At 52.2% G+C, this 113,762-nt stretch carries 111 protein-coding genes and 15 pseudogenes (2 of these 126 cut by a window edge); 71 read left to right on the top strand and 55 right to left on the bottom strand.

From position 1 onward, the window contains the following. Window positions 1-1,063: the 5' portion of an AraC family transcriptional regulator gene (locus tag PXT33_RS13025; RefSeq protein ID WP_332376747.1), read on the bottom strand. The gene continues 26 nt to the left of window position 1, outside the view; 1,063 of the gene's 1,089 nt are visible here — the first part of the coding sequence; it begins with the start codon at window positions 1,061-1,063; its stop codon lies off the left edge, out of view. A 234-nt stretch (window positions 1,064-1,297) separates the two neighbouring features. On the opposite strand from PXT33_RS13025, the gene PXT33_RS13030 reads away from it, so the two are divergent. Together PXT33_RS13030 and PXT33_RS13035 are read left to right on the top strand one after the other, a co-directional pair. Next, a complete protein-coding gene (locus PXT33_RS13030) occupies window positions 1,298-2,689 on the top strand; it encodes a PTS transporter subunit EIIC (RefSeq protein ID WP_274235687.1) in 1,392 nt (463 codons plus the stop codon). An 88-nt stretch (window positions 2,690-2,777) separates the two neighbouring features. Then, the gene (locus PXT33_RS13035) at window positions 2,778-5,465 is read left to right on the top strand and encodes a glycosyl hydrolase (RefSeq protein ID WP_249259769.1); all 2,688 of its coding nucleotides are present in this window, start codon (window positions 2,778-2,780) and stop codon (window positions 5,463-5,465) included. Window positions 5,466-6,118: 653 nt separating this feature from the next. Here PXT33_RS13035 and PXT33_RS13040 read toward each other — a convergent pair. The 4 genes from PXT33_RS13040 to PXT33_RS13055 form a co-directional block, all read right to left on the bottom strand. Then, window positions 6,119-7,558, bottom strand: a complete 1,440-nt coding sequence (locus PXT33_RS13040) for a glycoside hydrolase family 1 protein (protein WP_274235684.1) — start codon at window positions 7,556-7,558, stop codon at window positions 6,119-6,121. Between the two features lie 72 nt (window positions 7,559-7,630). After that, window positions 7,631-8,458 carry a rhamnulose-1-phosphate aldolase gene (rhaD, locus tag PXT33_RS13045; RefSeq protein ID WP_249259771.1) on the bottom strand — a complete coding sequence of 276 codons (828 nt, stop codon included), beginning with the start codon at window positions 8,456-8,458 and terminating at the stop codon, window positions 7,631-7,633. A gap of 27 nt (window positions 8,459-8,485) precedes the next feature. After that, on the bottom strand, window positions 8,486-9,904 hold the full coding sequence (locus PXT33_RS13050) for an arabinose isomerase (protein WP_274235683.1): 1,419 nt from the start codon (window positions 9,902-9,904) through the stop codon (window positions 8,486-8,488). Window positions 9,905-9,916: 12 nt separating this feature from the next. Beyond that, on the bottom strand, window positions 9,917-11,224 hold the full coding sequence (locus tag PXT33_RS13055) for a rhamnulokinase family protein (RefSeq protein ID WP_154256237.1): 1,308 nt from the start codon (window positions 11,222-11,224) through the stop codon (window positions 9,917-9,919). A 150-nt stretch (window positions 11,225-11,374) separates the two neighbouring features. On the opposite strand from PXT33_RS13055, the gene PXT33_RS13060 reads away from it, so the two are divergent. The 4 genes from PXT33_RS13060 (at window position 11,375) to PXT33_RS13075 (ending at window position 16,092) form a co-directional block, all read left to right on the top strand. After that, the gene (locus PXT33_RS13060) at window positions 11,375-12,247 is read left to right on the top strand and encodes an AraC family transcriptional regulator (RefSeq protein ID WP_347070369.1); all 873 of its coding nucleotides are present in this window, start codon (window positions 11,375-11,377) and stop codon (window positions 12,245-12,247) included. A gap of 107 nt (window positions 12,248-12,354) precedes the next feature. Further along, window positions 12,355-13,851, top strand: coding sequence for a recombinase family protein (locus PXT33_RS13065; RefSeq protein WP_298638688.1), 1,497 nt, complete (start codon window positions 12,355-12,357; stop codon window positions 13,849-13,851). Between the two features lie 420 nt (window positions 13,852-14,271). Beyond that, window positions 14,272-15,630, top strand: a complete 1,359-nt coding sequence (locus tag PXT33_RS13070) for a citrate/2-methylcitrate synthase (RefSeq protein WP_082210853.1) — start codon at window positions 14,272-14,274, stop codon at window positions 15,628-15,630. 12 nt (window positions 15,631-15,642) lie between these two features. Beyond that, window positions 15,643-16,092, top strand: coding sequence for a winged helix DNA-binding protein (locus PXT33_RS13075; protein ID WP_298638689.1), 450 nt, complete (start codon window positions 15,643-15,645; stop codon window positions 16,090-16,092). A gap of 133 nt (window positions 16,093-16,225) precedes the next feature. Here PXT33_RS13075 and PXT33_RS13080 read toward each other — a convergent pair whose 3' ends face one another. The 3 genes from PXT33_RS13080 to PXT33_RS13090 all read right to left on the bottom strand — a co-directional run bounded on the left by PXT33_RS13080 (window position 16,226) and on the right by PXT33_RS13090 (window position 17,907). Further along, window positions 16,226-16,933 (bottom strand): LrgB family protein, encoded by a 708-nt coding sequence (locus PXT33_RS13080; RefSeq protein ID WP_298638691.1) that lies wholly within the window; start codon window positions 16,931-16,933, stop codon window positions 16,226-16,228. Further along, entirely contained in the window at window positions 16,914-17,246 is a 333-nt protein-coding gene (locus PXT33_RS13085) for a CidA/LrgA family protein (RefSeq protein WP_242702883.1), read from the bottom strand. Before PXT33_RS13085 ends, PXT33_RS13080 begins: the two co-directional genes overlap by 20 nt. 229 nt (window positions 17,247-17,475) lie before the next feature. Next, window positions 17,476-17,907: an Rrf2 family transcriptional regulator gene (locus PXT33_RS13090; RefSeq protein ID WP_005942625.1), complete on the bottom strand. Its 432-nt coding sequence runs from the start codon at window positions 17,905-17,907 to the stop codon at window positions 17,476-17,478. A 222-nt stretch (window positions 17,908-18,129) separates the two neighbouring features. Here PXT33_RS13090 and cysK point away from each other — a divergent pair, with 222 nt between their 5' ends. Continuing rightward, window positions 18,130-19,062, top strand: coding sequence for a cysteine synthase A (gene cysK, locus PXT33_RS13095; protein WP_005942619.1), 933 nt, complete (start codon window positions 18,130-18,132; stop codon window positions 19,060-19,062). A 93-nt stretch (window positions 19,063-19,155) separates the two neighbouring features. Beyond that, window positions 19,156-20,100 carry a tRNA-dihydrouridine synthase gene (locus PXT33_RS13100; protein WP_120079870.1) on the top strand — a complete coding sequence of 315 codons (945 nt, stop codon included), beginning with the start codon at window positions 19,156-19,158 and terminating at the stop codon, window positions 20,098-20,100. Between the two features lie 198 nt (window positions 20,101-20,298). Here the strand turns inward: PXT33_RS13100 and PXT33_RS13105 are convergent, their stop codons facing one another. Next, a complete protein-coding gene (locus PXT33_RS13105) occupies window positions 20,299-20,544 on the bottom strand; it encodes an IreB family regulatory phosphoprotein (RefSeq protein ID WP_097774456.1) in 246 nt (81 codons plus the stop codon). Between the two features lie 161 nt (window positions 20,545-20,705). On the opposite strand from PXT33_RS13105, the gene PXT33_RS13110 reads away from it, so the two are divergent. From PXT33_RS13110 to PXT33_RS13125, 4 genes are all read left to right on the top strand, one after another. After that, the gene (locus PXT33_RS13110) at window positions 20,706-21,113 is read left to right on the top strand and encodes a holo-ACP synthase (RefSeq protein WP_097774455.1); all 408 of its coding nucleotides are present in this window, start codon (window positions 20,706-20,708) and stop codon (window positions 21,111-21,113) included. A gap of 136 nt (window positions 21,114-21,249) precedes the next feature. Continuing rightward, window positions 21,250-21,600, top strand: a complete 351-nt coding sequence (locus PXT33_RS13115) for a type II toxin-antitoxin system PemK/MazF family toxin (protein WP_005942608.1) — start codon at window positions 21,250-21,252, stop codon at window positions 21,598-21,600. A gap of 273 nt (window positions 21,601-21,873) precedes the next feature. Then, on the top strand, window positions 21,874-23,010 hold the full coding sequence (nagA, locus tag PXT33_RS13120) for an N-acetylglucosamine-6-phosphate deacetylase (protein WP_005942601.1): 1,137 nt from the start codon (window positions 21,874-21,876) through the stop codon (window positions 23,008-23,010). 39 nt (window positions 23,011-23,049) lie between these two features. Continuing rightward, a complete protein-coding gene (locus tag PXT33_RS13125; RefSeq protein ID WP_332376750.1) occupies window positions 23,050-23,712 on the top strand; it encodes a response regulator in 663 nt (220 codons plus the stop codon). Window positions 23,713-25,060: 1,348 nt separating this feature from the next. On the opposite strand, the gene cas2e is transcribed toward PXT33_RS13125, so the two are convergent. The 10 genes and pseudogenes from cas2e to cas3 form a co-directional block, all read right to left on the bottom strand. After that, window positions 25,061-25,921, bottom strand: a complete 861-nt coding sequence (gene cas2e / locus PXT33_RS13130; RefSeq protein WP_332376751.1) for a type I-E CRISPR-associated endoribonuclease Cas2e — start codon at window positions 25,919-25,921, stop codon at window positions 25,061-25,063. Between the two features lie 8 nt (window positions 25,922-25,929). Further along, a complete protein-coding gene (gene cas1e, locus PXT33_RS13135; protein WP_005942585.1) occupies window positions 25,930-26,880 on the bottom strand; it encodes a type I-E CRISPR-associated endonuclease Cas1e in 951 nt (316 codons plus the stop codon). A 1-nt stretch (window position 26,881) separates the two neighbouring features. Continuing rightward, complete coding sequence (gene cas6e / locus PXT33_RS13140) at window positions 26,882-27,514, bottom strand: type I-E CRISPR-associated protein Cas6/Cse3/CasE (protein ID WP_097774452.1); 633 nt, start codon at window positions 27,512-27,514, stop codon at window positions 26,882-26,884. A 15-nt stretch (window positions 27,515-27,529) separates the two neighbouring features. Beyond that, entirely contained in the window at window positions 27,530-27,829 is a 300-nt protein-coding gene (locus PXT33_RS13145) for a type I-E CRISPR-associated protein Cas5/CasD (protein WP_347070370.1), read from the bottom strand. Window positions 27,830-27,921: 92 nt separating this feature from the next. After that, window positions 27,922-28,191: pseudogene (gene cas5e, locus PXT33_RS13150) on the bottom strand (type I-E CRISPR-associated protein Cas5/CasD); the annotation flags it as partial. Further along, the gene (gene cas7e, locus PXT33_RS13155) at window positions 28,191-29,267 is read right to left on the bottom strand and encodes a type I-E CRISPR-associated protein Cas7/Cse4/CasC (RefSeq protein ID WP_347070371.1); all 1,077 of its coding nucleotides are present in this window, start codon (window positions 29,265-29,267) and stop codon (window positions 28,191-28,193) included. The gene cas7e and the pseudogene cas5e, both read right to left, overlap by 1 nt. A 2-nt stretch (window positions 29,268-29,269) precedes the next feature. Continuing rightward, window positions 29,270-29,926, bottom strand: a complete 657-nt coding sequence (casB, locus tag PXT33_RS13160; RefSeq protein ID WP_347070372.1) for a type I-E CRISPR-associated protein Cse2/CasB — start codon at window positions 29,924-29,926, stop codon at window positions 29,270-29,272. Beyond that, window positions 29,896-31,305 (bottom strand): type I-E CRISPR-associated protein Cse1/CasA, encoded by a 1,410-nt coding sequence (gene casA / locus PXT33_RS13165; RefSeq protein ID WP_347070558.1) that lies wholly within the window; start codon window positions 31,303-31,305, stop codon window positions 29,896-29,898. Before casA ends, casB begins: the two co-directional genes overlap by 31 nt. 71 nt (window positions 31,306-31,376) lie before the next feature. Next, window positions 31,377-31,529, bottom strand: a pseudogene (locus tag PXT33_RS14865) (type I-E CRISPR-associated protein Cse1/CasA); the annotation flags it as partial. Next, window positions 31,516-34,230, bottom strand: a complete 2,715-nt coding sequence (cas3, locus tag PXT33_RS13175) for a CRISPR-associated helicase Cas3' (RefSeq protein ID WP_332376756.1) — start codon at window positions 34,228-34,230, stop codon at window positions 31,516-31,518. The pseudogene PXT33_RS14865 and the gene cas3, both read right to left, overlap by 14 nt. A 657-nt stretch (window positions 34,231-34,887) precedes the next feature. Between cas3 and PXT33_RS13180 the strand changes: the two genes are divergently transcribed. From PXT33_RS13180 to PXT33_RS13340, 32 genes and pseudogenes are all read left to right on the top strand, one after another. Further along, window positions 34,888-35,754, top strand: a complete 867-nt coding sequence (locus PXT33_RS13180; RefSeq protein WP_223474642.1) for a DUF6017 domain-containing protein — start codon at window positions 34,888-34,890, stop codon at window positions 35,752-35,754. Between the two features lie 4 nt (window positions 35,755-35,758). Next, on the top strand, window positions 35,759-36,586 hold the full coding sequence (locus tag PXT33_RS13185; protein WP_223474884.1) for a ParA family protein: 828 nt from the start codon (window positions 35,759-35,761) through the stop codon (window positions 36,584-36,586). Next, window positions 36,543-37,481: pseudogene (locus PXT33_RS13190) on the top strand (ParB/RepB/Spo0J family partition protein). The gene PXT33_RS13185 and the pseudogene PXT33_RS13190 overlap by 44 nt, the downstream one beginning before the upstream one ends. 66 nt (window positions 37,482-37,547) lie before the next feature. Further along, window positions 37,548-37,997 carry a hypothetical protein gene (locus PXT33_RS13195; protein ID WP_242924024.1) on the top strand — a complete coding sequence of 150 codons (450 nt, stop codon included), beginning with the start codon at window positions 37,548-37,550 and terminating at the stop codon, window positions 37,995-37,997. Window positions 37,998-38,122: 125 nt separating this feature from the next. Continuing rightward, window positions 38,123-38,560, top strand: a complete 438-nt coding sequence (locus PXT33_RS13200; protein ID WP_332376849.1) for a DUF3846 domain-containing protein — start codon at window positions 38,123-38,125, stop codon at window positions 38,558-38,560. Window positions 38,561-38,590: 30 nt separating this feature from the next. Beyond that, window positions 38,591-39,166 (top strand): PcfB family protein, encoded by a 576-nt coding sequence (locus PXT33_RS13205; protein WP_350339885.1) that lies wholly within the window; start codon window positions 38,591-38,593, stop codon window positions 39,164-39,166. After that, window positions 39,108-39,572, top strand: a pseudogene (locus PXT33_RS13210) (type IV secretory system conjugative DNA transfer family protein); the annotation flags it as partial. The gene PXT33_RS13205 and the pseudogene PXT33_RS13210, both read left to right, overlap by 59 nt. A 111-nt stretch (window positions 39,573-39,683) precedes the next feature. After that, window positions 39,684-39,938 (top strand): annotated as a pseudogene (locus tag PXT33_RS13215) (recombinase family protein); the annotation flags it as partial. A 153-nt stretch (window positions 39,939-40,091) separates the two neighbouring features. Next, on the top strand, window positions 40,092-40,400 hold the full coding sequence (locus PXT33_RS13220) for a DUF6050 family protein (protein WP_332376758.1): 309 nt from the start codon (window positions 40,092-40,094) through the stop codon (window positions 40,398-40,400). Between the two features lie 126 nt (window positions 40,401-40,526). Then, on the top strand, window positions 40,527-40,775 hold the full coding sequence (locus PXT33_RS13225; RefSeq protein WP_117570518.1) for a hypothetical protein: 249 nt from the start codon (window positions 40,527-40,529) through the stop codon (window positions 40,773-40,775). Further along, window positions 40,768-41,528: pseudogene (locus PXT33_RS14870) on the top strand (phage antirepressor KilAC domain-containing protein). The gene PXT33_RS13225 and the pseudogene PXT33_RS14870 overlap by 8 nt, the downstream one beginning before the upstream one ends. A 46-nt stretch (window positions 41,529-41,574) precedes the next feature. After that, window positions 41,575-42,429, top strand: a complete 855-nt coding sequence (locus tag PXT33_RS13240; RefSeq protein WP_332376850.1) for a DUF6017 domain-containing protein — start codon at window positions 41,575-41,577, stop codon at window positions 42,427-42,429. Between the two features lie 127 nt (window positions 42,430-42,556). Beyond that, window positions 42,557-43,048, top strand: a complete 492-nt coding sequence (locus tag PXT33_RS13245; RefSeq protein WP_005934796.1) for a PcfB family protein — start codon at window positions 42,557-42,559, stop codon at window positions 43,046-43,048. A gap of 11 nt (window positions 43,049-43,059) precedes the next feature. Further along, window positions 43,060-44,813, top strand: a pseudogene (locus tag PXT33_RS13250) (VirD4-like conjugal transfer protein, CD1115 family). 131 nt (window positions 44,814-44,944) lie between these two features. Then, on the top strand, window positions 44,945-45,160 hold the full coding sequence (locus PXT33_RS13255) for a Maff2 family mobile element protein (protein WP_005934794.1): 216 nt from the start codon (window positions 44,945-44,947) through the stop codon (window positions 45,158-45,160). Window positions 45,161-45,199: 39 nt separating this feature from the next. Continuing rightward, complete coding sequence (locus PXT33_RS13260; protein ID WP_007046101.1) at window positions 45,200-46,069, top strand: VirB6/TrbL-like conjugal transfer protein, CD1112 family; 870 nt, start codon at window positions 45,200-45,202, stop codon at window positions 46,067-46,069. 13 nt (window positions 46,070-46,082) lie between these two features. Further along, window positions 46,083-46,652 carry an MT-A70 family methyltransferase gene (locus PXT33_RS13265; RefSeq protein WP_007593032.1) on the top strand — a complete coding sequence of 190 codons (570 nt, stop codon included), beginning with the start codon at window positions 46,083-46,085 and terminating at the stop codon, window positions 46,650-46,652. After that, window positions 46,640-47,128, top strand: a complete 489-nt coding sequence (locus tag PXT33_RS13270) for an XF1762 family protein (protein ID WP_332376759.1) — start codon at window positions 46,640-46,642, stop codon at window positions 47,126-47,128. The genes PXT33_RS13265 and PXT33_RS13270 overlap by 13 nt, the downstream gene beginning before the upstream one ends. Further along, window positions 47,097-47,477 carry a PrgI family protein gene (locus PXT33_RS13275; RefSeq protein WP_117452847.1) on the top strand — a complete coding sequence of 127 codons (381 nt, stop codon included), beginning with the start codon at window positions 47,097-47,099 and terminating at the stop codon, window positions 47,475-47,477. The genes PXT33_RS13270 and PXT33_RS13275 overlap by 32 nt, the downstream gene beginning before the upstream one ends. 1 nt (window position 47,478) lies before the next feature. Beyond that, window positions 47,479-49,878 (top strand): VirB4-like conjugal transfer ATPase, CD1110 family, encoded by a 2,400-nt coding sequence (locus PXT33_RS13280; RefSeq protein ID WP_332376851.1) that lies wholly within the window; start codon window positions 47,479-47,481, stop codon window positions 49,876-49,878. 17 nt (window positions 49,879-49,895) lie between these two features. Next, window positions 49,896-50,471: a nitrogen fixation protein gene (locus PXT33_RS13285; protein WP_332376760.1), complete on the top strand. Its 576-nt coding sequence runs from the start codon at window positions 49,896-49,898 to the stop codon at window positions 50,469-50,471. Between the two features lie 28 nt (window positions 50,472-50,499). Next, window positions 50,500-51,453, top strand: a complete 954-nt coding sequence (locus PXT33_RS13290; protein WP_332376852.1) for a site-specific DNA-methyltransferase — start codon at window positions 50,500-50,502, stop codon at window positions 51,451-51,453. Beyond that, entirely contained in the window at window positions 51,453-53,660 is a 2,208-nt protein-coding gene (locus PXT33_RS13295; RefSeq protein ID WP_332376761.1) for a CD1108 family mobile element protein, read from the top strand. Before PXT33_RS13290 ends, PXT33_RS13295 begins: the two co-directional genes overlap by 1 nt. A 16-nt stretch (window positions 53,661-53,676) precedes the next feature. Continuing rightward, window positions 53,677-53,913 (top strand): DUF4315 family protein, encoded by a 237-nt coding sequence (locus PXT33_RS13300; RefSeq protein WP_006573549.1) that lies wholly within the window; start codon window positions 53,677-53,679, stop codon window positions 53,911-53,913. Further along, a complete protein-coding gene (locus PXT33_RS13305; RefSeq protein ID WP_332376762.1) occupies window positions 53,906-54,685 on the top strand; it encodes a DUF4366 domain-containing protein in 780 nt (259 codons plus the stop codon). Before PXT33_RS13300 ends, PXT33_RS13305 begins: the two co-directional genes overlap by 8 nt. Next, window positions 54,682-56,751 carry a DNA topoisomerase 3 gene (locus PXT33_RS13310; RefSeq protein ID WP_332376763.1) on the top strand — a complete coding sequence of 690 codons (2,070 nt, stop codon included), beginning with the start codon at window positions 54,682-54,684 and terminating at the stop codon, window positions 56,749-56,751. The genes PXT33_RS13305 and PXT33_RS13310 overlap by 4 nt, the downstream gene beginning before the upstream one ends. Next, entirely contained in the window at window positions 56,748-57,506 is a 759-nt protein-coding gene (locus PXT33_RS13315) for a phosphoadenosine phosphosulfate reductase (RefSeq protein WP_332376764.1), read from the top strand. Before PXT33_RS13310 ends, PXT33_RS13315 begins: the two co-directional genes overlap by 4 nt. A gap of 16 nt (window positions 57,507-57,522) precedes the next feature. Then, window positions 57,523-59,397 (top strand): DUF3849 domain-containing protein, encoded by a 1,875-nt coding sequence (locus PXT33_RS13320; protein WP_332376765.1) that lies wholly within the window; start codon window positions 57,523-57,525, stop codon window positions 59,395-59,397. Between the two features lie 12 nt (window positions 59,398-59,409). Then, window positions 59,410-60,603: a DNA mismatch repair protein MutS gene (locus PXT33_RS13325; protein WP_332376766.1), complete on the top strand. Its 1,194-nt coding sequence runs from the start codon at window positions 59,410-59,412 to the stop codon at window positions 60,601-60,603. Window position 60,604: 1 nt separating this feature from the next. Then, window positions 60,605-60,820, top strand: a complete 216-nt coding sequence (locus PXT33_RS13330) for a transposon-transfer assisting family protein (RefSeq protein WP_332376767.1) — start codon at window positions 60,605-60,607, stop codon at window positions 60,818-60,820. Continuing rightward, a pseudogene (locus tag PXT33_RS13335) lies at window positions 60,813-62,604 on the top strand (antirestriction protein ArdA). The gene PXT33_RS13330 and the pseudogene PXT33_RS13335 overlap by 8 nt, the downstream one beginning before the upstream one ends. Next, the gene (locus PXT33_RS13340; RefSeq protein WP_035394658.1) at window positions 62,601-62,822 is read left to right on the top strand and encodes a hypothetical protein; all 222 of its coding nucleotides are present in this window, start codon (window positions 62,601-62,603) and stop codon (window positions 62,820-62,822) included. The pseudogene PXT33_RS13335 and the gene PXT33_RS13340 overlap by 4 nt, the downstream one beginning before the upstream one ends. Window positions 62,823-62,963: 141 nt before the next feature. On the opposite strand, the gene PXT33_RS13345 is transcribed toward PXT33_RS13340, so the two are convergent. Continuing rightward, window positions 62,964-63,293, bottom strand: coding sequence for a helix-turn-helix domain-containing protein (locus PXT33_RS13345; RefSeq protein WP_006573527.1), 330 nt, complete (start codon window positions 63,291-63,293; stop codon window positions 62,964-62,966). Between the two features lie 151 nt (window positions 63,294-63,444). Here PXT33_RS13345 and PXT33_RS13350 point away from each other — a divergent pair, with 151 nt between their 5' ends. After that, window positions 63,445-64,020 (top strand): SLOG family protein, encoded by a 576-nt coding sequence (locus PXT33_RS13350; RefSeq protein ID WP_332376769.1) that lies wholly within the window; start codon window positions 63,445-63,447, stop codon window positions 64,018-64,020. Window positions 64,021-64,296: 276 nt separating this feature from the next. On the opposite strand, the gene PXT33_RS13355 is transcribed toward PXT33_RS13350, so the two are convergent. The 6 genes from PXT33_RS13355 to PXT33_RS13380 all read right to left on the bottom strand — a co-directional run bounded on the left by PXT33_RS13355 (window position 64,297) and on the right by PXT33_RS13380 (window position 72,450). Continuing rightward, window positions 64,297-64,908, bottom strand: a complete 612-nt coding sequence (locus PXT33_RS13355; protein ID WP_332376770.1) for a hypothetical protein — start codon at window positions 64,906-64,908, stop codon at window positions 64,297-64,299. A 74-nt stretch (window positions 64,909-64,982) separates the two neighbouring features. Then, on the bottom strand, window positions 64,983-67,031 hold the full coding sequence (locus PXT33_RS13360) for an ATP-dependent DNA helicase (protein WP_332376771.1): 2,049 nt from the start codon (window positions 67,029-67,031) through the stop codon (window positions 64,983-64,985). Window positions 67,032-67,060: 29 nt separating this feature from the next. Further along, entirely contained in the window at window positions 67,061-68,452 is a 1,392-nt protein-coding gene (locus PXT33_RS13365) for an NYN domain-containing protein (protein ID WP_332376772.1), read from the bottom strand. A 92-nt stretch (window positions 68,453-68,544) separates the two neighbouring features. Then, the gene (locus PXT33_RS13370) at window positions 68,545-70,716 is read right to left on the bottom strand and encodes an HsdR family type I site-specific deoxyribonuclease (protein ID WP_347070375.1); all 2,172 of its coding nucleotides are present in this window, start codon (window positions 70,714-70,716) and stop codon (window positions 68,545-68,547) included. Then, on the bottom strand, window positions 70,689-71,924 hold the full coding sequence (locus PXT33_RS13375) for a type I restriction endonuclease (RefSeq protein ID WP_347070376.1): 1,236 nt from the start codon (window positions 71,922-71,924) through the stop codon (window positions 70,689-70,691). Before PXT33_RS13375 ends, PXT33_RS13370 begins: the two co-directional genes overlap by 28 nt. A 70-nt stretch (window positions 71,925-71,994) precedes the next feature. Beyond that, window positions 71,995-72,450, bottom strand: coding sequence for a hypothetical protein (locus PXT33_RS13380; RefSeq protein WP_347070377.1), 456 nt, complete (start codon window positions 72,448-72,450; stop codon window positions 71,995-71,997). Between the two features lie 116 nt (window positions 72,451-72,566). Between PXT33_RS13380 and PXT33_RS13385 the strand changes: the two genes are divergently transcribed. Beyond that, window positions 72,567-73,100, top strand: a complete 534-nt coding sequence (locus tag PXT33_RS13385) for a restriction endonuclease subunit S (RefSeq protein ID WP_238047105.1) — start codon at window positions 72,567-72,569, stop codon at window positions 73,098-73,100. Here PXT33_RS13385 and PXT33_RS13390 read toward each other — a convergent pair. From PXT33_RS13390 to PXT33_RS13510, 25 genes and pseudogenes are all read right to left on the bottom strand, one after another. Continuing rightward, window positions 73,089-73,613 carry a restriction endonuclease subunit S gene (locus tag PXT33_RS13390; RefSeq protein ID WP_007046135.1) on the bottom strand — a complete coding sequence of 175 codons (525 nt, stop codon included), beginning with the start codon at window positions 73,611-73,613 and terminating at the stop codon, window positions 73,089-73,091. The genes PXT33_RS13385 and PXT33_RS13390 overlap by 12 nt on opposite strands. A 9-nt stretch (window positions 73,614-73,622) precedes the next feature. Next, window positions 73,623-74,606, bottom strand: a complete 984-nt coding sequence (xerA, locus tag PXT33_RS13395; RefSeq protein WP_332376773.1) for a site-specific tyrosine recombinase/integron integrase — start codon at window positions 74,604-74,606, stop codon at window positions 73,623-73,625. A 102-nt stretch (window positions 74,607-74,708) separates the two neighbouring features. Then, window positions 74,709-74,957, bottom strand: coding sequence for a hypothetical protein (locus PXT33_RS13400; RefSeq protein ID WP_347070378.1), 249 nt, complete (start codon window positions 74,955-74,957; stop codon window positions 74,709-74,711). Between the two features lie 56 nt (window positions 74,958-75,013). Beyond that, entirely contained in the window at window positions 75,014-75,865 is an 852-nt protein-coding gene (locus PXT33_RS13405; RefSeq protein ID WP_347070379.1) for a hypothetical protein, read from the bottom strand. Continuing rightward, on the bottom strand, window positions 75,849-77,423 hold the full coding sequence (locus PXT33_RS13410; protein ID WP_009323480.1) for a class I SAM-dependent DNA methyltransferase: 1,575 nt from the start codon (window positions 77,421-77,423) through the stop codon (window positions 75,849-75,851). The genes PXT33_RS13405 and PXT33_RS13410 overlap by 17 nt, the downstream gene beginning before the upstream one ends. A gap of 65 nt (window positions 77,424-77,488) precedes the next feature. Further along, entirely contained in the window at window positions 77,489-77,728 is a 240-nt protein-coding gene (locus tag PXT33_RS13415; protein ID WP_006573514.1) for a helix-turn-helix transcriptional regulator, read from the bottom strand. Window positions 77,729-77,877: 149 nt separating this feature from the next. Next, a complete protein-coding gene (locus PXT33_RS13420) occupies window positions 77,878-79,242 on the bottom strand; it encodes a relaxase/mobilization nuclease domain-containing protein (protein WP_055191613.1) in 1,365 nt (454 codons plus the stop codon). Continuing rightward, a complete protein-coding gene (locus PXT33_RS13425) occupies window positions 79,203-79,532 on the bottom strand; it encodes a plasmid mobilization protein (protein ID WP_005934759.1) in 330 nt (109 codons plus the stop codon). The genes PXT33_RS13420 and PXT33_RS13425 overlap by 40 nt, the downstream gene beginning before the upstream one ends. Window positions 79,533-79,768: 236 nt before the next feature. After that, on the bottom strand, window positions 79,769-80,428 hold the full coding sequence (locus tag PXT33_RS13430) for an SIMPL domain-containing protein (protein WP_332376775.1): 660 nt from the start codon (window positions 80,426-80,428) through the stop codon (window positions 79,769-79,771). Then, window positions 80,428-81,083, bottom strand: a pseudogene (locus tag PXT33_RS13435) (vWA domain-containing protein). The gene PXT33_RS13430 and the pseudogene PXT33_RS13435 overlap by 1 nt, the downstream one beginning before the upstream one ends. A 102-nt stretch (window positions 81,084-81,185) precedes the next feature. Continuing rightward, window positions 81,186-81,604, bottom strand: a pseudogene (locus PXT33_RS13440) (hypothetical protein). Window positions 81,605-81,624: 20 nt separating this feature from the next. Continuing rightward, window positions 81,625-82,340: pseudogene (locus PXT33_RS13445) on the bottom strand (AAA family ATPase). An 18-nt stretch (window positions 82,341-82,358) separates the two neighbouring features. Continuing rightward, window positions 82,359-83,867 (bottom strand): DNA methylase, encoded by a 1,509-nt coding sequence (locus PXT33_RS13450; protein WP_329736760.1) that lies wholly within the window; start codon window positions 83,865-83,867, stop codon window positions 82,359-82,361. Window positions 83,868-83,889: 22 nt separating this feature from the next. Then, entirely contained in the window at window positions 83,890-85,422 is a 1,533-nt protein-coding gene (locus tag PXT33_RS13455) for a hypothetical protein (protein ID WP_117570201.1), read from the bottom strand. A gap of 5 nt (window positions 85,423-85,427) precedes the next feature. Further along, window positions 85,428-86,465: an O-acetyl-ADP-ribose deacetylase gene (locus tag PXT33_RS13460; protein WP_118480139.1), complete on the bottom strand. Its 1,038-nt coding sequence runs from the start codon at window positions 86,463-86,465 to the stop codon at window positions 85,428-85,430. Window positions 86,466-86,485: 20 nt separating this feature from the next. Continuing rightward, complete coding sequence (locus tag PXT33_RS13465) at window positions 86,486-87,007, bottom strand: SRPBCC family protein (RefSeq protein ID WP_332376776.1); 522 nt, start codon at window positions 87,005-87,007, stop codon at window positions 86,486-86,488. 20 nt (window positions 87,008-87,027) lie between these two features. Continuing rightward, window positions 87,028-87,237: a hypothetical protein gene (locus tag PXT33_RS13470; RefSeq protein WP_332376777.1), complete on the bottom strand. Its 210-nt coding sequence runs from the start codon at window positions 87,235-87,237 to the stop codon at window positions 87,028-87,030. A gap of 40 nt (window positions 87,238-87,277) precedes the next feature. Next, window positions 87,278-87,442 carry a hypothetical protein gene (locus PXT33_RS13475; protein WP_332376778.1) on the bottom strand — a complete coding sequence of 55 codons (165 nt, stop codon included), beginning with the start codon at window positions 87,440-87,442 and terminating at the stop codon, window positions 87,278-87,280. 36 nt (window positions 87,443-87,478) lie between these two features. After that, a pseudogene (locus PXT33_RS13480) lies at window positions 87,479-87,957 on the bottom strand (flavodoxin). After that, window positions 87,947-88,681 carry a hypothetical protein gene (locus tag PXT33_RS13485; protein ID WP_021748085.1) on the bottom strand — a complete coding sequence of 245 codons (735 nt, stop codon included), beginning with the start codon at window positions 88,679-88,681 and terminating at the stop codon, window positions 87,947-87,949. The pseudogene PXT33_RS13480 and the gene PXT33_RS13485 overlap by 11 nt, the downstream one beginning before the upstream one ends. A 4-nt stretch (window positions 88,682-88,685) precedes the next feature. Continuing rightward, on the bottom strand, window positions 88,686-89,372 hold the full coding sequence (locus PXT33_RS13490; RefSeq protein ID WP_332376780.1) for a hypothetical protein: 687 nt from the start codon (window positions 89,370-89,372) through the stop codon (window positions 88,686-88,688). Further along, window positions 89,372-89,677: a hypothetical protein gene (locus PXT33_RS13495; protein WP_021748083.1), complete on the bottom strand. Its 306-nt coding sequence runs from the start codon at window positions 89,675-89,677 to the stop codon at window positions 89,372-89,374. Before PXT33_RS13495 ends, PXT33_RS13490 begins: the two co-directional genes overlap by 1 nt. Window positions 89,678-89,710: 33 nt before the next feature. Continuing rightward, window positions 89,711-90,535: a hypothetical protein gene (locus PXT33_RS13500; protein ID WP_332376781.1), complete on the bottom strand. Its 825-nt coding sequence runs from the start codon at window positions 90,533-90,535 to the stop codon at window positions 89,711-89,713. A 24-nt stretch (window positions 90,536-90,559) separates the two neighbouring features. Next, window positions 90,560-91,024, bottom strand: a complete 465-nt coding sequence (locus tag PXT33_RS13505) for an ImmA/IrrE family metallo-endopeptidase (protein WP_227127608.1) — start codon at window positions 91,022-91,024, stop codon at window positions 90,560-90,562. A gap of 140 nt (window positions 91,025-91,164) precedes the next feature. Next, window positions 91,165-91,593, bottom strand: coding sequence for a helix-turn-helix domain-containing protein (locus tag PXT33_RS13510; RefSeq protein ID WP_021748080.1), 429 nt, complete (start codon window positions 91,591-91,593; stop codon window positions 91,165-91,167). A 203-nt stretch (window positions 91,594-91,796) separates the two neighbouring features. On the opposite strand from PXT33_RS13510, the gene PXT33_RS13515 reads away from it, so the two are divergent. From PXT33_RS13515 to PXT33_RS13570, 12 genes are all read left to right on the top strand, one after another. Further along, window positions 91,797-92,123, top strand: coding sequence for a hypothetical protein (locus PXT33_RS13515; protein WP_021748079.1), 327 nt, complete (start codon window positions 91,797-91,799; stop codon window positions 92,121-92,123). Then, window positions 92,120-92,848, top strand: a complete 729-nt coding sequence (locus PXT33_RS13520) for an ImmA/IrrE family metallo-endopeptidase (protein ID WP_347070380.1) — start codon at window positions 92,120-92,122, stop codon at window positions 92,846-92,848. The genes PXT33_RS13515 and PXT33_RS13520 overlap by 4 nt, the downstream gene beginning before the upstream one ends. 450 nt (window positions 92,849-93,298) lie before the next feature. Next, the gene (locus PXT33_RS13525) at window positions 93,299-93,781 is read left to right on the top strand and encodes a hypothetical protein (RefSeq protein WP_240607553.1); all 483 of its coding nucleotides are present in this window, start codon (window positions 93,299-93,301) and stop codon (window positions 93,779-93,781) included. Between the two features lie 511 nt (window positions 93,782-94,292). After that, complete coding sequence (locus tag PXT33_RS13530; RefSeq protein WP_050005989.1) at window positions 94,293-94,535, top strand: DUF6870 family protein; 243 nt, start codon at window positions 94,293-94,295, stop codon at window positions 94,533-94,535. A gap of 213 nt (window positions 94,536-94,748) precedes the next feature. After that, a complete protein-coding gene (locus PXT33_RS13535; protein WP_154238085.1) occupies window positions 94,749-96,383 on the top strand; it encodes a recombinase family protein in 1,635 nt (544 codons plus the stop codon). Window positions 96,384-96,398: 15 nt separating this feature from the next. Continuing rightward, window positions 96,399-98,105, top strand: a complete 1,707-nt coding sequence (locus tag PXT33_RS13540) for a recombinase family protein (RefSeq protein WP_332376782.1) — start codon at window positions 96,399-96,401, stop codon at window positions 98,103-98,105. Then, window positions 98,106-99,713: a recombinase family protein gene (locus PXT33_RS13545; protein ID WP_332376783.1), complete on the top strand. Its 1,608-nt coding sequence runs from the start codon at window positions 98,106-98,108 to the stop codon at window positions 99,711-99,713. After that, window positions 99,710-100,105 carry a recombinase family protein gene (locus tag PXT33_RS13550; protein WP_009323463.1) on the top strand — a complete coding sequence of 132 codons (396 nt, stop codon included), beginning with the start codon at window positions 99,710-99,712 and terminating at the stop codon, window positions 100,103-100,105. Before PXT33_RS13545 ends, PXT33_RS13550 begins: the two co-directional genes overlap by 4 nt. 92 nt (window positions 100,106-100,197) lie before the next feature. Further along, on the top strand, window positions 100,198-101,853 hold the full coding sequence (locus PXT33_RS13555; protein WP_347070381.1) for a recombinase family protein: 1,656 nt from the start codon (window positions 100,198-100,200) through the stop codon (window positions 101,851-101,853). A gap of 13 nt (window positions 101,854-101,866) precedes the next feature. After that, entirely contained in the window at window positions 101,867-102,256 is a 390-nt protein-coding gene (locus PXT33_RS13560; protein ID WP_118658454.1) for a TnpV protein, read from the top strand. A gap of 103 nt (window positions 102,257-102,359) precedes the next feature. Continuing rightward, window positions 102,360-102,683, top strand: coding sequence for a hypothetical protein (locus tag PXT33_RS13565; RefSeq protein ID WP_118658455.1), 324 nt, complete (start codon window positions 102,360-102,362; stop codon window positions 102,681-102,683). Next, a complete protein-coding gene (locus PXT33_RS13570; protein WP_347070382.1) occupies window positions 102,658-102,969 on the top strand; it encodes a hypothetical protein in 312 nt (103 codons plus the stop codon). The genes PXT33_RS13565 and PXT33_RS13570 overlap by 26 nt, the downstream gene beginning before the upstream one ends. A 351-nt stretch (window positions 102,970-103,320) precedes the next feature. Here PXT33_RS13570 and PXT33_RS13575 read toward each other — a convergent pair whose 3' ends face one another. Together PXT33_RS13575 and PXT33_RS13580 are read right to left on the bottom strand one after the other, a co-directional pair. Further along, window positions 103,321-103,764: a HAMP domain-containing protein gene (locus PXT33_RS13575; RefSeq protein ID WP_347070559.1), complete on the bottom strand. Its 444-nt coding sequence runs from the start codon at window positions 103,762-103,764 to the stop codon at window positions 103,321-103,323. 185 nt (window positions 103,765-103,949) lie between these two features. Continuing rightward, window positions 103,950-104,623, bottom strand: a pseudogene (locus PXT33_RS13580) (response regulator transcription factor). A gap of 162 nt (window positions 104,624-104,785) precedes the next feature. On the opposite strand from PXT33_RS13580, the gene PXT33_RS13585 reads away from it, so the two are divergent. Beyond that, window positions 104,786-104,980, top strand: coding sequence for a DUF3847 domain-containing protein (locus PXT33_RS13585; RefSeq protein WP_347070383.1), 195 nt, complete (start codon window positions 104,786-104,788; stop codon window positions 104,978-104,980). A gap of 354 nt (window positions 104,981-105,334) precedes the next feature. Here PXT33_RS13585 and PXT33_RS13590 read toward each other — a convergent pair whose 3' ends face one another. After that, entirely contained in the window at window positions 105,335-106,156 is an 822-nt protein-coding gene (locus PXT33_RS13590) for a PD-(D/E)XK nuclease family transposase (protein ID WP_243037182.1), read from the bottom strand. Window positions 106,157-106,256: 100 nt separating this feature from the next. Here PXT33_RS13590 and mobQ point away from each other — a divergent pair, with 100 nt between their 5' ends. The 8 genes and pseudogenes from mobQ (at window position 106,257) to PXT33_RS13630 (ending at window position 111,197) form a co-directional block, all read left to right on the top strand. Next, entirely contained in the window at window positions 106,257-107,834 is a 1,578-nt protein-coding gene (gene mobQ, locus PXT33_RS13595; protein WP_405002409.1) for a MobQ family relaxase, read from the top strand. Between the two features lie 14 nt (window positions 107,835-107,848). Further along, window positions 107,849-108,022, top strand: coding sequence for a hypothetical protein (locus tag PXT33_RS13600; protein WP_158581886.1), 174 nt, complete (start codon window positions 107,849-107,851; stop codon window positions 108,020-108,022). A gap of 42 nt (window positions 108,023-108,064) precedes the next feature. After that, window positions 108,065-109,311, top strand: a pseudogene (locus tag PXT33_RS13605) (VirD4-like conjugal transfer protein, CD1115 family); the annotation flags it as partial. A 135-nt stretch (window positions 109,312-109,446) separates the two neighbouring features. Further along, a complete protein-coding gene (locus PXT33_RS13610; protein ID WP_015565202.1) occupies window positions 109,447-109,605 on the top strand; it encodes a Maff2 family mobile element protein in 159 nt (52 codons plus the stop codon). Between the two features lie 155 nt (window positions 109,606-109,760). Continuing rightward, window positions 109,761-110,032, top strand: a pseudogene (locus PXT33_RS13615) (helix-turn-helix domain-containing protein). Beyond that, entirely contained in the window at window positions 109,992-110,369 is a 378-nt protein-coding gene (locus PXT33_RS13620) for a TnpV protein (RefSeq protein WP_009274452.1), read from the top strand. The pseudogene PXT33_RS13615 and the gene PXT33_RS13620 overlap by 41 nt, the downstream one beginning before the upstream one ends. Window positions 110,370-110,424: 55 nt before the next feature. Further along, a complete protein-coding gene (locus PXT33_RS13625) occupies window positions 110,425-110,838 on the top strand; it encodes a DUF3795 domain-containing protein (protein WP_117505909.1) in 414 nt (137 codons plus the stop codon). A gap of 53 nt (window positions 110,839-110,891) precedes the next feature. Next, entirely contained in the window at window positions 110,892-111,197 is a 306-nt protein-coding gene (locus PXT33_RS13630) for a hypothetical protein (RefSeq protein ID WP_021425049.1), read from the top strand. Between the two features lie 93 nt (window positions 111,198-111,290). Here the strand turns inward: PXT33_RS13630 and PXT33_RS13635 are convergent, their stop codons facing one another. Next, entirely contained in the window at window positions 111,291-112,097 is an 807-nt protein-coding gene (locus PXT33_RS13635) for a helix-turn-helix domain-containing protein (RefSeq protein WP_117534455.1), read from the bottom strand. A gap of 483 nt (window positions 112,098-112,580) precedes the next feature. Here PXT33_RS13635 and PXT33_RS13640 point away from each other — a divergent pair, with 483 nt between their 5' ends. From PXT33_RS13640 to PXT33_RS13655, 4 genes are all read left to right on the top strand, one after another. Next, window positions 112,581-112,769: a hypothetical protein gene (locus PXT33_RS13640; RefSeq protein ID WP_003020302.1), complete on the top strand. Its 189-nt coding sequence runs from the start codon at window positions 112,581-112,583 to the stop codon at window positions 112,767-112,769. Next, entirely contained in the window at window positions 112,766-113,107 is a 342-nt protein-coding gene (locus tag PXT33_RS13645) for a DeoR family transcriptional regulator (protein ID WP_006873175.1), read from the top strand. The genes PXT33_RS13640 and PXT33_RS13645 overlap by 4 nt, the downstream gene beginning before the upstream one ends. Beyond that, window positions 113,100-113,396: a DUF3847 domain-containing protein gene (locus tag PXT33_RS13650; protein WP_009323503.1), complete on the top strand. Its 297-nt coding sequence runs from the start codon at window positions 113,100-113,102 to the stop codon at window positions 113,394-113,396. Before PXT33_RS13645 ends, PXT33_RS13650 begins: the two co-directional genes overlap by 8 nt. A gap of 298 nt (window positions 113,397-113,694) precedes the next feature. Then, window positions 113,695-113,762, top strand: partial view of a hypothetical protein gene (locus PXT33_RS13655; RefSeq protein WP_009274458.1) — the start only. Its footprint extends 76 nt past the window's final position; 68 of the gene's 144 nt are visible here — the first part of the coding sequence; it begins with the start codon at window positions 113,695-113,697; its stop codon lies beyond the right edge, outside the window.

The raw sequence follows: 113,762 nt of genomic DNA on the forward strand, positions 1-113,762 counted from the left end.
CGCCAGTGGCACGATATACAGCTGGCGTACAGCCGTAGCGCACCTGAAACTTTTTATAAAAGAAGTTCTGGTTGGAATAGCCACACTGGTTGGCGATCTGACTAATAGGTGCTTCGGTGGTCAACAGCAGGAAGGCGGCGCGGGACAGCCGCCCATCCGATACCAGATCCTTGAAGGCACTGCCGGTGCCCTCCTTGACCATGCGAGAAAGGTAATTGGGGTGGAAGCCAAAATGCGCTGCGGTGCTTTCCAGTGTGCAGTCGATGCAGTGGTCATCCATGTATTGCAGCACTTCGGTGAGATAGTTCTTGTTGGATTTGTGGTATTCGTGTTCCTGATTGCCCTGATAGCAGCGTGCCAGCTCGATGAAGATCAGGCTCATATAATTCTCCACCGCACCCGCCGTGCAGGTGGTAGGGTCCAGATATTCGCAGAACACACACTCAAACAGATCCCGGAAAATATACGACCGCTCCGTATGAAACAGCAGATAATGGTCGTGATCGTTGCGCTCGTTCAGCGCATTGGAAAGAAACCGCGGCACCGCTCCACTGGCGGCAAGCCGCTCGATGAAGCTTGCCTTGAAATAATTCTGCCCCATCAGGCAGTTGAGCAGGATGTCGTTTTCGCCGGTGGGCAACACCCGGTGCACCACATCCCGGTCCAGAATGGTCACATCGCCGGTGTACATCTCAACCGTCTGGCCGTTGATCTCTTGCACGCAGGTGCCGGAGTACACATAGTTCATTTCAATGTAGTTGTGGCGGTGCAGCGGCACCATGCCAAAACGGGTCTGCTTGTTAAAGGCCAGATTGCCTCCCTCCAGCACGCGGGGCGCAATTTTTGGGGAGATCACACCATGCAGATTGGAGGCCGCCTGTTTTTTAGGGGACGGAAAAAACAGGATCTCATCGCTGTTGTCCGCACCCGTCACAACAGTCGCTTCGCCCTCATACCGGAAATTTTTGAAATAGATCAGAGAATCCTCCGGGTGCTCCCGGTAGTGCAGTTCTTTTTCACTGAGGAGAAAGAGCATTTCCCGGAATGCCTCACGCGCCAGCATGGCAGATACCTCCCAAAAGGTTTGATTTTGTCAGTGAGTGTCTTAAACTTTGCCAGTATCGTTCGACGAAAAGTTTGATTTTGTCAGCACCGGAGTTTGCTTTTGAGATTGTGACACCGTGCCGGATACGGTACAATACAGGTACGATTTGGACACAAGCATACAATGAAATGCCAGCTGTGTCAAGTTTTTGTGCGTATTTTGGAAGATGTCAAAGAGAAGGAGAACAAGATCATGGCAAGAAAAGACTACGATCAATTTGCCGATGAGCTGATCGCGGCAGTCGGCGGCAAAGAGAACATTGTCAGTGTGACGAACTGCATGACCCGTCTGCGCTTTGTGCTGGCAGACGAGAGCATCGTCAAGGATGACGAGGTCAAAAAAATCAAAGGCGTGATGAGCGTTGTGCACGGTGCAGGACAGTACCAGATCCCCATCGGTACTTATGTCTCTGACCTGTGCCCCGTCGTCAAGGCAAAGCTGGGCCTGACGGAGGATGCCATGGCTGCCGGCAAGGCCAAGGCCGAAAGCATGCGTGTGGTCAAGAAGGACAGCTTCTTCAACAAGTTCTTCAAGGCCATTTCCGGCTGCATCCTGCCCATGATCGCACCCATGGCCGCCGGTGGTATCATCAAGGGCGTTCTGACCATCCTGACCACCTTCGGTGTGCTCACCAGTGACAACGGCATTTACCTGATCCTGTATGCAGCGGCCGATGCGCTGATGTACTTTATGCCCATCATCGTCGGTTTCTCGGCCGGCAAGGTCTTTGGCATGAATCCTTATACCGCTGCTGTCATCGGCGCAGCGATGCTGTACCCGAAGCTGGCTGCTTTCGTGGGCGCGGAGGAAACGCTTACCTTCTTCGGCCTCAAGGTCACGATGCTGGATTACTCCCAGACCATGCTGCCCATCCTGCTGGCCGTCTTTGTGGCAAGCTGGATCGAAAAGGCTGCGAAAAAGATCATCCCGCAGATGCTGCAATTGATGTTCGTGCCGACTGTGGTGCTGGTCATCACGCTGCCGCTCACCCTGCTGGTGGTCGGCCCGGTCATGGCAGGCGTTTCCAATGCTCTGGCTACCGGTGTCAACGCGCTGTACAATGCGGTGCCTGTGGTCTGCGGCGGTGTTCTGGGCGCGTTCTGGCAGCTGTTCGTCATGATGGGTGTCCATTCAGCCATGCTCCCCATCATCCTCAACAACCTTACCACCCTGGGTTACTGCCCGGTCAACGCCATCTTGGGCCTGACCGTCTGGGCACTGGCTGGTGTGGCTCTGGGCTACGCACTCAAGGTGAAGGATGGTGAGACCCGCGCAACGGCATTCGGCACCATGGCTTCTGCGCTGTGCGGCATCACCGAGCCGGTCATCTATACCGTGGCCCTGACCAACTTCAAGCGGTTTATCTGCGCCTTCGTGGGTGGCGGCGTTGCCGGTGTCATCGGTGGTATCCTGGGCATCAAGTTCTACACTTGGGGCGGTGACGGCATCTTCCGTATCCCGTCCATGATCAACCCCGCAGGTCTGGATATCAGCTTCTGGGGCTTCCTGATCTGCGCAGCCATTGCGTTTGTGGTTTCTGCAATCGGCAGTTATGCTGTGACCAGCGCGGACGAAAAAGCGTAATATTTCCCGCATGGCACCTGCCTCTTGCAAAAGGGACGGGTGCTGTGCTATGTTCAGAGTGAGTGAAACGGAAGGAAAGGACCCGAGCATGAAAAGCGTTTGTGATGTCCTGCATGGACAGACCCCCAATGCCCTGTATCCCTTTTTGTGGGTGCATGGCGTAGAGAGTGAAGAAGAACTGCGCCGCGAGGTGCAGAAGATCCGCGAAAGCGGCATCGGCGGCTTCTGTGTGGAAGCCCGTCCGCACAAGGATTTCAACGGTCCGGGCTGGTTCCGGGATCTGGCCCTGCTGCTGGACGAAGCAAAGCGCACGGGTATGGAGATGTGGATCCTGGATGACAGCCACTTTCCCACCGGTTTTGCGGATGGTGCGGTCAAGCGGGAGCACCCGGAGCTGTGCAAAAAGTTTCTCTGCTGCAAAACGCTGGATTATGCCGGCCCGATGGAGAACATGACCGCTGTTCTCAAGTATGCCCTCCGCGACCCGCGTGACAAAATCCTGGCTGTGACCCTGAGCCGCAAAACCGCGTTTGAAACCATTGACCCGACCACAACCATCGACTTGACGGACAAAGTTTATACTTTTGAAGATGCCCGTACGGGGGAGATCATGCTTTCCTCCATGGGCCAGCCGCTGCCCGGCAACCCCAAGGAAGGTCCCTGCGTGGCCGTGGATTTTGACCTGCCGGATGGACAGTGGACTCTGAACGTCATCACTGTCAGCTACAAGGGCGGCGAGAAACAGACGGAAGGCTATCTGAACCCGCTGGATTCGGCGGCGACCAAGGTACTGCTGGATACCGTCTATGAGCCGATCTATGCCCACTTCGGGGAGGAGTTTGGCAAAACGCTGTGCGGGTTCTTCTCGGATGAGCCGCGGCTTGGCAACATCCACGGGGCGGAGGATGCCGCCATCGGCCACAACAGCGCCATGAACCTGCCCTGGCGGGATGGCATGGAGAACCTGCTGGCCGGAAAGCTGGCCGGAACGGCTCTGACAGACCGTGCTGCCGGGAACATCCGTGCGTTGCTGCCGCTGTTGTTCCTGCACAGCAGCGATGAGAGCGCTCATGTGGCACAGTATACCTATATGGATCTGGTCAGCCAGCTGTACAGCGACAACTTTGATGGTGTTCTGGCGGCCTGGTGCCATGCCCACCACTGCGAGCACATCGGCCATACCATCGAGGACAACAATGCCACGGCTCGTCTGGGCTATGGTGCAGGGCACTTCTACCGCGCCATGGCGCATCAGGATATGTCCGGTATCGATGTGGTCATCCAGCAACTGCTGCCCGGTATGGATGAGGGAATGTTCAAGGGCATGCACAGCCCCGGCTGGGACGGCGAGTTTTTTACCTATATGTTGGGCAAGCTGGGGGCAAGTCTGGCCCACTTGGACCCTGCCAAGAAAGGCCGTGCCATGTGTGAGCTGTTCGGTGCCTATGGCTGGGGCGAAGGCAACCGCCTGTGCAAGTGGCTGTCGGACTATATGCTGGTGCGCGGCATCAATCAGTTTGTGCCGCACGCCTTCAACGCGGCACCCTTCCCGGACCCGGACTGCCCGCCGCATTTCTATGCCCACGGCCATAATCCGCAATATCCGGAATTCCGGCAGGTAGCCAACTACCTCAACCGGATGTCCGCAGTGCTGTCTGGCACCCATGTGGCTCCGGTGGCGCTGCTGTATCAGGCCGAAGCCGAATGGAGCGGCGAGTTTATGCTCACCCAGAAACCAGCGGCCCGGCTGGCCCGCAATGGTATCGACTATGAGCTGGTGCCCTGTGAGGTGTTGAAAGCGGACACCGCGAAGGATGGTGCGCTGCACCTGAACGGCATGCAGTTCCGCGCGCTGGTCATCCCGTACGCCGAGGCGCTGCCTGTTGCACTGCTGGAGAATGTACAGCGCTATCTGGATGCTGGGGTCAAAGTTTATTTTGTGGGCGGTCTGCCCATTCGCTGCTGTGAAGGCGGTCCGGCACCGGTACTGGAACATGCGGTCGTCACCACGCTGGATGCGCTGGTGGAGACGCTTACGGCAGACAGTATCCCTGCGCTGCATCTGAGCGCAGCGGCACCATATCTGCGATACTACCACGCTCGGCAGGCAGACGGTGATGTCTACTTCTTCACGAATGAGGGCACGCAGCCGCTTTGCACCACTGTGACTGGTGCAAAGCCCGGTGCAGCCTTTGTATACGATGCCTTTGCCAACGTTGTGACGGCAGCACCGGATGCCTTTGCTCTGACACTGGCTCCTTATGAATCCCGCTGCATTCTGGTGCCGGATGACCCGACTGCATTGCAGGTGCAGGCGGTGGCGGCTCTGCCTGCCGGTGTTCCGGCGGACTGCATTCATTTGACAGCATGCACTGTTTCGCTGGCCGATGCCGACACTGGCTGCGCCGAATATGGTGCCCCGCTCCCGCTGGAAAAACTGCTCTCTCTGCACCGTCTGCCGGGCTGCATCGCGTTTGCAGGCCGGGCACGGTATGCATTCCGCTTTACGCTGAACGAAGCACAGGCCGCACGGCCCGCCGTGCTGGCCCTGACGGCACAGGAAGGTGCAATCGTCCGAGTGAACGGGACGGACTGCGGTGTACGGATCTGCCCTCCTTACCGCTATGCAATCTCCGGTTCCCTGCACACCGGGGAGAATTTGTTGGAAATCGAGGTGAACACCACCCTTGGCCGCCGGATGAATGATTTTCTGGGGCAGTATATGCCCACCGAGCCACAAGGCTTGAAGAGTGAAGTAACCATACAGCTGTTCTAAAAAACTATAATCAACGATGCCCTTTGTTACTGACAAGGGGCATCGCTTTGTTTTGGGTAGCTTGAGCGAGCGACAACCACCAGCTCTGCTGGTGGAGAAGAAAATGCTTTAGCTATAAGATTCGAGCGAAGCGAGATGACAAAGAAATTGTCATCTTAGAAGATGCACTTTATGATACTGCTCGTTAGAGCAGTAGGGCAAGTAATGCAGATGAAAGATGCTTGCTCGTGGCCCCTTGCAGGGGCTTTGCTAGTATTATGCCCTTCTAGGGCTTACTCAAGCCACCGGCTCAGCCGGTGGTTTTGACTGTGCGCGTTGAAAAGCAACCTTAAAATGTCAAATTCTTCCCACAGATTTTTCAACAGGATATTGCGGAGCAACTAAGGTTTGACGCATACGATCGTTCTGATTTTTTTCGTAGAAAAGGATGCGTTTTCAGTTTGTCTCGTTATAATTTGGAAAAGGACTTCTTCGGGTCAGAAGCCAGACAGAAAAGGTGGAATTTGATGCTGTTCTTGTCGTTTCTGTTTCATAACACTTTCAGAATGCGACTAAAAAATGAGACAGGCCAGCCTCTTTTCGGGCCGTCTATCTCATTTTTTTGGAAAAACTGTTTTACAACAATCGCGCGATATCAGAGATGATCCAGAAAATCAGGAGAGATCCTCGCCATTGGAGGCGATGACTTTCTTATACCAGTAGAAGCTGTCCTTCTTCTCCCGGCTCAGGTCGCCGGTGCCGTCATCAAATTTGTTGACGTAGATAAAGCCATAGCGCTTTGCCATCTCACCTGTGGACGCAGACACCAGGTCGATGCAGCCCCAGGGGGTGTAACCCATCAGATCCACGCCGTCCTTCACGGCCTCGGCCATCTGCTCGATGTGCTGGCGCAGGTAGTCGATGCGGTAGCTGTCGTGGATCTTGCCGTCCTCGCTCTTCACATCGTAAGCGCCCAGGCCGTTTTCCACTACCATCATGGGCAGATGATAGCGATCGTAGATCTCGTTCAGGGTGTAGCGCAGGCCAATGGGGTCGATCTGCCAGCCCCAGTCGCTGGCTTTCAGGTAGGGGTTCTTCTTGCCGGTGGCGATATTACCGCCCACGTCCTCGGCGTCCTTGTGGGTGGTGACGCAGTTGGACATGTAGTAGCTGAAGGTGTAGAAGTCCACGGTGCCGGCCTTCAGGATGGCGGCATCCTCCGGCTCCTGATGGATGGTGATGTTGTGCTCGGCGAAGAAACGCTTCATATAATAGGGATACTCACCGCGCACATGCATATCGGAACAGAACCAGTTCATGATCTGCATCTGCTTCTGGTTGGCCACCACGTCGGCGGGGTCACAGGTCATGGGATAGCTGGTGATGGAGCAGATCATGCAGCCCATCTTGAACTGGGGGTAGTTGTCGTGGGCATACTTGACAGCCCTGGCGCTGGCCACGAACATGTTGTGCAGGGCCTGGAAGCGTGCCTGCTCGTCGTTTGGCACATCGGCGGTGGAACCCTCGTATCCCTGGATGGTGCCGGTGTTCAGGATGCCGCCTATGGGCATGGTGCCGGTGTTGATCTCGTTGAAGGTGAGCCAGTACTTGACTTTGTCCTTGTAGCGCTCGAAGATGGTTTTGCAGTAGTTCATGTAGAAGTCGATTAGCTCGCGGCTGGCCCAGCCGTTGTACCTTTCCACCAGAGCGTAGGGCAGCTCGCAGTGGCTGATGGTGACCAGCGGCTCGATGCCGTGCTTCTTGCAGCAGTCAAAAACGCGGTCGTAAAATTCCAGGCCCTTCTCGTTGGGCTCGCTCTCCATGCCAGTGGGGAAGATGCGGGTCCAGTTGATGGAGGTGCGGAAGGTCTTGAAGCCCATCTCCGCAAACAGAGCAATGTCCTCTTCGTAGTGGTGGTAGAAGTCGATGGCTTCATGACTGGGGTACAGGCGGTCCGGGTGGATGTGGGTGGTCACCCACTTCGGGCTGGTGTGGGAGCCGTTGGTACACATATCCGGTACGCTGGGGCCTTTGCCGTCCACGTCCCAGGCACCCTCGAACTGGTTGGCTGCACATGCACCGCCCCACAGGAAATCATCGCGGAAAACACTCATAATCTCTTATTCTCCTTCTTATCGATCAATCGTTTCTTGTTCTTGAAAGGCTCATCACTGTAATTAAGAAAATCAGTCGAGGAACTCCTCGTTCAGGGTCACGCCAAAGTCGCGGGCGATGGCGCGCAGGTCATCATCGGTGATGGTCTGACGGATGAGGCCGCCACTCATGCTCAGCACCTTGACATAGATCTCGGCACTCTTCTCGATGGTGTGAGCCAGACCAAAGGCGATGTCAAAATCCGGGCCGGAAACGAACAGGCCGTGCTGTGCCCAAATGGCTGCCTGATATTTCTTCATCAGTTCGCTGGTGGCCATGGCGATGTCTGCACCGCCGGGCACCATCCAGGGGCAGACGCCCACACCTTCCGGGAAGACCACCGGGCACTCGGTGGCGCTCTGCCACAAAGCACGGGAGAAGTCGCGGTCGGTCAGGGGCAGAATGTAGGTCAGAGCGATGACATTGGTGGCATGGCAATGGTAGATGACGCGGTTTGCGCCGTTCGTGGCCGCCTTGCGGACGCTGTGGTTCATGAAGTGGCTGGGGAACTCGGAAGTGGGCTTTGCGCCGCCTTCCAGGCCCCAGACGATGCGCCAGCTGTCGCCCTTGTCGTTGATCTCCACGATGCCGATGCTGTGGATGGGGTCCGGCTCCACATTGCGGAAGAACTTGCCGGAACCGGTGGTGATGAAATACTCCCCGGCCAGGTTGTCGGCCTGCACGCCCATGTTGACCCATTCACCGGGCTGTGCATTGAAGAAGGGACGGCACTCGGCCACTTCCTCTTCCTTCATACGGTAGGTCAGGTTGCCGCCGTTGCGCTCGTGCCAGCCCTGCAGCCAGCCGTCGTTGCACATGCGGATGTAGCCCTTGACGATTGCAATATCCAGAATGCCCATGATAAAATACCTCTCTTTTCTCTCAGCTTATCGGGTGATGACGTCCACCGGAATATTGAAGATCTTTGCCACCTTCAGGATGGTATCGATGTGGCGGCCGGTGGCAGCAGCCATGTGATGGGTGGGGCCTGCCTCGCTCCAGCGGTTGCAGAACTCCCGTGCCCCGCAGGTAAAGCGGGTGCGCATGTTGGTGTCACCAAAGGTGAAGATGGGGCCAGGCTCGTTGACGCCCTCGGCCACCACGAACTTGAAGTGACCGTCCTTGTCCTGCGTGATGCCCAGATAGGTCACGGGGCCAAGGTGCGGATAGAACTGGGTCAGATAGCCGCCGCCGGTCTTGCCGTGGAACACCGGCACGATCTTCATGGTGGGCTTCTTCTCGGAAATGTTGGCATCGCCGGAACCGGAATGGCCGATGATGCAGATATCCTCGTCAAAGTCGATGGAGTACATCTCACTCAGCTGGCCGCAGCCTGCAATGGTCTTGAGGATGGACATGGCCATAGCCACCTTGATGTCACCCTCCACGGCACAGGCAACGCCCTGCTTGATAAGCATGGAGAAGGCCGGGATCAGCATGCTGTCCAGCACACCGGCCTTGCCCTTGGCAAAACCATCGTAATGCGACGCGATGAAGGCGATCTTCTCGTCCTTGACCCACTGCTCAAAGGCGACGACATACTTTGCCATCTCCCAGACCTTTTCCACCGTGCCGCCGCCTTCGATATCGAAGGTATTCAGGATATCCTCTGCCTTGGCACGGATGGCAGCTTCGTCGGTGATGTTGTCGGCGATGGCCCACATCTTTTCCCAGTCGAACTGCTTGGTATACAGCCACATCCGGTTGTAGAGATTCGTTTCGTCGATGTACAGGTCCATCATACCGGGATACGGGCGGCCGATCTGGGCCAGATTGGTGTCGCGGAAACGGCGGCGCACCTGAGCCGCACGGCACCAGTCCTCGATCTCGGCCTGCACCTGCGGGTCGCCGCCTTCTACCACACCGGTGATGACGGCATGACGCTTGCCGGCACGCTCCAGATCGGCCACCATCTCGCCCACGGCACCGCAGGCGTACAATTCACCCAGCCAGGTGGGCGTATCGGTGTTGGCGTAGTCCGGGGCTTTCTTCTTCTGGACGTTCACCAGCACGACCGGGACATCCAGATCCCGCACAGCAGGCAGCATGTTGTAGGAAGTGGCGTAGGTCAGCAGCTGCAGGATCACCAGGTCCACATCTGCAGCGCGGAACTTATCACCCGCCGCCATGGACAGCTCTTTGGTGGTGACGATGCCGCCGTCGATGACCTCCACGGTGTCCGGGATGGTCTTTTTGAAGGCAGCGTACTGCTGCTCAAATTCGGGCACGAGGGTCGGGAACTGGGGCAGGTAGGCACCCAGCGCAATGGCGAACACGCCAACGCGGGCTTTGGTTTCAACCAGCATAATTTGTCCTCCTTAGTGGATGTTCATCTGTATTTTCAGGTTGCCGATGGCGGTCGCCTCAATGGGCAGGGCCACGACCTGTTTTCCGGTATAATGGGCGGTCAGCTCGTTCAGGGTGGCATTCTTGGCGCCGCCGCCTGCAATGTAGAGCTTGTCCCAGTGCTGCCCGGTGACGGCTTCCATCTCACGGTAGGCTTCGCCGTAGCAGTACGCCAGCGAATGATAGATGCAGTTGATGAGGTCAGCGTCCGTGGCAGGCGGTGCACCGGTCTCAGCAAGGGCAGCTCTGATTTCCGCGCTCATATCCTGCGGAGCCGAGAAACGCGCATCGTTCACATCAAAAATGCGGGTGTAGGTGCTGGCCTTTGCCAGCTCCACCATCTCCGCAAAGGAGATGCCCAGCTGCTTCTGCACGCACTGGATGATCCACAAGCCCATGATGTTTTTCAGATAGCGGATGTAGCCCACGCCGCCTTCATTTGTGAAATTTGCTTTGCAGCTTTCTGGAGTGGTGACCGGCTGTGCCAGTTTGACACCCAACAGGCTCCAGGTGCCGGAAGAAAGGAACGGTGCCTCCCCCTGCTCCATCGGGATGCCCTCCACCGCGCTGGCAGTGTCGTGGGTGGCACACAGCACCACGTTGGTCTGCCCGCCCACCTCGGAGGCGATCTCCGGCTTCAGCGGACCCAGCACCGTGCCGGGTGCGGTCAGCGGCGGGAACATGGTTTCCGGCAAGCCCAGTGCAGAGAGGATCTCCGGGTCGTATTCTCTGATCTGGGCGTTGACAAGGCCGGTGGAGGTGGCGTTGGTGTACTCACGGGCCTTGACGCCGCAGAGTTTCCAGAGTAGATATTCCGGAATCATCAGGAAATCGTCTGCCTGCGCCAGCCGCCCGGCTTTTTTGTCCGCATACAGCTGATACACCGTGTTGAATGGCTGAAACTGGATGCCGGTGCGCTCGTAGAGCTTCTCAAACGGGAGGATGCCGTGCACCTCATCCAGAACGGCCTGTGTCCGGCCGTCGCGGTAAGCATAGACCGGATAAAGGGGCTGTTCCTTTTTCAAAAGTACGTAGTCCACCGCCCAGGTGTCGATGGACAGGCTTTTGATGGCGGGGTACTTTGCAAAAGCCGCTTTGATGCCCTGTTTCACGTTGGCAAACAGGCTGTCGATGTCCCATTCCAGGTGGCCGTCCACCCGCCGGACACTGTTCGGGAAGCGGTAGACTTCCTCGGTCTGCAAGGTCCCGTCCTCCATCCAGCCGATGATATGCCGCCCGGACGATGCGCCGATGTCGATGGCGAGAAATTTTTCGTGCATAGTGCGCCTCCTTCTGTCTCTTTCCGGTACCAGTATAGCGGCCCGGAAAGGCGGATTCCATCCGCAAAGGTGACGCATTCTTTGTGAAAAGTCCACTCTTGCATCACAGGGTAAAAGCCGCTATACTGGAAGCAGAAAGGCGGGAGAAAAATGCTGACTTACAACATGGATGTGACCCCGGAAAGCATCTGGAAGCGCACGACGCTCAGCGAAGCGGAGCGTGCACAGCCCTATTCCTGCACCGAGGCGGGGCTATTCTATGCACTACAGCGGTTCTCCACCGCCCGCACCGATAAAGAAAGCTATATCCTGTTCTACACCCTCCGGGGTGCCGGTCTCATCGAGCAGGATGGGAACCATGTCGTGCTGGAGACCGGGCAGGCACTGCTGCTCAACTGCCGCACGGCACAGAGCTACTGCACCGCACCGGGGCAGAGCTGCTGGCACCACTACTGGGTGCATCTGGACGGTGCCGGTGTTGCGGCCATGGAGCCGCTGCTTCTGCCGGACAAAAAACTGACCCCGGTCCAATTGACCGGGGTCAGGATGCAGGAATTGTTTGAACTTGTTCTGGAGCAGATGGAGCTTGGCACGGTGGACAGCATGGTGCAGACAGGTCTTGCCCTGCACGAGATGCTTGCCCTCTGTGCACAGAGCCTGTTTGCGCAGGCGGAGATGACCACCAACCGCCAGCTGATCCTGCAGGCGGCAGAGACCCTGCGCAAGAACTACCGGCAGGAACTTTCCCTTGCCGATCTGCTGTCAAGTGCGCACATGAGCAAGAGTTATTTTCTGCGCCTGTTCCGGCGGTACATGGGCACAACGCCGTACAATTATCTGGTCAACTTCCGCATCACACAGGCAAAAGAGCTGCTGGTGCTCACCGACCACAGCATCAGTGAGATCGCACAGGAAGCAGGCTTCGGGGATGCCAGTAACTTCTCCACCCGCTTTGCCAAGGCCACCGGCCAGAGCCCGATGCAGTATCGGAAGAGCACATTAAAGAGCAAAGAATCCAAGTAAAAACACAGCTTGCATTCCCTTGCAAAATATGGTATATACATTATACGAAGAACAGCCTTGAATAAACGTACATTCGTTCAATGATGTGTAAAAGTGAGGTGCTTTCCATGAATGCTGTGATCTACGCTCGCTATTCCAGTGACAACCAGCGTGAAGAATCCATTGAGGGCCAGATTCGGGAATGCACAGCATATGCTGAAAGAAACGGCATTACAGTGGTCAGGCACTATATCGACCGTGCACTTTCTGCCAAAACAGACAATCGACCGGATTTTCAACAGATGATTCGGGACAGCAATAAAAAGTTGTTTGAAATCGTTTTGGTTTGGAAATTTGACCGTTTCGCTCGGAATCGCTTTGACAGTGCAAACTACAAGATGATTCTGAAAAAGAACAATGTCCATCTGATATCGGTCATGGAGCCGATTGCAGAAGGCTCGCAGGGCATTCTGGTGGAGACGCTGCTGGAGGGTATGGCAGAATACTATTCGGCGGAACTTTCCGAAAAAGTCATTCGTGGCCAGACCGAAAATGCGCTGAAAGGCAAATGCACAGGCGGCACAGGAACGATTGGCTATAAAATCGACGCAGATAAGTTCTATCGCATCGACCCGCTGATTTCACCGCTTGTATTGGAGGCTTTTCAGCGGTACGACAACGGTGAAAAAATCGTTGAGATCATGAACTACCTCAACGAAAAAGGGGTTCGTAATATGCTGGGTGGAAAGCTGACGTGCAGCAGCATGAACACCATGTTAAAGAACCGCCGCTATATTGGAGAACTTTCTTTCCGGGATATCGTTGTCCCGGATGCAATTCCAGCCATCGTTCCCAAGGATTTGTTTGACCGTGTGCAAAAACGTATGGAGAAAAACAAACGTGCTCCGGCTCGCGGAAAGGCAGATGAGGAATATTTGTTGACCACAAAGCTGTTCTGCGGTAAGTGCGGGGCATTGATGTTCGGCGAGAGCGGAACAAGTGCTACCGGGCGAACCTACTATTATTATAAATGTGCCACTGCCAAAAAGAAGAAAGGCTGTAACAAGAAAACCGTACAGAAGGAGTGGTTGGAAAATCTGGTCGTTCAGGAGACGATGAAGCTGATTCAGGATGATGCAGTGATTGAACGAATCGTTCAGCTGGTCATGGATTTCCAAAATCAGGAGAATACCGCGATCCCTCTGCTGGAAAAACAGCTCCGGGAAGTGGACCGAAAACTGGACAACCTGATGAAAGCAATCGAGGAAGGCTTGTTCACCCGGACGACCAAAGAGCGTTTGGATGCGCTGGAAGCGCAAAAGGATGAACTGACCGCCAAAATTGCTGACGAAAAGCTAAGAAAGCCTTCCTTTAATGCTGACTTCATCCGATTCTGGTTGATGAAATTCAGAAAGTTCGATGTATCGCAGCAAAAGCAGCGCAAGGCACTGATTGAGATCTTTGTGAACGCCATTTTCCTCTACGATGACAGAATGCTGATCACGTTCAATTATAAAGACGGCTCTCAAACCGTCCGCTTCGAGGATACTTTGGCTGCCGATGAATTGGCAGGAAATAGTTCGGATTTGTCCAGCTCTGCTCGATATGACAAAAAGCCACGATGAACCGTTTACAAATGCGGTTTCGTCGTGGCTTTATTTGTTGCCAGTCTCCTGAGATCCGGCTGGAAGATGCCTTATTTGTGCGTTACCGTCTCAAAAACTGCCCCTGCGCTAAAGGGCAAATGCGCACCCGGCAGCTTTCCGATTTTGTTCTTTTTTTATTTACAAACAGTACCTTGACACCGAAATATCCTTTTTGTAATCTTAAAGAGTATTCTGAATGTAAGTGAATGCCGTCCCGAATCAATACGGTTTTTTCGGGCAGGACGGCAGGAAGTTTCTCCAGCGAATGTCCTGGGGGTGGTACCCTGCTGCCACAGGCAGTAGGGCGGGACCGAAGTTCCGGGCTGTTCGCAGAGAAAGCTTCCTGATGGCCTGCCAAGTGAACACAAGCTGACGGCAATGGGAAAGGAGCAACTACCAATGGATCATCTGCAGAACGTAATGGGATACTTCGACCAGCAGCAGCCGCTGTGCGCCGAACACGACCGCATCAGCAAGGACCTGTACAAGGAGTTTGGCGTTAAAGCGGGCCTGCGCGACGAAAACGGCAAGGGCGTGCTGGCAGGCCTGACCAATATCTCCGATATCCGCGCCTTCCAGTATGTGGATGGGGTGAAAAAGCCTGCCGACGGTCAGCTGCTCTACCGCGGCTACGACGTGAAAGACCTGATCCGCGGGTCGTCCGGCAGCCGCTTTGCCTTTGAGGAAGCGGGCTATCTGCTACTGTTCGGTGAGCTGCCCACGCAGGAAAAGCTGGAAGAGTTCTGCCGTGTGCTGGGCGAGTGCCGCACCATGCCCACCAACTTTACCCGTGATGTGATCATGAAGGCCCCCAGCCACGATATCATGAACTCCATGGCCCGCAGCGTGCTCACACTGGCATCCTACGACCCCAAGGCCGGTGATCTGGAAATTTCCAATGTGCTGCGCCAGAGCATCCAGCTGGCCGGCATCTTCCCCATGCTGGCCGTGTACAGCTACCATGCCTATAACCACTACGAAAAAGACGGCAGCATGTACATCCACCGGCCGGACCCGGAGCTTTCCACCGCAGAGAACTTTTTGCGGATGCTGCGCCCGGATATGAAGTACACCGAGCTGGAAGCCCGCGTGCTGGATGTGGCATTGCTGCTGCACGCCGAGCACGGCGGCGGCAACAACTCCACCTTTACCACCCGCGTGGTCACTTCGTCTGGCACCGATACCTACTCGGCCATGGCGGCTGCCCTGTGCTCCCTCAAAGGCCCGCGCCACGGCGGTGCCAACCTGATGGTGATGCAGATGATGCAGAACATCCGCGAAAACCTGCACGATACCGAGGACGATGAAGAGCTGGAAGCCTACCTGAAAAAGCTGCTGCACGGCGAAGCATTTGACCGCAAAGGCCTGATCTACGGCATGGGCCACGCGGTGTACTCCCTCAGTGACCCCCGTGAGGTAGTATTCAAGGGCTATGTGGAACAGCTGGCCCACGAGAAGGGCCGCGACAAGGACCTTGCCCTTTACAACAAGATCGAGCACATGGCCCCGCAGCTGATCGCGGAGGAGCGCAAAATTTTCAAGGGTGTCAGCCCCAACGTGGACTTCTACAGCGGCTTTGTGTACGATATGCTGGGCATCCCCATGGAGCTGTACACGCCGCTGTTCGCCGTAGCCCGCGTGATGGGCTGGAGCGCCCACCGCATTGAAGAGCTGCTCAGCGCAAACAAGATCATCCGCCCGGCCTACAAGAGCCTTGGCGGCACCCACGAATATATCCGCCGCAATGAGCGGGAATAACAGGGAGGATGCATGATGAGCGTGGAACTGAAACATCACCCGGAAGAATGGTTCTTCCTGCACAATTTTGATATCGACAAGGTGTTCAGCACCATCCAGCGGGCGGATTACCTGATCTTATACTACATCAAGATGCAGGCTGAACAGCACCCGGACAGTAAGGTTTATCTGGCTGACCTTGCTGCCGTTATGGGCCTGAAGGTGACAGAGCTTTCCAAGGCCGTTGAAAAGCTGCAGGACAAGGGCTTTGTGGCATGGAAGACCGACCGTGAAGCGGGCCGCACCTATGTGGAGCTTTCCAGCAAGGCTGTGGAGCTGATGGCGGAGGAGCGCGCGTTCATGCAGCGCTGTTACGCCCGCCTGCGTGCAGAGCTTGGCGACGAAGAACTGCATCGTGCAGTAAGCACCATGCAGAGCGTGACGGCCATCCTGAAGGATGAACGGGAACACAGCGGCATATAAAAACAGCCTCAACAAAAAAATGAGATAGACTTCCCCGAAAGGGGTTGCCTATCTCATTTTTGTTGTAAACTGAGGTTCCCGGATCAACAAATAAATTCTACTGAAAAAAGCCAGAGCGGCTATTTTAAATCCTTTACCGGATCAGGTTCACAAACACCGGGCAGAGCACTGCGGTCAGCACACCGGCCACCGCAATGGAAAGGCCGCTCATGGCACCTTCTACCTCGCCCATCTGCAGGGCTTTGCTGGTGCCCACGGCATGGGCCGAAGTTCCGATGCCCACGCCCTTGGCGATGGGGTCGGTGATGTGGAACATCTTGCACACCGTCTCAGCCAGCAGCGCTCCCACGATGCCGGTAACAATGACGATCGCACCGGTCAGGGCAGCAATGCCGCCCAGCTCAGCGGCCACATCCATGCTGATGGCGGTGGTCACGGATTTGGGCAGCAGGGTGGCATACTGCTCACGGGTCAGGTCCAGCGCCAGTGCCAGCGCCAGTGCGCTGCCAAGGCTCACCAGCGTGCCCACCGAGATACCCGCAATGATGGCGGCGGCGTTCTCTTTCAGCAGGTCGATCTTTTCATACAGCGGAATGGCCAGTGCCACGGTGGCAGGCAGCAGCAGATAGTTCACCGGTGCCGCGCTGGCCTTGTAGTCTGCATACGGGATGCCGCACACCGACAGAAAGATGATTACAAAGATGCTGCCCAGCAGCAGCGGGTTAAAAATGGCTTTGCCTGTCACCTTATTGATAAGGGTGCCCAGTGCAAACGCGGCCAGCGTAAGCAGAACGCCCCATGCTGCGGAGCCGGACAAAAAATCATTCAGCAGCTGCGTCATTGTCAGCCTCCTTTTTCTTGCGGCCGGTCAGGGCCTGCGTGGTCTTGCCTGCACTCACCATCACCAGCACAGTGACCGGGATAATGGCAACGAGGATGGGCAGCAGCATCTCGCCCATCTCTGCCCACAGTTCCATCACACCGGCGGCAGCGGGCACGAACAACAGCGGAAAGATGCCTGTGAGATAGGTTCCCACCTCTTTCACATCGTCCAGCTTTACCAGCTTGAAGTTCAGCGCTGCCAGCAGCAGCACCAGACCGTAGACGCTGGCCGGGACCGGCAGCGGCAGCACTACATGAAGGATCTCGCCCAAAAAACAAAACGCAAGAATGCGCGCGAACTGAAAAATATATTTCGTAGTAAAGTTCCCCTTTCCTCGATCAAAAGCGTAAATGGACACATCAAGGGTAAAGTATACCGCAGGAGCCCCAATCCATCAACCGTGATTCTGGATAAGAAAAATTGCACATTTCGCCGAGAACTGTGCAAAAAGGCGCGCCGGTCAAGCCGGTGCGCCTTTTTGCATGTTATCAGAAATACCGTCAGATCACATAATCATTCCCGGCCTGATCAGGCCGGGCGAGATCGGCCAGTGTGATATTGCCGAAATAATTGGAAATCAGATCGTCCAGCCCCTTCCACATCTCGTAGGTGCGGCAGTTTGCCATGCGGGAGCAGGGGGTCGCATTTGGGGTCAGGCAGCTCACCGGCGCAAGGCTGCCCTCGGTCAGCATCAGGATCTCGCCCACGGTGTACTGATCTGGGCTGCGGGTGAGCCGGTAGCCGCCGCCCTTGCCGCGCAAGCCCTCCAGAAAGCCGTTCTGCACCAGCACCTTAAGGATGTTTTCCAGATATTTTTCCGAGATCTCCTGCCGGGCAGCGATCTCCTTGAGAGGGACATATTTTTCAGACTGATGCTCGGAAAGGTCGATCATCACGCGCAGTGCATAGCGCCCTTTGGTGGACACGATCATAATAGTGTACTTCCTTTGTTGGTTATAGATTGAGTTTTTAACCTATTATACAACAGGGTAAATAATATTTCAATCCCACTTTTTTCAAAAAATCCATTGACAACCGCACAGAACGGGTCTATAATACCACCAAACCCACAAATTATGTTGGTATAAAGGTTTTAGAATCGGGTCGTCCGGCAGGGCACATGTGCCCATAACTGTATCAGGGAGGAAACTACAATGAGCAAGATTTATACTGCCGCAGATCAGCTGATCGGTCATACTCCGTTGCTGGAGCTGACCCACATTGAAAAGGAGCAGGAGCTGCCTGCCCACATCATTGCCAAGCTGGAATACTTCAATCCGGCCGGTTCTGTCAAGGATCGCATCGCCAAAAAGATGATCGATGATGCCGAGGAAAAGGGCCTGCTGAAGGAAGGTTCCGTGATCATTGAGCCTACCTCCGGCAATACTGGCATCGGTCTGGCCGCTGTGGCAGCCGCCAAGGGCTACCGCATCATCATCGTGATGCCCGAGACCATGAGCGTGGAGCGCCGCCAGCTGATGAAGGCTTACGGCGCAGAGCTGGTGCTGAGCGAGGGTGCCAAGGGCATGAAGGGTGCCATTGCCAAGGCCGATGAGCTGGCAAAGGAGATCCCGAATTCCTTCATCCCCGGCCAGTTCGTGAACCCGGCCAACCCTCAGGCCCACATCGAGACCACCGGCCCCGAGATCTGGGAGGACACCGACGGCAAGGTGGATATCTTTGTGGCAGGCGTGGGCACCGGCGGCACCGTGACCGGCGTGGGCCAGTACCTGAAGAGCAAGAACCCGAACGTCAAGGTGGTGGCTGTAGAGCCTGCTTCCTCTCCTGTGCTGAGCAAGGGCACTGCCGGTGCACATAAGATCCAGGGCATCGGCGCAGGCTTTGTGCCGGACGTACTGGACACCAAGGTGTATGACGAAATCATCGCCGTGGAGAACGACGATGCCTTTGCCACCGGCCGTCTGATCGGCCACAAGGAAGGCGTGCTGGTGGGTATCTCCTCCGGTGCTGCTGTTTATGCTGCCCTGCAGCTGGCAAAGCGCCCGGAGAATGCCGGTAAGAACATCGTGGTCCTGCTGCCCGATACCGGCGACCGCTATCTGTCCACCCCGCTGTTTGCAGACTGATCTTTCAAAAAGCTCGCTTCTCCCGTTCTGTGACTTCACAGGGCGGGAGTTTTTTGTTACAATATCCCTATCAAACACTTTGGAGATTTGCCCATGAATTACTATGCTGCCCCCATGGAGGGCCTGACCGATCGGGTGTGGCGGCAGGCACACCAGAAATGGTTCGGCCCTGCTGGCAATGCCGACCGCTACTATGCCCCTTTCATCTCCCCGCCGGAGAACCGGGTGCTCATTAAAAAGAAGATGGCCGAGCTTGCCCCTGCGGCAAACCCCGGCGCACCGGTGATCCCGCAGCTGCTGGCAAAGGACGGCGAACTTGCCGCATGGATGATCGGCGAGCTGCGCGGCCTTGGCTACACCGAGGTGAACCTGAACCTCGGCTGTCCTTCCGGCACCGTCACCGCCAAAGGCAAGGGTTCCGGGATGCTGCGCGACCCCGTCAAGCTGGACGCTTTTCTTGCCGCCGTATTTGCCAATGCGGAAGGGCCTATCTCGGTCAAGACCCGGCTGGGCGTGGAAAAGCCGGAAGAATTTGCTGCCATTCTGGACATCTATAACCGGTATCCCATCTGTGAGCTGACCATCCACCCGCGTGTGATGCGCCAGCTCTACCGCGGGCAAGCCGACCGTGCCGCTTTTGCTGCCTCCCTGCCCGGGTGCCGGATGCCCGTGTGCTACAACGGCGATGTGACCACCGCTGCGGACCTGCACACGTTGGAAGCGCAGTATCCGCAGCTGTCCGGCATCATGGTGGGTCGCGGCATCATTGCGGACCCGGCGCTCTTCCGTGAAGCACGCGGCGGCGCACCGGCCGCACGGGAAGAGCTGCGCGGATACCTTGACGACCTCTACCACGGATACTCCGAACTGTTCGGCAGCGCCGGGTGCGCGGTGAGCCGCATGAAGGGGCACTGGTTCTACCTCATTCACAAGTTTGAGGGGGCCGAAAAGCTGGAAAAGCAGCTGCGCAAGGTGCGGGAACCGTGGGAATATGAGGTCGTCGTAAACCAGATCTTTACGCTGCCGTTCCGGCCGTAACGGTTGGAATGGCCTCCGTTTCGCTCTGGCCATCTTCAGCGAAAATTTTATTTTATATAGTTGCAATTCAGAAAGATCTGCGGATTTTTCTGAATTGCGTTTTCACCGGAGGGGCTGTAACGGTAAACGGCATCTGCATTCTATTATGAAAAAGCCCCGCCATCATAGCGACGGCGGGGCATGAGCAGACAAGCGATATCAGACGTTCAGATAACTGCGCAGCATGGCCTGCAGCAGATCGTCACGATCCACCTTGCGGATCATGGAACGGGCATTTTTATAGGTCGTGATGTAGGTGGGGTCTTCGGACAGGATATAGCCCACCAGCTGATTGACCGGATTATAGCCTTTTTCCTTTAAAGCATCGTACACCTGCTGTACGATCTCATGGATCTCATAGTCCTTTTTGTCGTGGATCGAAAAAATAGCGGTCTCGCCACTCACGGAATACACCCCCTTAGGAAGAACTACATTCATTGTACACGAATTGCGAGGAAACTTCAAGCTAAACAGACCGGATTTGCACAGTTTGCATAAAATTTCCGGTCCTGATTTTGCAGGCTGACGGCCTGCACCGCCGCAAATGCGGCAGAAGGAGGGCCTTTATGCTGTATGGCATCGGCTGCGACCTGTGCGAGATCGCGCATCTGGAAAAAAGCCTTACCGGCGCACACGCTGCAGCCTTTATCCGCCGGGTGTACGGCGAGGCCGAACGCGCTGCGCTGAGCCTTGACGAACCGCTGCCCGCTGGGCGCAGCGCCGCCCACCGGCTTGCCAGCGCCGCAGCCAACTTTGCCGCCAAGGAAGCCTTTTTAAAGGCGGCAGGCACCGGCCTGCGGGAACCGTTCTCCCTGTGTGAGATCGAGGCTGTCCGGCTGGAAAGCGGTGCACCTGCCTATCATTTTTCCGGCCAGACGGCGGAATGGATGCAGGCCCATGGCCTTGCCGCCCGGCTCTCTCTGAGCCACGAGGGCGGCATGGCGCTGGCCTTCTGCATACTGGAAACTCTGTAAGCCTTTGTGCATACAATGGAATATCCCCTGCGCTGCATAACCGGCGCGCAGCCGGCTCATACTGAGAGCAGACGAAGATGCGCCGGACGCATCACATAAGCGGGGCGCATCCTCCAAATGCAGGGAGGGAGATTCCATGGAGGTACACAGAGGAGAAGTTTTTTACGCAGATCTTTCGCCGGTGGTGGGGTCGGAGCAGGGCGGCGTGCGCCCGGTGCTGATCGTGCAGAACGAGATCGGCAACCGGCACAGCCCTACCGTGATCGCTGCGGCCATTACATCCCGGCTGGACAAAGCCCGCCTGCCCACCCACATCAATATCCGGGCAGCGGATACCGGCCTTGCCAAGGACAGCGTGGTGCTGCTGGAGCAGATCCGCACGCTGGATAAGCACCGCCTGCGGGAGCGGGCCGGGCAGATCACGCCGGAAGATCAGAAACGTGTGGATCAGGCTTTGGATGTAAGCCTGGGGCTTACTTCATATTAAGGGGCTGTTGCAAAACAGCTCTCTGAAAAGATCATGCACAAAACCCGGAACCTTTTTTCGGCCAAAACGGCTCAAAAAGGCTCCGGGTTTCTGATTTTGCGCTGTTTCTTTGTGCAAACTGCGATCGTTTTTTCATTTTCCAGCTTAATTTTTTTGAAAAGGCGCGCGAAGGCTGGTTATTCCCGCCAGAAAATGCTATACTTTTCTGCAGAATGGTTGTGCTGTCGTGTGCAGCATATGCAGGTTTTATGATGATATCGGAGGGCTGATTATATGATCATCCAAAGCAAAAAAGTATGGATCGCCGACCAGTTCATTTCTGCCGCAGTCGAGCTGGAGCAGGGCAAGATCACCGGCATCTTCCCCTATGGTGAAAAGCAGGCCGATGTGGACTATGGCTCCAAGCGCATCGTGCCCGGTTTTATGGATATCCACTGCCATGGTGCCTACGAGTTCGACACCAACGACGCAAAGCCGGAGGGCCTGCGCTACTGGGCAAAGCATATCGTCTCTGAGGGTGTGACCAGCTTTCTGGCCACTACCGTCACCCAGAGCGTGGAGGTGCTGACCAACGCCGTGGCCAATGTGGCCGACGTGATGGAGGGCAGCTACGAAGGTGCCGAGATCCTTGGCATCCACTTTGAAGGCCCCTACCTCGATATGAAGTACAAGGGCGCACAACCTCCGGAGTACATTGCCAAGCCCAGCGTGGAGCAGTTCAAACACTACCAGCAGGCAGCACGCGGCCACATCCGCTATGTGACCCTTGCACCGGAACACGACGAAGGGTTTGCATTGACCCATTACCTGACCGGGCATGGCGTGGTGGTCAGCATCGGTCATAGTGCCGCCACCTATGAGCAGGCCGTGATGGCCTATGCCAACGGTGCCCGCTCCATGACCCACGTGTACAACGGCATGTCCCCCTTCGCCCACCGCGCCAACGGTCTGGTGGGCGCAGCCTACCGCATCCGCACCATGTACGGCGAGATCATCTGCGACGGCTGCCACTCCACCCCTGCTGCCCTGAACAACTACTTCATGAGCAAAGGCCCGGATTACGCCATCATGATCTCGGATGCACTGATGGCCAAGGGCACCCCCATTGGCAGCGAGTACATCTTTGGCGGCAACCATATCACCATCTACCCGGACGGCAGTGCCCATCTGGACAACGGCACGCTGGCCGGCTCCACTTTGAACATCAACAAGGGCCTGCGCATTCTGGTGGAGGAGGCCATGGTGCCCTTCAATTATGCACTGAACGCCTGCACCATCAACCCGGCACGCTGCCTGCATCTGGACGACCGCAAGGGTTCCATCCAGATCGGCAAGGATGCCGACCTTGTGGTGCTGGACGACAACTACGATGTGCTGCAGACCTACTGCATGGGCAAGGCCCAGCTGTAATTTCTGGCTGACGCGAACAAAGGATGTGTTAAACCCGTTATGATCCAGATCGCCTTCTGCGACGATGACCAAACAGTTCTGGACCAGCTCTCTGCCCTGCTGGAAAAATATCGCGCCCAGCGCTGTGTCCAGATCCAGTGCACAGCCTTTCACAGCCCGCTGGATCTGCTGGCCGAGATCGAAAAGGGCACCCGGTACGATATCCTGTTTCTGGATGTCATCATGCCGGCCGAAAACGGCATTACCGCCGCCAAGGAGATCCGGCAGTACGATAACGTCGTCAAGATCATCTTTCTCACTTCTTCCGCCGAGTTTGCAGTGGAATCCTATGTGGTGGGTGCCTATTTCTACCAGCTCAAGCCCATCTGGGAGGACAGCTTTTTCCGTCTGACGGATTCGGTGATCGCCGAGTGCCGCCACGCCGACCAGCGCAGCCTGATCCTGCGCTGCAAGACCGGCATCTCCCGCATCGATCTGGACCAGCTGCTCTACTGTGAAGTGCTGGGCCGCACTGCTGGTCATTGCGCTGTTCCCGACAAGCGGCACCGCGCTGCAGGATGCCACCGAGCTGGTCGTCACCCTGCCGCTGCTGCTGGCACTGGTGCACTGGATCGCGCCTTCGGTGCGCGCGCTGTCGCACTCTTCGCTCAAGCTGCAGCTGCAGTTCGGCGTGGACGGCAGCGCAGGCTTTTACCGCATTGAAAAGTCCGGCACCTTGCTCCGCCTGAAGGCAGAATAAAATCACAGTGCGCATTCGTTCCACCCTTAATACGCAAAACACCCCTCGGCTTCCGCAGCAGGAAACCGAGGGGTGTTTGTTATGCTTTATTTGTGTCGGGTCAAGCCCTTACGCCATTACTTGCGGGGATTCTTGATCGCAGCCTGAGCGGGCGATAAAATTGCAGAGTTCTCCTTTCCAGAAATATCATTTCACTTTCCGTTGCGCCCGTGGTTCTTTTTGTAAGCCCCGCGTATGCGGGGAAAAGTCACTCTGCAAGATGTCCCATGTGACTCCGTAGGGATCACCCCCGCATATGCGGGGAAAAGTTGCGGTACGGGAGTTTTACCTGCTTGATGGCGGGATTACCCCCGCGTATGCGGGGAAAAGATGTCGAACTTCTCGCGCTGCTCGTTCATCATGGGATCAACCCCGCATGTGCGGGGAAAAGAAAAAAGTGCAGAAAATGCAGGCCGGGCCTGGGGATCACCCCCGCATGTGCGGGAAAAGAAGTTCACGTTCGACGCTGGCAAGCTGATTCCGGGATCACCCCGCGTATGCGGGGAAAAGTCGCAGGTGCTGCCCGCCGGGATTTCCTCACTGGGATCACCCCCGCGTATGCGGGAAAAGAAGTCGGGGTCAGCGGCGACGGCCTGCAGCTCGGGATCACCCCCGCGTATGCGGGGAAAAGTAGCCCCGGCTTAAGTGACATGCACGCGAACGGGGATCACCCCGCATGTGCGGGGAAAAGTTCTGATTCTCGATGATGTCCCGGGTGTTGTTGGGATCACCCCCGCATGTGCGGGGAAAAGCCGCTGTCATAGGCAGCGACAAGCTGTCGCATAAGGATCACCCCGCATGTGCAGGGAAAAGCAGAATTAGGGCCGGGCGCGGTGCTGCTTTCGGGGATCACCCCGCGTATGCGGGGAAAAGTAAGATTAGGCGCAAAGGCCGTTGGCAGCACCGGGATCACCCCCGCGTATGCGGGGAAAAGAGATCGGCAAGATCAACAACGTGCGGTTCGTGGGGATCACCCCCGCGTATGCGGGGAAAAGAAGTCGGGGTCAGCGGCGACGGCCTGCAGCTCGGGATCACCCCCGCGTATGCGGGGAAAAGTAGCCCCGGCTTAAGTGACATGCACGCGAACGGGGATCACCCCCGCATGTGCGGGGAAAAGGCAAGGACGTTGATTGTAGAGGACGAGCCGCAGGGATCACCCCGCATGTGCGGGGAAAAGCCCCGCAGGGTAGCGGCAGCAGCCGGGCACGGGGATCACCCCCGCATGTGCGGGGAAAAGCCTAAAAAGATCCCGTAGCACCGTGCCTCCTGTTGCTATTGTACCGCTGTTTCCTTCAGTTTGCAATAAACCTGTTGTATCAGACGGCAGTCCGGCAGGGCGCGATGCTCCACTTTTTCTGCCAGCTGAAAATGCTGTGCCAGCGTCACCAGCTTATAATTTGCGATCCTTGTAAGGTTTCGGCGGGCAAGTTGTGCAAGGTCGATCTGGCGGTTGGTCGGTGCCGGAAAGCCATATCGTTTGCAGGTCATGCGCAGAAACTCCAGATCAAAGGCAATATTATGTCCCACCAGTGGGGCTTTGCCAATAAACAACAAAAAGCTATTCAGCGCTTCCCGTGGTTCTGTTCCCTGCTGCAATTCCGCAGCGCTGAGTCCTGTCAGGGCTGTGATCTCTGCCGGAACGTTTTCTTCCACGCAGACCAGCATTGTCAGCTCCTCCACCGGTACACCGTCCCGGACCCGCAGCGCTCCATATTCGATGATGGAATCGGACGCGGCTTTCAGGCCGGTGGTTTCCAGATCAATCACGGTGTAATTGCCTGTGCTCGGCTTTGTTCTGCCCGCTTTCCGCACCATTTGCTGCTGTGCCGCTTTGCTGAACCCGGGTTTCAGGTCGATTTGGTTTTGTCCGGCCTGCGGCAGCGGTCGTCGCATCAGTTTGATCCCGTCAAAGTCCACGGTTTCCCATGCGGTATTGTGGGTGCGAAAATCCATCCGCTGCTCTCCCGCCGTGGTGAACACCAGTGTTGCCTGTCCGTTTTTCAGGTTCTGACACACCCGCTCCCACAAGGCATCCCGCACGCGGCTGCTCACATTGCCCACATAAACGCCCGTGTTGATCTCGCACAGCCATTTGGACAGATCCCCGCGCAGTTTTGGCGGGCAGTTCGTCATGGTGAGAACTACGATGTTTCATCACCCTCTTCTTCAAAATAATTGATGCCGTTGGCCACAGTGCCCACTTTGTTGTCCCACAGATAAACAGCTTCCGGCTCCTGTTCCCGCTCATCCGCATTCAGGAGCAGATACCGGATATCGTGCACCATGCGCTCCAGAATATGATGCTCTACCATGGCATCCCGCACCCGGCGGCGCACTACGGCCGGCAGGTCGTCCGGAGCCTGTGCCGCCACTTCAAAGGCGATGGGAATGGTCACCTCGGCCTTGTACAGGTCGGCAATATCGTACACAAAGGAACACTCGTGCCCCACATGAACAAAGCCAAGACCCGGGGCGCAGCCCAATGCCACGATTACCGCGTGCGCCAGACCGTACAAACAGGCGTGCCCGGCAGAAAGCGCCTGATTGACGGCATCTCCCGATGCAAAATCCTCCGGGCGGTACAGTCGGCCGCTCCACGGAACACCGGTATCCTTGGAAGCTTTGCGGTATACCTGCCGCACACGGCTGCCCTCGCGTCCCCGCAGCTGCTGCATCGTCAGCCGGGAGATATCTTCGTCCGGGAAACGGAGCTGATACATCTTGCGTACCACATCCAGGTGCTTGCGGGTGTTGCTGACAAGCTCTGCCTGCCGCAGCAACAGCTGCGAGTGGGTGGTCAGGGGACGGCCATGGGCGTAATACCGCACACCGTGCTCACCTACCCAGACAGCACCCACGCCCGTGTCACCCATAAGTTCCATGGCACGGTGGGTCACCCGTGTACCCGGCCCCAGCAGCAGCACCGAGATGCCCGCCGCCGGGATCTGAACGATCCCTTTTTCGTCTGTAACGGTGATTGCGCCGTCCTGTCGGCCAAGGGTGCAGTGTTCCAGATACAGAAAGGTCATCCGGTCTTTCACCTGCGGCAGCGCCTGCAGGTCCGGCCGGATCATGCCCGGCATCTCGTCCATCTCAGTTTCCTCCGCGCATAACGGTCATCAGTCCAAGGCCATAGGCCTTGCCGCGCCCCATGCCCTGACACAGCAGTGCCCGGAACTGCTCTGCATCGGTCACCTGCAAAATGCCCTCATAGGTCACTGCCAACAGGGTCACCGGCCGGGTGCCGTGCTTGGCAAAGTGCTGCCACTGCACCCGGGTCACGGTAAATTCCTCCTCCCGCAGGGCAAAGCCGTGCTTTGCGGCGCGCTCCAACAGCCACTGCTTCTGGTACTGTGTCGTGCAATGTGCGGCTACAGTTCCCCGCGCTGCGGGGTTTTGGGGGTCTTTGCAGCTTTTGGTGGGGTTTGCGGTCAGCCGAAACTGCCAGCAGCTGCCCGGCTCCACCCGCTGTAAAAGCGGGTCGTAGCTGCGGGTCTCCGCAGCCGCTCCAGTGCCAAACTGCTCCACCACGCCGGACAGCTCTGGCGCATCTTCGCTGAGCAGCAGCAGATACAACCGCTCTCCCAGACGATCCAACCGCCACAGTCTGCGGCGGCGCTCCCCTGCAAAAGCGCTTTCCACTGCGCCATGCAGTTTTTGCGGTGCCGACAGCGCAGCCATGGTGCTGCGGCGGGTGGGATCTAGTTCTACCCGTGATAAATACATTCTCTCGCCCCCTTTTTACAATTCCCGGAACGGGTCATGTTCCGTCTTTTCCGGGCTGTCCGGCACTTTCTGCCAAAGCTCCCGTACCGAGCGGTAACCGTACTGCCGATGATGCGGGTCAAAGCTCACCGGCACATCCCGCTGCGGAGCCGTGCCCGGCTTCAGCGGGTCGGCGTCCAACAAGATCCGGCTCTGCCGTCCCGGACACAGCGGCGGTTCCGCTTGCAGCACCTCCTGCAAGCTGCCCGGGCGTACTCCCAGACAGAGCGGCAGGGTAGGCGGGCAGCAGCGGCGGCCGAGATACAGCGGAAACACCGGGTGCAGCAGCGCCTGCTGCAGCTGCTGCAAAGGGCGGCATCCTCGCTTTCAATACCGGCCAGAAACACGGCGTCCTGCAAATAATGGCGGTAGGTCACATAAGAGGTCTTTTCATCCTGCGTCTTTGCCGTGTGGTAGTCCACCAGCAGCTGCCCTTCCCGCTCCACGCGGACGCCGAACCGCAGCCCGGTCAATCGGAGCAGTGCTTCGCGCTCGTCCCGCCGCAGCCCAAGAGCTGCCGCCAAAAGGCCGATCACGCCGCTCTTGGTGGGTTCACGGTCCGTCTTGCGGGTCTCAAATTTGGAGTCCGCACCCCACGCCTGTAAAGGCGCTGCCAGCCGAAGCAACAGCGTTGCCATTACCCCACCTCATTTCCGGCAAGTGCATCCCGGACAGCCTTTTCCAGTGCGCCCAGCATAGCCTTTGCCGTCTGCGCCGGAGCCAGTTCCTCCAGCCCGCTGCCCACGGTAAAGCTTTGCGCCGGGGCCTCGGCAAAGCTGCTGTACATCTGCTGCGCATACTGTGCCAGTGCCGCCTTGGAAGGCGCGGCATACCCCTGCGCACTGCGGGGCACGGCACGCTCGAATGCGCCGCACAGGTTCACCGGCTGATCCTCCCGCATGGTCACATATACCGCATCCGGCAGAGTGCGGTTTGCAAAGGTGTTCTGCTTGCCGGTGGGCATGGAGAAGAGGAACGCCTCACCAAAAGCCCGCACCGTTTCCGCGGCCTGCGCTGCACCCAGCTGCCCGGCCAGCTCCATCACGTTCACTGTGGCATAGCGGTACAGGGTGGAGGAGTTGTACTCCACCGTGCCCAGATGGCCTGCACCGGCGTTGTCCTCTGCTTGACAGTCATCCACGGCGGTAAAGTAATCGTACTCGTTCTGCACAGCATGAGTGGAGATGCTGTGCGCCACCTGCGCAGCGGCGTCATAGTTCAGAGAAGGCTCATCTGCCACCATGCGGCCAAACAGCGCCATGTCCATCGAGGGCGCTGCTTTCAGGGCATCCCGATACTGCTTTTTATCCGCAGAGCCCTCCACAGCCAGCTCTGCCAACGCCTTTGCCTGCGCAGTGCTCATGAAGAACAGCGCCTTGGTGACCGTATCATCCTTCTTGCTCTTTTCATCGAACTTGATGCCCGCATTCTCCAGCGCTTTCTTTGCCAGCTTGTCTGCATCCAGTTCCGGGACCAGTGCAAGGATCTGCTCCTTCACCAGATCGGCGGCCTTTTTGGTGCGCTTGCCCACGTCCAGCTGAGCATTCTCCGCAAAGGCTGCGCGCATGGCATGCTTCCATGCCTGTGAGGAAACTCTGGCGCGGAGCACACCGCCGTACACGGCTGTTTTGGGGCTGCCCGTATCGTCCCGGTTGATGCAGCTGGGCGGTACGGTCTGCAAAATGTGGAAATCAACATACAGGCGCTTATTCATGATCAATTCTCCTTTTCTTTCTCATCCGGTGCAGGCTTCGGATCGCGGTACAGGTCCTGTCCCCACCGCAGACGGACATTGGCGGGGGTCTGCGCATACCGCGGGTCGGTGCATTGCAATTCATACAGGTCTGCCGCAAGCTGCGGATAATCCAGCGGGATGCCGCCATCCTTTGCCGCGCTCAGCAGCTGGATCATGCCCCGCAGATGGTGGCTGATCTCGGTGATTTCTTCTGCGGTGGCCAGCGCGTTGAACCGCCGGATCACGCTAGCCTCGGTCCAGTCCTGTCCGGCACTGTTCCGCTCTGCCAGCTGCCGCACCGCACGCCCCAGCGTGTTGCCGGGGCAGTTCATAAGGCGGTCGTTCCCCTGCTGATGCATAGCATACAGGGTCAGGGCGAGGTAGACCGCCCACTCTGCCGCCGAGGGAGCACTGCGGCCCTGAAAGCTTTCCGGCATTCCCAGCAAAAACTTCCCCACAGTTCCGGCAGCTCGCCGGGTGCGTGGCCGATGCCCCGACGCAGCTTTGCCAGTTCTGCCCGCCGCTGGTTGTCCGGCAGAGCCTGAAGCCTGTGCAGCTGCTGCGCCGCATATAGTTTGACGTCCTGTGTTTTCATACAATTCTCCCTTTATGGTTCTGTTTTGGGATAGATCTCCCAAAGCCTTGTGCGGAAACGATTATAGGCCTTTGGCGAGGTATACAGGATGGTGCGCTCGGTCTTTTTATCCTTATCCACCACAATGCGGTGTCCCTTCAGGGCGACATTTCCGGCCTCCATCACCATCTGTTTTCCCAGCTTTTCCGCGATGTTTCGCACCTGCGCCTGCCAGCGCAGCGCTGCCTCATCCGGGTCGTCCTGCTCCGGGTCGATCGCCTGCAGCCACTGCCGGAAAGGCTGATCCACTGCAAAGTAGAATTGTGCACGGGCGTCCTCCGTTACCTTTTGCTTATCCTTGAACCCTTTCACTTTATTGTAGTCCAATCCCCCGGCAAGCTTCAGTTCCACGCACAGTGTGCCAATGTTTTTGGCAGTTTCTTCACAGCGCTGTACTTCCCGGCTTATACGCACCGTCCATTTTCGGCCAAGATCGTTTAACGTTGCAAGTTGCATTTCCAACTGGTCAGTATACACATCCTTAACAGATGCTCCCTGATCGTCATATCGTATTCCGACCACACTAATCACGATTTGTTCTTTTTTGCTCAGGATTCGCAGACTTTGCAGCTTCTGATTCCATATCAGAACACCCGGTTTACGGCCCTCCGGGTCTAGCATGGCGGGAAGTTCTCGCCACAGCTGCTTTCCCATCTCATGCTGTTGCGGTTCATAGGTCACCTTTTCATTTTCCTTCGATGTTCTGCGCCAAAGAGTCATTTGCTCGCCAAACGCATTTTCGCTGTCCCAATAGTCTCCGCCCAACACCTCATACCCGACTACACCGGGCATTTCTTCTGAGCGTATCAGCAAAATGCGTCTGGATTGCAGGGTCAAAAGTTCTGCCTGATTTTTCGGCATCACAATCTCAACGCTCTGTTCCGTTCTGGCGTGCTCCCGCTCCCAGCAAGGCAGTTGCTTTTCCTGTAGAGCATCCTGCTCTGTCGAAAACGCCATATTCCGCAGCAGCGTTTCGTACAGATTTTTCCCCTTAACAGCCACAAACCCAATCTGCCCCAGCCAACCAACACCATGCCTTGGCTTATTGCCAGCCTTCGGGCGGCCGCCGCGTTCATCGTATCCATTTTGATAAATCAGCCATCGAGCTGCCTGTGCATAGGTGAGTACCGCACATTCTGCTTTTGAAATGTTCTGAAATAGCGGCGTTTTATTACCGCTTTCCGCTCGTTCCCCGTTCAACTTTTTTCCGTCAAACGCAATGCCATTGCTAAGGGTCGGCACCTGCCAGAAGGGGTGTGTCGGGTGAAACAGCCAGAAGCGGTCCTTCCACTGCTCCAGATAGTCCCGGACAGGCTCTGCCGGGAAACGCCCAAGCTGCCACAGCTCGCTCCAGCGCTCCAGTGCATCATCGCTCTGTGCCAGCGGTTGGGGTTTCCCTTTGCATCCACCCGGGAGAACACGGTGAACAGCACCGCCAGCAACAGCCGCAGCACGGCGGCGTTCTGGGTGGGCATCTCGCCCGCAAGGTCCACATAATCCTGCGCCGACACCAGCGCCTCGGTCAGGGACACCTCCCGCACCGTGTTGTCCCGCAGCCGCACCCGTATCCACGGTTCGGTCAGCAGGTTGAATTCAATCTCCTTCATCCGTTTCCTCCTTTTGGTAGGTCAGGCCGTTTTCACGGTCATAACAAAGTTCCATGCCCGCAAGCCGGGCAGTCAGGTTTTCATCCAGCAGCAGGATCAGTTCTCCGTGCAGCAGCGGCGACAGCTGCCACGCCGCAAGGCGGCTGCGGTTATCCGCTTCCAACTCCCGGATGACCCTATCCACCTTCCACGCTTTGCCGAACACCGCCGGGAGACGCAGCTTCTGCCGGGCAATCTTCAGTGCCGTTTCCGGCGGGGGCGGGCTGTCAGCAGCTACGGCGCTGCCACCCTCCTGCCACGGCAGAAAGTGGATGCAGCCGTCTGCCCGACACTGCATTACAAGCACCTCTACCGAGGGGTCGCCGTCCCGCACTGCTGCCCGCGCCGCCGGGTCGGAGCGGGCACCCTCGTTCTGCATCCAGTCGTCCAGCGTATTCAACTGCGCCAGCCGGTGCGTTTCCGGCTGCGGCACAAGGTACACCTCGGCGCGCGCTTTCTTTTTCTCCTGCGTCTGCTCATATACGCAGCGCATTTTCTCCCCCTGCGCTCCACCGGGAGCTTCCCGCTCCCAGCCGTAGACCTGCTGCACCAGCGGAGAGATTTCCTCCGGCAGCCGGATGCTCCGGGGCAGAAACTTCCGGGTGCGCCAGAGCAACCACTGTCCATATACCGCCTCGCTGCCCGCATCAAAGGCATCTTCCCCGGTGTCCAGCACCGCGCAGCAGGCCTGCTGCAATGGGGCGGGGCGGCTGCGGCGGTGACGGTGCAACCGTCCGATGCGCTGCAACAGCAGATCCATGGGGCAAAGCTCTGTAACAAGAACATCCAGATCAATGTCCAGCGACTGCTCCATTACCTGCGTGCCCACCACGATCAGGTCGTTCCGGCGCTCCGGTGCAGAGCCCTTGCCAATGCGTGCCATCAGCTGGTTTTCCCGCGCTGCGCGGTCCGGCATCAGGAACTGCGCATGGAACAGCTGCACCTCTTTGTCCGGCAGGCTTTCCCGCAGCAGCTGCGCGATCTTCTGCGCTTTTTTGACCGTGTTGACGATCACTCCCGCGCAGCCGCCCTCTGCCAGCTTCCGGCGCAGCAGCGCGGGCAGCTCCGGCTCTGTGAGCGTGGTCAGCTGCACCGTTTTACCGGGTGCGTCTGGTGGGATGGCCGTCTGCTTTACCTCTGCGCCGTCCGTCCATGTCAGCAGCGGATAGCCGCAGCTGGTTTTCCATGGGGCGTCCGGGACAGCCTTTTTCTGCTGGTAAGCCTCGACCAGTTCCGCGCGCCGCCGGGCAGGCAGAGTGGCTGACAGCAGGATGACCGGCACCTTGTACCAGCCCAGCCATTCCAGTGCGCGGTCCAGATAGCAGTTCATGTAGGTATCGTAGGCGTGGCACTCGTCAATAATGACCACCTTGCCCGCAAGCCCCAGATGCCGCAGCATAACGTGCTTCTGGGCAAGTGCCGCCAGCAGCAACTGATCCACTGTGCCAATCACAAAGTTTGCCAGCAGTGCCTGCTTGTTTCCCCGAAACCACTGGTGTACCTGCACCTGATGCGCTTCCTGCGCGTCCTCCTCCAACTGCACCCCGCGCCCCTGCAGCCGCAGATAGCACTCGTTCAGTTCTGCCATGCCGTGTGCCAGCTTTATAGCCTGCGGCAGCGTCTCCTCAGACTGTGTGTCTGCCCAGCCAAGCAGCCGGGGAAAGATGCCGTTTGCCGTGGCCTGTGTGGGCAGCCCGAAAAAGACACCACCCAGCCCAAACCGGCTGGCCATGACCTCCGCAGCGGCCAGCGCCGCCTCGGTTTTACCCACGCCCATCTGTGCTTCCAAAATCAGGATGCCCGGTTCCGCTGCGGTATCCACAGCCTCCAGAACAGCCCTCTGCACCGCATTGGGCGCAAAGCCGAACCGCACCGCAAACTCCTGCGGGTCTGCGATGCCCGGCTGTGCCTCCCAAGGGAAGGGCAGCGCCAGCTTTTCCCAAGCCCTGTCCACCCGCGCCGAGTAATCCTCCATGCTGCCCAACTCCTCTACCGGGATCAAGGGAAAGTATTCCGTATTGCTGGCGATCCAGTCTGCCATGATCAGAAGCCCGGTCAGAAGCACTTCCTCCTGCGGATTCAGATCATCCAACTCCGCTGTGTCGTCAAAGCCACAGTCCTGCAAAACAGTCATGAGCAATTCTGTCCAGAAGTCCTCCCAGACCTTTTTCTGTCCCTTGGGGTAGTAGTTGCTCTCCCAACCCTCTAACTGATCATCGACCGCCGCGCAGCTCTGTGGCTTGCCGTGGTGCGCCCCCACAATGGAGGCGATCCCGCCGGGGCAGTCATCCCACAGCAGGACTGCCTCGCCCGCCCGGGCATGCGGCGACTCCCGGCGGTTCTGTTCAGGACAGTCCAGCGGCGTCAACGTTTCCAGCCGCTGCCGCGCCTCCGGCAGGGTGCGCAGGATATTTGCCTGAAAGGCTACCGTAGCCTTGCCTATATCATGGATTCCACCCAAAAACCGGGCATGCGCGAGCAACGCTTCCTCGCACTCAAAGCCCATGGCCCGTTTTACGCTTTCGGGGAGCCACTGCCGGACTAGCCGCTCCATGATGCCCGCCGTATCCCACAGATGCATCCAGAGCGGCAGCCACAGGCTGGTATTTTCTGGGTCCGTTTTACCGGCCAAAAACCTTGTTTTATTCAACGTCCTTCGCATTTTTGCTCCTTTTCCGGTGTGTGCCTTCCATGTACCGAGCATAACAGATAATGTGTACTATAATCCGTACTTTTTGTATTTTATCTCCGCAAATGAAAAAAGCGGCACACCGGGTCGTGCCTCATCAAAACGAAAGTGTCCTCGCAAGGTAAAGAAACATGCTATTTATAGCCCGGTTCCGTTTTCTGTTTCAAAGATACGCTTCTGCCCTTCTGCTGTCAATGACTCTGCGCCAATTCATCAAAGCTACAAAAAAATGATTTCTTTTTTGTATAAAAAACCGCCCCGGCTTCCATTGCGGAAACCGGGGCGGTTTGTTTGCTTTATTCGTGCTTTCTCAAGCGCTCACGCAATCACTTGCGGGGGTTCTTGATAGCAGCCTGTTCTGCACTTTATAAACAGAGAGCACAAGAAAGCACACATTTACGATATTTATTTTTTTCAGGCATTCGATTTTTCGTCCACATTGTAATATTTTCAGGAAATAACACATTTTTGGCTTTGAAGTTTTTGGAACAAACTACAACGCATTTTTTCATCAATTTTCATATCCATTTTTTCTCAAAAATTGAACTTCAAAAAATTTCCATATCACAAAGAGGAGGTGTTTTTCCACATGAGCACACCCATACAGTTGAAAATCTGAGGTCACACCAAATGACGCTGGACTACTTTTATGGGCAGTCGGGCGAGTTGTTCTCCTACTTCCGCATCCCGAAAGCACTGTTCCAAGACCACCGTTTCCGGAAGATCTCCACCGATGCCCGGACACTGTACGGCATCCTGCTGGACCGCATGAGCCTGTCCACCAAGAACGGCTGGCTGGACGAGCAGGGACGGGTGTATATCATTTACACCGTCCGGGAAGTGCAGGAATCCCTCTGCTGTGCCGAACACAAGGCGGTCAAACTGTTCCGGGAGTTGGAGGACATCGACCTCATCGAGCGTAAACGCCGTGGTCTGGGTAGACCCAGCCTGATCTACGTCAAAGACTTTTCCTCTGGCTTGCCAAAAGCGCAAGTACAGAATTGCCCAAACAGCAATTCTGGTGCTGCTGAAAGCGCAATTCTGGAGCAGCCAAAACCACAAGCAAATAAGACTGATAAGAATAAAACAGAGTGGAACGATCCTGACCCTATCTATTCCGGGGGCATCCGGGAGCAGCTTGAGGATTATTTTTATCAGGCGTTAGAGGTGGAACTGCTGCTCCGGCTCTGCCCGGATGATGAGGACACCATCTATCAGATCGTAGACCTGCTTGTGGACACCTGTTCCACCAAACGCAAGATGTTGCGGATCGCCGGAGATGATAAGCCTGCCGAGGTGGTACGCAGTCGGCTGAAAAAGCTGAACGCTGACCACATCCGTTTCGTGCTGGGTTGTCTGGCAGAAAACACCGCCTCGGTGCGGAACATGAAGCAGTATCTGCTGGCAATGCTCTACAATGCGCCCACCACCATGAACCTCTACTATCAGAACAAGACGAACCACGACTTTGCGCGCGGTTCACCGAAAGTGGGGTGATGTTATCGCAAAGAAAGCTACGATTATTGCAGTCACCAATCAAAAAGGCGGTGTCGGAAAAAGCACCACCTGTGAAAATCTGGGCATCGGGCTGGCGATGGAGGGCAAGAAAGTTCTTCTGGTGGACACTGACCCACAGGGCAGCCTGACCATTAGCATGGGCTGGCAGCAGCCCGATGAACTGTCCACCACTCTTTCCACCCTGATGGCAAGAGCCATGAACGACCAGCCCATTCCGCCCGGCGAGGGCATTTTACACCATGCAGAGGGCGTTGATTTGATTCCGGCGAACATCGAACTGGCAGGGCTGGAAGTGGCTCTGGTAAACAGCATAAACCGGGAAAAGATGCTGAAACAGGTGCTGGACAGTGCCAAACGGGAGTATGATTTTATTCTGCTGGACTGTATGCCCTCGTTGGGAATGCTCACCATCAACGCACTGGCGGCGGCAGACGCTGCCCTGATTCCGGTGCAGGCGCAGTACCTTTCCGCAAAGGGTCTGGAACAGCTTTTGCAGACTGTCCAAAAGGTACGGCGGCAGATCAACCCGAAATTGAAAATTGAGGGCATCCTGCTGACTATGACCGACAGCCGCACCAACTACGGAAAGCAGATCAGCAACCTGATTCGGCAGGCATACGGAAAGCATCTGAAGGTGTTTGAGCAGACTATTCCACGGTCGGTCCGTGCGGCTGAAACCAGTGCGGCAGGCAAGAGCATTTTCCAGCATGACCCCAAAGGCAAGGTGGCAGAAGCCTATCAATCTCTTGCAAAGGAGGTGCTGGCGGATGCCGATCGACAGCGGAAACTTAGCTCTGAAAGGGCTAGATGACCTGTTTTCCACCGAGGAAAATCGACAGGAGGAGCAACGGGAACAGGTGCAGCAAATTCCCATCGACGAGCTGCACCCCTTCACCAACCACCCCTTCAAGGTGTTGGACGATGAAGCCATGACCCGGACAGTAGAGAGCATTGCACAGTACGGTGTGCTGGCTCCGCTCATCGCCCGCCCCAGACCAGAGGGCGGCTATGAGATCATCTCCGGGCATCGCCGGAAAACACGCCGCAGAGCTTGCCCATCTGGACACCGTGCCAGTCATTGTTGCGCATATGAAGGATGATCCGCCACGATATTGATGGTCGATTCCAATTTGCAGAGAGAACACATCCTACCGAGTGAGCGGGCATTTGCGTACAAGATGAAGCTGGATGCGATAAAAATCAAGGTGCTAGGTCAGATTTAACTTCCCGACAAGTTGTCGGGAATTGGAAGCCGCTGATGAAGTCGGAAAAGCCACTGATGAAAGCGGCAGACAAGTCCAGCGTTTCATTCGGCTCACCAATCTTGTCCCTGAACTACTGGACATGGTGGACGAAAAGAAATCTCTTTTAACCCTGCGGTCGAATTGTCTTATCTTGATGCAAAACAGCAGCAAGATTTTTAGAAGCAATGGATGCTTCCCAGAATGCGCCCTCTCTTTCGCAAGCCATACGGATAAAGAGCTGGCGCAGAAAAGCGAGTTCAGTTATGATGCTGTCTACGACATTATGAACGAGGAAAAGAAAAGCGAACTGGACACTGTGACCATCAAAAACAAACCCTGCGGAAATACTTTCCGCGCAGTTACACGCCCCGGCAGATGGAAAGCATCATCATCCAGTTACTCGACCAGTGGCAGCTGAAAAAACAGCAGGCAAAACAGAAGAAGCAGGAAGAAGCGCGTTGAGCGCAGACTGAACTAAGAGACCCGATTCGGGTCTTTTTTGTTTGCAAAAATTTGGAGGTAACGCCTATGAACAACACGATTCCTTTTCACTCCGCAACTCACGCCCCGCAGATCACGGTGGATGTGAACATCCTGACCATGCTGAAGCAGGCGGCATCCTGTTTGACCGAAGCAGCAGGCAAGGATGTGTACCTTGCCGCCATCGGTCCCGACATGGAGCTGACCATTATCATGGAGGAGGATGCCCCTTCCGTTCTGCCTTGTTTTGACGAGGACGATGCCCTGATTTCCGTGAAGGGTGCGCCGCTGTTTATCAGCTACAATCCGGCGCAGGTCCTCAAGCTGGCAGGCAAGCGGTACCTGACCGGCCCGGTCATCTTCTACCGCACCGATGGGCACAGCACCATCGTATCCCTGACGGTGGAGGATATTTACCGCTTTCAGACCTATCTGGAAAGCCACAGCATCACCCTGATGGCAGACGACCAGAAGCTGCCCTGCATCTGCATCGACTGAGGTATGCCATGCTGAACTTTTTATCGGATTCGCATTTTTCGAAGCAGGTGCCATTTTCGGCTTCTTCGTGGCGGCTCTGATGCAAGCGGCACGGAGCGGTGAGATCGGACTGAACGGAAAGGAGGATTCACATGCAAGAAAACACCTTGTCGGTGCTGAAAATTGCACCGGGACAACATCCGCAGCAGGTCGAGATTGATAACGACCTGAAAGCCTTGCAGCAGGCTGTGGGTGGCTCCATCGGCGCAAGCTACCCGTTTGAAGATCCGGTTGCCATCGTCTACAACGATGACGGCAAGCTCATGGGACTGCCCCTGAACCGTGCCCTTCGGGATGAAAACGGAGAAATGTATGATGCCGTTGCCGGAACCTTTCTGGTTGTGGGGCTGGGCGAGGAAGATTTTGCATCCCTGACCCCGGAGATGGCGCAGAAGTATGAGCAGCTTTTTCATCAGCCGGAAGCCTTTCTGAAGTTGGGCAACCGTCTGCTGGTGCTGCCGGTGCCGGATGAACCTCCCGCAGAAAAGCCCCGCACCAAGCCCTCGGCAGAGCATGACCGCTAAAATCACCCTGCGGCACGGGAGGTGATGGCAGTGCAGGAAGAAATCGAACAGAAATCATTCAACATTATGATCTCTACCACCAAGCTGTCTGCCCGGACCGTTCTCCGGGCGGTAAAAGCGGCGTTTCGGCTGTACCAGTCCAAGGCATCCCAAGGCAAGCAGAGCGTCCGCACCCTTCTGCGGCAAAACCGGGGTGTGTCCAGCGTGGAGATCAGCAAGACCGGCATTCGTGGGCTGGAACGCTATGCCAAAAAGTACGGCATCGACTATGCCATCCGCAAGGACACCTCCGAGGTGCCACCCCGGTATCTGGTCTTTTTCAAAGCCCCGGATGCAGAAGCATTTCAATCAGCGTTCAAGGAGTATTCGGCATCTCTGCTGAACAAGGACAAACGTCCCTCGGTGCTGGCACGATTGCAGGAGCTGGTGCAGGCGGCGGCAGAACTCCCGGTAAAGTCCGGCACAAGGAACAGGAGCGTGGACTATGACCACGAAAAAGCTGACAAAGTTGCTGGCGCTGTATCTGCCCTATCTTCTGCTGGCGCTGGTGGCAACCAACTTTGGCGAAGCGTGGCGGCTTGCCGAGGGCAAGGAGCTGGGCGATAAGATCATGTCCATGATAGGCACCATCCCGGTGGCATTTGCGAACCCTCTGCCCAACCTGCATCCGCTTGACTTTCTGGTGGGTTTGTGCTGCGGCGCAGGGTTACGGCTGGCGGTCTATCTGCGTGGTAAAAATGCCAAAAAGTACCGCCACGGCATGGAGTACGGCTCTGCCCGGTGGGGCACGCCCAAGGACATTGAACCGTTCATGGCTCCAAAATTTGAGGATAACATCATCCTGACCAAAACAGAACGGTTGATGATGTCCAATCGTCCGCCTGACCCGAAAAATGCACGAAACAAAAACGTACTGATCGTCGGCGGCTCCGGCAGCGGCAAGACCCGGTTTTGGCTCAAGCCGAACCTCCTGCAAATGCACAGCTCCTATGTCGTCACCGATCCGAAGGGCTATAATGAACAAGGATAAAACAAAGATGCGTTTACAAAAGGATAAAAATATCGTATCTTTGTTACATATCAAGCAACCAAACCCCAACCAAAAAACAAAGAAGGTGAAACTATGGCAAAATCCAACCAAGGAAAAATCACGGCTCTGTATGAACGGCTTTCCAGAGATGATGAACTGCAAGGTGAATCCAACAGCATCCTGAACCAGAAAAAGTATCTGGAAGACTACGCCCGCAAAAGTGGTTTCAACAATATCAAACATTTTACTGATGATGGCTACAGCGGAACAAACTTCAACCGCCCCGGCTTTCAGTCAATGATTGCCGAAATCGAAGCTGGGCATATTGCAACGGTCATTGTAAAAGATTATTGTGCGATAATAGGACTAAATCAGAAAGACCTTGAAAATCAAGGCCTTCTGGCTTAGTCCCTTCTTTTTTTGACCGAAAACAAAGGACTTTCACAATAATCAAGCAAGCCGGAGTGTGCCGCTGCACACTTCCGGCAGAAGGAGGATATAGTGGGTGCTATCAAAGTCTTCTTGAAGGAGGTTCTGCTTCCAATCGCGCTTGCGTTCTGCCTCGCGTCATTTCTCAAGCCGATCTATATGCCTGACGGCGTATGTGACTACTTCCTTATGTGGATCTGCGTCGGCTTGCCATTCGGCATCCGGAGGATGTGCCTCTGGCTCGTTCCCAGCGACTACGGTATCTCCGGCTCAGTCGGCATCTTCGCATTGAACTTAATCATAGGCGGTCTTATCGGAGGACTTGCCTTCTTCATCGGGCTGCTGCTCGGTGTCATTCATACCATCCGAGAAATCATCTGAACTACATCGTAAACGAAGAGGGTTTGTTTCTTCTCCAATTTGGAGTAAGAAGCAAACCCTCTTTTTTTGTTGCCCAAAAGCCGGAATATTTGCTGGCGATGCGGCGAAGGAAAGGAGTTTTTAAGCATGAAACGCATGACAGCCGGTGATCTGCAAGCACTGGAATTGCTGATGCAGACCATACCCGGCTTTGAGCATTTTGACAGCGGCGCGGATGGCATTCTCCCTGAGTGCCGAAGCTGCCGCTTTCACCGTCCTCACTGGAAATATCAGTCCTGCGTGTTTGCAGAGTGTCCCTACTGCTGCAATCCCGTTTCTACACTCAAAAATCAAAGTGGCACATCTGATGCCGGAAAGGAAACCTGTCATGGATAACAAAATCGAAGTCTTCAAGAATGAACAGTTCGGTGAGGTGAGGACGATCCTCGACGGAGAAACACTTCTGTTCTGCGGCTCAGATGTTGCAAGAGCATTGGGATATGCCAGACCCGGCAAGGCAATTATTGACCATTGCAAGGGTGTCCTAAAACGGGACACCCTTACGAGCGGCGGTACGCAGTCCCTTTCCTACATTACGGAGGGTGATGTTTACAGGCTAATTGTCCATAGCAAACTCCCTCGGCGGAAAGATTTGAACACTGGCTGTTCGATGAGGTTGTTCCCATGATCCGCAAGACCGGCTGCTACATGACGGAATCCCTGCTGGACCGCATTCAGAAGGAACCGGCGGTCATCATAGAGCTTGCGCAGACCTTGCTCAAGGAAACGAATCGCGCCAATGCCCTTGAAGCGGAGCTGGGCATCGCAAGACCGAAAGCCGATTACTTTGACGCCTTCGTCAATCCAGATGACTGCACCAACATTCGCACCACGGCGAAGGAACTGAAAATCCCGGAGCGCAAGTTCGTCAAATTCCTGCTTAACGAAGGGTATCTGTTCCGCTCTCCCTCCGGTCAGCTTCTTCCCTACAACAAGAAGAGCAACGAAGGACTCTTCATCGTCCGGGATTTCGTGACCTTCCGCTATACCGGCTCTCAGACCTACTTCACCCCGAAGGGCAAGAACGTCATCCGCATCCGCTACTTTGGAATCTGCGGCGTTGAAGTATCTACGGAAATGGCAGGGTGATCATGTGTCAGTCTATCGCGTCAATAAAACCCGTGACTTCACGGTCATGGGCAATACCCACCTGAGAGATAAGAACCTCTCCCTCAAAGCAGTCGGTCTTCTCTCAAAGATGCTGTCCTTCAACGACGGCTGGCAGTTCTCCACCCGTGGTCTTGCGGCACTCTGCAAGGAAGGTCCCGACGCCATACTTTCGGCACTCAAGGAGCTTGAGGAAAACGGCTACCTTGTCCGTCACCGTGGCAGAGATGATAAGGGCAGAATGGTCAGCACGGAGTTCAACATCTATGAGATGCCGCAAGCCGGTTTGCCACACAGGGATAATCCACACAGGGAAAATCCCGATGTGGAGAATCCAGACGTGAAGAATCCCCATAGGGAAAATCCCGCACAAAGAAATACTATCCAAGTAATTACTCAAGAAAGAAATACTCTCTCAAAGAACTATCAATCCATCAATCTTGATGTGATGGACAGGATGGATGAGCGAAGCGAGTATGAAGAGATTATCAAAGAGAATCTTGACTACAACATTCTCTGTCAGGATCCGAAGTTCGATAAAGACCGCTTCCGGGAGATCATGGACATCATGCTGGATGCCGTCTGCTCTACCGCTCCGACCATCCGTATCAATGGCGAGGATATGCCGCAGCAAGTGGTTAAGTCCCGCTTTCTCAAGCTGAATAGCAGCCACATAGAGTACGTTCTGGAAGCAATGAACAAGAACCCGTCAGACATCCGTAATATCCGGGCGTACCTGTTGACCGCTCTGTATAACGCCTCTCTGACGATAGACAATTACTACTCCGCGCTCGTCAATCATGACTTCTACGGGCAGGACAGATCGGCAGGGTCAAAGAAGCCGAAGACCTACGATTATAGCCTTTGTGAAGACACTCTTTAATGAATACATCGTGAGCAATGCTCGGAAAGGAGGACAGTGTAAATGAAAATCATCTGTCGCCGGATTGTGCCGCCTTAGCTGAGGCAGCATTCCCTCAATCATTTCAAGGAAAGGAGGTATCACTGCAATGCAGGATGAAGTCAACACCAAAGTTGTTGCAATCATGATCAAGGGCGGCAAAATCTCAGCCGAGGTGCTGAAAAAGGCACTGGACAAGTTCGTGCAGGAGATTGAGAAGGCGCAGAAGCAGATGCAGCAGCCAAAAACCTATCGCGGCAAGCAGTCCATCAAGCATCTGATGAGCCAGAACGCCGCCATCTCCAACATCGAAGTGACGGACGGCAACATCAAGTCCTTTGAGCGAACAGCCAGTAAATACGGTCTGGACTTTGCGCTCAAGAAGGACGTTTCCGTTGAGCCGCCCAGCTATCTTGTCTTCTTCAAGGGACGAGATGTTGATGTTATGACCGCCGCGTTCAAGGAGTTCTCCGCCAAAACCGTCAAGCAGAAGGAACAGCCGTCCATCCGGCACAAGCTGGATCAGGAGAAAGCCCAGAGCAAGGCACAGCACAAAGAGAAAGTCAAGGTCAAGACCAAGGATCGGGGTGTGGAGCTGTGAACAAACCCGATATGAAGAAGCTCATTCTTCTGAACCTTCCGTATGTCTTCGCCTTCTACTTTGCGGATAAGATTGCCGCCGTATTTCGTCTCGCTCCCGGCACAGAGTTCATCGACAAGCTGACAAACGGCTTTGCCGTGTTCGGCACTGCCTTTGCAAATCCGCTTCCCAGCTTTCATCCCGTCGATCTGCTCGTCGGTCTGGTTGCCGGTGCGCTGCTCAAGCTGGCGGTCTATGTCAAGGGCAAGAACCGCAAGAAGTTCCGGCAGGGCGAAGAATACGGATCTGCACGATGGGGTAAGCCGGAGGACATCAAGCCGTACATGGACCCGGAGTTCTCGAACAACGTCATTCTGACGCAGACGGAGTTCCTGACCATGAACAGCCGTCCAAAGCAGCCGAAATACGCCCGCAACAAGAACATCCTTGTCATCGGCGGTTCCGGCTCAGGCAAGACGCGCTTTTTGTAAAACCAAATCTGATGCAGATGCACAGTTCATACGTTGTCACCGACCCGAAGGGTACGGTGCTGGTGGAGTGCGGCAAGATGCTCGAAAAGGGCGGCTATGTCATCAAGTCGCTGAACACCATCAATTTCCGGAAATCCATGCACTACAACCCTTTCAGCTACATCCGCAGTGAGAAGGACATCCTCAAGCTGGTCAATACGATCATCGTCAATACGAAGGGAGACGGCGATAAGTCTGGCGAAGATTTCTGGGTCAAGGCGGAAAAGCTCTACTACACAGCTCTCATCGGCTACATCTGGTACGAGGCACCCGACCACGAGAAAAACTTTACTACTCTGCTCGAAATGATCAATGCCTCGGAAGCCAGAGAGGACGATGAGACCTTCAAGAACCCCGTGGATGTCATGTTCGACGAGCTGGAAGCCCGCGACCCTGACCACTTTGCGGTCAAGCAATACCGCAAATACAAGCTGGCGGCGGGCAAAACCGCCAAGTCGATTTTGATTTCCTGCGGTGCAAGGCTTGCGCCCTTCGACATTGCAGAGCTGCGGGAGCTGATGAGCTACGATGAGATGGAACTGGACACCATCGGAGACCGGAAGACGGCGCTGTTCGTCATTATTTCCGATACCGATGACACCTTCAATTTCGTCGTGGCGATCATGTATTCTCAGCTCTTCAACCTTCTCTGCGACAAAGCAGATGACGTTTACAACGGACGGCTTCCCGTCCATGTTCGCTGTCTGCTGGACGAGTTTGCGAACATCGGTCAAATCCCGAAGTTTGATAAGCTCATCGCAACCATCCGAAGCCGGGAAATCTCGGCGTCAATCATCTTGCAGTCCCAGTCTCAGCTCAAGACCATCTACAAGGATGCGGCAGACACCATCACAGGCAACTGCGACTGCACACTTTTTCTTGGCGGCAAGGAAAAATCCACGCTCAAGGAAATCAGCGAGGTGCTGGGCAAGGAGACAATCGACCTTTACAACACCTCGGAAACCCGATCCAACAACAACTCCTATGGCTTGAATTATCAGAAGACCGGCAAGGAGCTGATGTCTCAGGATGAGATCGCCGTCATGGACGGAGCCAAGTGTATTTTACAGCTTCGAGGCGTGAGACCTTTTCTCAGTAACAAATACGACATCACGAAGCATCCAAAGTACCGGCAGCTCTCCGACTATAACAAGCGGAACGCCTTTGACATCGAGAAGTACCGGCAGCACAAGCTGGTAGTCAAGCCCGATGACACATTCGACCTCTATGATATGGGCGAGGTCGAAGCGGATTAAAGCCCCGTCGCTGCACTGCGCAGTGGGTAAAGCCTGATGGCTCCCAAAGCAGAACAGCGACGGGGCTTCTTTTTTTATGCCCATTTTCAAAAACACACAACCAATCTTTTTCAAATCAAGGAGGAAAATCTATGGCTTTCATCAATCAGGCTGTCACAGTTCTTCAGACGCTCGTTATCGCCCTCGGCGCAGGTCTCGCAGTGTGGGGTGTTGTCAACCTCATGGAAGGCTACGGCAACGACAACCCCGGCGCCAAGTCTCAGGGCATCAAGCAGCTCATGGCTGGCGGCGGTGTGGTGCTGATCGGCACGACCCTCATCCCCCTGCTCTCCGGTTTGTTCGGCTAATCCACGGCAAGCCCAGCTTAACCGAAGGGTGGTGAAATATTGGGCAGCATTTTAGAAAAGATCGAACAGGCTCTCAAGGATATGCTGATCGGATGGATCGAGAGCAACCTGACCAATATGTTCACCGATGTCAACGAGAAGGTAGGAACGATTGCCGCCGAGGTCGGGCAAACTCCGTCCGGCTGGAACGGCGGCGTGTACCAGATGATCCGGGGACTATCCGAAAACGTGATAGTCCCCATCGCTGGTATCATCATCACCTTCGTTTTGTGCTACGAGCTGATTTCCATGATCACCGAGAAAAACAACCTTCACGATATGGACACTTGGATGTTCTTCAAGTGGTTTTTCAAGGCGGCTGTGGCGATCTATCTCGTGACGCACACGTTTGACATCGTGATGGCAGTATTCGACATCGGGCAGAACGTTGTTTCCGGTGCAGCAGGAGTAATCCACGGCAACACCAGCATTGATATTGATTCGACGATTGCGCAGATGCGTACCGGCATGGAGAACATGGGCGTAGGAGAACTGCTCGGTCTGTCAATAGAAACGCTTCTGATCAGCCTGTGCCTCAAAATCATGGCGATCCTCATTACGGTTATTCTCTACGGACGCATGATTGAGATTTACTGCACCGTGAGCATCGCGCCTATTCCCATCGCAACCATGAGCAACCGCGAATGGGGCAGCATCGGCACGAACTATCTGAAAGGCTTGTTCGCTCTGGCATTTCAGGGATTTCTCATCATGGTCTGCGTCGGCATCTATGCAGTGCTGATCAACGGCATGATCATCGCAGACAACATTCATTCGGCTCTGTTCTCTGTGGCAGCGTACACGGTTATTCTGTGCTTCTCGCTGTTCAAGACCGGAAGCCTCGCAAAATCCATTTTCCATGCGCACTAAGGAGGTCGGCAGCATGAAGAAGTACAGCATCATCTACGCCGATCCCCCTTGGGCGTATCGGACTTACTCCAAGAAGGGACAGGGACGGTCGGCAGAAAGCCATTATCCGACGATGTGCATTGAAGACATCAAGGCACTTCCGGTTGGCGAACTGGCTGCGAAGGACTGCGCTCTGTTCCTCTGGATCACGTTCCCGTGCCTCTGTGAAGCACTCGAAGTGCTGACGGCATGGGGCTTTTCCTATAAGACCGTGGCTTTTGTATGGGTGAAGCAAAACCGCAGGAACGATGACCTCTTCACCGGCATGGGGTATTGGACAAGGGCAAACGCGGAAATCTGCATCCTTGCCACAAAGGGACACCCGAAGCGAGTTGACGCCGGTGTGCGTCAGGTCATCCTCAGCCACATCGAAGAGCATTCCAAAAAGCCGGATGAAGCGCGAGAGCGCATTGTTCGGCTCATGGGAGACCTTCCCCGCGTAGAGCTTTTTGCCCGTCAATCTCCCGAAGGCTGGGACGTTTGGGGCAACGAGGTCGAATGCACGGCTCATCTTCCTATGGAGGAAACACCATGCTGCGGCTAAGACCCATCTCTCTTCGAGACGCCAACGAGTATGTCCGGCAGCATCACCGGCATCACAAGCCGGTTGCCGGTCACAAGTTTTCCATCGGCTGTGAAGCAGGCGGTGAGCTGGTCGGCGTGATCATCGCCGGGCGTCCCGTCAGCCGGTATCTGGATGACGGCTTCACATTGGAGGTTACAAGGCTATGCACCAACGGAGAGAAGAACGCTTGCAGCTTTCTCTACGGCGCGGCGGCAAGAGCTGCTGCGGCTATGGGCTATAAGCGCATCATCACCTACACACTGGAAAGTGAAAACGGTGCAAGCCTTCGGGCTTCCGGCTGGATCTGTCAAGGCAAAGCGGGTGGGCTTCGCTGGACGGGCAAGCGTCAACCGAAGGAGGATCAATATCCCGCACAAATGAAGCTGCGCTATGAAAAGCAGCTTAGAAAGGAGGAAACAGTCAATGGCATTTGTTCCGGTCCCGAAGGATCTTAACCGCGTCAAAACGAAGGTCATGTTCAACCTGACCAAGCGGCAGCTCATTTGTTTTTCCGTCGCTGCGGCAGTCGGCGTCCCGATCTTCTTTCTGGCGAAGGCACATCTCGACTTGTCTACGGCGGCAATGCTGATGGTGGTTATCATGCTCCCGTTTATCTTCTTCGCGCTTTACGAGAAGGACGGTCAGCCCGCCGAAAAGTATCTGTACCACATCGTACAGTCCATGTTCATCCGGGACAAGGTGCGTCCCTATCGCACAAACAATCTCTACGCTGAAATTCAGCAGAAAATCAAAGAACAGGAGGAATTGCAGCTTGAACAACAGCACAGCAAAGGCAAAGCCTAAGATGACGGTCAAAAACGGCGTCGTTTACGGCGACGCCCTTTCCGCTCAGGAAAAGAAGCGGATCGTCATGCAGAAGAAAAAGGACAGGAAGGCAAAGAAAGTCCGCAAGTCCGCCCAGCAGACCATCCCCTATGTGGAGATGTGCCGCGACGGTATCTGCAAGGTGAACAGCCGCCTCTACACGAAGTCCATCGCCTTTGAGGACATCAACTACCAGCTTGCGCAGAACGAGGACAAAACCGCCATCTTTGAGAACTGGTGCGACTTTCTGAACTACTTCGACAGCTCGATTTTCGTCCAGCTCTCCTTCATCAATCAGAAGGCAAGTCTCAATGAGTTCCGCAAGCGCATCAACATTCCGGCACAGGAGGACGCCTTCAACGACATCCGCTCCGAGTATTCCGGTATGCTGCAAAGCCAGCTCACCAAGGGCAACAACGGACTGGTCAAGAAGAAGTACATCACCTTCGGCATTGAGGCAGACTCACTCCGCACCGCAAAGCCGAAGCTCGAACGCATTGAAACCGACATTCTCAACAACTTCAAAACCCTTGGTGTGAGAACCGAACCGCTGTCCGGCTATGAGCGGCTGAAAGTGCTTCATGATGTATTCAACATGGACACCAATGAGCCGTTCCGCTTTTCCTTCGATATGGTTGCCCGAACGGGACTCAGAACAAAGGATTTCATCGCGCCCACTTCCTTTGACTTCCGTGAGGGCAAGTGCTTCAAGATGGGCAAAACCATCGGCGCGGTGAGCTTCCTGCAAATCCTCGCGCCGGAACTCAATGACCGTATGCTTGCCGACTTCCTTGAGATGGACAGCAACATCACGGTCAATTTTCATATCCGGACGATTGACCAGGCGAAGGCAATCAAGAGCATCAAGTCGAAGATCACCGACCTCGACAAAATGAAGATCGAGGAACAGAAAAAAGCAGTCCGCTCCGGCTACGATATGGACATCATCCCGTCCGATCTCGCCACCTTCGGCGGTGAGGCAAAGCGTCTGTTGCAGGATCTCCAGACCCGCAATGAGAGACTGTTCCTTGTGACTATCCTCATCATGAACACGGCAACCAATCGCCAGAAGCTCGAAAACGCGGTATTCCAGACCGCTGCCATTGCCCAAAAGTATAACTGTGCGCTCAAGCGTCTTGACTTCCAGCAGGAAGAGGGGCTGATGTCCTCTCTGCCTATCGGCGTCAATCAGGTGGAGATCGAACGCGGACTGACCACTTCCAGCACGGCGGTTTTCGTGCCGTTCACCACGCAGGAGCTTTTTCAGGGCGGCGAAGCTCTCTACTACGGGCTGAACGCACTGTCCAACAACATGATCATGGTGGACCGCAAGCAGCTCAAGAACCCCAACGGGCTGATCTTGGGTACGCCCGGTTCCGGCAAATCCTTCTCCGCCAAGCGCGAAATGACGAACGCCTTCCTCATCACGGAGGATGACATCATCGTCTGCGACCCCGAAGCCGAGTATTTCCCTCTTGTGCAGAAGCTCGGTGGTCAGGTCATCCGCATTTCGCCGGTCAGCACGGACTACATCAATCCGCTGGACATCAACACGAACTACTCCGAAGAGGAAAACCCGCTGACGCTGAAATCCGACTTCATCCTCTCCATGTGTGAGCTGATTGTCGGCGGCAAGGACGGCTTGCAGCCGGTTGAGAAGACCATCATTGACCGCAGCGTCCGCATGGTCTATCAGGAGTTCCTTGCAGACCCCAAGCCGGAGAAAATGCCGATCCTCGAAGACCTCTACAACATTCTGAGAAATCAGAAGGAACCGGAGGCACAGCGCATCGCAACTGCCCTTGAAATCTATGTTCACGGCTCTCTGAATGTCTTCAATCACAGAACGAATGTGGATGTCAACAATCGCTTCGTCTGCTATGACATCCGCGAACTCGGCAAGCAGCTCAAGAAGCTCGGTATGCTGATTGTGCAGGATCAGGTTTGGAACAGAGTTACCATCAACCGCGCCCAGCACAAGGCAACTCGCTACTACATGGACGAGTTCCACCTTTTGCTGAAAGAGGAACAGACCGCCGCATACAGCGTGGAAATCTGGAAGCGTTTCAGAAAATGGGGCGGCATTCCGACCGGCATTACCCAGAACGTCAAGGATCTGCTTGCGTCCCGCGAGGTGGAGAACATCTTTGAAAACTCGGATTTTGTCTACCTTCTGAATCAGGCATCCGGAGACCGGCAGATTCTCTCGAAGGCGTTGAATATCTCGCCCAGCCAGCAGAACTACATCACCAATTCCAATGCCGGTGAGGGGCTGATCTTCTATGGCTCGACCATCGTTCCCTTCAAGGACGATTTCCCGAAGGACACCCAGCTTTACCGCATCATGACCACCCGCTTAGAAGAAACCGTACAGAACTGATAGGAGGATTTTTGAATATGAACAACAAGATGATTACCATTCCCTATGCGGACGCTATCGAATACGGAGAGAACACCTCCGCGCTGTTTAAGGCTCTGTGGGAGCTGACCGATCTGATCCGACTGGAAAGCGACCTCAAGAAGCATCACCGCGCCTACCTCCATGTGAGGGAGGACATCGACGAAAAGGTCAAGGAAGCGCGTCAGATTATGACCAAAGTATCTGTGGATATGATTGGTTTCTACCTCAATGTTGATGTTTCTGAGTGCAGCAACAGCGATGAGAATACCCCTTTCGTTGACGCGGGTGATGATGAAACCGTATCTATCCCCAAGGACAAGTATGAGCTGATGATCGACGATTTGCTCACGATGTCCGAAATCATCCAGTGCGTTGCGGATATGCGCACGCAGGATGTGAAGGCAATCCGCGAGTTCGGCAAGTTCGTTCCCGCCTTCGCTGCCTTTGAGAAGAACCGCCTGAGCCTCTATCGTGAGGCGGCGAAGGAAGCCGAGGAAATCTTTGACCGTTGGGCGGACGAGATTGACGATTTCGACGAGGACTACGAGCCGGACGAGTTCTTCTCTGACTGAGCCGTCCGGCTCTCAAAGGAAGGAGCTGATACCCATAGAGTTTGACACCATTCATACCGGCGATTGCCTTGAAATCCTGAAAACTCTGCCCGATGACAGCGTTCATTGCTGTGTGACATCCCCTCCGTATTACGCGCTCCGCGATTACGGCGTGGAAGCTCAGATCGGCAGAGAGACAACGCCGAAGGAATATATCTCGCGCCTGACGGAAGTGTTTACCGAAGTCAGGCGCGTTTTGCGTCCGGATGGGACGCTCTGGCTGAACATCTCGGACACTTACGCTGGGAAAGGCAATCAGGGCGATTTTGTTGACCCGAAGAACCCCAACGGCAGAAACGGTCAGGCTGTGGCTCTCAACAACAAGGTTGAGGGCTGCAAGCCGAAGGACATGATCGGCATTCCGTGGATGCTGGCTTTTGCCCTCCGCGATACCGGCTGGTATCTGCGCAACGACATCATCTGGATGAAGGATAACCCCATGCCGGAGAGCGTGAAAGACCGATGCGCCCGCTGCTATGAGCATATTTTCCTGTTCTCCAAGTCCAAGAAGTATTTCTTTGACTACAGGGCAATCTCCGAGCCGATTGCTCCCGCAACGGCAGAACGCCTCAAGCGCGGCATGAAGGGCGGCAACAAGTACGGCAAGCCCGTTCCCGGTCAGCCTCAGCCGCAATCCATCAACCGCCCCCGTGAGCATGGCGCGATCAAGGACGCAGACATCAATCCGCTCCGCAACAAGCGCGATGTCTGGAAGATCAACACCGTCCCCTTCAAGGGCGGTCACTATGCCGCCTACCCTCCAAAGCTGGTTGAAACCTGTCTTCTCGCCGGTTGTCCAGAAGGCGGCATTGTGCTTGACCCCTTTATGGGAAGCGGCACAACCGGCATGGTTGCCTCACAGATGGGGCGTCATTTCGTGGGCATCGAGCTGAACCCTGAATACACCGAGCTTGCCTACAAGCGGATTGGAGGTGAAATCTGATGCCCAGGGAACCGGAACTCAAAGCCCGCGACAAGGTAGTCGTGCGGATGACGCGGGAGGGCGCGGTTGAGGAAAACCTGATGGCTGGCACCGAACAGCGTGTGTCAAAGCGGCTGGAAGAGGCAGAGTTGGTAAAGCTCACTGAGACAGCCGAGCCTTCCGAAGCTCTTTCTGCGGAGGAACAGAAAAAGGTGCAGATGCGCCGTCAGCAGCGTCAGTTTCAGACGGAACACGCCGAAGATAACGACACACAGCCGCCCTCGGAAACGTCCGTCACAGAAGAGAAAAGGGCAGAAAATTCACCCCAGAATGTACCCGAACCGCTGCCTGTGTCAGAGACTCCGTTCAAGCCTCCAACTTTAGAGCAGCACGGCGTTTCTTCTCATACCGGCACGGTGATTGCCGAAACGGTTGTCACACACAAGCTGCGCAAGACCTCGGCAGTGGAGGCAGTGGATGCGGATGCCGTTCTCTCCCAAGCGGCAGAGACTTCCTCCGCAAAGCCGGTCTCGGACGATGCCGTCCCGCCCACGAAGCGGATGCAGAAGCTCGAAAGGAAGTCCGAGAAGGCGCATGAACGTCTGGATGCCGCCCGTGAAAAGCTGCCCACGCACAAGGTTCTCAAGAAAGAGCGCGTCTTTGATGAAGAGACCGGCAAGGGCAAAACCCGCCTTCATTTTGAGGATGAGCTGAAAAAGCCCAAGAGCAAAGGCAAGCTGCAATTTGAGGCAGATAAAACCGTCCGCAAGGTCGGTGACACCCTTGCTTCCGGCATTCACGGCAAAATCCATGAGGTCGAACAGGAAAACACGGCGGTTGAGGCGGCGCATAAAACGGAGATCGCCGCTGAGACTGCCGCTCGGCATTTCAGTCATCATCGGGAAAAGAGCATCAACAAACCTTATGAGAAGGTCTCTAAGCTGGAACATAAGGCGGATGCTGCGGATGCGAAGCTCCAATATGAGAGAAATCAGCAGGAGCATCCTGAGATGAAGAAGCAGAACATGAACAAGCACTACCAGAAGCAGAACATCAAGAAGGAATATGCCGCCGCTCGAAATGCCGGTTCTCAGACTGCCGGGACTGCCACAAAAAGCACCGGCAAGAAGCTCGGTGAGAAGGCGTCCGACAAGATCAAGGAGTTCTTTGAGAAGAACAAGAAGGTCTTCATCTGGATCGGCGTCGGAATTGCCCTTCTCGTTTTGCTCGGTGCTGGAATCAGCTCGTGTTCGATGCTCACCTCTACCGGTTCGTCGGTTATCGCTTCCTCCTATCTCAGCGAGGATGATGCGATGCTGGGCGCAGAAGCGCAGTATTGCCAAATGGAGCAGGAGCTGCAACGCTATCTCGACACCTACGAAAGCACTCACAACTATGATGAATACCACTTCGATCTGGATGATATTGAGCATGACCCCTATGTGCTGATCTCCATTCTCTCGGCTCTCCATGAGGGCGAGTTCACGCTGGATGAGGTGCAGGGTACGCTCCAAATGCTGTTTGAAAAGCAGTATATCCTCACCGAAGAGGTCATCATCGAAACCAGATACCGCACGGAAACCGACACATGGACGGACGCAGACGGCAACACGCACACGGAAACCTATCGCGTCCCGTATGACTACTACATCTGCAACGTGAGGCTCGAAAACTTCAATCTCTCCCATGTCCCGGTCTACATCATGTCTCAGGAACAGCTTTCCATGTATGCGACGTATATGTCGGTGCTGGGCAACCGCGAGGATCTGTTCGGTGACTCTCCCTATGTGGACAAGTACATCACCAATCCGCCCGCTGACTACGATGTCAACCCGGAATACCTGAACGACGAGAAGTTTGCAGCGCTGATTACCGAGGCGGAAAAGTATCTCGGTTATCCGTATGTGTGGGGCGGCTCCAATCCCGACACGTCCTTTGACTGCTCCGGCTTCGTCAGCTATGTTCTCACGAACAGCGGTCTTGTGAATACCGGACGGCTGGGCGCACAGGGGCTTTACAATGTCTGTGCGCCGGTCTCAAAGGCGAATGCACAGCCCGGTGATCTTATCTTTTTCGTCGGGACGTATGACACCCCCGGCGTGTCTCACGTCGGCATCTACGTTGGTGATGGGGTCATGATCCACTGCGGCGACCCCATTCAGTACACATCCATCAACTCTTCCTATTGGCAGCAGCATTTCTACGCCTTCGGAAGACCCGCCTATTAAAAGAAAGGAGTTTTGCATGAATCCCAAGTATCAGAAGGTCCTCTCTGACATCGAGAAGGCTGAAAAGAAGAAGTCCGAAATCGAAGGACAGCTCAAGGAGCTGTACGACAAGAAGACAGAGCTGGAAAACCTTGAAATCATCAATACTGTGCGCTCTATGGTGATGGACAAGGATCAGATCATGGCATTCCTGTCTTCCATGAAGGGCGGCACCAAGCCCGCTGAAAATACGGAGGTAATCGACAATGCGTAAGAAGTTTCGTTTTCTGACCATCCTTGCGGTCTGCGTCATGGTTCTGTCCTGCTTCTCGGTGACGGCGTTTGCCTACGCCGATGATACCGAGCAGAACCTTCCCGTTACGGAGGCAACCCAGCCGGAACAGCAGCCTGAGACTACTCCCGCGCCGGAAAAGCCGAAGGGTGAGCCGATTGACGATGAGGGCAACGCCTACACCCGCGACTTGCTCTATGATAAGGCAACCAACAAGCAGTTCATCACAGTCCAGACGAAGAGCGGCAACACCTTCTTCATTGTCATCGACTACGATGCGCCCATCAATGAGGACGAGGAACAGTACCAGACGTACTTCCTGAACATGGTCGATGAAAGCGATCTGCTTGCGCTGCTGGACGAAGATACCGCGGCTGCTCTGACCACCTGTAACTGCAAGGAAAAGTGCGCTGCCGGTCAGGTCAACACCGACTGCCCGGTCTGCAAGAATAACATGAGCGAATGCACCGGCGCAGCTCCCGCTATGCCTGAGCCGGACAAGGACGCAGAAACCGACGTCCCTGCTCCCAAGCCTGAAAAGAAATCCAATGTCGGTATGGTTCTTATCGTCTTCATCCTTGTTGGAGCTGCGGGCGCGGCGTATTACTACATCAAGTTCGTCAAGGGCAGAAAGCCCAAGGACGAGGATCTGGACTTCTTCGACGATGAAGGCTACGAGGAAGAGCCGTACATCAACGAGGATGAAGAGCCGCAGATTGCGGAGGATGTTGAAACGGACGGTGATGAGGATTGATCTTAGTCATTGCCGAAAAGCCCAGCGTTGCCCAGTCCATTGCAAAGGTGCTGGGCGCAACGTCCCGCAAGGACGGCTACATGGAAGGCGGCAATTACATCGTTTCGTGGTGCTTCGGACATCTGGTGGAGCTGGCAGACGCCAGCTCCTACGATGAGCGGTATGCCAAGTGGCGGTATGACGATCTTCCCATTGTTCCGGAAAGCTGGATGTTTGAAATCACGAAGGAAAAAGCCCAGCAGTTCAAGGTGCTGTCCTCTCTCATGAAGGACAAGCGCGTCACTGAGCTTGTCTGCGCAACCGATGCAGGACGCGAGGGTGAGTTGATCTTCCGGCTGGTCTACAACAAAGCCGGATGCACCAAGCCCTTCAAGCGTCTGTGGATCAGCTCGTTGGAGGACTCCGCCATCCGCGAAGGCTTCAACCATCTCCGGGACGGCAAGGAATATGACCGTCTCTATGAAGCGGCACTCAGCCGCTCGAAGGCAGACTGGATTGTCGGCATCAACGGCACCCGCCTTTTCACCACGCTCTATCATAAGAAGCTGGTGGTCGGGCGCGTCCAGACGCCGACCCTTGCAATGCTGGTGGAGCGTGACGGGAAAATCTCAACCTTCCAGAAGGAGAAGTATTTCAACGTCCACGTCGGCAAGGGCGATCTGACCGCCGATCTGGAAAAGGTCAAAACCGAAGAGGAAGCAAAAAGAATTGCGGCGGCTTGCGAGAAAAAGCAAGCCGTCGTTTCTTCTCTCAAGTGGGAGACGAAAACCGTCAATCCTCCGAAACTCTATGATCTGACTACCTTGCAGCGCGAGGCTAACCGCTACTACGGCTTCACCGCCCAGCAGACGCTCGATCTCGTACAAACACTCTACGAAAAGAAGCTCCTGACCTATCCGCGCACGGACAGCCAGTTTATTACGGATGATATGGAGGACACCGCCCGTCAGGTCATTTCTATCGTCTGCCGCCAGCTTCCGCTTTTCTCCGGTGTTTCGGTTACTCCGGACATTTCCCGCGTAACCGACAACAGCAAGGTCACAGATCACCATGCCATTCTCCCGACCGTCCAGCTTGAAAAGCAGGATGTTTCCGCACTCCCTCAGTCGGAGCAGAAAATTCTCAATCTTGTCGGGATGCGCCTTCTGTGTGCGACCGGCGAGAAGCACACCTACGCAGAAACGCAGATCTCGCTCTCCTGCGAAGGCTATGCGTTCAAAACCAAGGGTAAGACCGTTGTTCAAAACGGCTGGAAAGCCGTCGAAGAGCTGTTCAAGGCATCCCTCAAGACAAAGGAAAAGGACGATCCCGTGAAGTCCCTGCCCGAAGTCCACGAGGGCGATATTCTGGATAGCGTGTCCGCCAGTGTTACGGAACACTTCACGACGCCTCCGAAGCAGTACACGGAAGACACGCTCCTGTCTGCGATGGAGACTGCCGGAAACGATCAGTTCGACGATGACACCGAGAAGAAAGGTCTCGGCACTCCCGCAACCCGCGCCGGTATCATTGAAAAGCTGGTGAAATCCGGCTTTGCAGAGCGTAAAGGAAAGTCCCTCATTCCAACGAAGGACGGCTGCAACCTTGTCTGCGTCCTGCCGGAACAGATCACCTCTCCCGCAATGACGGCGGAATGGGAAAACACGCTCATGGAGATTGAGCGCGGCAATGCGGATGCAGACGCCTTCCTCAGCGGCATTGTCCAGATGACCGGGGATCTCGTGAAAGCCTACCCGTTTCTCTCCGATGCCGAAGCCCAGCGTTTCGGCACGGGTAAGGAGGAAATCGGCAAATGTCCCCGCTGCGGCTCTCCGGTCTACGTCGGCAAGGGCAATTTCTACTGCTCGAACAAGGAATGCTCCTTCTGCCTGTGGGAAGACAACAAGTTCTTTTCCAGCAAGAAAAAGAAGCTGACCAAGAGGATTGCAAAGGAGCTGCTGGACAAGGGCTGGTGCCGAGTGACCGGGCTTTACACGCCGAAGAAGCCCCAGCTCTACGATGCAGTGATCCAGCTGGATGACTGCGGCGGCAAATACGTCAGCTTCAAGATGGAGTTTGATCGATGACCCGCCCAAAGTATGTTGCTTCATGCAGCGGAGGCAAAGACAGCGTAGCGACGCTTTTGCTGGCTGCGCAGCACAACGAGCCGCTGGACGAGGCGGTTTTCAGCGAAGTCATGTTCGACAAAGACACAAGCGGCGAAGTCCCGGAACACCGGGACTTCATTTATGACCGGCTCAAGCCCTTCTGCGAAAAAGAGTTGGGCATCAAGTTCACCATTCTCCATGCGGACAAGACCTACGATGACGTGTTCCATCATGTCATCACCCGCGGACCTCATAAGGGCGAGGTTCGCGGTTTTGCGTGGGCTGGAATGTGCGCGGTCAATCGGGACTGCAAAATCCCGCCCGTCCGCAAGTACAATGCCGCGCTCTCGCCGGACACTGTGAGCTATGTAGGTATCGCGCAGGATGAGCCAAAACGCCTTGCGCGTCTGGACGGTGTGAAGAAGGTCAGTCTGCTTGCCAAGTACGGCATGACGGAGGCGGACGCCTACAAGCTCTGTCAGGAACACGGGCTGCTTTCCCCGATCTACGCTCACTGCCGAAGAAACGGCTGCTGGTTCTGTCCCAACACAAGCGACTCGGAGCTGCTGCACATGGTCACAAAGCACCCGGATATGTTTGATCGGCTGATTGAATGGGAGAACGAGGATAACATCTTCCATCGTCGGATGACGCGCAGAGAAACCCCGTCTGAGGTAAAGGCTCGTTTACTGAGCAAATCCCAGACGGGGTTTTCTTCGCACAAAAGCAAATAAGAAATGGAGGTTTGAGATGGCTGAAAACAAAAATGCACAGCAAGTCCGCGAAATCACGGACAAGCTGGAACAGGGCATCAAGGAGCTTTTTGAATCCGAGCGGTTCAAGGAATATCTCCGCACGATGTCCAAGTTCTACAACTATTCCTTCAACAACACGCTGCTCATTGCGATGCAGAAGCCGGAGGCAACCTATGTTGCCGGTTATACCTCGTGGCAGCGCAACTTTGACCGTCAGGTCATGAAGGGCGAAAAGGGCATCAAGATTCTTGCACCCGCGCCGTACAAGGCGCAGGAAGAGCGCGAGAAAATTGATCCTGTGACGCAGAAGCCGGTGATCGGTGCAGACGGAAAGACTGTCACGGAAACGGTCGAAGTCCTGCGTCCTGCCTTCAAGGTGGTCAGTGTCTTTGATGTTTCCCAGACGGACGGCAAGGAGCTTCCGGACATTATCGTCGATGAGCTGAAAGGCACCGTCGAAAACTACGAGGCGTTCTTCGACGCGCTCAGGCAGGAATCTCCCGTCCCTATTTCCTTTGAGGATATTCCGGGCGGCGCAAAGGGATTCTTCTCTCCGGTTGAAAGCCGTATTGCCATTCAGGAGGGCATGAGCGAAATCCAGACGGTCAAAACCGCCATTCATGAGATCGCTCACGCCAAGCTCCATGCCTTCAAGCCTGACGAGAAAGCCGCTCCCGAAGATAAGAAAGATCGTCACACCAAAGAGGTTGAGGCAGAAAGCGTAGCCTACACGGTTTGTCAGCGTTACGGCATTGAAACCTCGGACTACTCCTTTGGCTACATCGCCGGTTGGTCATCCGGCAAGGAAACCAAAGAGCTGAAAAGCTCTCTGGACACTATCCGCAAGACGGCGGCTGAGATGATCGAGGGCATTGACGCCAAGCTCAAGGTACTGCTGGCAGAGAAAGCGCAGTCCGCAGAGAAAGATACCGAAGCGCCCGCAGAGCCGATGCCGGAAGCACCCATTTACCGTGAGACGGCAAATTACGCCTATGAAGCCGGTGAGATGGAAGCATATCGCGCCTCCCTTGCGGCAAACGAGGAATGCCGCAGGGCGATTGAAGCGGCGATCAGCTCTAACTACGGTGATAACCGTCTGGATGCGGATGCTGCCGTGAAAAGCGTCCTTGAGCAGTTCTCTCCGGAGCGCGTCCGATATGTCCTTGCAAACACCATTCAGCAGAAAGACTTCGACGGGCGCATTCCGCAGCCCCTCAAGGAGTGGGCAAAGAGTGTTGAGGTCTGCCCGGAGAATGCCTCCCGCTTCCTTGTGGATAAACCCAATCCCGGACTGACGGCACTTTTCGTGGATGCGTTCCGTCAGCAGACCGAACCTAAGAAGGAAGTCGCTTCTGAGAAAACAGGGGAAAGAGACCCGGAGGTTGTTGCGTGGGAGAACGATGAGATTACCTCTATTGAGGTAAAAACCGTGGAGGTCAAGTCTCCCTTTGCCCCCTTGCCGGAGGAAGCGGCAAAAGCACCGAAAGCGCACCGCCTGACTGCCGAAGAGAAGGAGATCAAAGCCGCCGTCATGGATACGCTCAAGGGGCAGATTGCCTATAACAACGACGGTATGCGGGCGTCCTATCGCGCCTCTAACCATTCCTTCAATCTGCTGGCACGGAACGGCGTCAGGATCGAGGGCAACACGGTTACGCAGAATGGCGAGCCGCTGTTCAAAATCCATCGCCGTCATGCGACGCGGAAAACGCAAGGCTGTTACCGTGAGCTGATGCCGACGCTGGAATACGTCAAGCAGGAGCAGAAACAGGAAAAGCCCTCCATCCGTGATCAGCTCAAAGCTGCCGCGAAAACGCAGCCGGAGAAGAAGTCCCCGGTCAAATCCAAAACGCACGACATGGAGTTGTGAGAAAGGAGACGCATGAAGAAATACACAGACGTTGACATCATTGCGGAGCTGCAGAAGCTCGTGGACGATCATGTAGACAGCTACAAGGAAGACTTCGACATCGACAAGCGTATCATCCGCCGCGCTGCCGAAAGCCGGAGTCCCGAAGACAAAACACTGATGTGGTTCTGCCGTCCGCATGGAACGCACTGCCTCAATGAAAATCAGGTCTTTATTCAGGGAACGCGGGATCACAACACCTTCCGTTTCTATGCGGAACAGACCTACGACGAGTGCATTGCCCGCGTCATCATCCCGAAAGCCGTTAAGCGCGGCAAGGCCTTCGGAGATGTCTTTGAGATCAACTACCGGGAACAGGCGGCAAATGTGGCGCAGAACGCGGTTGCGCCGGATCATGACCGGTTGACCTTCGCAGACGGCTATGTGCTGGACGCACCCTGCCGCAGTAGCTTCGATGCAGCAATGGCTCTGGTCGGTGAGCATGGCGGCGTCAAAACCCACCAGACGCTCCCAAAGGATGCGGAGGCTCTGGCGGAAGTGCTGTCCAAGCAAAAAACCCGCCGTGACAGACTGCCGGATGCAGGAAGGACAGAGACGCTTTCGCCTCTGCCCGTTGCAGAACTTCGGAAGTACGAGGCGGTCAAAAAGGCTCATCCCGACGCGCTGGTCTGCTTTGCCCAGAACGGCTATTTTGAGCTGTACGGCAAGGACGCGGAAAAAGCCGCGCCCTTGCTCGGCACGAAACTCCTTGAGAAGAAGGTGCGCGGCAAGCCCTCCATGCCGGTGACTGGCTTCCGTGAAGCTGCGTGGGTAGCAGCATCTAAGAAGCTCTGGCAGTCCGGCGTGGATGTCTTTCTCAGCAAGGACGGCGAGACCTTCAAGGAACTCAAAGCCGCAGATTACATTCCTGTCGGCGCGACGCTGAATGTGGACGGCATCAAGTGCAGAATCGACGCCGTTGATTTTTCCGCCGATGAAGTCCGGCTGACCAACATCGAGGACAAGAACCGCCCCATCCGCTTTTCGGAAAGCATCCAGTATGTCCGCTCCTATGTGGAGGATGCCGGAACTGCCATCTACGACACCATCCCGAAGAAGCCCGCTGCCCGTGAATCCATCCGTGACAAGCTGAAATCCGCACAGAAGGCACAGCCGACCCACACGCCGAAACCGCAGAAATCGAAAGGAAAGGATATGGTACTCTGATATGAAAAACTTTACCGTAGAAGAACTCAACCTGATGTGCTGCTTCAATACGTCCAGCCGCAAGCGGCTGATCGACGATATGAAGAGCGTCACCCTGAACGACATGGACAGCGAGATCGCAGAGCTGATGTATAAGACCATCCGGAAGCTCGAAGCCATGACGGACGCAGAGTTTGAGGAACTGTATATCATGCCGGACGGCATGATGGATGACTGAAAGGAGGATGCCTATGCCCGTATTAGACGGTGATTTTGAAGCCTTCGTCACAAACCTTGGCAAGTACAACGAGGGTATGCTGGTCGGTGAGTGGGTGAAGCTGCCCACCACCGAAGAAGAGATGCAGAAGGTTTTTGAGCGTATCGGGATCGGCAAGCAGGATGAGTTCGGTCAGCCCTATGAAGAGTGGTTTATTACCGACTACGAATGCCCGATCTACGGCGTCCAGAAGATGCTTGGCGAGTACGAGAGCCTTGATAAGCTCAACTACCTCGCCGCCTTGATTGACGAGCTTTCCCTGAGCGATCAGGAAAAGCTCGTTGCCATTATGGAATCTGGCTGCGATGAGGTCAGCGACATCGACGATCTCATCAACCTGACGTTCAATCTGGACTGCTACGACATCATGCCCGGTATCAACGACGAATATGACCTCGGCTATTACTATGCCAACGAAGCCGGTATCTACTCCGAAAAGGATCTCGGTCCTCTGGCAGACTACATCGACTATGAACGCTATGGTCACGACATCGCTTATGATGAACAGGGACGCTTCACCGATGAAGGCTATGTCCGCGTCGCAAGCGAACGCTGGGACAGACAGTTTAACGGTGAGCTGGACGATATTCCCGACGAATACCGGATCACCGGCTCAGGGAAGCCGCCGAGCGTGACAGCACCATCGCCGTTCTCATCGTTGAGCCGGGGAAGGAACCTTATGTGAAGGAGATTGACTCCGGGCTGGAGTCCTTGCAGCATGAAGTCGGCGGCTACATCGAGGCGATTTATCCCTACGAAGACCCGGTTGCCTTAGTCTGCAACGAGGAAGGCAAGCTGGAAGGGCTGCCCTTGAACCGCGCCCTGCGTGATGAGGACGGTGACATCTACGATGTTGTTGCCGGAACATTTATGGTAGTCGGTTTGACGGATGACAGCTTCGGCTCTCTGACCGTAGAGCAGATGCAGAAGTTCTCTGACCACTTCAAAGTGCCGGAGCAGTTTGTCAAGCTGGGCGATAAGATTGTGGCGATCCCCATGATCTCGAAGGAGCAGCAGAAGCAGGAAGCTACCGAGCAGAAGGACTTTGAGATGAACGCCGATACCTCCGGTCTGACGGTTGCCGGTCACATCGGGACGTGGCACACCATTGATCAACACGAGGTCGGCGGTCACAGCTTTTATTTGATGGAGCATGACACCTACGGCGATGAGGCGGCTTGCATCATCGTCGATGAGCGCGGCAAGCTCGTCCTTGATGATGTCTACAACGGCTTTGACGATGACACGCTCCGCCTTCTCGACCTTGAGGTCAAGGAAGTGCCGGAGATGCCCGATCCTGCGCTCTCCGTTCAGGATATGAAGGACTACGGCTACGCATGGGCTGGCGTCCTGCCCGCCGGTCAGGAGGCGGCTGAGAAGGCTTTGGAGAAGGGCTGCGAGGTTTACCGTCTCTATTCAGATAACACCGAGGGCTTGTGCGTGGATGCAAGGAGATTGCCGACCATGCGGCAAAGGGCGGAATGCTCGGTATCAGCAAGGAAAGCTGGATGGCGGCACTTGAGAAGGAAAACTACCTCAAGGCAGCGGAGATGTCGATGGAGGATGACTACGGCATGATTGATGGGATCATCAACAACGGTCCGAAGAAGGACAAGACCGCAGAGGTCAAAGCCCCCGAAAGGGGCGAAAAGTCCTCCATCATGGATAGGCTCAAGTCTGCAAAGGCTGAAAAGCAGAAGGAATGCTGCCCTCCCAAAAAGCACAAAGGAGAGATTGAACTGTGAGCAGAAGTCAGAAATGGCGGCAGGAGTGGTCGTTCTTCATCGGGGACAGCGGACGCCGGAAGTATAACCGCTTCTGCGTCCGCTGCGTCCATAGCTGCAAGCAGAGCTTCCGTGCGGATCTCATCGCCTGTCCGCACTTCTCTCGCAAGGCGGCGCAGTGTAGACAGTTAGGGGTCGAAAAAGCCTGTGATAGCAAGCCCCAGAGCGGCGCAAATTGACCAACCTAAGTGATTGTATTCCCTGCGCAGTTTCTTCTTTAGCGCGGAAATAAGTGTCGATTTCGGCACTTGTTTGAATGCCCGGAAAACGAACCAAGAGCCTCTGTCGATGCCCGTTTTGGGTGTCGGCAGAGGCTCTTTTTATGACATATTCAAAATAGCGGACAGCAGCTCTTGAACCTGTTGCCGGTATTCCGGCTTTATATCCGAAATACGTCTGGCAAGCGCAAGGGCTTCCGCTTCTGGCTCATCGGTCCCAAAGATAATTCGGTCCGCACTGACGCCCAGCAAACGGCAAAGACGCTGCAAGGCTTCAAGAGAAATACCGGAAGCACCACGCTCAATAGCGCTCAGGTGATTCGGCGTCATGCCAAGCATTTCTGAGAGCGTGTCCTGCGTATAGCCCGCCTGTTCTCTTGCCACTTGAATATTGCCGCCGATTTCAATATTGATGTCCTTCTTCTCTCGCATAGCCTCACCACCTTTGCATTTAGTGTACCTAACGGCGGTGTCATTATCCACGGTACGCTGTCGTTGATTTTACTAACGACACTGCATTGACTGTCCGTGATGAGGGTGATAGAATGGAGTTACCTACCAAAAGAGTGAAAGAAGGGGTGTCATGTCGCGCATTATTGAGTTTAGAAAGTCTGCTCAAAAAGCTGCAAAGCAATCCGTTCAAGGCAAGACTTGTGCGTTTACCGGTCATAGACCGCAGAGTCTTCCATTCGGCTTTGATGAATCCGATAAGCGTTGTACTTCTTTGAAATCTGTTATGCGGGATCAGATTGTAGCACTCATCGAGAACGAGGGCGTCACGCATTTTATTACCGGCATGGCTCTTGGCGTCGATATGTACGCTGCGGAAATTGTACTCGATTTGAAATCAAAATACCCTCACATTACTCTGGAAAGCGCAATCCCTTGTGAGACACAAGCGATCAAATGGTCTGTGGCTTCACGGGAACGGTATTATAATATCGCGGCAAAGTGTGACAAGGAGACCATGCTGCAACGGGAGTACACGCCGGACTGCATGGACAAGAGAAATCAGTACATGGTAGATCATGCCGATTATATTCTCGCAGTATGGAATGGATGCCCCAGCGGTACCGGGAATACCGTGAGATATGCCCACAAAAAGGGCAAATCTATCATCGTTATCAATCCGGTTTCCCTTGATGTCACGCGGGAATGAGGCAAAAAATTTCCTCCTGAATCAAGCGTTGTGAAAACCGTGAAGTATTTCCCGATAGTGAATACACATTGCACTACTCGGTGATTATTGGAAACGTGTACGGCGTATGCTGCCCAGTGAACATCTCCACGGAACACATCAAATTTTCGCGGCTTCGTAAAACGGAAAGTGTCACCTCATGAACGGTTCCTTGCCGAGAGAAAAATAAATCGCTGGAAACGGGAACGCCCCCGGCACTGTGCGTCTGGCACAGTGTCGGGGGCGTTTTTCCGTGTCTTAGTTATGAGCCAGTTCATTTAGGAGCTGCTTTCGATAGTCCACATCCAAGACGCAGCGATGGAAGTCCATCAGACGGTGTTCGTCGAACAGCTTTTCACAGAACTTGGTCAGCGGATGATTCATCAGCTTTGCAGAAATCCCGACCTCGTTGAAAAACCTTGCCCATGTGAAGACCTCTTCTAAATCCTCCTGCTCAAGCGTGGTGGGAATGATGGCGTTGCAGAGACGTACAATGGGGCTATCCGCAAATCGTTCTGCCACTTCCTCCGGCGAGCATTCATAGCGGTCACAGTCAAAGGAAAGCGCATCCTCAATTTTAAGATAATTTTCGGTTTCATCCCGCGTCAAGGTTATGGTGTAGTCTCCCATACCGGACGGCACATCAATATTCTCCATGACATCAAGCTCGTAACGGGATCCGCCGATGATCGCTTCAAAGGAGAAGGACTGACAGATTACTGCTGGGTTCTTGTCTATCTTGTCCTCATTCAGAAAGGACAGCGGATTGTACTCTGTTAGTTCCCAGTCGATTTTTCCTCTCTCTGTTTGTTCAGCGATCTGCTGGATTAGATGTTGTTCTTCTTCGCGCAGATTTTCATTGTACAACATGATTCACCTCCGTTTTCTGATTGTCCTTTTTTGGGGGCTGTTCTATGTTTCCGAAGAGAATGCCGTTTGTACCATCATTCCTTGGCTGAGGGCAGACCTTCGTAAAACTTCCTTAGTTCGTCCAGACTGCTTGTACGTTTCTTGATAGGCAGGGAGTCCCATGTGATGTCATGATAGCGTTCTGGCGGCTCGTCCCGCAGTCTTCGGTCGATGATGCAGACAATGCCGGTGTCTGTGAAATTACGGATCAATCGCCCGATGCCCTGCTTGAGCTTGATAATCATTTCGGGAACACGAACATCCATCAGGGCATCCTTAGCAACGGAACACTTATACTCGATAATTGGATCGGGGACAGGAAACGGAAGCCGGAAAATGATGACATTGGAAAGGCTTTTTCCTTCAATGCTGATACCTTCCCAATATGCACCCGTCCCCAGAAGCACGGAGTTCGTATCTTCCTTAAACTCATTCAGCACCTTGTCCTGCGACGATCCCGGCTGCTGCATCAAGATTTTGTACGGAAGATTTTTCTCACTGAGAATGGAGTAGACCTCTTCCATGTCGGTCTTTGCCGTAAACAGCACGAGTGCCTTTCCGTTGGAAATGCTCAGGATCTCAAGCAGTCGCTCCACACCCTTTTCAATGAAGGCTTCATGTTCTCTGGTCGGGTGCGGGAGATCGTCGCAATAGTAGATCATGGCGTGTTCATCGTATGGATATGGGGAAGGCTTTGGCTCGGATAAGCAGCCGCGGTCACCAGCGGGAAAGCCGGTATTGCTGATAAAGTAAGAATACTGTTCTTCCAGAGACCCGCTCGTGGCGTTCGTCAGCGTGGCAGAGGTCAAGATGGTTCTTTCATCACCATTGAAGTATAGGCGGCTCACAATTTCTTTTGTGTTTTTAGGGCAATAGACGAGTTCCGTGTTGCTGCCGTGCTGCTCAATCCAGATCAGCATATCGTCTATCTGGTCAAGAAGCTCTGAAAGGGACTCGCTGACGGCATCCAGATCATCAGAGGCAGCAAAGGAACGGTTGTTTCTGAAATCCATGCTGGAATAAATCTGAATGCTGGACGAAAGGTTGTGTATGGCGGCGTTCATCTCGGTAAGCAGTTCAATCGCACTGCCATTGTTGTCGAAGAAAAAGCGGTCAGCGTAGCGCATATTCTGCTCTGCCTCGTTGATCTGCTTTTGGACTTGTGCTTTCAGGCAGTTATAGAAGGCGATGATTGCGCTCTCTGCCTCTCGCTTTTCACCTGACACACTGCTCTGGTCAAAGGATCGCAGCTCATAGAATGCGTTCTTAATCATTCCAAAGAGCATACCTTGCCCGAAACGCTCCGTTGTGGCACTCCGCACCTTATCATCCAAGTTGTGTGCTTCATCCACGACAAGCAGATCAGCGGCGGCGTTAATCAGCCCTTCCTGACCGCGCCGGAGTTTCATGAGATGCTGGGTTAAAAAATCCTGATTGCACAGTACCACTCCATCCGTAAACTTTAATGCTGCGCGCACTTTGTAATACTTGCACTTCTTTTCACAGGAGCCACAATTCTTCATGCTGAACCGCTGCACGTTTACCTTGTCCCAGACTCCTTGCGGCAAAACCTCCGGGAAATCCTTGCGTTCCTCATACCCTTGCTTGATTCCTTCTTTGATCGCGTCCGGTGGGTCTGCTTTCGGGTCACACATATACTCATCTGCGCGTTTGTTGCAGAGATAATGGGTCTGTCCTTTTGCGAGGATAACATCTCTGTTCAGCCCAAGAAGGGGCATTACCGCGTGGACATCGCGCCAGAGCTGTTCTTGAAGCGCAATGGTCGAGGTTGCGATGATAACCGGCTTGTTCATGCGTTTGCTGTACAGCAGCACCGGCACAAGATAGCCAAAGGACTTTCCAATGCCCACGCCAGCTTCAATCGCAAAATGCTGATCGTTTATGAGGGCGTCCACAATCTCAAAGGACATATCCTGCTGTCCCTCACGCATTTCCAAACCATGCTGCGGGGCTTCATCCCAAAAGAAGGTGCTGACTTGCTCACTCATGGAGTACAGCTCTGCTTTTCTGCGCTTTTTCCGTTCCTCCGATGTATTGAATCCAAAATAGAATCTGTTGTCCATCCACATTCCTCCCGGAATAGAAACCTATGCTATCCGCGTTTCAGTTCAATGCTGACGTTTCCGTTCTCGTCGATGGTCAGCGTCATGTGTCTGATGTGCTTCTCATAGAACTGCCGCCGCTCTGCGGGAGACATTTCGATCCTCGTGTTTCGCAGAGCAGCGTCAAACATATCGTTGACGTTCAGGTGAACGGAGTTGTCAATCCAGCGGTACATCTCCTTGAATAGTGCGTTTTTCTTGATGTCCTCGCTGTTGCCAGAGTAGAAGTCATCCAGATAGCAGTAGAATATCCCGGATTCTGCGAGTGCCGCCTTCATATCCGGTCCGCATTTTTCCCGCTCAATCATGACAAGGAATCTGGCGTCCGGCAAGGAAGAGATAAGCCCCCAGTAGTCGGAATCGCTTGAGACGATGACGAAGGAATCCACTTGCTTCTGGTAGTGTTCCTGACAGGCTCTTGCGGTGAGCTTGATGTCTACCAGTGATTTGTTCTGCTTGATCCGCTCAATCATGATATGCTCAACGGGGATGCGGGTGTAGTTTTCAAGAATCCGCCATGCCGTAGCGGTATGTACGTCATCAAAGAGAATGATCGCCGTAATTTTCTGCATGACCTCATAATCAAGATTTTTGAGCGTGGCACACAGCTTGTACGGGTCGGAGTTTTCGCAGTCCACCACCAATACGGTCTTCTCGCTGTCATCAATGAAGTCGTAGATATTGTTTTTTACAAAAGCCCCTGCATCAGAGACTTTACTGTATTCCGTGAAGGCGTCGCAATGCCATTGATAAAGCAGGGTAGCAAACTTCTTATCATTATAGAGGACATTACCCTCGTCCATCGGTACCCAGTTGATATACATTTGATAGGGGTAGTAGGAGAGACTTGCGTAATAAATATCGGCAGCATCTTTCGTTCCGTCCTCTGTCAAGCCGTTTGGCATAATGAACAGCTCTTTTATGTACGTCCAGTTAATCCAGATTGGAAAGAGGCTTTTGCAGTTGTTGATGCGGTCTGAAATCAGCCGGTTGATCTCGATAATGTGGTGGCAGAGCTTTGTACTCGACTTTTTGATAAAGCTGATTCCGTCATTTGAAAGCTGCTGCATACTGGACATTGGAAGGATCTCAGGCATCGAAAGAAGCCCACGGTATTCCATCCGTATGATGTCATTTATTTTCCGGTAATTGCGCTCAATGGCGGTGCGGATGATACATAGATTACGAATGATACGGGCATTTTTATCCTGTTCAAGCCGGTTGTATATCTCTATCTTCGGCGGCTCGTGTTCATTTTGGAAAATACGAAGCGGGACGCCGATCAGATATGCTACCTTTGACACAAGCTCATAGGTGCTGTCTTTATAAGCAATCTGCTGTCCGGCATATTCGACGCCATTCAACATGACTGAATTGCCCATGATCTACTCCTTTCGATGGAACGTGGGTTATTGAGCGTACTTTTTGAAGTTTTCAGCTTGTTCCAGAACCTCCTTGTAGACATCATCAATGGTTACGGGGGATAGTCAAATTCATCCAGTAGCAGTATGAGGTCAACTTGCAGATTTGCCTTAATGTCATCACGGGTAGACCAGTCGGTGTATTTAGCTTTGTCATCGACAATAATCTTAATCCGCTTTGACAATTCAATCATCTTATCGTCCGGGTACTCGAACTCATACTTCTTGGCAACCGCCTTGAGAATGTCATAAAAGGCTTTTTCCTCGTAGTCAATTCCCATGCCCTTGAAGGAGTCTTTTTCCTTTTTGAGTTCTTCAAGGAGCTTCGCAAGCTGCTCCGCCACATCGTCAAGGACTTCATTAGCAAAAGCCTCATCACGACGGCGATTGTTGTACTCATCAACAACCCGCTTGAGGCGGTCTGAGAACTCCATGCCCATAATGCGGTTGACCTTTTTATACTCATCAATCGCCTGAGAGAGAAGCCGCTGCAATACCTTGATTTTAGTGTTCGGTAATTGGATCGCGTTGATCTTATCCAGATACTCGTCACTGAAAATATCAACAGAGATATGCTTTCCCGTTTCAAACAATTCCTCTATACCATCAGATTGAATTGCACCTTCAAGAAGTTCACGGACGCGGGCATTCATTTGTGAAATGTCGGGGGCATCGCCCTTTGTGAGTTTGAAAAGAATAGAGCGCACAGCACAGTAGAAGTGCAGATAGTCCTTTTCTTTATCAGAGATAGCCTCACTTGAACTGCATAGGTTGAACGCTTGTTTCATGCGTTTGACTGCCGCCATAAAGCGAGTTTCCAAATCTTCCGTGAGCTGTACATACTCAACAGCCCGATTGAGGCAAGCAAGCTGCTCTTTCGGTGAGCCGTTGAAGTAATCCGTGCTATTGAAGTTGTGGAACATCTGAGCCAAGACATCGAGCTGGTCTTTAACAATCGTGATAGACTGCTCGACGCCTTCAAACTCGTCGCTCTCAAAGTTGGTGTATTTCTTGAGGGCGAGATTCATGTTTTTCTTAATGCCGATGTAGTCCACGATCAAGCCCTTGTCCTTGCCGGTATAGACGCGGTTGACGCGGGAAATCGTCTGGATAAGGCTGTGCTGCTGGATGGGCTTGTCGATGTAGATTGTGTCGAGTGCCGGTACGTCGAAGCCGGTAAGCCACATATCAACAACGATGGCAATTTTGAAGTTTGATTTAACGTTCTTAAACTGACGGTCAAACTCCTTGCGATCATCTTTCGTTCCCAGCATTTCATAAAGCTCAGGCTCATCATCTTTATTTCGCGTCATGATGAGCTTGATCTTCTCGATGGGTTTGAGTTCCTTTTTCTCTTTTTCCGTCAGTTGAACCCCGTCAGGGCAAACCTTTTTCTCTGCCCATTCCGGTCTCATTCCAACTATAATCTGATAAAAAGCGTATGCAATCTTGCGATTAGAGCAGACAAACATTGCTTTTCCTGCAACGGTAGCTCCTTCGGCAACGCGGGTCTCATAGTGGTTAATGAAGTCCTCCGCAACTGCGTGAAGTCGGTCAGGATCACCGATGATCGCATCAATATGAGCAACCGCCTTCTGGCTTTCCTCAATCTGATGCTCATTTGCACCTTCAACAGCACAGCGGTCATAATAATCTTCAATTTCCCGAACCTTTGCCTGATCAAGAGTGACCCGTGCAGCGCGTCCGTCGTAGACAAGGTTGACTGTGATACCGTCTTTGACCGCCTCTGTCATTGTGTAGGCATCGACAACCGGACCGAAGACTTCAATCGTGCCATCTACGGGCGTGCCGGTGAAACCGACATAGGTAGCATTGGGGAGAGAATCGTGTAGGTACTTTGCGAATCCATAGCTTCGCTCTACACCTTCGGCAGTGACCTTGACTTTCTGATCGAGGTTTATCTGACTACGGTGTGCTTCATCGGATATGCAGATCACATTCGCTCTATCCGTCAGAAGCTCCAAGTCCTCGGTGAACTTTTGGATGGTGGTCATGTACACCCCACCGCTTGCCCTGCCTTGAAGTTCCTGACGCAGCTTTTCGCGGGAATCAATGCTCACAACGGTTTCGTCACCAATGTACTTCTTGGATGCTACAAACTGCTTTGAGAGCTGGTCATCCAAATCCGTTCGGTCGGTAATAATCAGGATTGTAGGGCTATGGAAGAAGGTACTCTTCATAAGCATTCTTGTGAGGAAGAGCATAGTATAGCTTTTTCCGCAGCCTGTCGCGCCGAAGTATGTGCCGCCCTTGCCGTCCCCTCCGGTCTGAGATGTGCCTTGATATTCTCAAACAGCTTGACCGCAGCAAAATACTGAGGATAGCGGCAGACGATTTTGAGGTCTTTGTCCGAGCTATCAGGGAAATAGACAAAATCCTTGATGACTGCCAAAAGCCGTTCTTTGCGGAACAGTCCACTCACCATAGTTACAAGGGAATTGATGCCGTCCAATTCCTTATCGTCAGCTTCAATCTTTCTCCACGCATAGAAGAAGTCATACGGGGAGAAGAAGGAACCGTATTTATTATTTGCACCATCGCTTATGACGATGAAGGCGTTATACTTGAAGAGTTCAGGAATATCACGGCGATAACGCACGGTAAGCTGAGTATAGGCGTCCATGATCGTTGTGTTTTCTTTGACTGCGCTCTTGAACTCAAGCACAACAACAGGAATGCCGTTGATGAAGACAATCCCGTCCGGTATGCGTAGCTGGTTGTTGATGCCTTCAATTTCAAATTGATTGACGATCTTGAACACGTTTTTCTCTGGCTCATCAAAGTCAATCAGCTCAATGTAAATGTCTTTCTTTGTGTGATCCTCACGGTTGAAGATGAAGCCGTCACAAATCATTTTGCAGACTGCTTTGTTTGCTTCGTAGATCGTACCGGAAATAGACCTCAGGCGAAGGATGATGCTATCAACTTCGCTTGGGGTAAGTCCCTCTGAGGCATACCTGTTCAGGAGGTATTTCCGCAGATCGTCGATAAGCAGAACCTCAGAGCGTTCACGGTGGATCTGCTCACCATTCAAATAGATATACCCTTCATCTTGAAACAAATCCATGATGGACATTTCAAGAGAATGCTCATTGAAGTTCGCCATTATCATTTCCCCTAACTGCCTCTGCATTTCTGCTTCAAAGGCTTTTTCACTTTGCTGGAAGTCGTACTCCTGATACTTCAAACCCAGACGTGCCAGCATGAGTGTACCTTCCCAGTCATCTATATTTGAGTATTGAGTTGCGTGGTTTACATCTGTGAGAATACCAAGAATCAAGCCCGTACAATCAAGCGCAAAGTCTATCATTTCCTGAACGTCCGGATAGGAAATAGGGTAACGATTCGGAAGGTTTTCACTGTTCACGATGCGCTTCTCATCGTTGTGGGCATAGAGTTTGTTTCTCTGCATTCGGATGTTATCTCTCTTTTACTCAGTCCGTTGAACCGCTTCTGATATAGGTCTAAAAATTCTGGAAAAGTCAAATCCACCCGAACAGGAACATTGTCCGCATCAGGAATATCAAACGCGGCGAAGAGTTTTCTATCTGCCTCAACCCGATCCTTAAAAAGCATTCCTCTTGCGGCTTGAGTTGGTGCTGATATGGGATCGGGTAGAAAAAGGTTGTTCCGTCATGATCCACCGTCAAAGTTTCTCTGTACTTCGGGAAAAGGTCTTGATTTCCCTCGCATTTAACAAGGAGGGTTCCAATGGACACGACACCATTCGAGGTATCATACAGTTTGGCAATCTCCATGAAACAGGCTTTCATCAGAGCATCATAGACTGTATGGTAGAATGCTGGCGAAACCTTCATCTCTTCGGCATAATTACGTTGGTTCTTCCGATACTGCTGCATGATCAGGTAGTAGGCTTTTGCGTCGAAAGCTCCCTGGTGAAGTTCTTCGGCAATTCTGATCAATGTTTCCTTGTCCATTTTCGTCCCTCCCTTCGTAGGAAAATGATAATTTAGCGGCTCAAATGCGAGCATATTTCAAGGAATATACAGCAAATAACGCTTCAATAACAGGCAAACTCAAAGATTACTCAGTTATGCAGTACGGTTACACTGAAACAGCTACCACCGAACCAGTTGGACCGAAGTTCTTGCGTATAACAGACATCGCTCAAAATTATATTGATTGGAATGGTGTACCATATTGTCCAATCAGCGAGGAAAATCATGAAAAATATGTTCTCTCGGAAGGCGATGTCGTTGTAGCTCGGACAGGAGCAACCGTGGGGTATGCTAAAATGGTCGGCAGAAATATTCCCGATTCTGTATTTGCATCGTTCCTTGTTAGAATAAGACCCATTGATGACGAATACAGATACTACTTTGGACTTGCAATTACATCTGCCGAGTTCCTTAATTTTGTTCAGACGAACGCTGGGGGTTCAGCTCAACCGCAAGCAAATCCTCCGCTTTTAGGGGAATTTGAGCTTTCTATTCCTAATAAGCAAAGTCTGCCAGAGTTCAACACAAAGATTTCCTCGTTTCTCGGAGTTATCGAGTCTAATGAAACGGAAATATCAAAGCTCCACGAGGTCAAAGATACAATGGTGAAGATGTTATCAAGCCGCTAAATTATCATTTATCTTCCGCTTGAGTTCAATCCGATCCGTAATCGTATTGTATGCCTTTACAATGCTGCGTTGCTTCTCGATAGAGGGGACAGGCAGTTCAACCTTGCACATTTCATCCCAGTCCATAATTTCCCGGACGCTGCCGTGAGACTTAAAACGTGCATAACGATCAAACTCCGGTCTGCTGAACCAGAGCATTAGGTATTCGGGCAGTAGCTCGTTTTCATCTTTCACTTCAAAAACGGTATAGATATTGCTGACAAGCCCCTCATCATAATCCGTTAGAAGAGCAATACCAATTTTGTCTCCACGCCGAGAAGTATCTGGAATGTAGGTAAACTGCCCCCGTTTGACTACCTTGTATTTCGTAAAGTCGGTACCAACCGTGTTTGCAATAGAGGGAATGAACATCTTTTGGACGGAAACACCTAAAAGGTTTTCCTCTTTTCCGTCTGTGTTCCTGACATCGACTTGGCGAATGAAGTCTCCAAGCAGCCTATATCCTTCTTTCATTGTGACACCTCACCCTATGTATTTTCTGTGTGCCAGCTTGACGTTTTGCTGTTTGACCATAGCATAGTGCATGGTCGTGTCGATCTTCTGATGCCCTAAGAGCTGCTGGACTTGCTCTATGGGCATTCCTTTATCTATGGCTGATGTTGCCAATGTTCTTCGGAACTTATGTGGGTGGACACGAGGCAAATCCAGTCGTCGTCCCAACTCCCGCAATCGTCTTTCAATACCGCCGATCTGTAACCGCCCATGTGGGGATGCCAGAGAAACAAACAAAGCGGGATTGCTGTCACTACGGCTCTCCAAATAGTTTTGAAGGTGAATCTTCGTCCTGGCATCGAAGTAAACGATTCTTTCCTTGCTGCCTTTTCCGAACACTACGCATTCGCGCTCGTTGAAATTGATGTCATCTCTGTTGAGTGCGCTCATTTCTCCGACACGCATTCCAGAGGATGCCAACAGATCAATCATGGCGAGATCACGGATAGAAGAGCAATTATCTCGCATGATCTCCAAAGTCTCGTCTGAATAAGTCTCTTTGATTACCTTCGCCGTTTTGACCTTATGTATGCGGCGAACCGGACTTTTCACGATATGATCTTCATCCTCCATCCACGAGAAGTAGCTGGATAGAATCCTGCGAATGTTATCAATCGTGACCTTGCTGGATTTTCTTTGCGTTTGGTAGTCCGTGAGATACCTGCGCAAGTCTTCTGTGGTGATTTCCTGCGCCAATTTTCCAATGCCGGACAGCATTGCAAAGATGGTCTGGCGATAGTAGTTCAGCGTTTTTTCCGAGCAACCCTCAATTCGCTTGGCTGTGATAAACAAGGAAACCATGTCTACGCTTTCACTTACATCAGCAGCTTTGTCTCGATGGACTGTTACGCCGGTCAGTGCCTTCTCAAGTACAGCTTTAAGCTGCTTGAGCTGTGCATTGTTCAGATACGGAAGCATCTGCCGCTGCACTTCTTGAATTAGATGTTCTTTCATTGTCGTTTCTCCTTTGTTTTAACTCAGAGAACGACAATCAGTGGCAGTTCCTTGTGGTAAAACTCTCGCCACTGGTGAGAGTTGTGGACTGTAAATGATAATTTAGCGGCTTGATAGCTGTGACAGAAGCAGTTGCTGCATGACATTTAGCCGCATAATTTCCTCCGTATTCCGGGTAACAGATTCGTATGACCCACGAGCTTTAACCTCAAAATCTTGTATTTCACTTGCGGATGGAACTGGAATCGCAAAAGACTCCATTTCCTGCTTGTTAATTGCCTCTCTGGTCGAACCGGACTGCGCTATTCCCATAAGTTTAGCTTTGTTTTCGGCAGAACAAAGTGTTGTCATGATGTAATAACTCATTGGCACAGCCAAATTGGGGCGCAATATCATGACGTGCTGATTTACGCGAGCAGGAGAACATCCACCGGCACGATGCAGCATCGCGTAACTGATACACCTGTGATATTAAATAGGACATCATTTTGCTCGACGACCACATTTGAAAGTTGATCCGCCTGTTCGTCAGAAATATGAGCAAGATCATCATAGGAAAAGGCAAAATCAAAAATGTTTGTACTTCGGATGAGTGAAATGCCAGACTCTCGATAGGCTGTTTTTCCACCTTTGGGCGTTGCACCACTTCCGATTTTCGAGCAAAGTTGTTTTAGCGGAACAGTCGGATATATTTTGCCTCCATCAATAAACATCTTGCGATAGATTGCGTTGACGGTCGCAACCAAATTATCATTTATCTCCTTCTTCATAGCAATTCGCCTTGTGATTGCTCGATAGGATTCTACTACATCAAGCTGCCGCTCGTAGGGAGGAACCGGGAGCTGAATGCGGCAAAGATCATCCCATGAGATGCCGCCACGAACACTGCCATCCGTCATGAACCAGCATTCACGGTCAAACTCCGGTCTACGAAACCACATCATCAAATACTCTTCATTTAAGACATCGCGGTCAATAATCTCAAACATGAAATACGCCGGAGAAACTATTGCGGCGTTGTCTTTCTCATAGAGCGCAATCGGAAGACGTTCATCGCGTCCAACGTGCATTGGATTACAGGCAAATAGCCCCTTGCTGATCAGTTTATACCGACTCAAATCTGTGCCAATTACATTTGCGACGGAAGGCATAAACTCTTTGTCGATGCTTATGCCAAGAACAGTGCTGGTGACTTCCTCGGAGTTTCGATAATCAACAAGCCGAATGTGTTTACCAAGAGGTTCATAATTCGATTTCATAGCCCAGCTCCTTAAACACGGTCAACAGGTCTGCCTTTGACTTTTCTTCTGCAATGAGCAGATCGCGCAGTTCACTTTGCAGCGCCTTCATTTTCGTATCAAAGTCGATGTTCTCATCGCGGTTTACAAACTCAATGTAACGGCTCGGAACAAGGGTAAAGCCCTTTTCAGCAACCTCATCGAAGGATGCGCTGTAACAAAATTCAGGCACATTCTGATAAGTTTCTTCATAGCCTTCCTGCTGCCATGCGTGATAGACGCCCGTGACTTTTGCACGGTCTTCTTCTGTCAGTTCAATATACTTCTTTTCATAAGGGCTTCCCATTTGCCGCAAGTCCATGAAAAGGATCTCGCGCTCACGGTTACGGAAGCGTTTTACTTCACCGTTTTCTTCAACCACACGAGCCTTTTTATTCTTGTTCAGAATCCAAAGCGTAACGCTGATGTCCGTGGTGTAGAAGAGGTTTCGGGGAAGGATAATGATTGCCTCGACGAGATTGTTCTCTATAAGCTGACGGCGGATTTTTAACTCTGTACCATCGTCAGATAGTGCGCCGTTTGCAAGCAGGAAACCGGCAACACCGTTCTGAGAGAGCTTTGAAACAATGTTCAGAATCCAGCCATAGTTTGCGTTACTCGTGGGCGGAACTTCATAGCCGTCCCAGCGCGGATCATCAATCAGCTCATTATCACCACGCCATTCTTTCTGATTAAAAGGCGGGTTTGCCATAATGTAATCTGCCTTGAGGTCCTTGTGCTGGTCATTGGTGAATGTGTTCGCTGCCATTTCTCCGAGGTTTGCAGAGATGCCGCGAATAGCCAGATTCATTTTGCACAGCTTGTACGTCGTGTTTGTATATTCCTGACCATAGATAGAGACCTTCTTCTTGTTGCCGTGATGTGCCTCCACGAACTTCATTGACTGCACGAACATACCGCCAGAACCGCAACAAGGGTCGTACAGAATGCCATCATACGGTTCAATCATTTCTGCAATCAAATTGACAATACACTTCGGCGTATAGAACTCGCCCTTGCCCTTGCCTTCCGCAAGAGCAAACTTGCTCAGGAAGTATTCGTAGACCCGCCCGATAATGTCATTCTCTTTATCGCCGGTGTTGATCTTATCAATCTCGTCCAGCAGTGATGCCAGCTTTGCTGTGTCGATGTGAAGACGTGAGTAGTAGTTGTCCGGCAGTGCGCCTTTCAGTGCGGGATTCGCTTTCTCAATCGTATAGAGGGCGGTGTCGATTTTCAGCGCAATGTCATCCTGTTTCGCATTCTCCATGATGAAAGACCAACGGCTGATCTCAGGCAGGAAGAATACATTATCCTTCGTATAGAAGGCAACATTGTCAACAAACTTCTCACCGTATTTTTCAGAAATAGCTTTCCTTTGTGCCTCAAACTTATCGCTGGCAAACTTCAAAAAGAAGAGACTGAGAACGACGTGTTTATATTCTGCTGGCTCGACAGAACCACGGAGTTTATCTGCGGACTTCCACAGAGCTTCCTCCATAGAAATCTCCTTCTTCGGTGCCGATGCGGCTCGTGCCATATCAAAATCCTCCCTGTGTATTTATCTAACCTATTTTACAAAAAGAGCTGTACGAAAAACCGGACTCAGTTCTTGTCCGTTCGCACAGCCTCACATATATCTCCGATGTCACAGTTCAAGTAATCACAAATGCGCAGCAAAATAGAGAGGGACACTTCTTCCCCCTTATTCAGTTTTGTCCATGTTCCGGCAGACAGCCCTACTTCATGTCGTAGAGAAGCCTTCTTTATGTCGCGTTCCAGAAGAAGCATCCATAGTTTCTTATAGCTTATGCGCACGGCAACCATCCTTTCGCTTGCTTGCATTCAACATCGCTTATAATATTATACTGGATTTCGTTCTCAAAAGCAATCCGTTGATGCAGAAATTAAAGAAAAAGTTTCAACTTCTCGAACCTTCTCTTAAGGATGCAGGGCATCTCCGGTCAACAGGAGATGCCCTGCTTTTGAAAGGACTATTCGCGTTGTGTGCTGCGCAGATGATCACGGTCATGGTCAACAGAAGGAGCGAGAAACGTATCAACATTAGACTTGATCGTCTCTATTTGCTTTACTTCTTTTTTGAGCTTCACACGTTCATCATAGAGCCGCTGTTGCTCTTCAAGAAGTCGCTGCTGTTCCGCTTGCAGTGTCTTCAAGCTCGGCAGTTTTTCATCGCCCTGCATGGCAAGTAATGTGCTTCTCGCTGCCTCAAAGATCACAAGCTCGGCTTCGTGCTTTGCTTTGAAACCCGGCTTATCTTTTGCCTTCTGGAATGCGTCATATACGGGCTTGAGCCGCTGGTAGTTGGAGATGTTTTTGATAAGCGGCTGGACTTCCCGCAGACGTGCTTCAACGCCTTTCAGTTCCTTGCCGGTACGGTCATAGGAGCTGTGAACATCCTCGACCTTCTTCTCAAGATCGGCGTATTGAAGCAAGTTGTTTTCCGTGAGATAGTTGAGTGTCCGTGCCGCTTCCTTGAGGATAGTGAGCTTTGCTTTATGCTCGTAACCCTTGCTGTCGATGAGCCTGATACGCGCCTGAATATCTCCGATAAGAGAGATGCCCTTCGGCGTGGCTTGTCTCTGACTTCTTCGGGGCGTCCGTCCGGCAATACGCTCCTTGATGCGTTCCTCGGTGTAGTTCTCTCCGATGGTCTTAGAACGGGTAAACCGCTCCTGACCTTCAGCGCGGAAGGAGATGTATTTGCCGGTCTTAATTTCATAACCGGCTTCCTGCATAAGCCGCAGAAAATCATCGTAGTCCTTGGCTGTGATGACAAGCCGGTCGATGGTTTGCTTGAGCTTTTGCTTCCAGCTCGTGCCGCGTTTGGCTTCGGTGTACTCCTTGTAGCCCATGCCCTTGTTCTGAGAGGGAGGGATAACAGAGAGACCGTTTTCCTTACAGAGCCGGTCGCTGACCTCACGCATATCATAGTAAATCCGCTTGTAGCTCTTGTATGCGTGGTAGTCCATGAAGTCAACCGCATTGAAAATCAGGTGGTTATGAACATGATCCTTGTCAATGTGAGTGGTCAGCACATACTCATATTTTCCACCGAGGATTTCATCTGCAAACTGCTTGCCGATCTCGTGGGCAAGCTCCGGTGTGACCTCTCCAATTTCAAAGGACTGGATCACATGACGGGCTATGATCCTGACCGGATTCATCCCTTTTTGCTCGGCTATTTTCCGCGTCCACTCAAATTCCCGCGCTGCGGTCTCGCTGGCACAGCCGTAGGACGAGACCAGCAGCTTCTCGTCGGTCTTTTCGGGATTCAGAATGTACGCGATTGCCTTGCTCAAAGTTCCTCGGATTGCTTTGATTTTAGTAACTGCCATACTGCATCCATCTTTTCTTTCAGCTCGTCAATATCGTCCTGGTAGAATCGTCCCGTCGAGTTGATCCTGCGGCAGACGGTATTGATGTTCACACCGATCTTGTTGATTTCGGCGGCGAGCTTTTTCTGCTCTGTGTAGTCTACGACAATGATGTAGCCGTCAATCAGCATCTTCCTTGCATACGCACCGAAGTTCTCCGTGCCGATCATCTCCATCTTCTTTGCAATCGTCCGTTCTTCCTGTGGTGTCAGCCAAATCTTCTTCTGAATGTCTCGTGTTCTTCGTACCATGCTGCGCCCTCCGTCGTAAAGATTAGAAGGGTTTGGGACTATCCCAACAAGCAAAAATCTGATGTTAAGGGCAGGGTCTCCTTAACTGATTTTTCTCCGGTGGGTACTCACCGGATTTGCTTGCTAATCTCCCAAAATCGTATTCTACGAAGATTACTCCGTGAAATGTCCCTTCACTTTACAACGGACACAATAAGAGCGTTTGTTGAGTACCGGATTTCAAAAAAGTCAAAAAATCATTGGATTTCCCATGTAAAAGCCACTGTGTCTGTCACATCAATATCATCTGGCTCAATCTCAGGTGCGGCGCACTTGCTCATCGCCATGAGAGGCTGAATGCAGTCTTCGACCTCATAGCTCGTTCTGGAATACACATTGAGTTCGCCCCAGTTGTAGTCGATGTTGAGCAACTGCACAAGCGTACTGCCTGATGCTTTGCAAAGAATCTCCGCCTTTGCTCTGGCGTTCTCCGTCGCATTGATCAGCAGCTCTTCGCTGACTCTTGCCGGGTTTTTCACGGTGAACGCAATGCTGAGTTCTGGTTGCGCCCCACAATCCGCAATCGCAGAAATGACATTTGCAAGCTGCTTGCTGTCAAAGTCAAAGGCAAGTTTCAAGCGATAGCTGCAAGCATATCCGGCAAACTCTCGCTTGTAATTACCTTGCCGATCCTTGACATTCTCGTACCTTGTCTGGACATCAAAGCTCGTGGTTTTCAGGTCTTCCTTACGATACCCAACGCGGACAGCGACACCTTGCAGCTTTTCGATTCTCTCGGCAGCTTCCGACATTGCAAGGTCATAGTTTTTTGAATTTGCTTCAATGTTCAGAGATAGGATGATGTAATCCGGTCTTGCGGAGACATTTCCTGTCCCTTTTACGGTGATTGTTCTCATTACTTTCTCCCGTCCTTTCTGGAATTGAAGTCCTCATCAATACGCTTTTTCCAATTCGTACCCAGTGGTACGCTGCATCGGACAGCAGAAACCGCTTCGCTCAGAACTTCATAGTTGAGCTGCGTTCCCTCATGGTCAGAGTGGTAGTTGACCGCTCGGTCTGCACCAATTCCGAAATGCCTTGCCGTCTCAACTGCGTCGATGTTTGCACCGAGGAACAAAAACTCCCAGCCATACTTTTCCTTCTGACGCTCAATCATTTTCTTGACCTTCTCGCTGTCATAACGGCGGCTTGCATTCTCCATGCCGTCCGTTGTGATGACGAACAGAGTATGTTCAGGGACATCTTCATTTCTTGCGTACTTGTGGACATTTCCAATGTGATGAATCGCTCCGCCGATAGCATCCAGAAGCGCGGTGCAGCCGCGAACGGAATAGTCATTGTCGGTCATCGGCTCGACCTTTTGAACCGGTACACGGTCATGAATAACCTCGCTCACGTTGTCAAAGAGGACGGTAGAGATCAATGCCTCGCCATTCTCCTTTTTTGCTTTTCAATCATGGAGTTGAAGCCTCCGATGGTGTCTGCTTCCAGCCCGCTCATAGAGCCGCTGCGATCAAGGATGAATACGATCTCCGTCAAGTTCTTTCTCATGTTCAGTACCTCCGTATATAAAAAATATGACTGCTTGGCGTCTCACCTTACAGTCATATTGTACTTCGGTATTCACTTCGTTTGGTCGCATGGCAAGCGACATTATTCTAAGGACGAGAATATCTCTCCGTCAATGATTAGAACGTCATCCATCGGAATCTTCGAGCCGTCCTGCATAGTGATCCGCCGCTCAAAATCATCGACTTTTTTGACCGTACCGACTGCTGATACATATTTGCCGCCAGCCTTCCGCTCATCAGGCTGGAAGTAAGTAATGGTGACTTCCGGTTTGTCATCGAGGGCATCCATGAGAAGCTGATACTTCATGTCCAATGCAGTCAGTGCTTCCTCGTCAAGCTCAATCCTTTCATCGGTCAGACGCCCGGTTTCTTTGATTGCAGCATCGTAGCCGGTGAGGGCAGCAAAGGGGCGAACTGCGCCGCCCGATCTGACATTGGCATCTGTGGTCGCGTCTTGGAGACGTGGTGAGGGAGGTCGATTATTTCTCTGTATTTTTCCATTTCACATCCAGACCTTTCCCTTAATCGCGGAATAAGTATCTCAGCATTCGTTCAGGGTCATCCAAAAACTGTTTTGTGATTTTATAATGTTCTGTCTCTGAATATTTGACTTTGTGTATCCCAGTGTCGGTCATTTCGAGAATCTCAGCCTTGGGATATGTCATGAGTATAGGAGAATGTGTGGCAATGACAAACTGAGAGTTTTCTTCGACAAGCTCATCAATCGCAATCATCAACGACATCAATCTTTGCGGAGAAAGAGCTGCTTCGGGTTCGTCCAAAATATAAAGTCCGTTTCCTTCAAAACGGTTTGTTACAAGGGACAAAAAAGACTCTCCGTGGGACTGAGCGTGAAAAGAAACTCCACCGTAACGAAGGAGAGTGCTATGCTCATCTAAATATGTTGCCGTGTTATAAAAGCTTTCTGCTCTTAAAAGAATCCGTCTTTGGGATAACCGGATTTGATGGTGGTTAGATACTGATGGAGAACAGAATGTGATGACTTTGTTGAGAAGGAGAAATCTCTGGACCCTCCCTCTGGATTAAAGCCCAATGCAACCGCAATCGCCTCAAGTAATGTCGATTTACCCGTCCCATTTTCACCAACGAAAAAAGTTACCGGTTTTTCAAAAGCCAATTCTTCAAGTGATTGTAGGTATTTGACTACTGGCAAGTTAGCAAGATATGATGATTGTTCTGGAAACCCATTGAGTCTTATTCCGGTCAAGTAATTCATCGCTCTAATCCTTTCGCGTTACGCCTTATGCCCGCCGATCTGTGCATTCCGATCCTTTGCCGTTGCGCCTTCTTCAAGATTCATCGCCTTGAGGATGGCGTTCTTTCCGTACTTCTTCTTGATGGCGAGAGCCGCCTTCTGAATTTTTCGTTCACGTTCCAAGGCGGCATCTTCGGCTTTCCGCTTTTCCTCTTCGGCGGCATAGTCGGTGAAGAGGTCAAGCTGGACAGCACCGTCATTTTTCTTCGGTGCGTCCGCTTCCGGCAGGACATGATTTGCCACAACATACATACGGCGGACAAGCAGATTCTTGTCCACGATCCGGTCGAAGAGTTCTGCCACAGCACACATTATTTTGCGCGTAGAGGATGTGTGACTGTCGAGGTTGATGGACCCGTGCGCCTGTTTGGGAATCTCCCGTCCGTAGGGGTCTTTCTCAATCGCGCCGTGATACTTTGCCCGTCGTGCCGGATCGGTCAGGTTCTCAATGTCGTAGCCAACTGTGAGAACCATCTGGTCGGTGACAAGCCCCTTGTCCACCAAATCCAGAACGAGCAAGTCCGTCATCTCGCGGATGACGAGCTTCGCTTTATCTGCCTCATAGGGGCAGTGCAAAACCTGACCGGAGCTGAGGCTGTTGGAGCTGGGACGGTATGCCTTGATTGCCTCAATGGTCGTAGGCTCCCAGCCCCACGCATGATCAATGAGTAGTTCCGTATTCTTTCCGAACAGCTTATAAAGCAAGTCCTCGTTCCGCTCTGAACAGAGGGCAACATCACCCATGGTGAACATCCCATTCTGCTCAAGTTTCTTGGCAATACCTCGACCCACGCGCCAGAAATCCGTGAGAGGCTGGTGCGCCCAAAGCTCACGCCGGAACTTCATTTCATCCAGTTCGGCTATTCGGACGCCGTTTTTGTCGGCGGGGATGTGTTTCGCCACAATGTCCATTGCCACCTTGCAGAGAAAGAGGTTCGTGCCGATTCCTGCGGTTGCCGTAATGCCGGTTGTCTCAAGCACATCGAGGATGATCTTCATGGCAAGATCATGGGCGGAGAGCTTGTAGGTATTCAGGTAGTCCGTCACATCCATGAACACCTCGTCGATGGAGTAGACAACGATGTCCTCCGGCGCAATGTACTTGAGGTAGACCTGATAGATGCGGGTGCTGTACTCCATGTAATACGCCATCCGGGGCGGTGCGATGATGAAGTCAATCGCCAAAGACGGATCTGCTTGTAGCTCAGAGAAGAAGTGTGATGTGCCGTCCAGCCTGTGTCCCGGCGCGTCGTGCTGCCGTCCGGCATTTGCTTCCTTCACACGCTGCTTGACTTCAAACAGCCGTCCACGCCCGGAGATGCCATAGTTCTTGAGGGAGGGCGTGACGGCAAGGCAGATGGTCTTATCCGTCCGGCTTTCGTCTGCGACAACGAGGTTTGTGTCCAGAGGATCTAAGCCACGCTCCCGGCATTCCACGGAGGCATAGAAAGATTTCAGGTCGATTGCAATGTATATGCGCTGCTTCATCTTCTGCGCCTCCGATTTCTTCTCAGATTAGCTCTAATGACATTTCATTGGAGTTTTTGATGTTGAATACGATACGCCATTCAATATCACCCTCCACCGGCTCAAAGTGTAGAGCGGAACAAGCTGCATGGAGTTTTTCTTTCGAGCTGCCTCCACATACGATTGCGGTTGGACCGTCCGCGCCGCCGATAATGCCGATACAAGCCATATCGTTTCGTGCCTCCGGTGCATAGCGGTCAGAGCATGGCGCAATTTCCAAAGGCTTGTCCCCCTCAGCACAATCACAGATCGAAATATCGCTGTCCGGTTCAGGAGAAAGCGTATAGCTCATGGCGGTAAAATGCGTCGGATAAAACCAGCGGTCAGAGCCGAAACGCTTTTCGGAAATTGTCTGCCGCTCCAATTCCTGTACGGTTAATGTGTATTTTGTGCCGCTGACCGGATGGGTGAAAGAAAACGAATCGCCGGGAGCGTGTGTCTTGAAATGTGGTCCCGGGACACGGCATGACCGCTGCTCCATCGTAAAGGAGAGGGATTTTATTTCAGTACGGCGTTTGCTTGCCCACGGAAAAGCTGCCCGAAAAATCATCCATCCATAGGATATATCCAAGTCATAGTGTTCCAACGCCCACTTTGCTTCCAATTCATTGATCATCCCATCCGGCAAACACGGATTATAAACCACCGAGCAGCCGTGGGAGGTTTGCATCGTTTTCCCGTTCAATTCCAAACGAGGAATAAAGTCAAGGCAAAGCGGATTGTCTAAATCAATTTGCATTTGCTGCTCCTGCGTGAAGTATTCGCAGGAGTCGTTTTCGGGGTGCAAATCCCATTTCGTCATGAACTTGCGGATGTCATCCTCTGGGGTTCGCATACAAAAGTCCATGACGAGCCCCTTGCTGCAAGAATACGCCGCAGGAATAACCCAATGATGTCCTGCCCAGTCAAATTGCTTATTCAACCGGAGTTCCGTTCCGGAACGGTCTTTTCCTGAATGTCCCCAGAAGTCTCCATCAAAGTAGACCTTCCATTCAGGTATGGTCGGTTCTGCTTCCGGGTTCATATCAACATCATAATAGTCTTCGGTGTACTTGATCTTGCTATAATCAAAGGATGCTTGCAGCTTTTTGATGTATGCCCACGGTTGTTCCATAGGCGTCAATTTCATTTTCTCGGCAAGCTCTGATAGCGCTTTTTTCTGTTCATGCGTCGGAGTGTTGTCCCGCAAAAAGGCTTCAAATTGGGCTTTATCCCACATCCACGCCTGTTCCAACGCTGCCGAATCATCGCAAGCAAGGAGCAGCCTCAGAAAGTCTGCAAAATTGTTTGCCAGCGGATGAACGAAATCCGGAGCCGAGTTCATGGGGCTGACGGAAAATACCATACTGCCGAAGCCTCGAACAAAGCAGAAGTGAATGCCATCCACGCCAGCCCAGCCAAAAATAGATGCACCTTTGGGCGTGCAAAAGTAAGGGTTGTTATCTTCACGACACTCCACTCCTACGACAGAGAGTTCAATACCACTTCGCAAAAATTTCTGAAATACTTTATCCATAGACCTTATGCTCCTATTAAACTCTGGTCAAATGCAAACAGAGCCTCGTTGATCTCAAAGACGTTATAGTTTCCACGCTCCACGAAATACTCCACGATGATGTCAAACTTGTTGGAGTGGGAGAGTGCAAAGCCCGCCTTCATGAGCATATCCTTCATTTCCAAAAGCGGCAGCTCAAGGGCGATGGCAAATGCAATAACGGTGGGTTTGGAAGGCTTGTAGGACTTGTCCGAGCGGATCTTCGAGAAGAGCTTCCGGTCAATATTCGCCTTCTTGTAGCACTGTGCGTCCGTCATGCCGCATTCGTCAATCTTCCGCAGCAGCATCTCGGAAAAGCTCTCGTCGATCTGTTCCAGTGCATCGTCAAGAGTTGCCGCCTTCTCGGAGCTGACTGCCATAGGAGATGTGAGCTTTTCAATAGCTTCATCGCAAACGGATGACTCGCAGGGCATGGGTTCTTCCATCTGGAAGGAACTCATTCTGCGCAGACGCTCATAACGACTATCGGTATGCTCGTCCACATAGCGGTCATCTATGTATGCAGCAATGTCGGCAAACAGCTTGCCGCTGATTTGATAGGCTTTGCGGTCGAAGATGACGATGTACACCGTCATTTCGTTTTCGAGAAGGAAGCTGCTGATGGTATCAATCGCAACCTTGAGAGCCTGATCCTTCGGATAGCCGAAAATGCCAGAGGAAATCAGCGGGAACGCAACAGACTCACATCCGTATTCCTTCGCCAGCATGAGCGAAGTCTGATAGCATGAGATCAGCCGTTCGCGCTCACCATGCCGTCCGTCATACCAGCGCGGACCGACTGCGTGAATGACATATTTGCAGGGCAGACGATAGCCCTTCGTGATCTTTGCGCTCCCGGTTTCGCAGCCGTGGAGCGTTTCACATTCTGCCAGCAGCTCCGGTCCTGCAGCGCGATGAATGCAGCCGTCCACACCGCCGCCACCCAGCAGCGACTCGTTGGCAGCGTTGACGATAGCATCCACCTTCATTTTCGTGATGTCATTTCTGACGATTTGAAGCGGCATGATTCAATCCTCCCGTCCGGTTACTTCGCGCCGGTCAGCAGCTTGTCCAGCGGGATTCTTTCCGGGTATTTTCCCTCGGTCAGAATGTCATATAAATACCTGTTATCCAGAATCATATCATCCCGGATAAGCTGCCAGTTTGCCTTTTTCCTGAAAAACACCTTGAAGATCAGGAAGTTCATGATCGCCCCAATTACCGGCGTGGTCATGCCGAAAGCCTCGGTGTGAGAGAAATGGCATCCTGTTTTGGTTCTTTTCCCTTCAAAGGTGATGAACGCCGTTTTCTTGTCGCACCGGAATACAATGCGGAAGTGGTTCTCATCCTGTTCGCATTCCGTAATTGTGCCGGTCACATCGTAGTCCAGCCCCATGACGATCTCGCGGAAGCGGATCTTGCTTCCTGCGTTATAGTTTCCGTTATAGAGATTGCATTCGATGTGGTAGGGACTCCATTTCACAAACTCTTCCTCAAAGTTAGCAGTCCATGCCTTTAATTTTTCATAGGAAGCCGGAATCTCTATCTGCTCTGTAAGAATAATCATTGTCAGTTTCTCCTATTCTGTCAAAGCGGCATCGGTGTCCGGGCGATCAGAATGACCGCCAGAATCGCGCCCACAAATGCCGCAGCCCCTATGACTGCCAACACCTTTTTGCTGAGTTTCTTCTTCGCTGCCTTGCAGATCAGCGCGGCGCAAGCCATGCAGACAACCGCAGCCACAAGTGCAATGCCCAGCGTTTCCCATAGCCAAGAAAGTTCATGTAGGATTTTCATGCGTTCATCATCTCCTGTTCGTTAAACTGGAAGTTAACTATCAACTGATAATCAAAAATATCATTCCTAAAATTGCAAATCCTTCACAGATTGCAACTATCTTAAAATTTTTTGAACTCATTTTCCCGTTTTTATACTCATCGTGGCACAAATAAATTGTAAGTGCTGCAAACACAATCGTCATTATCCCAATAGTTGCCATCATTTTTGTCATCTCCATAAATCCGAGTTTGTACGACTCTCAAAGTTTCAGTCCATCAACCCACGCTGCCAGTTCTTTATGCCCTACATTGTGCTTGAAGACATTCCCGTCCATCAGCTTTGCGCCTTTGCAGCTCGGCGCAAGGCGTTCGTTCGTCTTGCCAATGCCGCTTCCTCCGGAGGTTGCAAACGGGATGATCGTCTTGCCAGTCAGATCATAGCTCTCAAGGAACGTATTGATAATCGTCGGCGCGACATACCACCAGATCGGAAAACCCACAAAGATTGTGTCGTAGTCCTTCATGTTGTCCCGCTTCACGGCAATCTCAGGACGGGAGGCAGGATCGTTCATCTCAATCGTGCTGCGGGCTTTTTGTCCATCCAGTTCAGATCGGCTTCCGTGTAAGGCACCTTCGGCTCAATCTCAAAGATGTCCGCGCCGATTGCCTCAGCCAGCGTCTCGGATACCTTCGCGGTCACGCCGGACGCAGAAAAATATGCTACAAGTTTATTGCTCATTGTGTTCTTCCTCATCAATCTTTTCATTTCCTTCATTCAGCATGAAGTATAGCAGTGCTTCCAGCAATGTTGCCATATAGTGAAGCGACCAGTTTTCTTCCGGCTCTTTTGCCATCTTATCAAGTACGGCTCGAAAAGCCGTGGTACGGTCAATCCTTGTTTCCTCATCAATGCGGTCAAGTATGCCCTTCATTTTCAGAGCAAGTTCTTTTTCCTCGTCAGAAAGCTCCGGTATGCCAAGTAGCGCAGATAGTTTCTTGTCCTGCATAATAGCATCGCATTCGATGTATGACTTGTGTTCGGCTGACATCAATTCTTCAAAGTAGTTGATAAAAATATGAACGCGAATGCCACCTTCTTCGTCCGGGGAGAAGCAGACGGTTTGCGATTTTTCTGCAATTTCTTTCAAAAATGCAAGGTCTTCTGAGTCATCGAACTCCGCAAACGGAAGAAACATATTGATTTCCGCGTGCCAACGATGATAGTCCACGATTCCCTTGATATACCCGCGGTGTTGCTTGACAAACGCATCACAGCGTTCCAGAAGATACTCGTAGTTCTTCTTGTCCTCCGGTACAATGATCTTTGGTATCTTGTCCATTGCTTCGGAGTACGCTTTCAGCATACCCCCATTGACCGCGCGGTCAAACACCTCATCGCACCATTTATCGTATTCGACAGACTCGGTTTCCCGGTAATCCTTCTCAAAGATAATATCGTCCATTGCGTTACCCCTTTATGATTTTCTCAAGCTGCATTTCGGTCGCGTTAGGCAGACGTGATTGCAGATGTTTTAGAATGCGCTCTTTGGATTCCTGCGGGTCTCGCTGATAGGCGGAGGTGATAAAGTCGTACCCGAAAAGCTCTTCCGGCGTCGAATACTCCGCGACACCCCAGCCATAAGGTCTTCCGTACCTGTCCTGCATATAGACAAAATCCGCAATGCAGACATAGCTCTGCATTTGCAGTCTCGTGATACACGTCTCAAAGCCGGTGTTGCCGCCCTTGCGGTAGTTCAGAGCCTCTTTCAGGCGTTTGGAAAGCATCCCGCCTTCACCGTCTATGGCTTCATAAAGCTCCTTGTCCTTGTATGACGCCAAGCCGTCATCCCAACGGGCGTCAAAGTCATAGCCGTCACGCCGTAAGTTCGCAAAGTTCGGAATCCACTCCCGACTCACAAATCCAGCTTTCTTGTTGAAAAGTTTGCCGTAGAGACATTTGCCACTCCGCGCAGCCGGACCTTTCCATTCCCACGGACCATCTACATCATCCGCAAACCATAACTCAGGTGGGCAAAGTTCCTCGATGGAGAAGCCGTGAATCTCATTCCGAAAGAAGGGCAGAAAGCCGTATTGCTCAACAGCGGCAATCAAGTCATCGGCACTATGCAGTTGTCCGACATCTCGCTCTGACATTACTCTGCCTCTTCAATCACGCCATAATCAATCAGGATATTTTTCTCCGCATACTGCGGGTAAACAATACCCATCATTTCATACTGATAACGTCTCACGCGGCGATGCTCCTGAACCGGCTCCGGTGCATACGCAGCGGTTTCACAGTGCGCATATTCCGGCATTTCCGCAAGATCATCCCGAACGGCACGGATAAGCGCGTTTGCCACATCATCAATGCTTTTGCCGGTTTCCACGGCAACCAGTTCGTGCTTCCGGACTGCCTTGTCCAGATTACCGGGGGAGCGAAACAGCTTGTATTTCATATCATTGCCCGTCCTTTCTCTCTATCGGTCTGTCTATTCTTCCTGAAATCTGTTCTTTAGGGACGCAATCATCGCTTGTGCGGCGATGCTCAGATACAAAACTCCAATTTCATAGATAAATTCGCGGTCGATCACGATAAAGCATTCTCTAATGTGTGTGAAAACCAGTTCCAGCAAGTCCCTGTACAGTGGATCATCAAAGGGCTTGAACCGTGCAAACTTGCTTTTGGCAGCGTCCCATGTCATGGACGCTTCGCCCTCAGCACTGGTCATCACCTCGCAGAGAATCATGCTGACGCCCATTTTCCCGTTGCCGGTCAGGAGTTCTCCTTCGTAATAGCTGAGAAGGTCTTTCTTACGTCGGAGCGGAATCATATCACAGTTGTCATCAAGCTCAAATGCAATCAGCTCCGCAGCGAGTTCCCGCCAGACCGCATATCCGGCGTTAATGGTTCCGTCCTCTTCGTGGCTGATGGTATCGTCCATGCAGTATCGTTCATAGAAGTTATCCCCGCCAAGCTCGTTGCGGGTGCAGAAGATATGCGCCAGCTCATGCAGAAGAATGTGCTTCAACTCTGCCGGATAACGCGCAATGTCTGTCCGCAGAAGGATTCCATCAACGCCGTCTCCTTTACCGACGAAGGCAGAGGCATGAAAGTCAAAATAGCCGTCCTCTGTATAGCGGTCTTCCAGCCGATCAGGGAAATACTGCTTGCAGAACTGTTCAAAGACTTCCTGCTGATTTTCCGTCTGAAAGCAGCACAGCACAAGGTTGTCCTCGCTGAACTCCGTTCCCATGCGCTCGTTAAAGATGGAAGCGGCATAGAAAAGGGCTTCTTTATAGTCGTTGTTGTTCATCTAATTACTATCCTTCATCCTCATTCACCCCTCCGGTCTGACATTTCTCAGGAAGTCAGAGTGCGGCACATACGGCAAGTTGAGCTGCCAGCCCATGCGGTTCAGCTCGTTGAGCTTGATCAGCATCAGGTTGATGTTTGTTCCCATTGCAGCAGAAAGCTGCACCACATCGTAGTCCTGCTTCATCAGGTCAATCAGCTCATCATCATCAATGATCAGGTGGGAGGCAAACGCATTCGCCTCATATTCGTGTTTTGTGCGCATATCAAACAGCACGAACTCCGGAAGCGGCTCGTTTCCTTTGGCAAGATCGCGGTGAAAGGTATCATGCCCGATCTCGTGACCGCAGACCATTTGCATGATCAGATACTCCATATTGGAGTTCAGAAGAATATGCCGCTCTTTATGGCGGTAGGTGTACATTCCGAGCAGATCGTTCAGATTGTCAAGGAAATGGAGATGAATGCCCAGCTCACGGGCAATCTTCAAGGTATCTCTTGTTCCACAGCTTTTGACAATGCTGTTCGCCTTTTTGTATATTTCCTCGGAGCGAATTATCACGGGACCTTCACCCCTTTCATGTTGAATACAGTCAAAGTAAATCCGTCGGGAAGCCGAGACGCAGACAGTTATTCCTCTGCGTCCGTCTCGGTCTTCTTGTATTTCTTCGGCGTGTATTTCTCAACATTCCGGGCTTTGGATTCCCAATATATATCCTGCAACGCCTTCATCACCGCATCCTTGTCCTGCTCAGACAGCGTACCGCCCGCAAACAAGCCGGACATCCCTTCAATCAGGTCCTTTGCCTGTTTCATGCCACGAGAGCCGTACTGCTCGGATGCCTGAACCACAAACTCTTCGTCCTCGGTCAGCAGATAGTTCACATCCACCTTGAAGTATTCCGCGATTTTTCTGTAAGCGTCCTTGGTGCGGGGAAAGGAAATGCCGTTCTCGTACCGGGTAATCATACGTCTGTTGATCCCCAGTGCATCGGCTACTTCCTGCTGGGTCAGCTTCCGCTTCTCCCGTTCAGCCTTGAATTTCTCTCCAAACGTCATTTTGGTAATCACTCCTGTTCACAAAAAGTTTGCGACATCAAATTGCGCAAGTCTATTGACAAAGGCACTTGAAGTGCGTATAATAATGACTGAGCAATCCAACTACTCATAGTATATCTTGAATTGCTCATCCTGTCAAGGGGCATGAGTAGTTGTACACGAAAAAGTTACATCTTTTGAGCAGTTCAAATGGACAGGCATTTATGCTGCCGAAGATCATCCGTACCGGCATACACCGGTATAAGGGAACAGGAGTGAGAAAAACGCAAATGGCTACACAGTACAGAAAAGCATACGTCCCGGTTACGCTGGATGTGGACAAGGAGGGGGCAATCCTCCCTCGCCTTATCTGGTGGGACAACGGTGTGATCTTTCAAATCGACCAGATTCTTTACAAATGCCGCGCCACATCCAAGAAGGTTGGGGGCGGAGGCATCCGTTACACAGTTCAGATTCGCGGAAAGGAGTCATTTCTTTTTCACGAAGGAGACAAGTGGTTCGTCGAAGCAAAGGAGGACAACTGCTCATGATTTTATCCCAGCGCCAACTTGAAGAAATTGCAGCCTCAACAACAAAGGACTTCAATCGGTTCTTTTTCGGGGATGAGGCGGACAAGCCCGACCGATCAGCTTTGCCAACACCCATTGATCAGTTTGCAAAGAATTATCTCGGTCTTCGCGTATCATTCGCCCGTCTCTCGCCGGATGGAAGCATCTGCGGTGTCACTGCCTATGCCGACACTGAGTACAAGATCACGGAGCTTGGCATTACGCGCACACTGGCTTTGAAGCGTAATCAGGTCATCTTGGACGAGAGCTTCATTCGATCCGGCAACGTGCAGCGGCTCTGCGCCAAGCGCAGATTTACCCTTGCCCACGAGTGCGCCCATCAGATTCTCTTCCAACTGGAATCGGAAGAGGTAAAGGCGTCCTGCGAAATGAAATATTCCGCACGGACAGCCTATACGCCGCGAGAGCTGAAAACCCGCGAGGACTGGAACGAGTGGCAAGCAAATGTCTTGGGTGCGGCGATCCTGCTTCCTCAAAAAGAGGTTGACCTGGCAATGCGTCGGTTTGCAGAAACGCCGCTGATCAATTACGAGGGGAGGTATTCGTATGGTGATCACTTAACGCTGCGCCTTTTCTGCCGGTTGTTCGGTGTCTCCAAGACAACGGCGTCTATCCGCCTTCGTCAGCTCGGCTACATGGTAGATCGTCCATTCAGTGAGTATGTTGACCCAGTGGAGGTGTGGTAATGAAGAGAGCATCCATTCGGGTTCAGGAACCGACGCCGGAGCTGATCGAAAAAATCCGCAGGGCAAGAGTTGCCATTTCCCAGCAGAAGCTCCGATACCTGAAATGTCCCTATTGTCAGCATAATGCCATTGCTGTCTACGAGGACACGAGAGGTCATGTAGAATCCAAGTGCAAGAAATGCGGGCGGATCACAGTCTTTGATGTGCTGAATATGAGAAGACTGCGACCGCGTACCAAGTAGGAACCAGAGGACAAGCCTCTGTTCTAAAATAAAATATATGTCATAGCTGAGCTGTGGAGCCGCCTGATAGGTGAAGTCATCCTAATGCCGCATGAGACAGAGTGTAATTACTCTGTTTTATCGGCATGGGATTCAAACCTCACCGTCATGCGGCTCTTTTTCTGTCTTCACCCTTCCCGCTGCTCCCGCGCAGCGGAAAGGATGAACAATGAAAATCCCTAAAACCCCTATCGCGTTCGATTACGACCTCTGGACTACGGAGGACGGCAAGTGCATGGTGCGCGTGAAACGAACCGGCGAAGTTTCCGAGGTTGACCGCAAGGTTATGAGAATCCTTCGCGCAGAGGAAAAGCGGATCAGACGCTCGTATGGCTCTGACAACACCTCTGAGGATGAGGACGGCGCAGAGAAAATTTCTGATACCGTGCTGTCCCTTGACGCTATGCCGGAGGACGATGTGAAGTCCGCTGCATGGCTGGCAGACTCCCGCGACTGCATGGAGGAACTGATCACCGCCCTCAAAGAGAAGGAGCTTCTTTCCATTCTGACCGAGAAGCAGCGCGAATTGTATCTTGCGATGACCCGTGAGGGGCTGACTCTTCGAGAGTTTGCCCGGAGGAAAGGCATCGGCATCAGAGCTGCATTTGACCTCAAAGCAGCGGTGCAGAAAAAATTTCAAAAAACTTTTTGAGCGGTACTCAACAAACGGCAAAAAGATGTCCGTTGTAAAGTGAAAGGGTCAATCAGACCACTTCGCTGTTCCTTGAAAACTGAATAGTTCAGTGCTGCGGATCTTTCCGCTTCTGCGAAGCAACACAGCTTCCGACGCCAAGACCTCCCGAAAGGGAGTGAGCGACCACCGGAGAGCTATAACAGTCGTGTGGTGCGGCTGCTTGCGACGATGCAGATGCCGGGTATAATGATACTTCCGTCTTTTCTTTGAAGGGGCGGCTCGGAGCGATCCTCGGAGGGGTGAGAGTCCCATGATACCGATTGACCATTGGTAGTCCGCAGCATTCCCGGAACTACAAAGTTCTTCTGGCAGGGGCGCGAGCTGCAAATATGCCGGACAATGAAACAAACCCAAAAGAAACTTACTATATAGTTTCAGGATGAAAACTATGTGGCAGGGTATCTTCACAAGATGCTCTGCCATATCCTTTTGTCCTGAATATTTTCACGAAACAGGAGGTGCTTAGAATATGATGGGCATTGAAACAATGAAAAATGTCAGCCCGAAAACGGTTGACCGAAGCACACTCGTTCAGAGAAGCAGCATCCGGCTTGATCCTGCGGCACCGCGAGAGGACAGGCTGAGGGAGTTCATCAAGCAGATCAGAAATCCTTATTGTTATCTGGACGGGAAGACAGTGGTGAAGATCAGCTTCGCCGAGACGGACACGACAATGGAAGATTGTCTGGAACACTATCTGAGAGGTCTTTGATTTATGAACAGTCTGAATCTTTTCACCCGGTTCTATGGACAAGCGATTGAGCCTGTGGTATAATGAAATCGGTCAAAAAAAGAAGAATACGGATTAAGCCGCTTGCCCTGATGGTCATGTGGCGCTTTCGTGTTTCTCTCATAAGAGTTGAAGCAAGCCTTCGTCTTTCTGATTTGATGTACCACACCAAACAGAAAAACGGAGGTTATTTTTATGCCAGACAAGGTTTACCGCACGGCGATCTACTGCCGTCTGTCCCGTGAGGATGGAGACAAAGTAGAAAGCAACTCCATCGCCAGCCAGAGAGCCATCTGCGAGGACTATATCGCAAGACATGAGGATTTGGAGCTTGTCTGTGAGCCGTTTGTGGATGACGGTTACAGCGGCGTTTCCTTCAATCGTCCTCAGTTCAAAAAGCTGGAAGAGGCAATCCGCAAGGGTGCGCTTGACTGCATTGTGGTCAAGGATCTCAGCCGCTTCTCAAGAAACTACATCGACGGCGGACGTTACATTGAGAAGATATTCCCGCAGCTCGGCATACGCTTCATCGCAATCAATGATGCGTATGACAGTCTGACCGGTGATCCGCAGTCCGACTCCTTTGTTATCCCGTTCAAAAACTTGATTAACGATTCTTACTGCAAGGACATCTCCATGAAAATCCGAAGCAGTCTGGAAGTCAAGCAGAAGAGCGGTGAGTTCGTCGGTTCGTTCGCCCCTTACGGCTACATGAAATCGCCGGAGAACAAAAACCAGCTCATCGTGGATGAAGCGGTCAGCGAATATGTGCAGATGATCTTTTCCATGTACAAGGACGGCTTCTCCATTGGGCGCATTGCAAAGCGTCTGAACCAGATGGGCGTTCTGTCCCCAATGGAATACAAGCATTCCGCCGGTGTGAAGTTTGATACCGTCTTCAAAACCGGCGATACCGCAAAATGGACATACAAAGCCGTCCAGCGTATTCTCACCAACGAGGTTTATATCGGCGTTCTGGCGCAAGGCAAGCGCGGCACTCCCAACTACAAAGTCCGCGTTGTGAAAAGCAAGGATGAATCCGAGTGGGTCAAGGTAGAAAATGCGCATGAAGCTCTTGTGTCCTACGAGGACTTCATGGCAGTCAAGGTCATGATGCAGCGGGATATGCGCTGTTCGCCCGATCAGGACGAAGCGCATCTGTTTTCCGGCTTCCTGTTCTGCGGAGACTGTCAGCAGCCAATGATCCGCAAGACCGTCCCGTCGAAGACGAAAAAGTATATCTACTACGTCTGCTCCACCAATAAGCACACCCGGACGTGCAGCCCGCACAGCATCGCCGCAAAAGAGGTTGAAGAGAAGGTCTTCCGTGCCATTCATGACCAGATCGAGCTTGTCATCAATCTGGAACACGCGCTTGCGATGATAGAACGGCTTCCGTCTCAGAGCCGTAAGGCTTTCAATTACGAAGCTCAGATCGCCAAAATCGAGGAAGAGATTGAACGGTACCAAAAGCTCAAGCTGGGGCTTTACGAGAACTTCATCGGCGGCGTCATTGATAAATCGGAATACTTCGAGTTCCGCAGCAGCTACACCAAAATCATTGAGGACAAACAGGAGGCACTTCTGCGGGTCAAAAAAGAAATGAAGCAGACGGTGACAACCGGCACGACCGAACGGAACTGGGTAACGCTTTTCAAGCAGTATGAAAACGTCGAAGAACTGAACCGCCGTGTGCTGATGTCCCTTGTTGACCGCATTCTGATTCACGAAAACCATGCAATCGAAATCGTCTTCAAATACAGGGACGAATACCAGCAGACGATTGAATACGTTCTCGGTTATGCCGACGAACTGGATATTGCCGTATAAAGGAGGGATGAGCAAATGGCAAGAAAAAGCAGAAAGCAAATTGCAGTTGAAGAGCCGGTTATCGAATCTGTCTCTTCCGAGGTCTTCTCAACAGCCATCTATGCCCGTCTTTCCGTTGAAAACAGCGGCAAGTCCGAAAAGGTGGATGTCATCGCAAATCAGATTGAGATTTGCAAGTCCTACATTGCAGAGCGTCCCTACCTGAATCTGATAGATACCTATGTGGACAACGGACGAACAGGAACGGTTTTTGATAGACCGGAGTTCAACCGGCTGATGAACGACATCCGCACCGGCAGGATCAAGTGCCTTGTAGTTCGTGATCTTAGCCGGTTCGGGCGTGACTACATCGAGGCTGGAACCTATCTGGAACGGGTCTTTCCGCAGATCGGGCTTCGGTTTATCGCCATCAAAGAGAACTACGACAACTTTGATACGGACGGCTCCGGCGAAAGCCTCATCATCCCTCTGCAAAACATGATCAACACCCTTTACTCGAAGGACATCTCCCGCAAGGTTTCTACTGCGCTCAAAGCACAGATGGAAAGTGGAGAGTTCAAGAAGCGCAATCTCCCGTATGGTTATCGCTGGGATGAAGAACACAGCAATATGGTTTTCGATGAAGAAACCGCACCGATTGTCCGGAAGATTTTCCAATGGAAAATTGAAGGATTGTCCCTTCCTGCGATTGCAGACCGGCTTGATGCAATGAACGCGCCCAATCCGGAGTTTCAGAAGTATCAGGTCGGCGTCCGCACAGGCAATGCTACGGCAAAGAAGATTTGGAACAAATCTTCACTCACTACCATTCTGGATAATCCCCATTACGTCGGAGATACCGTTCTCGGACGGACGCTGAACGCCATCTATAAGGGCGTCAAGAATCAGCATATCGACCGCGAGGAATGGATTGTTTTTTCCAATACTCACGAGGCGATTATCTCCCGTGAGGACTTCCAGAAGGTACGAGAAATGCGGAACGCTGCTGCAAGGACAAGGGTTGAGAAGATGGAGCGCACGGAAGAAATCCGCGCTACGCTGATCAATCTCTTTGAAGACAAAATCGTCTGTGCAGACTGCGGCAGAAAGCTCTACTTCCATCGCAAGCGCGTTGATAAACGCAAGGACGGCGCGTGGTATGCCTTCTATGAATGCAGCTCATCCGTCAAACGCGGCAACCTCTGTACGCCGCACTATACGCGGCAGGACAAACTCGAAGCCGATGTGCTTGCGGCGATTCAGCTTCAAGTCAAGGCGGCTCTCAATTACGACAAGCTGCTTGCCAAACTGAGAAACAGCGAAGGTGAACGCAGCATCCGAGATCAGCAGAATGCGCTCATTACAAGCCTGAATCTGAAACTCAGCGGTATTTCCAAGAAGCGTACCCGTCTCTATGAGGACTTCACGGAAGGCATTCTCGATGAAGAGGAATACGTCTTTGCCAAGAAAGCCTACGATGAGCAGTATGCTAACCTTTCCCGGCAGTTGGATGAAGCGGTTCAGCGGAAGGTAAAGTTTGCCGAGGCAATGTCCGAGGACAACAAGTGGCTCACGCTGATGAAATCCGTCAGCGGTGCAACGATGCTCTCTCAGGAGTTAGTTGACGAGTCCGTAGAGCTTGTGAAAGTCCATGAGGACGGCTCAATCGAGCTGGTCATGAAATACGGCGATATTTACGCTCTGACCGTTCAGAGTATCAAGGAAGTACAGGAGGCGATGTAAATGAGCAAGGAATACAACATCGGCATCTACATCCGCCTCTCAATGGCTGATGAAGATACCGGCTATGGCAGCAAGGCGGAAAGTGACAGCATCGGCAACCAGCGTATGCTCATCAATCGCTTTCTCGACAATCATCCGGAGTTGTCTCACTGTCAGCGGTCTGAGTTTGCGGATGACGGTTATACCGGCACGAACTTTCACCGTCCTCAGTTCACGCAGATGATGGAGAAGGTCAAGCGCGGCGAAATCGATCTGATCTGCGTCAAAGACTTTTCCCGCTTTTCTCGTGACTACATTGAAACGGGAAACTATCTGGAATGCACTTTTCCATTCATGGGCGTCCGCTTTATTTCCATCAACGACGGCTATGACAGTGACGATTACAAAGGCACAACGGGCGGTCTGGAAGTGGTTATGCGCAGCATCATCTACGCCGCATACAGCAAAGACCTTTCCGTAAAGACCACATCGGCAAAAATCCAGATGATGAAGCAAGGCAAGTATGTCGGTGGCTACGCTCCATACGGCTACGTCCTGCATCCCACCATTCGGAACAAACTTGCCGTAGACCCGGAGGCGGCTGATGTGATCCGTCGTATCTTCCGCGAGGCTCTGGAAGGCAGCAACACCTCTCAGATTGCCCGCAGCCTGAATGATGACGGCATCCCGACGCCGGGGCAATACTTCAAGAACAAGCATCCCGACAAGAAGAAGTTCAGTAACATGAGCGAGAAAATCAGTTGGGAAACCGTGATGGTCTATAACATTCTCAAGAACCTTGTTTACACCGGAACACTGGTCAGCCGCAAAATGAAGTCCTGCGGTGTCGGCTCAAAAAAGCGTGTTGTCAATGAGCCGATTATCGTAGAAGGAACGCATGAAGCGATTATCAGCAAGGAAGACTTTGAGCTTGCTCAGAAGGTCATTCGAGGCGGAGGACGGAATCCCACGCGCAAGCAGCATGACTATCCGCTCAAGGGACTCGTCCGCTGCGGTAACTGTAAACGTGCTATGACACGCCGAAAGAACAAGACTGGCATTCGATACTTCCAGTGCATTCACTCGGTCAACAACGGAAACACAGATTGTCCGGTTGGCAGGAGCTTTCCGGAAATGGATATTGAGAAGGTTGTCTTCCATGCTCTTACTCTGTTTCTTGCTTTGGCACAGAAGGAATCAGTCCAAAATCGAGAGGTCGGTGATCTACGGAAATCTGCCATCAAGGAATGCGCTGATAAAATCCGGATTCTTCAAAAGCAGAACGAGCAGCACAAGGCGTCCAAGCTGAGGCTCTACGAAAAGTACGCAGCCGGAAGTATCACGAAGGAAGCGTACATTCAGCAAAAGGCGGCAACGGACACGAAAATTGCTGAAAACGATGAAGCAATCCAGCGCAGTCACGAACGGATGAAGGAACTTGACTCCGAGACCTCCTGTTCGGATGAAAAGCTGGATGCTGTCTGCGATCAGTACGCCGACTGCAAAGCTCTGACCTATGAGCTGACCCACGCATTCATTTCTGCGGTCTACATTTACGATCTCGACAACATAGAAATCGTCTGGAAGTTCAAGGACTTCCTCACTACATTAGAAGGAGAAGCCAAATGAAAGTATTTCTTTATATCCGCGTTGCCTGTGCGGATCAGCTTGCGGCAGCAAACCAGCGGGAAGAGCTGGAACGCTATGCGAAGGACAAAGGCTATGAGGTGGCTGCTGCTGTGGCGGCAGACGGCATCTCCGGCGTCCATACGGAAGGTATCATGAACTTCCTGCTGAACGAAGCCAAATGTCAAGGCATCGGCACGATCCTCGCCCGCGACACCTCGCGGATCAGCCGGGACGCTTCCTCTTTCATGAGGTTTGAGCGAAAGTTCAAGGAGAATGGCATCCGGTTTGAGTATCTGTCCAAGCCTGACAACGAGCTTCCGGTCACTCCGATGATGGAGGCATTTGAAGCGGCATACAAGAATCGCCGCGCAAAGAACGGCAAAAGAGCATAGAGAAAACGCAAGCCGTTCACGGGTGGTTGTCCACCTATGAACGGCTTGTAAATTCTCAAAATTTTTTTAGTCCCTACTTGACACAAGAAGACATGAGCCGTTTTGGACGGAACTATCTGGAAGTTGGATTTTACACCGAAATTCAGTTTCCATCAAAAGGTGTTCGGTTCATTGCCATCAATAATAATGTAGACAGTGCCAATCCAACAGACAACGACTTTACGCCCTTTCTGAACATTATGAACGAGTGGTACGCCAAAGATACCAGCAACAAAATTCGTGCGGTGTTCAAGTCCCGGATGCAGGACGGCAAACGGTGCAGTGGCAGTATTCCCTACGGGTACAAACGGATTCCCGGTGATAAGCAGACGCTTTATGTGGACGAAGAAGCCGCTGCCGTTGTCCGTAGAATCTTCGATATGGCAGCCAGCGGTGCCAGTCTTGCACAAATTGGCCAGACTCTTTCGGATGAAAAAGTGCTGATCCCGTCTGCATATGAAGAACAGTATCATCCTGAATCTGCTCGGCACCATTCGTACCACGACCCCTATCGATGGAATACGACCACCTTGACCTATGTTCTTGACCGTCAGGAGTATCTTGGGCATACGGTGCTGTGCAAAAGTATTCGTGAAAACTTCAAGCTAAAAAAGCGCCGCGCTGCAACCCCGGAAGAAAGAATCGTATTCAAAAACACTCATGAAGCTATCATCGACCAAGAAACATGGGATAAGGCACAACGTCTTCGGAAACGTTGCCCGAAAAGACTGCCGGATGGGACATATACACATCGGCTGTCGGGTATGGTTTTCTGTGCTGACTGCGGCTCCCGGATGAGCTTTTCCAGCCCAGAATCCAAACATCGGGATTCTAATGTAGTGTACGATTCGGATTCTTCATGGCAGTGCAGCAAATACCGTAATATGTACGTCTCCTGCACATCCCATTTTATCAAGACATCAACCATTGAAGACGCCATTCTGGAGGCAATAAAAGCAATGGCGCAAAAAGTCCTTGAGGATGAAACAGAATTTGCAGAACAGCTTCGAACTTTATGGGAAAGCCAGAACAGTCAATCTTCTAACGAGTACAAAAAAGAACTGCTCGCTGTGCAAAAGAGAATGGATGAGCTTGATACTTTGATTCGCAGCCTATATGAAAGCAGTGTTATAGGTAAAATCCCGGAACGTCAATTCCAGCGGCTGATGGCACAGTACGATGAAGAACAAACGGGCTGTGAAATCCGTATGGCGGAACTGAAAAAAGAACTGGACAACGCTGAAACAACGAAAGTTGACCTGAAACGCTTTGTAAAACTGATTCGGAAATATAAGGACTGTGAAACGCTGACAGATGAAATGCTGTACGAGCTGGTAGAAAAAGTGGTGATTCATTCCGCATCCGGCGGACGGACGATCTACCGTCAACAGCAAATCGACATTTATTTCAACTTCATTGGCGATACTTTTCCCAGCCAAATCGAGATCAACCACGACGATGCGAAAAAGATTACAGAACAGCAGATAGCCAAGCGTAAAAAGTACCAAAAAACATCTGGAGAAAACCGCAAGAAAAAACGAGTGGCTTTGAGAGAAGCTGCTAAAACTGACCCGCAAGCAGCAGCAGAGTACGAAGCACTCTTACAGAAAAACCGGGAACGCTGCCGCCAATATGCCCAAAAGAAAAAGCTGGCTCAACAAGAGCTTGCCGAAAAAATCCCCTTCAACTTGAACCAACCGATGAACTGAAAGGAGAATCCGCATGAACAAACTTGAAAATTCCATCCATGACAACGCTAACGGTCTGGACTACACCCTTGTCAATGACCACTATCTGCCGAACCTGACCGCAGCAGCCCCGGCAGAACAGCACCCCATCGGGAGGTGGGGCCGCTTACATAAGAAATATCTGCAAGAACATCATCCTATCCGGTACAATCAACTGCTCCTGTCCGGTGAGCTAAGCGGCTACCTTGCCAAGCTGGACAAGCAGGCCGAGGAACAGCTTGTGTTGACCGTCCGGCAGATGCAGAAAGCCGAGGATGTGACCGAAGACCTGAAAGCCGCCGATCAACTGGAATGGGTGCTCCGGATGAACAGCATCCGAAACCGCGCCGAGGAAATCATCAAGTCTGAGCTGATTTTTGTCTGATACAATATTGCATCTCTGACCGCCCTGCACGACTGCAAGGCGGTCTTTTCGTTACATCGGGTCTGCACACGGCAGCCCCTTTTTGATACGGAGGTACACGCCTATGAAACTGACTTTTGATGAAAAGAAGCTGCTCTATGCCTACGGCAACCCCGATCTGGCACTGACCCGCAAGCGGCTGTATGAGGTTGCCGGACTGACGGTTGATCCTGATCTGAACAGGCTGGTGTTCGATTTCGTCCGTAAGCTGGAGAACGAATCGCTGCATCTGGAGCGCTGGTACGACCAGATGTTCTACTTCATCCGTTCCGAGATGGAGTGTTATGCTAGGATGGAGAAGCTGGCGCAGGACATCGAGCGTGATGAGGATTGGGGGCCTGAGATGTTTGAGGAAAACGAAGATGACGAACTCTCTGACGATGTTTAAGCTGGAAACCATGATCTACGCCAGCGAGGACGGAACGAACAGCGTGTTCACGCTGAATTCTGCCTTGCAGAAGCAGCTTGACGCCCTTGCAACGCAGCACCCGGAGGTGTGCCAGCGGAAGGCAAGGGGCGAAGCTGGCGGGGTAACGTATCAGGTCAGGGTGCCGCACTGGCTATCCAGCCCGTGCGGGGCACCGATCTGCTATGGTAAAATAATCTCCAATCGGCTACCGTATCCCTGCAAGTCATCATTGGTTTGTGTAAACACAAAGAAGCGGCGGCTCTGAAAATTGAGCCGCCGCTTCAAAATGGGCGTGCGGATATGTCTGCTATACGACGGCTTTTTTCTTTTGCCGTCGTCCGGTAGATCATTCCATATTTATGAAACTTGGTGCTTGGCAAATACACGGCGAGAGATACCTGCACCAACTCCCAAAAAGAGTAGTGCTGCCGGGATTGCCCATATCGCATACAGCATACCGTTACTCATTTGTTCCACCGACAGGAGCGAAATAGCCAGTACATGATAGATAGGAAGAAGTCCAACCAATCGGAACAACGGATTTGCTTCTGTGATTGGCAGCAAAACTGGGAACAGAAAAATTGCTATCGCCGCAACCAAAGCTACAATCTGATTTTTACTGATTGCAGATAGGAACAGTGTAATTCCAGTAACGCTGAGGGTAGCCTTTTAGTACTGTTAGAGGGGTACGCAAATCGTGAGCAAAAGCGGCGTTGAGTGCTTTTCGTTCTTCAACTTGCCGCCACATTTTAGAGAAATTGTCCGCAAGGGTTGTCCGCATGATTTCAAAGGACGCGCAAAGCTGCCCCAATTCATCGTTGTTATCATAGTCGATTGAAAAGTCCAAGTCGTTGTTCGCTATTTTTTCAGAAGCAGTCCGCAGTTCCACAAGCGGCTTTTTCAGCCTGTTTCTGTAAAATAGCAGCGCAGCAGCGATAATACAGAATGCAGAATAGATAGGAGTTGCAACAATGGGAAGTTTCTCCAGTAGCGCAATGGTACACTCGTCCTCTTTAGACATCGGGACGGGCACTGTCCCGATGTAAGCGCCGTTGCCCAACTGTTCTCCCTGCTCATTCGTCAAATAATATTTTTCGCCGGACGGAGGATAAGATGCACTGATACCCTCGGCAGCACCATCACAGATTGAAAAAGTTGTTACGGATAGAAAGACTGCGAGTACAACAAAGGCAATTACATAGAGAACAAGGCTTTTTCGGAGAGATAAATAGTGCTTGCGGCAATTTACTTGACCCATTTGTATCCACACCCCCAAACCGTTTCAACATATATATGGTCGGTATATGCAGCAATTTTAGTCCGTATCCTGCGGATATGCTCTGCCACAACGCTACTGTCACCCTCGCTTTCATAACCCCAAATACGCTCATAAATCCGTTCTTTATCAAAGATCTGTCCTGGATTTTGAGAAAGCAGTTCCACAATATCAAATTCCCTTTTGCAAGACCGACACGCTTATCGCCAAAGAATAAGCAACGTTCTGAATAGTCAATCGTCAAATCACCGGAAAACTTGACTTGTGCTTCAAAATTGTGTCGTGCTTCCCGGCGCAGATGAGCGCGTACCCGCGCTTCAAGCTCTACGAGGGAAAAGGGCTTTACAATATAATCATCACCGCCAACAGCAAAGCCTTTTACCTTATCTGTATCTTCGATTCTGGCAGTCAGAAAAAGGATCGGGCAGGATATGTGATCACGGATACGCTTGCAAACTTCTAACCCGTCTGTTCCGGGCATATTGATGTCAAGCAAAATAATATCCGGTTGTTTTTCCACTTGCTTTAGTGCTTCTGCACCATTGAAAGCGGGCAGGACACGAAAGCCCTTGCTTTCAAAAAAGTTACTGAGCATAGAAACAATATCGCTTTCATCATCAGCAATCAGTATCTTTGCATTCATTATGCCCACCTCCTAACAGCAAATATAGCAATCATTTTTCAATTATTTATCTATTCTCCTAGACGTATTATATTCGTTATCTCAAAGAATACAAGGCGGTAAATATGAATTATAAAATGTTTGTAAGCAAATAAAAGTTTTTGAAAAAGGAGCGTGATACCATTGACCCAACCCAAATCCGACCTTGCCTACCTCCGCAGCGAAAAAGCCAAAGCAGAGCAGAAGCTGCGCTCTTGCCAGCACCGGGAGAAGATCCTTGAACGCAGGATGTCGGAGCTGAACCGGAGAGAGCGTGTGCATCGTCTTTGCACCCGTGCCGGAATGCTGGAAAGCTTTTGGTCTGTCCGGGAGAGCTGACCGACGATCAGGTGATGGAACTGCTGAAAATCTCATTCCGTCAACCGGAAGTCGTGCTGGCACTTGCAAAGATGGTGCATAACGTTCACGAACGCAGCAACGTCCAAAACCCTTTAGAATAAAGGGCGCAATTATACACCGTTCCGGTGAAATTGCGGTCTTGCAGACGGCTCGATGAAATCGAAGCTGGCGTTTGTGCGCCAGCCCGATTCCATCCCAAGGAAAACTGCATTTTTCTTGCGCTGCTTTGCAGCTATCCTTTTGCAGAAGAACACGATATAAAGTACAAAAGCCGACTGGAAAAATCCTAGTCGGCTTTTGAATTTTTAGGGATAAAGTTCAATCAAAAGAGCATCAAATTCTTTGCAGTAACATCTTACGGTCATCCTCAGAAATCCCCATGGCATCCATAGCCTGTTCTGGGCTGAGATTCATGTTTTTCATCAGGTTCTTTACAGACACCAAAAGAGTTTTGATGTTCTGCTCAGCAGCGGTTTCGTCCCGCATTTTTTCCATAGCTCTGCACATAGTTGCCACTCCCTTCTCGTTTTCTTTGAAGTACCATACTCGATTGGCCAAAATGGGATAGTACATTTTGCTGGAATCGGTACAGAAAAAGTCATGCATCAATTTACCAAGCGCCGTTTCATCCTTAATCTGCGAGTTAACATAGATGATATGAGCCTGATCATTAAAGATCATTCCGGTTTCCTGAACAGTTCGGTCAATATGATAAATCGGAAGCCCAGCCCTCAAAATATCGTTTTCTGTGATAAAGATGACATAAGTTTCATTCAACGCATCGTATTCCTCACCGGAATCTGTCAGATTTGCATCAAGTAAGCTGCTATTGTAGCGAGCACGTTTTTCACTTGCGCCCCGGTCACTGCGCTGGACTTCAATATTATATGCACGGTTGTTTCGGTCTACCGCCAGAATGTCCAGCCGAACCGAACGTCCCTGCAAATTTTTAATGCTGTATTGTCCATGAACCTCTCGCACAACCAAATCGTCCCTCTTCAGGATGATTCGGAGCAAGAACTCTGCACAGTCGTGGTCTTCAAACACCGCAGCCATAAAATCATCATCAATCAAACGAAACTCTCGAATCCGCTGCAAATCTTCCTTGTGTTTCTGCTCAAAGTCCAGTTCTTGTTCTGATTTTCTTTCTGACATCGGCTCACCAGCTTTCTGTTTACTTATCCAAGATAATAGTATCATAAATCCACATTTTTTACAAGGGAACGTTTCAAATGCTCACAAGGAGGTGATTCCTATTCCATGTCCGCACTTCAAAATCTCCATCGTAAAACGCAGCCAAGGACAGTCTGCTGTTGCCGGTGCAGCCTACCAGAGCGGTGAACGGCTGTTCAGTGAGTACGACCAGAAAACGAAATTCTACAACAAAAAGAAAGAACTTGTCCATGCCGAGATCATGCTGCCAACCCATGCGCCGCCCGGATATGCAGACCGGGCAACGCTCTGGAACTCAGTAGAAGCCGTGGAGAATCAATGGAACTCCCAGCTTGCCCGCCGTATCGTGCTGGCACTTCCGAGAGAAGTTCCGAAAGACCAGTATCTTCCCATGCTCAAAGAATTTTGCAACGAGCAGTTTGTTTCCAAAGGCATGGTTGCTGACTTCGCCATCCACGACAAGGGCGATGGGAACCCACACGCCCACATTCTGCTGACGATTCGGGCAATGGACGAACATGGCAAGTGGCTCCCGAAAGCCCGCAAGGTTTATGATCTTGATGAAAATGGAGAACGCATCCAACTCCCATCCGGGAACTGGAAGTGTCACAAGGAAAACACGGTGGACTGGAACGACCAGAAGTACGCCGAGGTCTGGCGGCATGGCTGGGAAACCATCACCAACCGCTATCTGGAAGCCGCTGGCAGACCGGAACGTGTTGATCTCCGCTCATTCGAGCGTCAGGGCGTGCAGCAGATTCCAACCGTGCATCTCGGCCCCACTGCTCACCAGATGGAAAAACGTGGGATAGAAACCTTTCTCGGCAACCTGAACCGGGACATTCGTGCCGCCAACAGCTTGATGCAGTCCATCCGCAGCACCATCCGGGGACTGCAACGCTGGATCGCAGACCTGACCGAAAAGAAGCAGCTTCTTCTGGACGCTCTGGAAAAGGCGAAAGAACCCACGCTGTCCGACCTGCTGGTGGATTACTTCAACCTTCGCAACGAGCAGCGCAGCGGTTGGTCTGGCAAGGCAAAACTGAAATGCACCGTCCGGGATTTTGAGGAGATTCGGCAGGCGGTGGACTACCTGAAGGCCCATTCTCTGAACACCATCGAGGATTTGAACGCCGCAATCAAAGACCTGAGCCAGACCGCCGCCCCTCTCCGCAGACAGTTGAAGCAGAACGAGAGCCAGATGCGAGCAATCGCCCAGATCAAGGATGCTGCTGCCATCCATGCCAAGCTGAAGCCCATCCACGACATCTTTATAAAGAAGAACTTCAAGCTGACAAAGGACGCTTATGCTGCCCAGCACAAGGACGAGCTGGACGCATTCAACAAAGCTGTCCGTACCCTGATGAAACTGAACGGCAGCACAGCGGTAGATTTTTCGGCATTGGATGCCGAATTTTCTGCGCTGCAATCCGGCAGCGCAGAGCTGCGCAGCCAACTGGAAACCTTGCAGCCGGACATCTCTGCTCTGAAAAATATCCGCAAGTATATCGACCTTGTGCTGAATAAGCAACAGCTTTCCGCACCGGGCGGCAAGACCCCGGAAAAGGAATCGGTACTGAAAAAGCTGAATGATAGCAAGGTGGCTCTTGAAGAGAAAAAATCACAGCCCTATCAAAAGACAACGGAACACACATTGTAAAAGGAGAAGCACAAATGAGCAAAACTGTCACTTTGACCGAACATCGCCCTGCGGATGGAATGTTGACCATGCGAGTCAAAAACACAACTTACAACGTCAACATCTTTTTCAATCCGAACGCGAAGAGCACATTGGATACTCAAATGCGAAAAATCATTCAAAAAGAAGCGAAAGCTGGTAACTTTTGAATTTACAGCAGCATCTTGATTTTTTATCTTGACAAAAGGCAGCCCAAAGGTAGTATCGTGGTCGAGTGCGGGAACGCACTTCTGAAAAACGGCTACAAGCTGAAAATCCTGAATACCATTAACTTTTCCAAGAGTATGCACTACAACCCCTTCGCTTATGTCCACAGCGAAAAAGACGTTTTGAAGTTGGTGACAACGCTGATGACCAACACCAAGGGCGAAGGCAGTGGCGGCGATCCTTTCTGGGAAAAATCCGAAAGACTGCTTTTGACCGCCCTGATTGCCTATCTGCATTACGAAGCCCCGGTGGAGGAGCAAAATTTCGCCACCCTGCTGGAAATGCTGAACACCATGCAGGTGCTGGAGGACGACGAGGAATACCAGAATCCGGTGGATCTGCTGTTTGAAGAACTGGCAAAAAAGAAGCCCAACAGCTTTGCCGGGCGGCAGTATAAACTTTACAAGCTGGCTGCCGGAAAGACCGCAAAATCCATCCTGATTTCCTGCGGTGCACGGCTGGCTCCTTTCGACATTCAGGAACTGCGTGACCTCACCATGTACGATGAGCTGCAACTGGACACGCTGGGCGATAAGAAGACGGCGTTGTTCCTCATCATGTCGGACACGGATTCAACCTTTAACTTCCTCATCAGCATGGTCTACACCCAGCTTTTCAATCTGCTGTGCGACAAAGCAGATGATGTGTACGGCGGTAAGCTGCCCATCCATGTGCGATGCCTTATCGACGAGTGCGCCAACATCGGGCAGATTCCCAATCTGGAAAAGCTGGTGGCCACCATCCGCAGCCGTGAGATCTCCGCCTGTCTTGTTTTGCAGGCGAGAAGCCAGTTGAAGGCCATCTACAAGGACAATGCGGACACCATCGTGGGCAACATGGATTCTCAAATTTTCTGGGCGGCAGCGAGCCGACCACTCTGAAAGACCTGTCCGAGATTCTGGGCAAGGAGACCATTGATGCGTTTAACACCTCGGACACTCGTGGCAACAGCCCCAGTTACGGCACTACGTTCCAAAAGATGGGTCACGAATTATTGAGCCGAGACGAACCGGCGGTGCTGGACGGCGGCAAGTGTATTTTGCAGTTGCGTGGCGTCAGACCGTTTCTTTCGGACAAGTACGACCTGACCCAGCATCCCAACTACAAGCTGACCTCGGACTACGACCCCAAAAACACCTTCGATATTGAAAAATATCTGAACCGAAAAGAAAAAATCAATCCCAATGATGAATTTGTTGTGATTGACGCTGATTCGCTCCCGCCTGCCTGACCCGGTAGGCGGTTTTATTTTTGACCGGAGAGGTACACCAGAAAATCCACTCCGCCGCAGTTCGCAGCACAACATCTATGGTTTCGGGTGTGTACGGACGGTCTTCAATTTTTTCAAAATAAAGGAGAAACGACTATGGAATTCTTTAACTCTGCTATCGAAGTTCTTCAGACTCTGGTTGTCGCTCTGGGTGCCGGTCTCGGCGTTTGGGGTGCTATCAATCTGCTTGAGGGTTATGGTAACGACAACCCCGGCTCCAAGTCTCAGGGCATGAAGCAGTTCATGGCTAATTAAAGGGAACAAAAAGAAAGGAAAAGCACAATCCAGACGGTATCAGCGGCAGTCCACAAGAATAAATTGTGATTTCACAAGATTAGTGCTATAATAAGAGAAAAGTTCCTGCCGGGGCAGCCGCCCCGGTGGTATGGATAGGAAGGCGGGAAAGCAATATGCACATCAGCTATAAACCACTCTGGCATACACTGTTAGAGCGTGATATGAGAAAAGAAGATTTAAGGCTTGCTGCTGGTATGACAACGAATATGATTGCCAACATGAGCAAAGAGGAAAGCACATCAGCATGGATACATTAGCCCGTATCTGCGAAACGCTGAATTGTGAGATTACCGATGTGATTGAGTTAGTATCAGACGAGCCTGCTTCCACAGGAGGTAAGGAGCATGAGCGAATTGAAACCAAGAATAACGGAAAACGGAATTGATTATATCCTTGTCGGAGATTACTATATCCCAGATTTGAAGCTGCCGGAGGAACACCGCCCTATCGGAAAGTACGGACGGATGCACCGGGAGTATTTAAGAGAAGTCCACCCAGCCAAATTGAACACCTTGACCTTGACAGGGGAGTTATGGACATACCTTGCAGACCTGAACGAACAGGCACAGGAACGGTTAGACACCATCATGGAGCAGATGAAAGATGCCGAGGGCGTGACCGAGGAATTGAAACGAACCCAACAAATGGAATGGGTGCGGCGTTGCAATAACATTCACAACCGGGCAGAAGAAATTATTTTGCAAGAGATGATTTATTCATAACGGTATGGTAGAATGATTATGACAAATAAGAATTTGTTGAAAGGAGTAAACAACTATGAAAATGTCAAAAGAAAAAATTGATATAAGCATGTTTGCCCCATGCGGAATGAATTGTAAGGTTTGTTATAAGCACTGTTACAATAAAAAAACTTGTTCTGGGTGCTTGAATAGTGATAAAGGGAAACCAGAACATTGTCGTAAATGCAAAATAAAGGATTGCATCAAAGGAAAATCGTTATCCTATTGTTTTGAATGTGCTGAATATCCATGTAAGTTGATTAAAAATCTTGAAAAAAGCTATAATAAACGGTATCAAGCAAGTCTTATAGAAAATAGCCGTTTTGTTCAAGGACATGGTTTGGAACATTTCATGGAACAGCAGAAAATAAAATATACTTGTCCTAAATGCGGTGGCATTATTTCTATTCACGATAAAGAATGTAGCGAGTGTCAAGAAAAAATGAAATAACAAAATTTCAGTTTATAGAACTAAGAAAATTAGAATTGATGGAGGGATATATTATGATAGGCTTTAGTATAATGATGTGGTTCTGTTCTGCTCTTCTCATATTTGTTAGTTTTTCTCTATTAAAAGGAAATTATTCTTCTGTTCATGGCAAAGTATTTGAAACCACAAACGACAGAAAAGGATATGCAAAAGCATTAGGAAAGCCTGTTTTATTGATAGGAATTTGTCTTTTGTTCTCTGGAGTGATTGCAGTTATATTACCGAAAGATTATGCTATTTCTATTGCAGTTATATTTATATTATTTATAGCTGTTATTTGTAGTATATGGCTGTATAAGATTCAAAAAAGATTTTCGTAAATCCCAGTTTATCGTTCTGATTTTCAACTGAATAACCACAGTAAAAACCGCTGCTACATGGAAGCTAACAAACCATGCAACAGCGGTTTTTCTTTACCGTTTTTTCCTTTGGCTGATAGGCGTTCCCATTTTCTTTGATTTTTTGAGAATCCGAATGAGCCAGCGAAATTCTTCATCTGACAGATTTTTATAGTTGATACCAAGTTGCTTGCAGTAAAGGACAACCAGCTTTTCATCCCGGCTGCCCTTGAAATTTTCGACCGCTTCCAGATTTTCTTTCAGTTCATCGGCAACGGTGGTCTGGGGTGCACTCTCACTGTCCTTTTTGTGGGCTTCCCGAATATCCCGGATAATGAGGTTGAGGTCATCCAGAACCATGTGACTAAAATACTCATCATCGCTGATATGGGCGGCTTGCAGCACTTTCAAATGCGGGTCATCTTCGCCGGGGCGATACCGTTCAATGATTTCATGCCGGACGGTATCGACAAGTGCATTGAGATTTTGAATCTGCATGGTGGCAATCCCGTCCACATAAATCTCAATGTCTGCAAGAAACTTGATAAAATCTTTATGTGTGGCAAGCTCACAGAGCAGACGGTTGTTAATCCGACTGCTTTTCAGAAGTGCTACCATCTCATCATTCAAATGCAGCTCCGTCAATGACGTGTTGATCTGCTCCCTGTTCTCTGTCCGGCACAGTAGATAATCAACGGAAACCCCATAGAAGTCTGCCAGCGTGATAAGGTTGCCATGATTGATTTCCTTAAAATCCTCTTTTTCATAACTTCCGAGAGCAGATTTGGAAATACCCGTCAGCTTTGATAGTTCTTCCAGATTTAAGCCTTTGTCCTTGCGGAGTTCCCAAAGGCGTTCCTGTATGCTTGTTGCTCCTTTCATGGGCGCACACTCCTTTCCGGCGGTTTCATTGCTGCCGCTTAACTGGATTATATCACACTTTCCGCAATCGTGGAAATTTCTGATTTTTACTCCTAATTCCTACTTTGTGGACATACGGCACAGGGCACAAAAATGTTCTATGATACAGGTAGTTCATCGATGGATTATTCCAATCGAATGACCAGCCTGTGTGGGATATGCTTCCCCGGCGATGTAGTGCCATGACTTTTGGCAGGGATGTGGAGGAACCCTGACCGAAACGAGCGTACCAAAGGGAGCGATACGCCGCTGTGAGATTCAGGGGAGGAACGACACCGGGGAGAACTGGCGAACTGACACCGAAATGATACCGAAACACGACAATCTGATAGGGGGATAGTCTACCCTATCGCTGATACTTCGGGAGATTTTAGGCGGCTCTATGGCTGTAATTTTTCCGAAAATCGCCCCGAAACCATACACAAAAACGGGAGGAAGCGCAATATGCCGAGAATGAGCAAAAAGAGGAAACAGGAGCTTTCCTTTTACCTCAATGACCGGGGGCGTGTCACTTACAACGAATTATGCCGGAAATGCCAGCATGGGTGCAAGCAGAGCTTCCGGGCGGTTGTGATTGACTGCCCCCGTTATTTATCCAAACGAGCAAAGAAAAAGGAGGAACACACCGAATGAATTTTGAATTTATGACGATAGACACACCACTGCCGCCCTGTATGCCATTTCCCAGAGCGTTGACAGGATTTCCAGTCAGCAGCACCGCAAAGGTCATGTACTGCCGGATGCTGGACGCTATGCTATCCAAAGGGCAGGAGGACGAGAACGGAATCCTGTTTGTCTGCTTCCCTGTCACAGCCATTGCCGCAGTCCTGTCCCGCAGTCCTATGACGGTCAAGCGTTCTTTGAATGAACTGGAAAACGCAGGACTTATCATGCGGGTGCGTCAGGGCGTTGGAGAGCCGAACAGGATTTATGTGCTGATACCGGGAAAGGAGGACGCTGCCCTTGCCTGATAGCTCAAAACTTGAAAAGCTCAACCGGGAGCTGGAGAAAAGCGAAAAGAAACTGCGGAAAGCTATCAATGATGAAAAGGCATTGCAGCATCAGTTGAAGCAGCTTACCCGAAAGGAACGGACGCACCGGCTCTGTACTCGTGGCGGTATGCTGGAAAGTTTTCTGCAAGAGCCGGAACGCCTGACAGATGATGATATCATGCTGTTGTTGAAACTCATTTTTCACAGACAGGACACGCAGGAACTATTGAAAAAACTGCTGGAACGGAAGAAGCCGGAAACCCCTTAGTTTACTAAGGGCGCAATTATACACCACCCAGAGGTTGGTGCATTGCGTTCTCCGAAGGCTCCTCGCCGGAGGGCTGTGATTTTCCGCAGTCATGGTCTGCTCCAAATCAAACAGGGGACGCTACGCTTCCCTGCGCTGGCTGCCGCCAGCTACCCTTTTGTGGACTTGCCATCTGGGGACACCTTGCGTTGCAAGCTGTTCCCAGCCGACAAGTTTCATAAAATATGCTATCTTTTCGATAGCCAATGAAGTATAATGAAGATGACAACAAATCGGCATTTGTAAAGGAGGATTTACAATGAAGAAAATTGGATTAGGTATTGCAATACTACTCTTTGCCATTATAATTTCTCTTTGCTCATCAGG

This window comes from Faecalibacterium taiwanense (assembly GCF_036632915.2).
Lineage (GTDB): Bacteria > Bacillota > Clostridia > Oscillospirales > Ruminococcaceae > Faecalibacterium > Faecalibacterium taiwanense.

Excerpts from the sequence above, each read along its gene's own strand:
- PXT33_RS13565 (WP_118658455.1), top strand. The coding sequence starts at position 102,360 with ATGAAACTGACTTTTGATGAAAAGAAGCTGCTCTATGCCTACGGCAAC.
- PXT33_RS13195 (WP_242924024.1), top strand. The coding sequence starts at position 37,548 with ATGAACAACACGATTCCTTTTCACTCCGCAACTCACGCCCCGCAGATC.
- PXT33_RS13520 (WP_347070380.1), top strand. The coding sequence starts at position 92,120 with ATGATTTTATCCCAGCGCCAACTTGAAGAAATTGCAGCCTCAACAACA.
- PXT33_RS13455 (WP_117570201.1), bottom strand. The coding sequence starts at position 85,422 with ATGGATAAAGTATTTCAGAAATTTTTGCGAAGTGGTATTGAACTCTCT.
- PXT33_RS13115 (WP_005942608.1), top strand. The coding sequence starts at position 21,250 with ATGGAGGTACACAGAGGAGAAGTTTTTTACGCAGATCTTTCGCCGGTG.
- PXT33_RS13385 (WP_238047105.1), top strand. The coding sequence starts at position 72,567 with ATGCAGTACGGTTACACTGAAACAGCTACCACCGAACCAGTTGGACCG.
- PXT33_RS13065 (WP_298638688.1), top strand. The coding sequence starts at position 12,355 with ATGAATGCTGTGATCTACGCTCGCTATTCCAGTGACAACCAGCGTGAA.
- PXT33_RS13420 (WP_055191613.1), bottom strand. The coding sequence starts at position 79,242 with ATGGCAGTTACTAAAATCAAAGCAATCCGAGGAACTTTGAGCAAGGCA.
- PXT33_RS13040 (WP_274235684.1), bottom strand. The coding sequence starts at position 7,558 with ATGAGTGTTTTCCGCGATGATTTCCTGTGGGGCGGTGCATGTGCAGCC.
- PXT33_RS13050 (WP_274235683.1), bottom strand. The coding sequence starts at position 9,904 with ATGCTGGTTGAAACCAAAGCCCGCGTTGGCGTGTTCGCCATTGCGCTG.
- PXT33_RS13280 (WP_332376851.1), top strand. The coding sequence starts at position 47,479 with ATGACGGTCAAAAACGGCGTCGTTTACGGCGACGCCCTTTCCGCTCAG.
- PXT33_RS13410 (WP_009323480.1), bottom strand. The coding sequence starts at position 77,423 with ATGGCACGAGCCGCATCGGCACCGAAGAAGGAGATTTCTATGGAGGAA.
- PXT33_RS13315 (WP_332376764.1), top strand. The coding sequence starts at position 56,748 with ATGACCCGCCCAAAGTATGTTGCTTCATGCAGCGGAGGCAAAGACAGC.
- PXT33_RS13345 (WP_006573527.1), bottom strand. The coding sequence starts at position 63,293 with ATGCGAGAGAAGAAGGACATCAATATTGAAATCGGCGGCAATATTCAA.
- PXT33_RS13305 (WP_332376762.1), top strand. The coding sequence starts at position 53,906 with ATGCGTAAGAAGTTTCGTTTTCTGACCATCCTTGCGGTCTGCGTCATG.
- PXT33_RS13330 (WP_332376767.1), top strand. The coding sequence starts at position 60,605 with ATGAAAAACTTTACCGTAGAAGAACTCAACCTGATGTGCTGCTTCAAT.
- PXT33_RS13590 (WP_243037182.1), bottom strand. The coding sequence starts at position 106,156 with ATGTCAGAAAGAAAATCAGAACAAGAACTGGACTTTGAGCAGAAACAC.
- PXT33_RS13515 (WP_021748079.1), top strand. The coding sequence starts at position 91,797 with ATGCTGCCGAAGATCATCCGTACCGGCATACACCGGTATAAGGGAACA.
- PXT33_RS13495 (WP_021748083.1), bottom strand. The coding sequence starts at position 89,677 with ATGAAATACAAGCTGTTTCGCTCCCCCGGTAATCTGGACAAGGCAGTC.
- PXT33_RS13255 (WP_005934794.1), top strand. The coding sequence starts at position 44,945 with ATGGCTTTCATCAATCAGGCTGTCACAGTTCTTCAGACGCTCGTTATC.
- PXT33_RS13090 (WP_005942625.1), bottom strand. The coding sequence starts at position 17,907 with ATGATCGTGTCCACCAAAGGGCGCTATGCACTGCGCGTGATGATCGAC.
- PXT33_RS13355 (WP_332376770.1), bottom strand. The coding sequence starts at position 64,908 with ATGTTGTACAATGAAAATCTGCGCGAAGAAGAACAACATCTAATCCAG.
- xerA (WP_332376773.1), bottom strand. The coding sequence starts at position 74,606 with ATGAAAGAACATCTAATTCAAGAAGTGCAGCGGCAGATGCTTCCGTAT.
- PXT33_RS13625 (WP_117505909.1), top strand. The coding sequence starts at position 110,425 with ATGAAAATGTCAAAAGAAAAAATTGATATAAGCATGTTTGCCCCATGC.
- PXT33_RS13490 (WP_332376780.1), bottom strand. The coding sequence starts at position 89,372 with ATGTCAGAGCGAGATGTCGGACAACTGCATAGTGCCGATGACTTGATT.
- PXT33_RS13465 (WP_332376776.1), bottom strand. The coding sequence starts at position 87,007 with ATGATTATTCTTACAGAGCAGATAGAGATTCCGGCTTCCTATGAAAAA.
- PXT33_RS13475 (WP_332376778.1), bottom strand. The coding sequence starts at position 87,442 with ATGATGGCAACTATTGGGATAATGACGATTGTGTTTGCAGCACTTACA.
- PXT33_RS13070 (WP_082210853.1), top strand. The coding sequence starts at position 14,272 with ATGGATCATCTGCAGAACGTAATGGGATACTTCGACCAGCAGCAGCCG.
- PXT33_RS13240 (WP_332376850.1), top strand. The coding sequence starts at position 41,575 with ATGGGCAATACCCACCTGAGAGATAAGAACCTCTCCCTCAAAGCAGTC.
- PXT33_RS13635 (WP_117534455.1), bottom strand. The coding sequence starts at position 112,097 with ATGAAAGGAGCAACAAGCATACAGGAACGCCTTTGGGAACTCCGCAAG.
- cas1e (WP_005942585.1), bottom strand. The coding sequence starts at position 26,880 with ATGGACGAGATGCCGGGCATGATCCGGCCGGACCTGCAGGCGCTGCCG.
- PXT33_RS13425 (WP_005934759.1), bottom strand. The coding sequence starts at position 79,532 with ATGGTACGAAGAACACGAGACATTCAGAAGAAGATTTGGCTGACACCA.
- cysK (WP_005942619.1), top strand. The coding sequence starts at position 18,130 with ATGAGCAAGATTTATACTGCCGCAGATCAGCTGATCGGTCATACTCCG.
- PXT33_RS13450 (WP_329736760.1), bottom strand. The coding sequence starts at position 83,867 with ATGAAGCAGCGCATATACATTGCAATCGACCTGAAATCTTTCTATGCC.
- PXT33_RS13620 (WP_009274452.1), top strand. The coding sequence starts at position 109,992 with ATGAGCGAATTGAAACCAAGAATAACGGAAAACGGAATTGATTATATC.
- PXT33_RS13485 (WP_021748085.1), bottom strand. The coding sequence starts at position 88,681 with ATGGACGATATTATCTTTGAGAAGGATTACCGGGAAACCGAGTCTGTC.
- cas3 (WP_332376756.1), bottom strand. The coding sequence starts at position 34,230 with ATGCGAAGGACGTTGAATAAAACAAGGTTTTTGGCCGGTAAAACGGAC.
- PXT33_RS13430 (WP_332376775.1), bottom strand. The coding sequence starts at position 80,428 with ATGAGAACAATCACCGTAAAAGGGACAGGAAATGTCTCCGCAAGACCG.
- PXT33_RS13415 (WP_006573514.1), bottom strand. The coding sequence starts at position 77,728 with ATGCAAGCAAGCGAAAGGATGGTTGCCGTGCGCATAAGCTATAAGAAA.
- PXT33_RS13525 (WP_240607553.1), top strand. The coding sequence starts at position 93,299 with ATGAAAATCCCTAAAACCCCTATCGCGTTCGATTACGACCTCTGGACT.
- PXT33_RS13510 (WP_021748080.1), bottom strand. The coding sequence starts at position 91,593 with ATGACGTTTGGAGAGAAATTCAAGGCTGAACGGGAGAAGCGGAAGCTG.
- nagA (WP_005942601.1), top strand. The coding sequence starts at position 21,874 with ATGATCATCCAAAGCAAAAAAGTATGGATCGCCGACCAGTTCATTTCT.
- PXT33_RS13390 (WP_007046135.1), bottom strand. The coding sequence starts at position 73,613 with ATGAAAGAAGGATATAGGCTGCTTGGAGACTTCATTCGCCAAGTCGAT.
- PXT33_RS13540 (WP_332376782.1), top strand. The coding sequence starts at position 96,399 with ATGGCAAGAAAAAGCAGAAAGCAAATTGCAGTTGAAGAGCCGGTTATC.
- PXT33_RS13375 (WP_347070376.1), bottom strand. The coding sequence starts at position 71,924 with ATGCAGAGAAACAAACTCTATGCCCACAACGATGAGAAGCGCATCGTG.
- PXT33_RS13545 (WP_332376783.1), top strand. The coding sequence starts at position 98,106 with ATGAGCAAGGAATACAACATCGGCATCTACATCCGCCTCTCAATGGCT.
- PXT33_RS13370 (WP_347070375.1), bottom strand. The coding sequence starts at position 70,716 with ATGCTCTTCCTCACAAGAATGCTTATGAAGAGTACCTTCTTCCATAGC.
- PXT33_RS13225 (WP_117570518.1), top strand. The coding sequence starts at position 40,527 with ATGAAACGCATGACAGCCGGTGATCTGCAAGCACTGGAATTGCTGATG.
- PXT33_RS13470 (WP_332376777.1), bottom strand. The coding sequence starts at position 87,237 with ATGAAAATCCTACATGAACTTTCTTGGCTATGGGAAACGCTGGGCATT.
- PXT33_RS13265 (WP_007593032.1), top strand. The coding sequence starts at position 46,083 with ATGAAGAAGTACAGCATCATCTACGCCGATCCCCCTTGGGCGTATCGG.
- PXT33_RS13350 (WP_332376769.1), top strand. The coding sequence starts at position 63,445 with ATGTCGCGCATTATTGAGTTTAGAAAGTCTGCTCAAAAAGCTGCAAAG.
- PXT33_RS13400 (WP_347070378.1), bottom strand. The coding sequence starts at position 74,957 with ATGACAACACTTTGTTCTGCCGAAAACAAAGCTAAACTTATGGGAATA.
- PXT33_RS13550 (WP_009323463.1), top strand. The coding sequence starts at position 99,710 with ATGAAAGTATTTCTTTATATCCGCGTTGCCTGTGCGGATCAGCTTGCG.
- PXT33_RS13610 (WP_015565202.1), top strand. The coding sequence starts at position 109,447 with ATGGAATTCTTTAACTCTGCTATCGAAGTTCTTCAGACTCTGGTTGTC.
- PXT33_RS13180 (WP_223474642.1), top strand. The coding sequence starts at position 34,888 with ATGACGCTGGACTACTTTTATGGGCAGTCGGGCGAGTTGTTCTCCTAC.
- PXT33_RS13555 (WP_347070381.1), top strand. The coding sequence starts at position 100,198 with ATGAGCCGTTTTGGACGGAACTATCTGGAAGTTGGATTTTACACCGAA.
- PXT33_RS13275 (WP_117452847.1), top strand. The coding sequence starts at position 47,097 with ATGGCATTTGTTCCGGTCCCGAAGGATCTTAACCGCGTCAAAACGAAG.
- PXT33_RS13630 (WP_021425049.1), top strand. The coding sequence starts at position 110,892 with ATGATAGGCTTTAGTATAATGATGTGGTTCTGTTCTGCTCTTCTCATA.
- PXT33_RS13535 (WP_154238085.1), top strand. The coding sequence starts at position 94,749 with ATGCCAGACAAGGTTTACCGCACGGCGATCTACTGCCGTCTGTCCCGT.
- PXT33_RS13245 (WP_005934796.1), top strand. The coding sequence starts at position 42,557 with ATGCAGGATGAAGTCAACACCAAAGTTGTTGCAATCATGATCAAGGGC.
- PXT33_RS13360 (WP_332376771.1), bottom strand. The coding sequence starts at position 67,031 with ATGGACAACAGATTCTATTTTGGATTCAATACATCGGAGGAACGGAAA.
- PXT33_RS13075 (WP_298638689.1), top strand. The coding sequence starts at position 15,643 with ATGATGAGCGTGGAACTGAAACATCACCCGGAAGAATGGTTCTTCCTG.
- PXT33_RS13570 (WP_347070382.1), top strand. The coding sequence starts at position 102,658 with ATGACGAACTCTCTGACGATGTTTAAGCTGGAAACCATGATCTACGCC.
- PXT33_RS13270 (WP_332376759.1), top strand. The coding sequence starts at position 46,640 with ATGCTGCGGCTAAGACCCATCTCTCTTCGAGACGCCAACGAGTATGTC.
- PXT33_RS13560 (WP_118658454.1), top strand. The coding sequence starts at position 101,867 with ATGAACAAACTTGAAAATTCCATCCATGACAACGCTAACGGTCTGGAC.
- PXT33_RS13300 (WP_006573549.1), top strand. The coding sequence starts at position 53,677 with ATGAATCCCAAGTATCAGAAGGTCCTCTCTGACATCGAGAAGGCTGAA.
- PXT33_RS13600 (WP_158581886.1), top strand. The coding sequence starts at position 107,849 with ATGAGCAAAACTGTCACTTTGACCGAACATCGCCCTGCGGATGGAATG.
- PXT33_RS13125 (WP_332376750.1), top strand. The coding sequence starts at position 23,050 with ATGATCCAGATCGCCTTCTGCGACGATGACCAAACAGTTCTGGACCAG.
- PXT33_RS13080 (WP_298638691.1), bottom strand. The coding sequence starts at position 16,933 with ATGACGCAGCTGCTGAATGATTTTTTGTCCGGCTCCGCAGCATGGGGC.
- PXT33_RS13365 (WP_332376772.1), bottom strand. The coding sequence starts at position 68,452 with ATGGGCAATTCAGTCATGTTGAATGGCGTCGAATATGCCGGACAGCAG.
- PXT33_RS13035 (WP_249259769.1), top strand. The coding sequence starts at position 2,778 with ATGAAAAGCGTTTGTGATGTCCTGCATGGACAGACCCCCAATGCCCTG.
- PXT33_RS13295 (WP_332376761.1), top strand. The coding sequence starts at position 51,453 with ATGCCCAGGGAACCGGAACTCAAAGCCCGCGACAAGGTAGTCGTGCGG.
- PXT33_RS13055 (WP_154256237.1), bottom strand. The coding sequence starts at position 11,224 with ATGCACGAAAAATTTCTCGCCATCGACATCGGCGCATCGTCCGGGCGG.
- PXT33_RS13530 (WP_050005989.1), top strand. The coding sequence starts at position 94,293 with ATGATGGGCATTGAAACAATGAAAAATGTCAGCCCGAAAACGGTTGAC.
- PXT33_RS13100 (WP_120079870.1), top strand. The coding sequence starts at position 19,156 with ATGAATTACTATGCTGCCCCCATGGAGGGCCTGACCGATCGGGTGTGG.
- PXT33_RS13640 (WP_003020302.1), top strand. The coding sequence starts at position 112,581 with ATGCCGAGAATGAGCAAAAAGAGGAAACAGGAGCTTTCCTTTTACCTC.
- PXT33_RS13320 (WP_332376765.1), top strand. The coding sequence starts at position 57,523 with ATGGCTGAAAACAAAAATGCACAGCAAGTCCGCGAAATCACGGACAAG.
- PXT33_RS13500 (WP_332376781.1), bottom strand. The coding sequence starts at position 90,535 with ATGAACAACAACGACTATAAAGAAGCCCTTTTCTATGCCGCTTCCATC.
- PXT33_RS13060 (WP_347070369.1), top strand. The coding sequence starts at position 11,375 with ATGCTGACTTACAACATGGATGTGACCCCGGAAAGCATCTGGAAGCGC.
- cas6e (WP_097774452.1), bottom strand. The coding sequence starts at position 27,514 with ATGTATTTATCACGGGTAGAACTAGATCCCACCCGCCGCAGCACCATG.
- PXT33_RS13285 (WP_332376760.1), top strand. The coding sequence starts at position 49,896 with ATGAACAACAAGATGATTACCATTCCCTATGCGGACGCTATCGAATAC.
- PXT33_RS13460 (WP_118480139.1), bottom strand. The coding sequence starts at position 86,465 with ATGCCGCTTCAAATCGTCAGAAATGACATCACGAAAATGAAGGTGGAT.
- PXT33_RS13645 (WP_006873175.1), top strand. The coding sequence starts at position 112,766 with ATGAATTTTGAATTTATGACGATAGACACACCACTGCCGCCCTGTATG.
- cas2e (WP_332376751.1), bottom strand. The coding sequence starts at position 25,921 with ATGACGAACTGCCCGCCAAAACTGCGCGGGGATCTGTCCAAATGGCTG.
- PXT33_RS13110 (WP_097774455.1), top strand. The coding sequence starts at position 20,706 with ATGCTGTATGGCATCGGCTGCGACCTGTGCGAGATCGCGCATCTGGAA.
- PXT33_RS13030 (WP_274235687.1), top strand. The coding sequence starts at position 1,298 with ATGGCAAGAAAAGACTACGATCAATTTGCCGATGAGCTGATCGCGGCA.
- cas7e (WP_347070371.1), bottom strand. The coding sequence starts at position 29,267 with ATGAATAAGCGCCTGTATGTTGATTTCCACATTTTGCAGACCGTACCG.
- rhaD (WP_249259771.1), bottom strand. The coding sequence starts at position 8,458 with ATGGGCATTCTGGATATTGCAATCGTCAAGGGCTACATCCGCATGTGC.
- PXT33_RS13380 (WP_347070377.1), bottom strand. The coding sequence starts at position 72,450 with ATGGACAAGGAAACATTGATCAGAATTGCCGAAGAACTTCACCAGGGA.
- PXT33_RS13325 (WP_332376766.1), top strand. The coding sequence starts at position 59,410 with ATGAAGAAATACACAGACGTTGACATCATTGCGGAGCTGCAGAAGCTC.
- PXT33_RS13405 (WP_347070379.1), bottom strand. The coding sequence starts at position 75,865 with ATGAAATCGAATTATGAACCTCTTGGTAAACACATTCGGCTTGTTGAT.